General features: G+C 30.6%; 136 protein-coding genes, 1 tRNA gene and 1 pseudogene (2 of these 138 running past the window's edge). 69 read left to right on the forward strand and 69 right to left on the reverse strand.

From position 1 onward, the window contains the following. On the reverse strand, window positions 1-585 hold the 5' portion of the coding sequence (locus tag HA140_RS05270; protein WP_209040083.1) for an NAD(P)-binding protein. Its footprint begins 582 nt before the window's first position; the window shows 585 of its 1,167 coding nt (coding positions 1-585); it begins with the start codon at window positions 583-585; its stop codon lies off the left edge, out of view. 19 nt (window positions 586-604) lie between these two features. Next, window positions 605-1,408, reverse strand: coding sequence for a hypothetical protein (locus HA140_RS05275; RefSeq protein ID WP_209040084.1), 804 nt, complete (start codon window positions 1,406-1,408; stop codon window positions 605-607). A 432-nt stretch (window positions 1,409-1,840) separates the two neighbouring features. On the opposite strand from HA140_RS05275, the gene HA140_RS05280 reads away from it, so the two are divergent. Further along, entirely contained in the window at window positions 1,841-2,245 is a 405-nt protein-coding gene (locus HA140_RS05280; RefSeq protein ID WP_209040085.1) for a hypothetical protein, read from the forward strand. A gap of 21 nt (window positions 2,246-2,266) precedes the next feature. On the opposite strand, the gene HA140_RS05285 is transcribed toward HA140_RS05280, so the two are convergent. Continuing rightward, window positions 2,267-2,947, reverse strand: a complete 681-nt coding sequence (locus HA140_RS05285; RefSeq protein ID WP_209040086.1) for a peptidase E — start codon at window positions 2,945-2,947, stop codon at window positions 2,267-2,269. 20 nt (window positions 2,948-2,967) lie between these two features. Here HA140_RS05285 and HA140_RS05290 point away from each other — a divergent pair, with 20 nt between their 5' ends. Together HA140_RS05290 and HA140_RS05295 are read left to right on the forward strand one after the other, a co-directional pair. Then, the gene (locus HA140_RS05290) at window positions 2,968-3,447 is read left to right on the forward strand and encodes a GNAT family N-acetyltransferase (protein ID WP_209040087.1); all 480 of its coding nucleotides are present in this window, start codon (window positions 2,968-2,970) and stop codon (window positions 3,445-3,447) included. A gap of 678 nt (window positions 3,448-4,125) precedes the next feature. After that, entirely contained in the window at window positions 4,126-4,443 is a 318-nt protein-coding gene (locus tag HA140_RS05295) for a DUF3303 domain-containing protein (protein WP_209040244.1), read from the forward strand. Between the two features lie 428 nt (window positions 4,444-4,871). On the opposite strand, the gene HA140_RS05300 is transcribed toward HA140_RS05295, so the two are convergent. Together HA140_RS05300 and HA140_RS05305 are read right to left on the reverse strand one after the other, a co-directional pair. After that, the gene (locus HA140_RS05300) at window positions 4,872-5,138 is read right to left on the reverse strand and encodes a hypothetical protein (protein ID WP_209040088.1); all 267 of its coding nucleotides are present in this window, start codon (window positions 5,136-5,138) and stop codon (window positions 4,872-4,874) included. Window positions 5,139-5,248: 110 nt separating this feature from the next. Then, window positions 5,249-5,386 carry a hypothetical protein gene (locus HA140_RS05305; protein WP_002806597.1) on the reverse strand — a complete coding sequence of 46 codons (138 nt, stop codon included), beginning with the start codon at window positions 5,384-5,386 and terminating at the stop codon, window positions 5,249-5,251. A gap of 199 nt (window positions 5,387-5,585) precedes the next feature. Between HA140_RS05305 and HA140_RS05310 the strand changes: the two genes are divergently transcribed. From HA140_RS05310 to HA140_RS05340, 7 genes are all read left to right on the forward strand, one after another. Beyond that, window positions 5,586-5,966, forward strand: coding sequence for a DCC1-like thiol-disulfide oxidoreductase family protein (locus HA140_RS05310; RefSeq protein WP_209040090.1), 381 nt, complete (start codon window positions 5,586-5,588; stop codon window positions 5,964-5,966). A gap of 107 nt (window positions 5,967-6,073) precedes the next feature. Further along, window positions 6,074-6,259, forward strand: coding sequence for a hypothetical protein (locus HA140_RS05315; protein WP_011818521.1), 186 nt, complete (start codon window positions 6,074-6,076; stop codon window positions 6,257-6,259). 45 nt (window positions 6,260-6,304) lie between these two features. Continuing rightward, complete coding sequence (locus HA140_RS05320) at window positions 6,305-6,607, forward strand: hypothetical protein (protein ID WP_025931974.1); 303 nt, start codon at window positions 6,305-6,307, stop codon at window positions 6,605-6,607. Between the two features lie 66 nt (window positions 6,608-6,673). Next, on the forward strand, window positions 6,674-7,390 hold the full coding sequence (locus HA140_RS05325; RefSeq protein ID WP_209040091.1) for an MBL fold metallo-hydrolase: 717 nt from the start codon (window positions 6,674-6,676) through the stop codon (window positions 7,388-7,390). A 155-nt stretch (window positions 7,391-7,545) separates the two neighbouring features. After that, window positions 7,546-7,827 (forward strand): hypothetical protein, encoded by a 282-nt coding sequence (locus HA140_RS05330; protein ID WP_245156202.1) that lies wholly within the window; start codon window positions 7,546-7,548, stop codon window positions 7,825-7,827. Between the two features lie 50 nt (window positions 7,828-7,877). Continuing rightward, entirely contained in the window at window positions 7,878-10,484 is a 2,607-nt protein-coding gene (pepN, locus tag HA140_RS05335; RefSeq protein WP_209040093.1) for an aminopeptidase N, read from the forward strand. A 393-nt stretch (window positions 10,485-10,877) separates the two neighbouring features. Then, window positions 10,878-11,039 carry a hypothetical protein gene (locus tag HA140_RS05340; protein ID WP_011863053.1) on the forward strand — a complete coding sequence of 54 codons (162 nt, stop codon included), beginning with the start codon at window positions 10,878-10,880 and terminating at the stop codon, window positions 11,037-11,039. 14 nt (window positions 11,040-11,053) lie between these two features. On the opposite strand, the gene HA140_RS05345 is transcribed toward HA140_RS05340, so the two are convergent. The 3 genes from HA140_RS05345 to HA140_RS05355 form a co-directional block, all read right to left on the reverse strand. Beyond that, window positions 11,054-11,254: a hypothetical protein gene (locus HA140_RS05345; protein ID WP_209040094.1), complete on the reverse strand. Its 201-nt coding sequence runs from the start codon at window positions 11,252-11,254 to the stop codon at window positions 11,054-11,056. 93 nt (window positions 11,255-11,347) lie between these two features. Further along, the gene (purT, locus tag HA140_RS05350; protein WP_209040095.1) at window positions 11,348-12,523 is read right to left on the reverse strand and encodes a formate-dependent phosphoribosylglycinamide formyltransferase; all 1,176 of its coding nucleotides are present in this window, start codon (window positions 12,521-12,523) and stop codon (window positions 11,348-11,350) included. Window positions 12,524-12,535: 12 nt separating this feature from the next. Next, a complete protein-coding gene (locus HA140_RS05355; RefSeq protein WP_209040096.1) occupies window positions 12,536-12,778 on the reverse strand; it encodes a lectin subunit alpha in 243 nt (80 codons plus the stop codon). Window positions 12,779-12,923: 145 nt separating this feature from the next. On the opposite strand from HA140_RS05355, the gene HA140_RS05360 reads away from it, so the two are divergent. Beyond that, window positions 12,924-13,403 carry a glutathione peroxidase gene (locus tag HA140_RS05360; protein ID WP_209040097.1) on the forward strand — a complete coding sequence of 160 codons (480 nt, stop codon included), beginning with the start codon at window positions 12,924-12,926 and terminating at the stop codon, window positions 13,401-13,403. A 125-nt stretch (window positions 13,404-13,528) separates the two neighbouring features. On the opposite strand, the gene HA140_RS05365 is transcribed toward HA140_RS05360, so the two are convergent. Then, on the reverse strand, window positions 13,529-13,993 hold the full coding sequence (locus HA140_RS05365; RefSeq protein ID WP_209040098.1) for a hypothetical protein: 465 nt from the start codon (window positions 13,991-13,993) through the stop codon (window positions 13,529-13,531). Between the two features lie 47 nt (window positions 13,994-14,040). After that, window positions 14,041-14,433, reverse strand: coding sequence for a hypothetical protein (locus HA140_RS05370; RefSeq protein WP_025931985.1), 393 nt, complete (start codon window positions 14,431-14,433; stop codon window positions 14,041-14,043). Window positions 14,434-14,605: 172 nt separating this feature from the next. Between HA140_RS05370 and dusB the strand changes: the two genes are divergently transcribed. Further along, window positions 14,606-15,613 carry a tRNA dihydrouridine synthase DusB gene (dusB, locus tag HA140_RS05375; RefSeq protein ID WP_209040099.1) on the forward strand — a complete coding sequence of 336 codons (1,008 nt, stop codon included), beginning with the start codon at window positions 14,606-14,608 and terminating at the stop codon, window positions 15,611-15,613. Window positions 15,614-15,630: 17 nt separating this feature from the next. Beyond that, window positions 15,631-15,888 (forward strand): DUF2470 domain-containing protein, encoded by a 258-nt coding sequence (locus HA140_RS05380; protein WP_209040100.1) that lies wholly within the window; start codon window positions 15,631-15,633, stop codon window positions 15,886-15,888. Window positions 15,889-15,907: 19 nt separating this feature from the next. On the opposite strand, the gene HA140_RS05385 is transcribed toward HA140_RS05380, so the two are convergent. Further along, complete coding sequence (locus tag HA140_RS05385; RefSeq protein ID WP_179850545.1) at window positions 15,908-16,072, reverse strand: translation initiation factor IF-2 N-terminal domain-containing protein; 165 nt, start codon at window positions 16,070-16,072, stop codon at window positions 15,908-15,910. A gap of 42 nt (window positions 16,073-16,114) precedes the next feature. Then, entirely contained in the window at window positions 16,115-16,351 is a 237-nt protein-coding gene (locus HA140_RS05390) for a hypothetical protein (RefSeq protein WP_209040101.1), read from the reverse strand. Window positions 16,352-16,792: 441 nt separating this feature from the next. On the opposite strand from HA140_RS05390, the gene HA140_RS05395 reads away from it, so the two are divergent. The 4 genes from HA140_RS05395 to HA140_RS05410 all read left to right on the forward strand — a co-directional run bounded on the left by HA140_RS05395 (window position 16,793) and on the right by HA140_RS05410 (window position 18,626). Then, entirely contained in the window at window positions 16,793-17,212 is a 420-nt protein-coding gene (locus tag HA140_RS05395) for an acyl-CoA thioesterase (protein ID WP_209040102.1), read from the forward strand. Window positions 17,213-17,246: 34 nt separating this feature from the next. Next, a complete protein-coding gene (locus HA140_RS05400; protein WP_011818539.1) occupies window positions 17,247-17,444 on the forward strand; it encodes a hypothetical protein in 198 nt (65 codons plus the stop codon). A gap of 40 nt (window positions 17,445-17,484) precedes the next feature. Further along, window positions 17,485-17,736 carry a hypothetical protein gene (locus HA140_RS05405; RefSeq protein WP_011818540.1) on the forward strand — a complete coding sequence of 84 codons (252 nt, stop codon included), beginning with the start codon at window positions 17,485-17,487 and terminating at the stop codon, window positions 17,734-17,736. Window positions 17,737-17,939: 203 nt separating this feature from the next. After that, the gene (locus HA140_RS05410; RefSeq protein ID WP_245156203.1) at window positions 17,940-18,626 is read left to right on the forward strand and encodes a restriction endonuclease; all 687 of its coding nucleotides are present in this window, start codon (window positions 17,940-17,942) and stop codon (window positions 18,624-18,626) included. A 4-nt stretch (window positions 18,627-18,630) separates the two neighbouring features. On the opposite strand, the gene HA140_RS05415 is transcribed toward HA140_RS05410, so the two are convergent. Then, window positions 18,631-19,035, reverse strand: a complete 405-nt coding sequence (locus tag HA140_RS05415) for an MAPEG family protein (RefSeq protein WP_011818542.1) — start codon at window positions 19,033-19,035, stop codon at window positions 18,631-18,633. A 374-nt stretch (window positions 19,036-19,409) separates the two neighbouring features. On the opposite strand from HA140_RS05415, the gene HA140_RS05420 reads away from it, so the two are divergent. Continuing rightward, on the forward strand, window positions 19,410-19,703 hold the full coding sequence (locus HA140_RS05420) for a virion host shutoff protein (RefSeq protein WP_209040104.1): 294 nt from the start codon (window positions 19,410-19,412) through the stop codon (window positions 19,701-19,703). Between the two features lie 9 nt (window positions 19,704-19,712). Here the strand turns inward: HA140_RS05420 and HA140_RS05425 are convergent, their stop codons facing one another. Then, a complete protein-coding gene (locus HA140_RS05425; protein ID WP_209040105.1) occupies window positions 19,713-20,255 on the reverse strand; it encodes a PAP/fibrillin family protein in 543 nt (180 codons plus the stop codon). A 79-nt stretch (window positions 20,256-20,334) separates the two neighbouring features. Between HA140_RS05425 and HA140_RS05430 the strand changes: the two genes are divergently transcribed. After that, window positions 20,335-20,619: a DUF1330 domain-containing protein gene (locus HA140_RS05430; protein ID WP_011376579.1), complete on the forward strand. Its 285-nt coding sequence runs from the start codon at window positions 20,335-20,337 to the stop codon at window positions 20,617-20,619. A 137-nt stretch (window positions 20,620-20,756) separates the two neighbouring features. Next, a complete protein-coding gene (locus HA140_RS05435; protein WP_011863071.1) occupies window positions 20,757-20,936 on the forward strand; it encodes a hypothetical protein in 180 nt (59 codons plus the stop codon). Between the two features lie 4 nt (window positions 20,937-20,940). On the opposite strand, the gene HA140_RS05440 is transcribed toward HA140_RS05435, so the two are convergent. From HA140_RS05440 to HA140_RS05455, 5 genes are all read right to left on the reverse strand, one after another. Then, window positions 20,941-21,120, reverse strand: coding sequence for a hypothetical protein (locus tag HA140_RS05440; RefSeq protein WP_011818547.1), 180 nt, complete (start codon window positions 21,118-21,120; stop codon window positions 20,941-20,943). 85 nt (window positions 21,121-21,205) lie between these two features. After that, the gene (locus tag HA140_RS09425; RefSeq protein ID WP_257469857.1) at window positions 21,206-21,340 is read right to left on the reverse strand and encodes a hypothetical protein; all 135 of its coding nucleotides are present in this window, start codon (window positions 21,338-21,340) and stop codon (window positions 21,206-21,208) included. An 86-nt stretch (window positions 21,341-21,426) separates the two neighbouring features. Next, window positions 21,427-21,729 (reverse strand): hypothetical protein, encoded by a 303-nt coding sequence (locus HA140_RS05445; RefSeq protein ID WP_209040106.1) that lies wholly within the window; start codon window positions 21,727-21,729, stop codon window positions 21,427-21,429. Then, entirely contained in the window at window positions 21,730-21,915 is a 186-nt protein-coding gene (locus tag HA140_RS05450; RefSeq protein WP_225866621.1) for a hypothetical protein, read from the reverse strand. It abuts the gene before it with no gap. Between the two features lie 85 nt (window positions 21,916-22,000). Then, a complete protein-coding gene (locus HA140_RS05455) occupies window positions 22,001-22,180 on the reverse strand; it encodes a hypothetical protein (protein WP_025888492.1) in 180 nt (59 codons plus the stop codon). Between the two features lie 236 nt (window positions 22,181-22,416). Between HA140_RS05455 and HA140_RS05460 the strand changes: the two genes are divergently transcribed. The 3 genes from HA140_RS05460 (at window position 22,417) to HA140_RS05470 (ending at window position 23,901) form a co-directional block, all read left to right on the forward strand. Continuing rightward, window positions 22,417-22,599, forward strand: a complete 183-nt coding sequence (locus HA140_RS05460) for a Nif11 family protein (protein WP_209040107.1) — start codon at window positions 22,417-22,419, stop codon at window positions 22,597-22,599. An 85-nt stretch (window positions 22,600-22,684) separates the two neighbouring features. Further along, entirely contained in the window at window positions 22,685-23,434 is a 750-nt protein-coding gene (locus HA140_RS05465; protein WP_209040108.1) for a PAP/fibrillin family protein, read from the forward strand. 152 nt (window positions 23,435-23,586) lie between these two features. After that, window positions 23,587-23,901, forward strand: a complete 315-nt coding sequence (locus HA140_RS05470; RefSeq protein WP_209040109.1) for a hypothetical protein — start codon at window positions 23,587-23,589, stop codon at window positions 23,899-23,901. Window positions 23,902-23,919: 18 nt separating this feature from the next. On the opposite strand, the gene HA140_RS05475 is transcribed toward HA140_RS05470, so the two are convergent. After that, window positions 23,920-24,081 (reverse strand): hypothetical protein, encoded by a 162-nt coding sequence (locus HA140_RS05475; protein WP_209040110.1) that lies wholly within the window; start codon window positions 24,079-24,081, stop codon window positions 23,920-23,922. A 96-nt stretch (window positions 24,082-24,177) separates the two neighbouring features. Then, on the reverse strand, window positions 24,178-24,552 hold the full coding sequence (locus HA140_RS05480) for a hypothetical protein (protein ID WP_025970259.1): 375 nt from the start codon (window positions 24,550-24,552) through the stop codon (window positions 24,178-24,180). A gap of 179 nt (window positions 24,553-24,731) precedes the next feature. Between HA140_RS05480 and HA140_RS05485 the strand changes: the two genes are divergently transcribed. The 3 genes from HA140_RS05485 to HA140_RS05495 all read left to right on the forward strand — a co-directional run bounded on the left by HA140_RS05485 (window position 24,732) and on the right by HA140_RS05495 (window position 26,001). Next, window positions 24,732-24,938 (forward strand): hypothetical protein, encoded by a 207-nt coding sequence (locus HA140_RS05485; protein ID WP_209040111.1) that lies wholly within the window; start codon window positions 24,732-24,734, stop codon window positions 24,936-24,938. A gap of 287 nt (window positions 24,939-25,225) precedes the next feature. After that, window positions 25,226-25,468, forward strand: coding sequence for a hypothetical protein (locus HA140_RS05490; protein WP_209040112.1), 243 nt, complete (start codon window positions 25,226-25,228; stop codon window positions 25,466-25,468). Window positions 25,469-25,593: 125 nt separating this feature from the next. After that, a complete protein-coding gene (locus tag HA140_RS05495; RefSeq protein ID WP_209040113.1) occupies window positions 25,594-26,001 on the forward strand; it encodes an OsmC family protein in 408 nt (135 codons plus the stop codon). Window positions 26,002-26,638: 637 nt separating this feature from the next. Here HA140_RS05495 and HA140_RS05500 read toward each other — a convergent pair. Further along, window positions 26,639-27,022: a DUF1499 domain-containing protein gene (locus HA140_RS05500; RefSeq protein ID WP_209040114.1), complete on the reverse strand. Its 384-nt coding sequence runs from the start codon at window positions 27,020-27,022 to the stop codon at window positions 26,639-26,641. A 486-nt stretch (window positions 27,023-27,508) separates the two neighbouring features. On the opposite strand from HA140_RS05500, the gene HA140_RS09430 reads away from it, so the two are divergent. From HA140_RS09430 to HA140_RS05515, 4 genes are all read left to right on the forward strand, one after another. Further along, window positions 27,509-27,643 carry a hypothetical protein gene (locus tag HA140_RS09430; RefSeq protein ID WP_257469858.1) on the forward strand — a complete coding sequence of 45 codons (135 nt, stop codon included), beginning with the start codon at window positions 27,509-27,511 and terminating at the stop codon, window positions 27,641-27,643. A 77-nt stretch (window positions 27,644-27,720) separates the two neighbouring features. Next, complete coding sequence (locus tag HA140_RS05505; protein WP_209040115.1) at window positions 27,721-27,864, forward strand: hypothetical protein; 144 nt, start codon at window positions 27,721-27,723, stop codon at window positions 27,862-27,864. 9 nt (window positions 27,865-27,873) lie between these two features. Further along, on the forward strand, window positions 27,874-28,122 hold the full coding sequence (locus tag HA140_RS05510; protein ID WP_209040116.1) for a hypothetical protein: 249 nt from the start codon (window positions 27,874-27,876) through the stop codon (window positions 28,120-28,122). An 82-nt stretch (window positions 28,123-28,204) separates the two neighbouring features. After that, window positions 28,205-28,351, forward strand: coding sequence for a hypothetical protein (locus HA140_RS05515; protein WP_209040117.1), 147 nt, complete (start codon window positions 28,205-28,207; stop codon window positions 28,349-28,351). Here HA140_RS05515 and HA140_RS05520 read toward each other — a convergent pair whose 3' ends face one another. Further along, window positions 28,352-29,137 carry a metal ABC transporter permease gene (locus HA140_RS05520; RefSeq protein WP_209040118.1) on the reverse strand — a complete coding sequence of 262 codons (786 nt, stop codon included), beginning with the start codon at window positions 29,135-29,137 and terminating at the stop codon, window positions 28,352-28,354. Window positions 29,138-29,154: 17 nt separating this feature from the next. Here HA140_RS05520 and HA140_RS05525 point away from each other — a divergent pair, with 17 nt between their 5' ends. Continuing rightward, window positions 29,155-29,589, forward strand: coding sequence for a Fur family transcriptional regulator (locus HA140_RS05525; RefSeq protein ID WP_209040119.1), 435 nt, complete (start codon window positions 29,155-29,157; stop codon window positions 29,587-29,589). 13 nt (window positions 29,590-29,602) lie between these two features. On the opposite strand, the gene HA140_RS05530 is transcribed toward HA140_RS05525, so the two are convergent. After that, complete coding sequence (locus HA140_RS05530) at window positions 29,603-30,373, reverse strand: ABC transporter ATP-binding protein (RefSeq protein ID WP_209040120.1); 771 nt, start codon at window positions 30,371-30,373, stop codon at window positions 29,603-29,605. Between the two features lie 136 nt (window positions 30,374-30,509). Here HA140_RS05530 and HA140_RS05535 point away from each other — a divergent pair, with 136 nt between their 5' ends. From HA140_RS05535 to HA140_RS05545, 3 genes are all read left to right on the forward strand, one after another. Next, window positions 30,510-31,997: a metal ABC transporter solute-binding protein, Zn/Mn family gene (locus tag HA140_RS05535; RefSeq protein WP_209040121.1), complete on the forward strand. Its 1,488-nt coding sequence runs from the start codon at window positions 30,510-30,512 to the stop codon at window positions 31,995-31,997. Between the two features lie 77 nt (window positions 31,998-32,074). After that, window positions 32,075-33,424 carry a CobW family GTP-binding protein gene (locus tag HA140_RS05540; protein WP_209040122.1) on the forward strand — a complete coding sequence of 450 codons (1,350 nt, stop codon included), beginning with the start codon at window positions 32,075-32,077 and terminating at the stop codon, window positions 33,422-33,424. Continuing rightward, on the forward strand, window positions 33,412-34,485 hold the full coding sequence (locus tag HA140_RS05545) for a WD40 repeat domain-containing protein (RefSeq protein WP_209040123.1): 1,074 nt from the start codon (window positions 33,412-33,414) through the stop codon (window positions 34,483-34,485). Before HA140_RS05540 ends, HA140_RS05545 begins: the two co-directional genes overlap by 13 nt. 17 nt (window positions 34,486-34,502) lie before the next feature. Here the strand turns inward: HA140_RS05545 and HA140_RS05550 are convergent, their stop codons facing one another. Beyond that, window positions 34,503-34,658 carry a hypothetical protein gene (locus HA140_RS05550; protein WP_167315825.1) on the reverse strand — a complete coding sequence of 52 codons (156 nt, stop codon included), beginning with the start codon at window positions 34,656-34,658 and terminating at the stop codon, window positions 34,503-34,505. Between the two features lie 561 nt (window positions 34,659-35,219). On the opposite strand from HA140_RS05550, the gene HA140_RS09375 reads away from it, so the two are divergent. From HA140_RS09375 to cynS, 5 genes are all read left to right on the forward strand, one after another. Further along, window positions 35,220-35,495 (forward strand): DNA gyrase, encoded by a 276-nt coding sequence (locus tag HA140_RS09375; RefSeq protein WP_245156204.1) that lies wholly within the window; start codon window positions 35,220-35,222, stop codon window positions 35,493-35,495. 131 nt (window positions 35,496-35,626) lie between these two features. Beyond that, entirely contained in the window at window positions 35,627-37,312 is a 1,686-nt protein-coding gene (locus HA140_RS05555; RefSeq protein WP_209040124.1) for an ABC transporter substrate-binding protein, read from the forward strand. A 26-nt stretch (window positions 37,313-37,338) separates the two neighbouring features. After that, window positions 37,339-38,121: a nitrate ABC transporter permease gene (gene ntrB, locus HA140_RS05560; protein ID WP_209040125.1), complete on the forward strand. Its 783-nt coding sequence runs from the start codon at window positions 37,339-37,341 to the stop codon at window positions 38,119-38,121. A 25-nt stretch (window positions 38,122-38,146) separates the two neighbouring features. Then, window positions 38,147-39,001: an ABC transporter ATP-binding protein gene (locus tag HA140_RS05565; protein ID WP_209040126.1), complete on the forward strand. Its 855-nt coding sequence runs from the start codon at window positions 38,147-38,149 to the stop codon at window positions 38,999-39,001. A gap of 34 nt (window positions 39,002-39,035) precedes the next feature. Continuing rightward, on the forward strand, window positions 39,036-39,479 hold the full coding sequence (gene cynS / locus HA140_RS05570; protein ID WP_209040127.1) for a cyanase: 444 nt from the start codon (window positions 39,036-39,038) through the stop codon (window positions 39,477-39,479). A 44-nt stretch (window positions 39,480-39,523) separates the two neighbouring features. Here cynS and HA140_RS05575 read toward each other — a convergent pair whose 3' ends face one another. Continuing rightward, entirely contained in the window at window positions 39,524-39,715 is a 192-nt protein-coding gene (locus tag HA140_RS05575) for a TatA/E family twin arginine-targeting protein translocase (RefSeq protein WP_209040128.1), read from the reverse strand. A gap of 84 nt (window positions 39,716-39,799) precedes the next feature. On the opposite strand from HA140_RS05575, the gene HA140_RS05580 reads away from it, so the two are divergent. Both HA140_RS05580 and HA140_RS05585 read left to right on the forward strand, forming a co-directional pair. Further along, window positions 39,800-40,123 carry a hypothetical protein gene (locus tag HA140_RS05580; protein WP_209040129.1) on the forward strand — a complete coding sequence of 108 codons (324 nt, stop codon included), beginning with the start codon at window positions 39,800-39,802 and terminating at the stop codon, window positions 40,121-40,123. Window positions 40,124-40,327: 204 nt separating this feature from the next. Continuing rightward, window positions 40,328-40,465, forward strand: coding sequence for a hypothetical protein (locus tag HA140_RS05585; protein WP_209040130.1), 138 nt, complete (start codon window positions 40,328-40,330; stop codon window positions 40,463-40,465). A gap of 107 nt (window positions 40,466-40,572) precedes the next feature. Here HA140_RS05585 and HA140_RS05590 read toward each other — a convergent pair. From HA140_RS05590 to HA140_RS05600, 3 genes and pseudogenes are all read right to left on the reverse strand, one after another. Further along, window positions 40,573-41,038, reverse strand: a pseudogene (locus HA140_RS05590) (DUF1348 family protein). Window positions 41,039-41,139: 101 nt separating this feature from the next. Beyond that, window positions 41,140-41,361, reverse strand: a complete 222-nt coding sequence (locus HA140_RS05595) for a hypothetical protein (protein WP_245156205.1) — start codon at window positions 41,359-41,361, stop codon at window positions 41,140-41,142. 43 nt (window positions 41,362-41,404) lie between these two features. Further along, window positions 41,405-41,641 (reverse strand): hypothetical protein, encoded by a 237-nt coding sequence (locus tag HA140_RS05600; protein WP_209040131.1) that lies wholly within the window; start codon window positions 41,639-41,641, stop codon window positions 41,405-41,407. A gap of 137 nt (window positions 41,642-41,778) precedes the next feature. On the opposite strand from HA140_RS05600, the gene HA140_RS05605 reads away from it, so the two are divergent. The 5 genes from HA140_RS05605 to HA140_RS05625 all read left to right on the forward strand — a co-directional run bounded on the left by HA140_RS05605 (window position 41,779) and on the right by HA140_RS05625 (window position 46,271). Beyond that, window positions 41,779-43,212 (forward strand): circularly permuted type 2 ATP-grasp protein, encoded by a 1,434-nt coding sequence (locus HA140_RS05605; RefSeq protein WP_209040132.1) that lies wholly within the window; start codon window positions 41,779-41,781, stop codon window positions 43,210-43,212. Window position 43,213: 1 nt separating this feature from the next. After that, window positions 43,214-44,155 (forward strand): alpha-E domain-containing protein, encoded by a 942-nt coding sequence (locus HA140_RS05610; RefSeq protein ID WP_209040133.1) that lies wholly within the window; start codon window positions 43,214-43,216, stop codon window positions 44,153-44,155. An 11-nt stretch (window positions 44,156-44,166) separates the two neighbouring features. Further along, complete coding sequence (locus HA140_RS05615) at window positions 44,167-45,024, forward strand: transglutaminase family protein (protein WP_209040134.1); 858 nt, start codon at window positions 44,167-44,169, stop codon at window positions 45,022-45,024. A 171-nt stretch (window positions 45,025-45,195) separates the two neighbouring features. Further along, complete coding sequence (locus HA140_RS05620) at window positions 45,196-45,669, forward strand: HNH endonuclease (RefSeq protein WP_209040246.1); 474 nt, start codon at window positions 45,196-45,198, stop codon at window positions 45,667-45,669. Between the two features lie 83 nt (window positions 45,670-45,752). Continuing rightward, on the forward strand, window positions 45,753-46,271 hold the full coding sequence (locus tag HA140_RS05625; protein WP_209040135.1) for a pentapeptide repeat-containing protein: 519 nt from the start codon (window positions 45,753-45,755) through the stop codon (window positions 46,269-46,271). A 23-nt stretch (window positions 46,272-46,294) separates the two neighbouring features. Here the strand turns inward: HA140_RS05625 and HA140_RS05630 are convergent, their stop codons facing one another. The 3 genes from HA140_RS05630 to HA140_RS05640 are packed head-to-tail and all read right to left on the reverse strand — an operon-like array spanning window position 46,295 to window position 47,729. Further along, window positions 46,295-46,648 carry a hypothetical protein gene (locus HA140_RS05630; RefSeq protein ID WP_209040136.1) on the reverse strand — a complete coding sequence of 118 codons (354 nt, stop codon included), beginning with the start codon at window positions 46,646-46,648 and terminating at the stop codon, window positions 46,295-46,297. Between the two features lie 3 nt (window positions 46,649-46,651). Beyond that, window positions 46,652-46,843, reverse strand: a complete 192-nt coding sequence (locus HA140_RS05635; RefSeq protein WP_025946086.1) for a hypothetical protein — start codon at window positions 46,841-46,843, stop codon at window positions 46,652-46,654. Between the two features lie 16 nt (window positions 46,844-46,859). Beyond that, window positions 46,860-47,729 (reverse strand): carbohydrate kinase family protein, encoded by an 870-nt coding sequence (locus HA140_RS05640; protein WP_209040247.1) that lies wholly within the window; start codon window positions 47,727-47,729, stop codon window positions 46,860-46,862. 41 nt (window positions 47,730-47,770) lie between these two features. On the opposite strand from HA140_RS05640, the gene HA140_RS05645 reads away from it, so the two are divergent. Continuing rightward, entirely contained in the window at window positions 47,771-48,142 is a 372-nt protein-coding gene (locus HA140_RS05645) for a DUF2834 domain-containing protein (RefSeq protein ID WP_025888552.1), read from the forward strand. Here the strand turns inward: HA140_RS05645 and HA140_RS05650 are convergent. Further along, window positions 48,139-49,368 (reverse strand): MFS transporter, encoded by a 1,230-nt coding sequence (locus HA140_RS05650; protein WP_209040137.1) that lies wholly within the window; start codon window positions 49,366-49,368, stop codon window positions 48,139-48,141. The genes HA140_RS05645 and HA140_RS05650 overlap by 4 nt on opposite strands. Window positions 49,369-49,370: 2 nt before the next feature. Between HA140_RS05650 and HA140_RS05655 the strand changes: the two genes are divergently transcribed. After that, window positions 49,371-50,921 carry an alpha/beta hydrolase gene (locus HA140_RS05655; protein ID WP_209040138.1) on the forward strand — a complete coding sequence of 517 codons (1,551 nt, stop codon included), beginning with the start codon at window positions 49,371-49,373 and terminating at the stop codon, window positions 50,919-50,921. Here HA140_RS05655 and HA140_RS05660 read toward each other — a convergent pair. The 10 genes from HA140_RS05660 to HA140_RS05705 all read right to left on the reverse strand — a co-directional run bounded on the left by HA140_RS05660 (window position 50,918) and on the right by HA140_RS05705 (window position 59,033). Continuing rightward, complete coding sequence (locus tag HA140_RS05660) at window positions 50,918-51,940, reverse strand: ABC transporter permease (RefSeq protein WP_209040139.1); 1,023 nt, start codon at window positions 51,938-51,940, stop codon at window positions 50,918-50,920. The genes HA140_RS05655 and HA140_RS05660 overlap by 4 nt on opposite strands. After that, window positions 51,933-53,504, reverse strand: a complete 1,572-nt coding sequence (locus tag HA140_RS05665) for an ABC transporter substrate-binding protein (protein ID WP_209040140.1) — start codon at window positions 53,502-53,504, stop codon at window positions 51,933-51,935. The genes HA140_RS05660 and HA140_RS05665 overlap by 8 nt, the downstream gene beginning before the upstream one ends. 17 nt (window positions 53,505-53,521) lie before the next feature. Beyond that, window positions 53,522-53,773 carry a hypothetical protein gene (locus HA140_RS05670; RefSeq protein ID WP_209040141.1) on the reverse strand — a complete coding sequence of 84 codons (252 nt, stop codon included), beginning with the start codon at window positions 53,771-53,773 and terminating at the stop codon, window positions 53,522-53,524. A gap of 70 nt (window positions 53,774-53,843) precedes the next feature. After that, window positions 53,844-55,145 carry a homoserine dehydrogenase gene (locus HA140_RS05675; protein WP_209040142.1) on the reverse strand — a complete coding sequence of 434 codons (1,302 nt, stop codon included), beginning with the start codon at window positions 55,143-55,145 and terminating at the stop codon, window positions 53,844-53,846. 44 nt (window positions 55,146-55,189) lie between these two features. Continuing rightward, window positions 55,190-55,609 carry a SufE family protein gene (locus tag HA140_RS05680; RefSeq protein ID WP_209040143.1) on the reverse strand — a complete coding sequence of 140 codons (420 nt, stop codon included), beginning with the start codon at window positions 55,607-55,609 and terminating at the stop codon, window positions 55,190-55,192. A 40-nt stretch (window positions 55,610-55,649) separates the two neighbouring features. Next, entirely contained in the window at window positions 55,650-56,207 is a 558-nt protein-coding gene (locus tag HA140_RS05685) for a 5-formyltetrahydrofolate cyclo-ligase (RefSeq protein WP_209040144.1), read from the reverse strand. A gap of 9 nt (window positions 56,208-56,216) precedes the next feature. After that, a complete protein-coding gene (gene ruvC, locus HA140_RS05690; protein WP_209040145.1) occupies window positions 56,217-56,690 on the reverse strand; it encodes a crossover junction endodeoxyribonuclease RuvC in 474 nt (157 codons plus the stop codon). Window positions 56,691-56,695: 5 nt separating this feature from the next. After that, entirely contained in the window at window positions 56,696-57,784 is a 1,089-nt protein-coding gene (gene bchI / locus HA140_RS05695) for a magnesium chelatase ATPase subunit I (RefSeq protein ID WP_209040146.1), read from the reverse strand. A 113-nt stretch (window positions 57,785-57,897) separates the two neighbouring features. After that, complete coding sequence (locus tag HA140_RS05700; RefSeq protein ID WP_209040147.1) at window positions 57,898-58,650, reverse strand: RNA methyltransferase; 753 nt, start codon at window positions 58,648-58,650, stop codon at window positions 57,898-57,900. Then, on the reverse strand, window positions 58,647-59,033 hold the full coding sequence (locus tag HA140_RS05705; RefSeq protein ID WP_308788994.1) for a cytochrome c: 387 nt from the start codon (window positions 59,031-59,033) through the stop codon (window positions 58,647-58,649). The genes HA140_RS05700 and HA140_RS05705 overlap by 4 nt, the downstream gene beginning before the upstream one ends. A gap of 55 nt (window positions 59,034-59,088) precedes the next feature. Between HA140_RS05705 and petG the strand changes: the two genes are divergently transcribed. Next, entirely contained in the window at window positions 59,089-59,208 is a 120-nt protein-coding gene (gene petG / locus HA140_RS05710; protein ID WP_011376619.1) for a cytochrome b6-f complex subunit V, read from the forward strand. Here the strand turns inward: petG and rsmD are convergent. The 4 genes from rsmD to HA140_RS05730 all read right to left on the reverse strand — a co-directional run bounded on the left by rsmD (window position 59,185) and on the right by HA140_RS05730 (window position 62,144). Beyond that, complete coding sequence (rsmD, locus tag HA140_RS05715; protein WP_209040148.1) at window positions 59,185-59,784, reverse strand: 16S rRNA (guanine(966)-N(2))-methyltransferase RsmD; 600 nt, start codon at window positions 59,782-59,784, stop codon at window positions 59,185-59,187. The two genes, petG and rsmD, sit on opposite strands and share 24 nt — an antisense overlap. Before the next feature lie 13 nt (window positions 59,785-59,797). Continuing rightward, window positions 59,798-60,415 carry an imidazole glycerol phosphate synthase subunit HisH gene (gene hisH / locus HA140_RS05720; RefSeq protein WP_209040149.1) on the reverse strand — a complete coding sequence of 206 codons (618 nt, stop codon included), beginning with the start codon at window positions 60,413-60,415 and terminating at the stop codon, window positions 59,798-59,800. A gap of 11 nt (window positions 60,416-60,426) precedes the next feature. Further along, window positions 60,427-60,750 carry a thioredoxin gene (gene trxA, locus HA140_RS05725; protein ID WP_011376622.1) on the reverse strand — a complete coding sequence of 108 codons (324 nt, stop codon included), beginning with the start codon at window positions 60,748-60,750 and terminating at the stop codon, window positions 60,427-60,429. Between the two features lie 230 nt (window positions 60,751-60,980). After that, window positions 60,981-62,144 carry a GuaB3 family IMP dehydrogenase-related protein gene (locus HA140_RS05730; protein WP_209040150.1) on the reverse strand — a complete coding sequence of 388 codons (1,164 nt, stop codon included), beginning with the start codon at window positions 62,142-62,144 and terminating at the stop codon, window positions 60,981-60,983. 179 nt (window positions 62,145-62,323) lie between these two features. Between HA140_RS05730 and gyrA the strand changes: the two genes are divergently transcribed. After that, window positions 62,324-64,921, forward strand: coding sequence for a DNA gyrase subunit A (gyrA, locus tag HA140_RS05735; RefSeq protein WP_209040151.1), 2,598 nt, complete (start codon window positions 62,324-62,326; stop codon window positions 64,919-64,921). Window positions 64,922-64,943: 22 nt separating this feature from the next. After that, window positions 64,944-66,155: a lycopene beta cyclase gene (crtL, locus tag HA140_RS05740; protein ID WP_209040152.1), complete on the forward strand. Its 1,212-nt coding sequence runs from the start codon at window positions 64,944-64,946 to the stop codon at window positions 66,153-66,155. Between the two features lie 5 nt (window positions 66,156-66,160). On the opposite strand, the gene HA140_RS05745 is transcribed toward crtL, so the two are convergent. Beyond that, complete coding sequence (locus HA140_RS05745; protein ID WP_209040153.1) at window positions 66,161-67,744, reverse strand: glycoside hydrolase family 57 protein; 1,584 nt, start codon at window positions 67,742-67,744, stop codon at window positions 66,161-66,163. Between the two features lie 224 nt (window positions 67,745-67,968). Here HA140_RS05745 and HA140_RS05750 point away from each other — a divergent pair, with 224 nt between their 5' ends. Together HA140_RS05750 and HA140_RS05755 are read left to right on the forward strand one after the other, a co-directional pair. Continuing rightward, the gene (locus HA140_RS05750; RefSeq protein WP_209040154.1) at window positions 67,969-69,609 is read left to right on the forward strand and encodes a 2-isopropylmalate synthase; all 1,641 of its coding nucleotides are present in this window, start codon (window positions 67,969-67,971) and stop codon (window positions 69,607-69,609) included. 81 nt (window positions 69,610-69,690) lie between these two features. Then, entirely contained in the window at window positions 69,691-70,083 is a 393-nt protein-coding gene (locus tag HA140_RS05755) for a hypothetical protein (protein ID WP_209040155.1), read from the forward strand. An 8-nt stretch (window positions 70,084-70,091) separates the two neighbouring features. Here the strand turns inward: HA140_RS05755 and HA140_RS05760 are convergent, their stop codons facing one another. After that, complete coding sequence (locus HA140_RS05760) at window positions 70,092-71,564, reverse strand: HDIG domain-containing metalloprotein (protein ID WP_209040156.1); 1,473 nt, start codon at window positions 71,562-71,564, stop codon at window positions 70,092-70,094. 74 nt (window positions 71,565-71,638) lie between these two features. Here HA140_RS05760 and folD point away from each other — a divergent pair, with 74 nt between their 5' ends. The 3 genes from folD to HA140_RS05775 are packed head-to-tail and all read left to right on the forward strand — an operon-like array spanning window position 71,639 to window position 73,962. Next, the gene (folD, locus tag HA140_RS05765) at window positions 71,639-72,535 is read left to right on the forward strand and encodes a bifunctional methylenetetrahydrofolate dehydrogenase/methenyltetrahydrofolate cyclohydrolase FolD (protein ID WP_209040157.1); all 897 of its coding nucleotides are present in this window, start codon (window positions 71,639-71,641) and stop codon (window positions 72,533-72,535) included. Window positions 72,536-72,569: 34 nt separating this feature from the next. After that, window positions 72,570-73,472 (forward strand): polyprenyl synthetase family protein, encoded by a 903-nt coding sequence (locus HA140_RS05770; protein ID WP_209040158.1) that lies wholly within the window; start codon window positions 72,570-72,572, stop codon window positions 73,470-73,472. A gap of 10 nt (window positions 73,473-73,482) precedes the next feature. Continuing rightward, window positions 73,483-73,962 carry a divergent PAP2 family protein gene (locus HA140_RS05775; protein WP_209040159.1) on the forward strand — a complete coding sequence of 160 codons (480 nt, stop codon included), beginning with the start codon at window positions 73,483-73,485 and terminating at the stop codon, window positions 73,960-73,962. Here HA140_RS05775 and HA140_RS05780 read toward each other — a convergent pair. The 4 genes from HA140_RS05780 to HA140_RS05795 form a co-directional block, all read right to left on the reverse strand. Next, a complete protein-coding gene (locus tag HA140_RS05780; RefSeq protein ID WP_209040160.1) occupies window positions 73,959-75,350 on the reverse strand; it encodes a cobyrinate a,c-diamide synthase in 1,392 nt (463 codons plus the stop codon). The two genes, HA140_RS05775 and HA140_RS05780, sit on opposite strands and share 4 nt — an antisense overlap. Beyond that, entirely contained in the window at window positions 75,351-76,655 is a 1,305-nt protein-coding gene (locus tag HA140_RS05785) for a glucose-6-phosphate dehydrogenase assembly protein OpcA (RefSeq protein ID WP_209040161.1), read from the reverse strand. A 2-nt stretch (window positions 76,656-76,657) separates the two neighbouring features. After that, entirely contained in the window at window positions 76,658-78,181 is a 1,524-nt protein-coding gene (gene zwf, locus HA140_RS05790) for a glucose-6-phosphate dehydrogenase (protein ID WP_209040162.1), read from the reverse strand. A 110-nt stretch (window positions 78,182-78,291) separates the two neighbouring features. Next, window positions 78,292-79,419 (reverse strand): FAD-binding oxidoreductase, encoded by a 1,128-nt coding sequence (locus tag HA140_RS05795; protein ID WP_209040163.1) that lies wholly within the window; start codon window positions 79,417-79,419, stop codon window positions 78,292-78,294. 180 nt (window positions 79,420-79,599) lie between these two features. Here HA140_RS05795 and HA140_RS05800 point away from each other — a divergent pair, with 180 nt between their 5' ends. Further along, window positions 79,600-80,142, forward strand: a complete 543-nt coding sequence (locus HA140_RS05800; RefSeq protein ID WP_209040164.1) for an SRPBCC family protein — start codon at window positions 79,600-79,602, stop codon at window positions 80,140-80,142. Window positions 80,143-80,153: 11 nt separating this feature from the next. On the opposite strand, the gene HA140_RS05805 is transcribed toward HA140_RS05800, so the two are convergent. Together HA140_RS05805 and HA140_RS05810 are read right to left on the reverse strand one after the other, a co-directional pair. Further along, a tRNA-Glu gene (locus HA140_RS05805) sits at window positions 80,154-80,226 on the reverse strand. 41 nt (window positions 80,227-80,267) lie between these two features. After that, window positions 80,268-81,386: a histidine kinase gene (locus tag HA140_RS05810; protein WP_209040165.1), complete on the reverse strand. Its 1,119-nt coding sequence runs from the start codon at window positions 81,384-81,386 to the stop codon at window positions 80,268-80,270. Window positions 81,387-81,495: 109 nt separating this feature from the next. On the opposite strand from HA140_RS05810, the gene HA140_RS05815 reads away from it, so the two are divergent. Beyond that, on the forward strand, window positions 81,496-82,038 hold the full coding sequence (locus HA140_RS05815) for a hypothetical protein (RefSeq protein WP_209040166.1): 543 nt from the start codon (window positions 81,496-81,498) through the stop codon (window positions 82,036-82,038). A gap of 62 nt (window positions 82,039-82,100) precedes the next feature. Continuing rightward, window positions 82,101-82,538, forward strand: a complete 438-nt coding sequence (locus HA140_RS05820) for a Villin headpiece domain-containing protein (RefSeq protein ID WP_209040167.1) — start codon at window positions 82,101-82,103, stop codon at window positions 82,536-82,538. A 9-nt stretch (window positions 82,539-82,547) separates the two neighbouring features. Here HA140_RS05820 and HA140_RS05825 read toward each other — a convergent pair whose 3' ends face one another. Next, the gene (locus tag HA140_RS05825) at window positions 82,548-83,543 is read right to left on the reverse strand and encodes a ribose-phosphate pyrophosphokinase (RefSeq protein WP_209040168.1); all 996 of its coding nucleotides are present in this window, start codon (window positions 83,541-83,543) and stop codon (window positions 82,548-82,550) included. Window positions 83,544-83,801: 258 nt separating this feature from the next. Between HA140_RS05825 and malQ the strand changes: the two genes are divergently transcribed. Continuing rightward, window positions 83,802-85,322, forward strand: coding sequence for a 4-alpha-glucanotransferase (gene malQ, locus HA140_RS05830; RefSeq protein ID WP_209040169.1), 1,521 nt, complete (start codon window positions 83,802-83,804; stop codon window positions 85,320-85,322). Between the two features lie 14 nt (window positions 85,323-85,336). Here malQ and HA140_RS05835 read toward each other — a convergent pair whose 3' ends face one another. Both HA140_RS05835 and HA140_RS05840 read right to left on the reverse strand, forming a co-directional pair. Further along, window positions 85,337-85,831, reverse strand: coding sequence for a helix-turn-helix domain-containing protein (locus tag HA140_RS05835; RefSeq protein ID WP_209040170.1), 495 nt, complete (start codon window positions 85,829-85,831; stop codon window positions 85,337-85,339). Window positions 85,832-85,945: 114 nt separating this feature from the next. Then, entirely contained in the window at window positions 85,946-87,604 is a 1,659-nt protein-coding gene (locus HA140_RS05840) for an ABC1 kinase family protein (protein ID WP_209040171.1), read from the reverse strand. A gap of 64 nt (window positions 87,605-87,668) precedes the next feature. On the opposite strand from HA140_RS05840, the gene HA140_RS05845 reads away from it, so the two are divergent. Continuing rightward, entirely contained in the window at window positions 87,669-89,066 is a 1,398-nt protein-coding gene (locus HA140_RS05845; RefSeq protein ID WP_209040172.1) for an aminotransferase class I/II-fold pyridoxal phosphate-dependent enzyme, read from the forward strand. 9 nt (window positions 89,067-89,075) lie between these two features. After that, complete coding sequence (locus tag HA140_RS05850) at window positions 89,076-89,933, forward strand: phosphatidate cytidylyltransferase (RefSeq protein WP_209040173.1); 858 nt, start codon at window positions 89,076-89,078, stop codon at window positions 89,931-89,933. Between the two features lie 12 nt (window positions 89,934-89,945). On the opposite strand, the gene HA140_RS05855 is transcribed toward HA140_RS05850, so the two are convergent. The 4 genes from HA140_RS05855 to rimI all read right to left on the reverse strand — a co-directional run bounded on the left by HA140_RS05855 (window position 89,946) and on the right by rimI (window position 95,106). After that, on the reverse strand, window positions 89,946-90,845 hold the full coding sequence (locus HA140_RS05855; protein WP_209040174.1) for an alpha/beta fold hydrolase: 900 nt from the start codon (window positions 90,843-90,845) through the stop codon (window positions 89,946-89,948). Window positions 90,846-90,852: 7 nt separating this feature from the next. Further along, a complete protein-coding gene (locus HA140_RS05860; protein WP_209040175.1) occupies window positions 90,853-91,944 on the reverse strand; it encodes an iron-containing alcohol dehydrogenase in 1,092 nt (363 codons plus the stop codon). A gap of 14 nt (window positions 91,945-91,958) precedes the next feature. After that, on the reverse strand, window positions 91,959-94,487 hold the full coding sequence (locus tag HA140_RS05865) for an ATP-dependent Clp protease ATP-binding subunit (protein WP_209040176.1): 2,529 nt from the start codon (window positions 94,485-94,487) through the stop codon (window positions 91,959-91,961). Between the two features lie 178 nt (window positions 94,488-94,665). Beyond that, the gene (rimI, locus tag HA140_RS05870; RefSeq protein ID WP_209040177.1) at window positions 94,666-95,106 is read right to left on the reverse strand and encodes a ribosomal protein S18-alanine N-acetyltransferase; all 441 of its coding nucleotides are present in this window, start codon (window positions 95,104-95,106) and stop codon (window positions 94,666-94,668) included. 89 nt (window positions 95,107-95,195) lie between these two features. Between rimI and lysA the strand changes: the two genes are divergently transcribed. Genes lysA through HA140_RS05900 form a run of 6 tightly spaced genes read left to right on the forward strand, consistent with a single transcriptional unit; the run spans window position 95,196 to window position 100,767 of the window. Continuing rightward, window positions 95,196-96,569, forward strand: a complete 1,374-nt coding sequence (gene lysA, locus HA140_RS05875; RefSeq protein ID WP_209040178.1) for a diaminopimelate decarboxylase — start codon at window positions 95,196-95,198, stop codon at window positions 96,567-96,569. A 28-nt stretch (window positions 96,570-96,597) separates the two neighbouring features. After that, complete coding sequence (cdaA, locus tag HA140_RS05880) at window positions 96,598-97,506, forward strand: diadenylate cyclase CdaA (protein ID WP_209040179.1); 909 nt, start codon at window positions 96,598-96,600, stop codon at window positions 97,504-97,506. Between the two features lie 3 nt (window positions 97,507-97,509). Beyond that, window positions 97,510-98,313: an isoprenyl transferase gene (locus HA140_RS05885; protein WP_209040180.1), complete on the forward strand. Its 804-nt coding sequence runs from the start codon at window positions 97,510-97,512 to the stop codon at window positions 98,311-98,313. A gap of 5 nt (window positions 98,314-98,318) precedes the next feature. Then, complete coding sequence (bioB, locus tag HA140_RS05890) at window positions 98,319-99,326, forward strand: biotin synthase BioB (RefSeq protein WP_209040181.1); 1,008 nt, start codon at window positions 98,319-98,321, stop codon at window positions 99,324-99,326. Then, window positions 99,323-100,255, forward strand: a complete 933-nt coding sequence (locus tag HA140_RS05895) for a rhodanese-related sulfurtransferase (RefSeq protein ID WP_209040182.1) — start codon at window positions 99,323-99,325, stop codon at window positions 100,253-100,255. Before bioB ends, HA140_RS05895 begins: the two co-directional genes overlap by 4 nt. Before the next feature lie 11 nt (window positions 100,256-100,266). Then, window positions 100,267-100,767 (forward strand): hypothetical protein, encoded by a 501-nt coding sequence (locus HA140_RS05900; RefSeq protein ID WP_209040183.1) that lies wholly within the window; start codon window positions 100,267-100,269, stop codon window positions 100,765-100,767. Here HA140_RS05900 and lipA read toward each other — a convergent pair. Then, window positions 100,764-101,663 (reverse strand): lipoyl synthase, encoded by a 900-nt coding sequence (lipA, locus tag HA140_RS05905; protein ID WP_209040184.1) that lies wholly within the window; start codon window positions 101,661-101,663, stop codon window positions 100,764-100,766. The genes HA140_RS05900 and lipA overlap by 4 nt on opposite strands. 2 nt (window positions 101,664-101,665) lie before the next feature. Further along, window positions 101,666-102,265 carry a recombination mediator RecR gene (recR, locus tag HA140_RS05910; RefSeq protein WP_209040185.1) on the reverse strand — a complete coding sequence of 200 codons (600 nt, stop codon included), beginning with the start codon at window positions 102,263-102,265 and terminating at the stop codon, window positions 101,666-101,668. A 103-nt stretch (window positions 102,266-102,368) separates the two neighbouring features. Here recR and psbP point away from each other — a divergent pair, with 103 nt between their 5' ends. Then, window positions 102,369-102,926 carry a photosystem II reaction center PsbP gene (gene psbP, locus HA140_RS05915; protein ID WP_209040186.1) on the forward strand — a complete coding sequence of 186 codons (558 nt, stop codon included), beginning with the start codon at window positions 102,369-102,371 and terminating at the stop codon, window positions 102,924-102,926. A 16-nt stretch (window positions 102,927-102,942) separates the two neighbouring features. Here the strand turns inward: psbP and HA140_RS05920 are convergent, their stop codons facing one another. The 5 genes from HA140_RS05920 to HA140_RS05940 all read right to left on the reverse strand — a co-directional run. Continuing rightward, complete coding sequence (locus HA140_RS05920) at window positions 102,943-104,715, reverse strand: ABC transporter ATP-binding protein (RefSeq protein ID WP_209040187.1); 1,773 nt, start codon at window positions 104,713-104,715, stop codon at window positions 102,943-102,945. Between the two features lie 24 nt (window positions 104,716-104,739). Further along, window positions 104,740-104,979, reverse strand: coding sequence for a hypothetical protein (locus HA140_RS05925; RefSeq protein ID WP_245156206.1), 240 nt, complete (start codon window positions 104,977-104,979; stop codon window positions 104,740-104,742). Between the two features lie 51 nt (window positions 104,980-105,030). Further along, window positions 105,031-106,818, reverse strand: coding sequence for a DEAD/DEAH box helicase (locus tag HA140_RS05930; RefSeq protein ID WP_209040189.1), 1,788 nt, complete (start codon window positions 106,816-106,818; stop codon window positions 105,031-105,033). A gap of 138 nt (window positions 106,819-106,956) precedes the next feature. Continuing rightward, on the reverse strand, window positions 106,957-108,660 hold the full coding sequence (locus HA140_RS05935) for an ATP-dependent DNA helicase (RefSeq protein WP_209040190.1): 1,704 nt from the start codon (window positions 108,658-108,660) through the stop codon (window positions 106,957-106,959). 1 nt (window position 108,661) lies between these two features. Then, on the reverse strand, window positions 108,662-111,626 hold the 3' portion of the coding sequence (locus HA140_RS05940) for a UvrD-helicase domain-containing protein (RefSeq protein WP_209040191.1). It continues 662 nt past the right edge of the window; only the last 2,965 of its 3,627 coding nucleotides appear in the window; its start codon lies off the right edge, out of view; its stop codon occupies window positions 108,662-108,664.

Raw genomic sequence — 111,626 nt, forward strand, 5'->3', positions numbered from 1 at the left:
TATGTTTAATATTTTCAATGACCTTTTATGTAATAACAAATTAGTTGAACAAATAAGATATTTAGATTTAAATTTATCTCCATTTTTTGATGTAAGTACCCATTCATTATGATTAAACTTCAAATCAACTATTAAAGTTTCAAAGTAAAAATCAATTTTGTCCTTTAAATCATTAGATTCAATTATATTTTGCGATAATTGACTCATAGAACCCAATGATAGATAATTAACACCGCAAGAAAATTCTGACTTTTTTTTTCTTTCTAAAATAGAATCTTCATTTAAAAAAAATGTATCAGAGTCGTCAATTTTAATAAATTTATTTTCCAATAATTCATCAATATAACTTTTTAATAGAAGATTATTTTTACTGTTAGATATATTAAAATTTGGAGCCCCATGGTTTAGTTTCCATCCTTTAAATCTTTTGCTTATTCTTGTACTTGATCTCCCTCCAAGTCCGCGACCAATTTCAACTAATGCAATTTTTTTTTTACTATTATTTTTCAGATACTTCGAAGCAAAGACACACGCAGATATTCCTCCACCTATTATTACTAAGTCATATTTTAAATCAATTTGCATAATTAACTATTCACAGAAATTATCCTTCATTTTCTAAAAATCTATAAACAGAATCAAGTTTCTCTGATGATGAAAAATCAGATTCAATTACAGGTGTAATATTATTTTTCTTATAAAAACTAACTAAATCGTTTGTGAAATCAAAAAAATTATCCAAGGCATATAAATACTTTTCAGATATATATACCTCTTTCCAAGGACGAAATTTAAACCGTGCTATAAATTGTTTAGAAGGAATAAATAAACTTCCAAATAAATTTATTTTTTCTTCTTTTGCTACTTTTTTAAGATAAGTCACCTCATTCTGAAGAACTTTAATATCTGTACCATATTGAAACCAAATTGAATTTATTAATCCAGTCGAAATTTTCCTTTCCAACCTTTCTCTTTCTGAAGAAATATTATAATATTTTTGCAAATATGGATTGTAAGCTATACCTAATTTAACTTTTAAATTTTTTTCTTTTTTTAAATAAGCTAATACATCAACTGAGTTAAAATTTTTTTTCTTATTTGATCCCGACACAAGAAGAATTTCATGCTTTTTATTAGTCTTAGAACTTTTAACAAAATCTAAAAAATCCTGATACGATTTTTCTTTATTTTTTGAATATTGATGATAAAGACTATAGTGATAAGTAACATTAAATTCATTATAATTTTTAGATATATATTTAATAGTTGAATTAAATAAATCCTTCTTTATAAGTCCTTTACATGGAATATTGATATTTTTTATATTATTTAATTTGCAGAAATTAAGTTTATTGTCTAACTGAGAAATATTTTTAAATGACAATTCAAATCTTATATTACTATTCATTATTTAGTAGTCATATTTAATCAATCAATATATTAACGAAAACACGCATCTGCTACGATTCTTATTTTAGAAGTTGTCTTTTTTTTCTTTCCCTTTAGCAAATAACTGGGGGAAATCTCTAATGCAGCTTTTAAAGAAATTTTATCTTCTGCTGATTTTACAATAATTCGATTAAAACATTTCCAATTTTTTGGTATTACTAAACCAGGCCATGATAAATAAAGACCTAAAAAAATCCCGAAAAATAAAAATAAAAAAAATCTCATAACAAATAATATTTTTAATTTTACTAATTAAAATAAAAAAAATAGCAAAAATGTATTGGAAAATAATTTATAAATTATTTCCTTTCTTCTTATCGCAGATATTTAATCCATGTAAGATTTTCATGAACACGAGAGGTTAGAATAAAAAAAAGTATTATTTTAGAATATGGCTAGCCAAGATTATCTAATTGCAATAGCTTTAATAGAGCAAAACCTAGTAAGAGCAATGCCTCTTGGAGGTAAAGAAATTAAAGATAATTTAGATGAATCAGAAAATTTCAAGAAACTTGGAGAAGAGGTAATTTTAAATCTCTTAATGAGAGTGTTTCAAAGAAGTGATGAAGGTTCTTTAAAAAGGGCTTCTGAAGAAAAAGGTTTGCTCCTTGTTCATATGCATCCTAAAAGAATGCAGAAAGAGCTTCCATTCATTAAATCTGAATGGATAAGAGATGGAGATACACAACAGTTTCTTAAATACCTTGGTAATCTCTCAAAAGAGGTATGGACTGCATCTTTCGTAAAATACAAAGGGATTGAATTTACTTCTATTTCGAAGAATGATGAGATCTAAAATAAATTAAAAATATTTTTTTCAAAGAATTTCTTTCTTTATAATATTATTTTCCCTTGTAACTCTAAAGCAGTTTCTACCATTACCAAAATCTACTGAAGAATATTCACTATTATTTTTGATGTGCAAGGCACAATTGCCCTCAATACATATACAAGATTCAATAATTTCTCTCTGAATAAGATCATTTACGTATGGTTCCCTTTCTTTTTCTTCATCGAAATGCGGACAAGCAATGCCTTTAACTATTCCTAAACAATCAATTATGGCTAATTCTTCGGCATAAGAATCGGTTATACCTTTATCAAACCAACAAATAGCCCCAGCACTTACACCACTCATCACAATTCCTTTTTCATAAGCATTTCGCAAAATTTCATGCAAATTCCATTCTTTCCAGACAGCTAACATACTTTTTGTATTTCCTCCGCCAACATAAATGATGTCTTGCGTTAAAACTTTATCTTCTAAGTTTTCTGTTCTAGAGAAGAAATCAATATGGCTTGTTATACAATCAAGTTTAGAAAATGCTCTATAAAAATTTAGTTTGTACAAACTACTATCCCCAGATGCTGTTGGAATAAAGCAAATTTTAGGTCTTTTTTTATTACTTAAAGAAACTAAATATTTTTCAATTTCAAGAGAGCCTAATGAACGTCCAAACCCTCCTCCCCCAATTGCGACTATATTTTTACTAAGCATATTAAATAATAAATTTGTATATGAATTTAAGACAAATTACCATTAAAGATCAACTTGAATTAAAGAAAGTCTATTTTGATTCAATTCAATCCTTAGATGAAAAAATTTATTGTCAAGAAAAAAAAAGAGCCTGGTCAAGCCAAGCTTGGAATAACCCAAATTTTGATAAGTCAATAATTAAAGGAAAAGGATGGCTTATAAGTAAAAAAGGAATTGTTATTGCTTTTGCCACAAGATATCCCACAGATAAAATTGCGCTATTTTACTGTAAAGGTAAATTTCAGAGAAAAGGCTACGGCTCAAAGTTACTTCATAAATTAGAAGATGAAGCAAAGAAAGAAGGTTTAGACTCTATTTATACTGAAGCAAGCTTAATAAGTTATAAATTATTTCTTAAAAATGAATGGGAAATTATACGTAAAGAAAAAGTTATTATAAATAACATTTTTTTTGAAAGATATAAAATGACTAAAACTATAAAATCAATTAATAATGTCTAGCAAAAAAAAGAGCTTAATCTTAATTCAAAGAGTTGTAATTTGGACGTTGTACTTTTTTTCAGGATTTATACTTTATTCAAAAAATGGTATTCTGCCCTCTTTTTTAATTACTTTTTCAAGAATTATTTACCCATTATCTGTTTTCTGGCTGCAAATAAGAATAAAAAAAAGAACCAATTTTTTGCCTATTAATTCAAACATGACAACTTCGCAGCTATGGTTCAATTTATTACCCGTAATTGCATCTCTGTTAACCGTAATTTTTTCTTTAACTAATTCTTTTTTCTACATTCTAGGAAAATTAATTAATTCTTAAATTAAATAAACTATATATCTCTTTTTTGCATAATAAATTTCTCTCATAAAAAACATAATGTAAAGAAATTTGCCTTTTAAATATATTTGTTTAAATTTTAAATAGTGATCAATACATTCATGAAAAATATTTCATTAAAGGGAAATATTAATTTTGACAAAAAGAAAGACATAAATGATTATGAATTATTCTCCTTAAAAATCACAGATAGTTTATATAAAAAAGATATTGGAAAATTTCTTGAGACCCTTTCCTCTCACTTTATTTAGAAAAATATTTTTTTTCTAATCTTCAAATTCAAACAGTACTATATAATAAATAAAATTTTGAGCGATAATAAGTTAAATCCTAAGAATACTCCAATGCAATTATTTCTTGCTGACTGCCAATTTCCAGATATTGAAAATCAAGTAAAAGCTTATCAATTATTTGTGGAGGCATGGGAAAACGGTGAAATCGCTAAATCAGATAAAACAGACAAATTTGAGATGTTATTTAGAGTGCATGCCCCAGGGGAAGGTAGGGTGGTTTGTTTATGTAAGGCACATAGTGATAAAGAAATTTTTGCGCATTTTGCACCATGGAGAGCTAAATTTGGCATCCATATGGAATTTACACCTGTAATAAGTTGTCAAAATATTGTTGATTACCATAAAGATTTATTTAAAACTTTAATGTAATTACCTTAGATCTCAAATTTATCGTGAATAAACTTTTTCCCAATCTTCTTTCTAAAAGAAATAGCAATTTAGTATCTTCTAAAAAAAGCCCCAAAGAAGAAGAAAATGTTAAATCTAAACCATTAATAATATTTGGTTTTGTCCTTTCATTAACATCGATATTTTTACTTTTATTCACCATTAATAATAAATTTGGATGATATTTGAGTAATTAGAACTATTACATGGGAACATATTTGTTCTATTATTAATTTAATTAATTTAAAAATAACTAACTATATGGCATTTAATGAAGGGGGAATGGCATCAGGCCTTCTTATCATTGCAGTATCAATAGTTTTTGCTGCAGGTTTTGGATTTATAGTCTTGCATTTTGTCCCTGGAACTCCATTTTAGGTTATCCAACTTAATTAAATTTACAAAACATCTTAAACATCAACAGTTTCTAAATCCTGCATTTTATTATCATCAATATTAGATTTCTTTAATCTATATGCATAAATTAAAGATCCTAGAGCTATGGTACTAGATGCAAAAATTCCTGATATGAGTATCAAAGCGAAAAGACCCCCTATTAGTCCCCCTTTTAATCTAAGCAAATTTGATTTAATTAAAAGTATTAATAAAAAAACGATAGTGCCTTTTAGAGAAGTAATCTTCAAAAAAGTAAATGGATAAAAAGGATTCAACAACATTTCTTGTCAGAATATAAATTAATCAGATTCTAAAAATAAATATTGAAAACCGCATAAAAAAAGACTCAAATGAGTCTTTTAAAAATCCATATTAAATTAAATTTAATAAATTAAGCATCGGGGTCAAAATTCTTTAGGTTTGGACCAGCAACAAGACCAACAAGACCAAAAAGGACTAAAGAACCAATTCCAAAGCCTGCTGCCCAAGGATTGAAACCACCTAAGGCAAAGGAAGCTAATAAATTCATGATTGTAAAACATAATATCTCCGAGTAAGCATACAGATTTTTATGAAAAATATACCTATATTGAGACATTTCTTTGTAATTATGAGAATCTTTTTGCTATCCCTTTAATAAAAATCCCCAAAAATTTTTATTTTTTGTTTTATTATCAAAGCAACACTACTTTGTTGGCGTACTTTAAGACAATTAAAACTTTTTTGTAATGACTTCCAACTATACATTTATTTTTGATGGAGAATGCCCATTCTGCAACCATTTTGCTGAGCTCCTAGAAATCAAAAGCAAGATAACTAATATTAAAATTCTCGATGGCCGCAAAAATTTAACTTTAATTAAATCCCTCTTAGATAAAGGTTATGACCTAGATAAAGGAGCTATTCTTTTAAAAGATGAAGATATCTTTCATGGAGCAGATGCAATAAATACTATTTGCAAACAGATAAATAATCCTTCGAGTAGTTTACTTTTGTTACTTTCTAGAGTCTTCAAATCATCTAAACGAACAAACCTGATTTTTCCTTTACTAGTGAGAGCTAGAAGATTTGCATTGATATCAAAAGGTATATCAATATCTCTAGTGTAAAAATAAAAACTTTCTAAATATTAAATAACATATTTATAAGCTTCTGTATCAATAAATGATAATTGATTATTTCTTAGCTAGAACTAAGGTATAACAACAAGTATTAAATGATAGAAAACTTCAATCCATTTATTTCATTGGGCGGCGATAACCAAAAAGTTAATCATATGGCTGAAGCGGCACTTGAAATGAATTTAACTTGCAATGACTTAAAGAAAGATTTAAATTTAACTGATGGTGATGTAGTGGATATGTTGCAACTAGTCATGGATAGGTTTAAAAATAGTAATTAAGTAAATATCGTAATTAGTTAATCACTATATATCTATTATTTTTTAATGAAAACAGTACAAATTGAGTTTTCAAAATATGAATTAGTTAACTTTTTATGGCCTGAATTAATAGAAGACTACGGATTTGATAAAGCAAGAAAAATAGTTTCTCAAGCTATTGACTTACAAAAAATGAATGGGACTAAAAATAGCACCATGCCAATCATATTTTCAGGAACAGGAGGATTAGCTCTGATACCAATACAAATGCTTGAAAAAGAAAACTTTGAGATTAGTTATAAAGATAATCAAGTTTTAATATTTAATCTAAAAAGAAAGTCATTTCAAATCTTAAATGAAGCAAACTAATCTAAATTAGTAATTTCTCGATAAAGCCAAAATTACCCTATAGTCTAATAAAACAATTAATTAATAATGACTTTTGAAGCTACCTACCTCGGTTCAAATGGTTGGCTTATAAAATTTAAAAAAACCAATTTAATTATTGATCCTTGGCTCAAAGGAGATTTAATATTTCCTCCAGGTGAGTGGTTTTTTAAAGGATCATTAGCAGAAGAAATTTCAATAGATAAAAAAATAGATATTATTTTGTTAACCCAAGGATTACCTGACCACTGTCATGTTCCAACATTAGAAATGTTCAGAAAGGATATTCCTATAATTTGCCCTAAAAGTGCTGTTGAAACATTAAAAAAAGTTGGTTTTAATTCAATTAAAGTGCTTAAGCCAGCTGAAAAGACAAATCATTTTAATTTAAGTTTTGAAGCCACTGCAGGGGCTCCAGTACCACAAATAGAAAACGGATATATTGTTAAAGATGATCAAGATAATGGGTTTTATATTGAACCACATGGATATCTTGATGAAAATTTAAACAAGCAAAATCTTGATGCAGTCATTACTCCTACAAAAAATTTAGAATTACCCCTAGTAGGTTCTTTTGTAAAAGGTGCTGATGTAATCCCTAAATTGATTAACAAATTTAATCCAAAATATATACTTTCAAGCACGATAGGCGGAGATGCAAAATATTCAGGTTTCTTAAATAATTTTATTTCGGTTCAGGATTATGAAGAGGAATTAAATTGTAATCTTGTAGATCTTAAGAGTATGCAATCTATTATGATTTAAATCGATCGAAAAAGATCTTTAATTAAATTATTTATGATGAAAGTAAATTTACTTTAAAAGGAGCTCAAAAAATTCATTCATTTTTTATTACCTCAATACTATTATTAGCTTTAAATAGTAACTATGTATGTGAAAATTCAAAGCTTAATATTGTGATGAGAAATAATATTAATGGTGACTTTTCCATAGTAGAAAAAATATCTGAGTTAAAGCCAGGAGCAATTATAAATATTAATTGGAATAAAAAAAAGCTTATGCTTCCATATTCTCTAAAAAAAGATTATATTTCCTTTACAGATAAAAAATGGGACTGGAGGTACCAATTTAATAAGGACGGATCACCTGATATTAATAATCCTTCTTTATATGAATTACTTCCCTCAGGAAAAGTTAAAGCACATTTCTGTCAATCAGAAGATAAAAGTTCTAACTTATAATTGCAAAATAAATATTCTAAATTTTTTAACATCTGAATTTCTTTGTAAAGATGAACAATCTAATAAATCAAAAAAGTATTTCAAGAAATGTAAAACTTAAAGATTACAAAGTTTTTGATTATGAAATTCCAGAAATCTTTTTGGACTTCGTTATTAAGAAAAATGCTGTAAATGTTACGACCAAAATAAAATTGGTAAAAAAGAATAAGAATTCAAGAAATCTAATTCTTGATGGTACTGATATATTAATAAAGAAAATATTTATAGATGACTCATTACTAGAAGATAAATACTACAAACAGCAAGAGAATAATTTAAAAATTAAAAATATCAATAAAGATAATTTTTTATTAAAAATAGAAGGAATTATTAAACCAAAGAAAAATACATCCCTTTTAGGAATGTATGAGAGTAATGGAATTATAACTACGCAATGTGAGGCAGAGGGATTCAGAAGAATAAGTTTTCACTCTGACAGGCCTGATATTCTAAGCAAATACACTGTGAGAATTGAGGCCGACAAGAATGATTATCCCGTTTTACTTTCAAATGGCAACATCGTAAAAGAAAATGATCTTACAAATAATCGACATGAAATAATTTGGGAAGACCCATATCCAAAACCCTCATATCTATTTGCATTGGTAGCGGGTAAGCTTAATTGTGTAAAAGATAATTTCATAACAAAATCGAATAAAAAAGTAAAACTAAATATTTATGTTGAGTATGGTGATGAAAAATATGTGCAACATGCAATAAGTTCCTTACAGAAATCCATGAGATGGGACGAAGATAAATATAACCTTGAATACGATTTGTCATTGTTCAATATAGTTGCAATCAGGCACTTTAATATGGGAGCAATGGAAAATAAAAGTCTCAATATTTTCAACTCAAAACTAATACTCGCTAATTCTGAAACATCAACTGATGAGGAATTAGAGAGAATAGAGGGTGTAATCGCCCATGAATACTTCCATAATTGGACAGGTAACAGAGTAACTTGCAGGGATTGGTTTCAATTATCTCTTAAAGAGGGTTTAACAGTATTCAGAGATCAACAGTTCACAGCAGACCTTCATAATCACGAAATCAAGAGACTTGAGGATGCAAAATTTCTTAGAAGAAATCAATTTAGAGAGGATTCTGGTCCAACATCGCATCCTGTAATGCCAGAAAGATACCAAGAAATAGACAATTTCTACACGACCACGATATACGAAAAAGGATCAGAAATAATTAGAATGCTTAATAAGCTTGTAAAAGATGAAAATTTCTATAAAGGATTTAGTAATTACATCTCAACATATGATGGGAAGGCAGCAACAATAGACCAATTTGTCGAAAAAATTCTTGAGCATAATAAGGAAATTGATCCTGAAGAATTTAAAGTCTGGTACAAGCAAAATGGCACACCGAAAGTTAAATTAAAGAGAATCTGGGATCAAACATCTGAAAAACTAACAATTCAAGCCTCTCAAAGTAATCCAATAAAGAAAAACCCATATAATAATTTACCTCTAATAATTCCCATAAATCTGGCTATATTTTTCGGAGACCATAAAACAATAGAAAAAACAGTAGTTTTAAAAACAAAAAAACAAGAATTTATTTTTAGGAATGTTAGATCACACCTCCAAATCCCTCTTGTAACTTATTTTCGCGAATTCTCATCACCAGTTGATTGGGAATCTGACACTACCTTGGATGAAAAATTTTTAATCTTAAAATATGAGAAAGATTTTTTTACATTATCTAATACTGTAAGAGAATTATTTAATAAGATCATTTTATGCAGATTAGATGAAAAGCCAGATCACAAAGTTGAAAATAAATTAATAACCACTTTAATATCATTTATAAGAAATAAAGATATAAATTTGTCTCTTTTATCAGAATTACTAAGTATTCCGACATTTGCTGAAATTGAATCAGAGATAGAAAATATAGACCCTTTAAAGATATATAAAACTATTGACGAATTAAATCATTTATTCGGTACCAAATTAAAAGAAGAATTATATTTTAAGCTCCAAGAAATAGAGGAAAATCTAGATAAAGTTTGGCCAGAAGGTAAAAATGAAAGAAAACTAATCGAAACCATTTGGAAACTACTCTTGCATAGTAATGATGAGGAAATCAAAGGCAAAATAATTAATTATGTCGATAGTAATTCGATGACGCTAGCAAAAGCTGCATTGAATTCTTTCAGTAGGATTAATTGTCCTGAAAGAAAAATTATTTCAAATATATTCTTCAATAAATGGAAAAATAATAGTGTCGTTTTGGATAGTTGGTTCTCATTCAATGCATCTATAGAAATTGATGAAAAAACAAACAGCCTTGAAAAATTATTTGAAAATAAGTTTTTTGATTCAAAATCACCAAACACTTTAAGAGCTATATTAAATACTTTCGTAACAAAAAATAGTACTTTTCATGCAATGGATGGTTCTGGTTATAAATATATTGCAAAAAAGATAATTGACTTTGATAGTTTAAATCCAATCGTAATTTCCCGTTTTGTGAAAGTATTTAGTAGATACAATTATTATTCAGACCCTTATAAAAGTAATATGGTTGAGACAATCAAGCAGATTAAAAAAAATAAACTATCAACAAATACTAAAGAGGTTTTAGATGCAATAATAGAGTGATTAATTGATAATATTTAACTAAATATAATAACAACAATTGTAAATATTAAAAACAAAATAAATACAAAATACTTATTAATAAAAATATAATCAAATACATTTTGATTATTATCTTTATTCCACTTTTTATTTACGTATTCCTTAGTTATAAATTTATTAGGTCTACCACAATATAAACATGTTGGGGAGGTTTTTAAAATTAAATTTTTACATTGGGGGCATTTTTTTTTATCCATAATTTAATATTACTGAATAAAATTGAAATCAGAAGAAATAAAATTAGTAATTTAAATTTTATTATATTTAAAATAATTAAATATCATTGCAAAAAAAAATTTGATTCTAACTATTTAAAAAAATTCAATATAATGAAAAATTAGTTTTTGGTTTGAAATGTTTGCTATTGCACTTGGAATGTCCCCTATCGAAAAAATCACTGTTGCAATATCTGCTTCAATTTTTATAATCGCCTTTACATGGGTTTCGATTAAGGGTGATTTAAGAAAACTTGCTAATGAACTTATTGAAGATAATGAAAATAATCAAGATAATTAAAAAAATCTTTTAACCTACTTTGCATGCAAAGTAGGATAATCAATAATATGCCTAATTTCTTTTAGAGAAGAACCATAAATTTTTTCACCATTTAGGTGAACACCAATCCATTTTTCCTTTTGATTGAAAAAATTACTTTTAGTAGTATCCCTCCCGAGATAATCATTATTATCCCAATTTAAAGTTATATTCCACCCTTTATAATTTTCTATCATTATGAAATAAAGAACATACTCAAATAATACCCAGAGAGACATAAAACAAAAACAAAGGAAATAAGTATTTTTTTCGTTATTTTTATTTAATAATTATGTAGTACTGACTTTTATTTTACGAGCAGCTTCATCTGCATTTTTTCGAGCCAAATCAATGTCTGAATTTGATGAGAGAACAACACCCATTCTTCTGCCTTTTCTGGAAACAGGTTTGCCAAATATGAGAACTTTTGTCTTTTCAAATGCTAATGCTTCATTAAGACCCTCATAAATAGGGTTTAAACTCTCTTGGTTAGAAAGTATAACTCTGGTGGCAGAGGGTTCTATTAGATCTATATGCGGTATTGGTAAATTTAAAAAAGCCCTTAAATGCAATTCAAATTCATTAATATTTTGACTAACTAATGTAACCATACCGGTATCGTGAGGTCTTGGAGATAATTCTGAAAATATAACCTCACTTCCTTTTATAAAAAACTCTACTCCGTATAATCCAGCTCCATTAAGGTTATTTAATATTTTACTTGTCATTTTCTTGGCTTCAATAATTAAAGACTCCTTAATATCTAAAGGTTGCCAACTACATTGATAGTCTCCATTAGATTGAAGATGTCCAATTGGTGAACAAAAAATATTTTCACCATTTTCTTTTCTTACAGTTAAAAGAGTAAACTCAAAATCAAAATTAATAAATTCTTCAATAATTACACCTTTAACCTTTCCTCTTGAATTTGCTTGTGCCTGTTTCCAAGCATTTTGTAGATCATTTTTTGTTTCAACCAAACTCTGCCCTTTTCCTGAAGAGCTCATTAAAGGCTTAAGTAAAAGTGGGAATCCAATTTCAACTGCTTTTTTTTCTAAATCATCAAATTCAAAAATATAATCAAACTTAGCAGTTTTAATCTTTAAATCTTTAGCAGCCAAGTCTCTAATTTTATCTCTATTCATTGTAATTTCTACAGTTCTGGCGTTGGGAACAATATTGAATCCTTCATCCTCGAGTTCTTTTAGAGCTTCAATTGAAAGTGACTCTATTTCTGGAACAACATAGTCAGGCTTAAATTCTTTTATAACATTTTTTAATATATTTTTATCTCCCATATCAATTACTCTTGAATAATCAGCAACTTGCATTGCAGGTGCTTTTGCATATCGATCAATTGCAATAACTTCTAATCCTAATCTTTTAGATTCTATTACTAATTCTTTTCCAAGCTCGCCACTACCAAGCAATAAAATTATCTTTTTAGAAAAAATCGACTCTTTCATATATATAAAAACTTATTCGTCATCACCAGAAGGTTGTGAAGAGGTATCATCTGTGATTTTTTTATCTTTAGAATAACTAAATAAAAAATTCCTACCAAACCAATTTTGACTTCGCATACTATTAGTTATTGATCTTGAAATTGCTCCTAAAAAAAAGATTCCAATCATTGCCCAAATAATTCTTTCTAAAGCAATTGCAGGTGAAAAACCTTGACCGGAATTAATAATTTCAGTAAGTGGGTCTAAAGGGTCCAATTTTAAACTGATTAATAATATTTATTATAAAGGGTTAAATAAATGAAAAATTAAAACTTATAAAAGAAATAACCATAACCACCAGATAAATTAAACACAATAAAGTCTATACAATGCTATCTTCAAAGGGTGATTTTTTTTAGACATGCAAGTTGACGTACAAAATACTACTGTTCTTTCCGCTGACGGATCATCCATAAAACTTGGCGAATATTCGGGAGAAGTAATTTTAGTTGTTAATGTAGCTAGTTATTGCGGAAATACTGCTCAGTATGAGGATCTTCAAAAGCTACATGATTTATATTCAAGCAAAGGCCTAAGAATACTTGCTTTCCCTTGTAATGATTTTGGAAAACAAGAACCCGACTCTCTTTCAGAAATAAAAGATTTTTGCACAACAAAATATGGAGTTAAGTTTGAAATCTATGAAAAAGTTCATGCCAAAGGCAACACCACAGAACCATACACTACCCTTAACAAAGTTGAACCCGAGGGAGATGTTGAATGGAATTTCGAGAAGTTTTTGATAGGGAAAGATAGTAAAGTAATTGCAAGATTCAAACCAGGCGTTAAACCGTTTGACGAAAACTTTATAGCAGCTATCGAAGTAGCTTTAGATTCATAACAACCTTCTCTTCTTATCATTAAAATATTAAAAAATAAAACTCCTTAAATAAAAAAAACAAATTATCCTTAAAATCCCCGGTTTTAGTATTCAAGCCTGTTTAGTAATATTTAATTTAAACCTTGTTAATTTTCAGAATCAACTTCTACGTCAATTATTTCATCGTTAACGGTTCTTTTTTTAGGTTTAATTGATTTCACCTCTGGCTCTATTGTTTCTGCTTTAACTTCATTTTCTTCTGCTTCCTCTGCCTTTACTTCTGGCTCTATTGTTTCTGCTTTAACTTCACTTTCTTCTGCTTCCTCTGCCTTTACTTCTGGCTCTATTGTTTCTGCTTTAACTTCATTTTCTTCTGCTTCCTCTGCCTTTACTTCTGACTCTACTTTTTCTTCTTTAACTTCACTTTCTTCTGCTTCCTCTGCTTTTACTTCTGAATTTGCTGAGCTTTTATCTTCATCTTTACTTAAGAGGAACTTTAATAGTTTTTTGAATAATAAGAAACCTTTTTCAACTCTTTTTGGACCTAAAATTAAAAGCAAAATTACTAATATTATGAATATTTCAGGTGAATTTAAACCTAATAGTTTCATAAAATTTCATATTCTATTTATATTTTAGTACATGCTAAAAATTTAATCTAATTATTCTCAAAAGTTGGCAAATAGAGTTCCCTATTTGATGCAATTAAACCTTCTTCTTTAAAAAAAATCTCTAGGTCTTTTAGATCATTTATATCTACAAATTCACCACAATTATCTAATATATTATTATGGGTGAAGTTCCATAAATCAGCCAAATATTCGTCATCATCTGGAAATGCTACAAATTTCAAATAAGTATTATTCAACGCATATTCACTAGCAAAATCAGAATCTAAACCTTCCCTCTTAGCATCACAAAAAACTTTAGCAAATCTTTTGCCTACAGAAGTTTGAGCACTTGATAAATCTAAATTACCTTGCATAGCATTTACATTTATTGGTGCAATAAAAATAATTATTGGAAGGAAAATAGATACTAATATAAACAAGAAAAATTTCCTTTTTAAATTTCAACTCAGCATAAACTAGCAAAAAAAGTAATCAATTAGGCCTATTTTAGTAAAAGCACTTATTATAAATTAAGAAATAAATAGAAAACATAAAATCAGCTCCATATCTAAATTTATAATAAAGAAAAAAATTAAATCAATTAAAAATTATATGTCTTCATATATAAGGCTAAAAGGAAGGGGAGTTAACAGGATAATTACGAGTAAGGTAATGCTATCGCCATTAGCAGGAGTTACGGATAATATTTTTAGACGACTCGTACGTAAATGGGCTCCAAACTCTTTACTTTTTACAGAAATGATAAATGCCACAAGTCTTAAAAAAGGATATGGCACACAAAAAATCAATCAAATAGATTTAGAAGAAGGTCCAATTGGAGTACAAATATTTGATAATAGGCCATATGCTGTTTCTGAAGCTGCGAAACAAGCTGAGGACTCTGGAGCTTTCTTAATCGATATAAATATGGGCTGTCCAGTAAAAAAAATCGCAAAGAAAGGTGGAGGCAGTGCCTTAATTAAAGACAGAAAACTTGCTATAGAATTAGTCAAAAATGTTGTAAAAGCTGTTAGTGTTCCAGTAACAGTAAAAACAAGACTCGGATGGGATAGTAAAGAAGAGAATATAGAGGATTTCTTATTTAAACTTCAAGATGCGGGAGCAACGATGATCACACTTCATGGAAGAACAAGAAAACAGGGGTTTTCAGGCAAGTCAGATTGGGAAATGATCGGGAGACTTAAAAAGTTGTTGGAAATTCCAGTAATTGCTAATGGAGATATCAAAAATCCAGATGACGCTCTTAATTGTTTAAAAAAAACAAATGCTGATGGTGTAATGATTGGACGAGGAATTTTAGGATCGCCATGGAAAATTGGAGAAATAGATTATGCTCTTAGAGAAAATAAAAATTTTAAAGAACCAAACACAGAAGAAAAACTATATTTAATTATTGAGCATCTTGATGAATTAATAAAAGAAAAAGGAGATCACGGATTGCTTATTGCAAGAAAACATATCTCATGGACATGCAAAGACTTTAAAGGAGCATCAAATTTGAGAAATAACTTGGTTAGAGCTGTTGACAAAAATGAAGTTAAAAATTTAATAATTAAAATGATTAAAACTTTGAATAATGAAAAAAATAGATTAGCTTAAAAAAAAATATTCTTTAAATGAAAATTATTAGTAAAGAAACAAGTAAAAGAGTTTGTAATCACATGAACAATGATCACATTGATTCAGTGCACAAATATCTTACCCATTATGCAAAGATATCAACATTTGAGAATGCCTTTATGGAAGAAATTAATAACAGTTATATAAAAATCAATTACGATGGCCAATCAGCAATTATCAATTTTAAAAATGAAATATCTGAAGAAGAAATTCATTCAACTTTAGTATCAATGATTAAAGACATTAAAGAATAAAATAATTTATAAAAAAATTCTAATTTTTATTTTCATAGTAATCAGTTATCTTTTTACATTCTTCAAATGAAAGCATACTTAATCTAGATGTGGCTTTTATTTTTAAAATTGCACAAACAGCTAATAAATCAGCGCTATCAACAGTAAGTGCTTCAGAAAGTTCTAGGACCCTAAGACCTTTCATTAGTATTAAAAAATCTTTTCTACATTATCAATAACCTTAAAATCAATGGGCTGCATTTTTCCCTAAACCTGCAACGAATGGAAAAGTTTGTTCATCACCAAATATATCTTCTACCGAAGAATTAGAAATATTAGTTTTTTTATTATCAGGCTTAACTTCTTCAATTTCATTAGAAATATTATCTTTAATGTTATTTTCAATTTCTTTTGCTAATAAATTATTCGTATTAGAAAATATTGAAAAAACTAATACACATAAAAATAAAACAATTTTTTTCATAAAAAAAATTTATCTAATACTATTTTTATATGCCAATAGTGTTATTTAGAAAAACTAGATAATTTTAAAACAAATCTATATAAATCAAAATCAAAAAATATTCATCTTCCCAACTTATTTCTATTTTTAAATCTAATTAAAAAATAAAGACCTAGTAACAAAAGAATTGCCAAGGAGTACTGATTAAGAAAAACATAAACCATATAGACGAGAAAGGGGAATAAGCACGCCCTCTTGAAATTTAACTTCTGTTCCTTTGACATATTTTTCCAATTTAAATATTCTTCCCATTGAAAAATCTTCTTCATTTTTCTACTTTTATTTTTACGATTAAACATAACTTTATAAATATAGTTTTGGTGATTCTTATGTTAATAAATAAAATTAATCTACAATATCAAAATATGTTTTTTTATTGAATTAAAATTTTCTAAATAAAAGATGAACTCAAAACCAGTTTGGAAAATAGAAAAAATTGTTTTACCTCAACATGCAGATCATGCAGGGGTAATGTGGCACGGTAAATATTTTAATTGGCTTGAAGAAAGCAGAATAAATGCACTTTCAGAAGTAGGTATAAGTTATTTCGAACTAACTAAAAATGGCTTAGATTTACCTTTAATCAATACTTCTATAAAATATAAATCTCCTTTATTTCTTGGTGAAAAAATAACAATCGAAAGCGAATTCAATATTGATAAAAGTCCTAGGGTTAATGTAATTTCAAAATTTCATAACAAGAAAAATGAAATCTTAACGATTGCTGAAGTCAATTTAGTCTTAATAAATAAACTGAATTTTTCTATAATAAGAAAAAGACCAGATTTCCTATCGGAAGCCTTTAGTAAATTAAATGGTTGAAATTATTATCCGCCAATTCAACGATTTATAAATTATGAATATATTTCAAGTTATTGATTCTTATCAATATGAAATGGAATCAAGATATCAAGAAAAATCAATGCTCACTAATCTTTTTACAGAGCACAAATTTATAGGATGGTTAGGGTTGTTTATAGTATTTTTCTCTATCTTTGCAATTTTTGTTTTTCAATTTCTTGAGTGGGAAAGTAATGACAATAATAAAAGTTAAGAAGATTTAATGCTTATAATTCAACTGAATGACTTAAAAAATGGCTATCTACTTAAAAATAACTAACCCTACAGAGGTTGTAAAAAAAAAGACTTCAAAATGGCTTACAGATATTACACCTGAAAGAATTGATAGAAAATTGGTCGAGGATGAAGTAATAAAAGGCATTATCGAGCAATTAACATTAGAAGGCATAAAAGGAGAAATATCAGCAATTAATGGGTTTGAAGTAAATGAATCTTCAGTAATAACAAAAAATAATTTTGTTATTAGAAAAACAAAAACTTTTTAGATAGAAAATAAAAATCTTTAATGAAAAATTTTTTTATCTTAATTATTTTTATCATTTTTTTAATTTTTATAATTGTAAGAGATTATCAAATTAAGAAGAAAAAGTTAAAATTAAACAATTCCTTAAATTCCAATTTCTTTATTCAATCAATTAATAAATTAATTGACGAGAACAAATACAATTTGTTAGAGGAGAGAATCAGATTGAGGGAGATAGATGCTTACGGTAATGAGGATTATAAAAAATGGATTGGCAATCCACCTCTTGATGAAAAAGCCATTGAAAAAAATATATTTAATGGATCTAAGCGATTTAAAGAGGGTATACCATACTTCTTTGAAAAAGTAATTTTAAAAGAATTTGGAAGTACGGAATTATTTTTCGAAAAGTGGAGATCCTATTGTAATGAAAATCCTACTATTGATGATGAAATAATTGGATCTATTAGAAAGCTCGAGACTGAAGATTGGTTTGTTTTCATAGCAAGTCAAATTGAGAAATCATGCTTAAACCTAATAGAAAAAAACTACTCAAGTAAAAAAAAGGGAAACTACAAAAAAGGTATTAGATTTGAAAATCATTGTATGGAAATTCTCAAACAAAATGGCTGGGAAGTAAAAGAAACCCCTATTACAGGAGATCAAGGGGTTGACTTAATTGCCTCAATAAATGATTTGAGAATATGTATACAATGCAAAGATCATGAAAAAGCCATTGGAAATAAAGCAGTTCAGGAAATTTCAGCTGGTAAATTATTTTGGAAAGGTACTCATGCGATAATAGTCTCAAAATCTGGCTTTACAAAGTCTGCTCATCAACTAGCAAAATCAAATAAAGTGGAACTAATCAATGAATATCAATTAAAGGATTTGGAAAAGTTTATTTTTTAAACGTTTATATCAATTGAGTTAAGCCCTCTTTGTAAAGCAAAAGTGTTGTAAAAATTCCTGAAGCCCACATTAAACCTCTAGCTGTGGGGATATTAAATATATATGCACCAATATATAAAAAACGAAAAATAGGATGAATCAATGCTGCAATTATTGCAATATTAGAGTCAGTTAAACTAATCAAACAAAGAAGACATGCGGGTGCATGTAGGGAAATACTTTCCCAACAATTTTGATGACACCAAACTGCTCTTTTTCCAAAAGAAGGTAATTCATCGAATAAAGCCCTTGGAGCAGACATATTTTCAACAGAATATCCCGCTTTAACTCTACCTATAGTTAATGGAATAATTGATAATAAAACAACACCAACTGATAGACAAAGGCTCCAGGCAAAAGCTACTTGCATATGATTTAAATAATATTATTAGCTTAATAATTGAAGCTCGTTATCGTGATAAGTGAAAAATCATTACCATAGATAAAACTTTGCAAAAAATGCTGTAATTTATAAAAAAAATCATTTATGGATATTTCAAAGATAATTTTAATTTTTGGCATAAGTTTACTAATATATTCTGCTTTTCTGTTTTTAGGATTTTTTCTTAAGAATAAAAATCTAAAGGCACAGAATCTAAAAAAAGAAGAATAGATTATTAATGCCACGAAAAATTACTATTTTCTCAATATTTTTATATTTTTTTGAATATATTTAATGGAAATAAATTTTGATCCAAATAATAATAAGGGATATTTGAAATTAAATAAGACAGTTGCTGGTATATGAAAAAATTTTATAAATTTCTTAAAAGTTTTCTATTTATATCACTATGGCTTATTTTATCCTCATTTTTAACCCAATATTGGAATACCTTTCATTGGGAACATATTTACTTAAACTTCAGAATTATATTTGATAAAGAATTTTGGTTTGTTGTAGAAAAAATTCTTTTAGGATTTGATATTGGTTACTGGTTAGAAGAAGCACTAAAATTCTTAAGTTATGAAATACCTAAAGAATCATTTAAATATTTACCAATTTATTTCGTATTAAAGTCTATTTGGATAAAGAATTAATTTCTATTTTTAATAGATTTTAATAAATTCCTTGAAATTCTTGAATAAAGTCGGTGAATTTATTTTTCTTAAAACGAACAAAGTTCCTTTATCACCCCTACAGATTCTAAGCTTATTGCTTAAATAAGTTATCTCTAACCACCCTAATTGTTCATTATTTATTTCTTTCATAGCCTTAATATTTTTTTTTCCAAATTTAGGACCAATAACACCAGCATGTGTAAATTTGACCCCAATTTTTTTTTCATTAATGTAATTAAGTCTTATTAAAATACCAGTACCAATAATTGATTTTATTCCTCTAGGTTTAAGTAGATTAAGACCATTTAAATTTAAGGGATCAAGAATTTGAAGATTATCAATAAGAGGAGAATATTTTAAAAAAGGACTATTAGAACTACTCCACCTAAGCTCCCAAACACCCTGCAAATCATTTCTATCTTTGCTAAAGGAAAAATTATGATCAATTTCAAGTTGTTCGGCAATATTACGTATACCCTCTGAATTTGGAGATTTAAGAAGTAAATTTAATAAATCATTTTCGGTTTCCATTTAATAAACACTGGGGTATATGGCTAAGGATAAATACTTACCTCCATGTGCTATATTCTACCCAGAATATGTTGATTTGATGACAAAGAGCTATTGGCTTAAGAAAATTTCAATTCCAAATGCTGATTTATTTCTGGAATATATAAGGACAGTATTGCCTTGGATTAAATCTGTGGGAGGAGTAATAGTAAAAAGAGATTTAATACAAGAATCAACCTCAAATGAATGGGATGGAGGGCAGCTTGGATTAGTAATTGAATTCGAATCAAAATTTGCTGCTAAAAAAGCATTTTATTCTGAAGTATTTCAAAAATATCTGCAGTCTAGAGATTTAATGGAACTAGTTACTATAAGTACTCTTTAAAAAAATCAACCAATATCAACCTCACACAAACAACTTATAAGTATTTATTACTATTAAATTATTTATGTAATATTTATAACTTCACCAGCAATAGCATATTTTGCAAAATTTAATTGTAAAAGTAATTCGTTAATCAAATGAACTATTCAACAGAAAAAGATGATTATTTGATGACAACTCCATATACAAAGAAAATTCAGCAAAAATTTGAAAAGGTTAAATCATTTTTAGAGCAAAATGGATTTAATCCTTCATCAGAGAGCTTAATGCAAGATATAGTTAGCTCAGAAGAATATATTGCTAAAAATGGCTTATAAAATATCAGAATATATTCAGAGTCCTTAAATAATAAAAACCGCCTATTAGAAAAGGTAATAATATTCCAATAAATAAAAATATGGATTTCTTTGATTCGCCTTCTGATATGGGGTTAATTTCTGGTTCAATTGCAAAACCATTTTGTCTACCACCACTTTCGGTTGTATAACCTTTTTTATTCATAAGAAAAATAATCTATGCAGATTATCTCATGTAAAAACTTATTTAAAAAAATTTTTTACATTTAGAATTAAACTAATTTTAAAATCTAATAATTAATTTCAATCTGAGATTTCAATTTGGCAGCTTTTTTTAAGAGACCTACAACTTCCTTACGGCCAGTAGCAAACTCAGCCTTGTTAAGTAATTCGCTATATTTTTTTGTGATTTCTCTATGGTTCATTTTGGTTATTATCTTCCATAAATTATAAAGTTACTAAAAAAAGTTTTTGTATAAAAGATATCAAAAAAGAGTATAAGTACCTTTACCTATTTAAACCAACCTTTTTTCTTTGGTTTAATCTCTTCTTTAATAACTTCTTTTTTTCTCCCAAATAATCCCTTTTTTTGGACTTTTAAATTCTCTTCAACAGGTTTAGATTTTCTGTTAAATAAGCCTTTTTTAGTTTCTTTTTTAATTGATTCTTTTTTGTCGGAAATCTTTGTTTTTTTAGGATTTGATTTTGAATTTTTGGGTTTGCTATCTGCAAATAAAGTTTGATATACAAAAAAACCAAAAACAGCAAAGAAGCCTAATGCCTGTACTAGAGCAGTTCCAAGATTATCAAACATTTAGGCCTCAACTTTGTATAGTGATTCTTTTTCTTTCGCTTCTATACATTTTTTATCATCAGACAAGCATTCAATTTCTGCCTTCTTCTCAGTATGAGAACTGCAGCCACCTGCATTAGCATTAGATGTTGAAAACAAAGTTAGTACCCCTAAAATTAAGGCGCATGAGGTGTTAATCGGTTTCATGAGTTTTATTTTTATTATGGAAAAATAATTTCGCAATTGCGAAGATAATCTTCTCTTCTGCTAAAAGTATCCCCTTTTTATATATCTATTTGTAGTAATTAACTAAATCGATAATTAATATTGCTAGTAATGAAAAACCTAAAATGAAAGGTAAATAAGGATATTTATTTAAAATTTTGTTTAGTTGATTTTTCGATGTTTGTTTTTCCTTTTTCTTTTCTCTAGGTGGTAAGCCTAACTCTTCCCTTCTCTTAGCTTCTCCCATAATTTTTAAACTATTTAAGACTATTTTATACACTTAGAAAAAGTAGTGAATTGTTCTTGATTAAAATTATTAACTGTTAATTTAATTTAAATTTTGGATATATTAAAAATATATAAAAAATTACATGATAGAAGTAGTTTGGTCAGTAAATATAATGATTGCAATTCTTATTATTGGTGTTGCCTGGGTTCTTTATTACATATTTACTTATGATCAAAAATTTACTTCCTAGATAAATGTCAGATAAAGATCTAAGTAATTTTCTAAAAAAAATAGAGCAACTTAATCAAATTGCTGAGCTAATAAAAAATAATCCTAGTAAAAAGTTATCCCTTGCAAAATGCAAGAATCATGATGAAGTAATTAGATTAACCACTGAATGGGGTTTTGATATTGGTAGAAGGTGGGGAGAATATTAATTGATTTTATTACCAGCATTATTAAAATTGCCATCAACTTCAAATTAAATTCCTAAGATTAATTAGTATTTCTTGTATTGGAGTTATGAAAGAAATTGGAGAGATAAAGTCAAATATATATAAAATAGCTGCTGTTACAGATAGAGGCCAAAGATTAAATAAATTAATTTCTCCTATGTATGAGGAAAAAGCTAATGAAATGGATAAATTGATTGATGCTCTTAAGGACTTTAGTTTTGAAATGTCAGAAGAATTATTGTCTGGAGAGTGGGAATTGATTTTTTCTAATGTTGAATTATTTCGAAGTTCTCCTTTCTTCCTTGCTATTGAAAAGGCATTAAATGATGAATTTAAAAGTAATCTTTTTTTTAAATTACATCAATTGCAAGTGGGATCCTTTGGCATATCAACTATTGGGAGAATTGCTCAAAAGATTGATTTTGAAAAAAAAGAATTTATATCTACTTTTGACACTACAATATTTGGGCTCACAACATTTCCTATCTTGGGTTGGTTCAAACTATTGCCTACTTTTGGTGGAAGAGTAATAACCGTAGCAAGTGATTTAGTTTTAAGAAATAACTTACTTGATATGAACTTACAAAAGACAAAAGTTTCCAAAGTTGATGGACTTAATAAGATTCCATTATTTAGTGAATTACTTATGGATAGATGGTATCCAGTTAAAGAGGTATGGAATAAGTTACCTTGGAATAAAGAATCGCCAAATTGCCAGGTTACAATTGTATATTTAGACGATGAAATGAGAATTATGCAGGATATGTATGGGTCTATTTTTATTTATATAAGGCCTTCAATTTCCTTGTTGAATTGAAATAAAATCTCTAATAATTAATTAAAACACCGAATAATAATTTTATAATTTATAGAAAAAACCATTAAAAATTTATTTTAAAGATTAATTAATAAAAACATCTCACATCTTAAATACAAATAGGTTATGTTCATAATGAACATTTTTTTATTATGCTTAGAAATCAAGAAAAAAATTCAGTTGTTAGAGGAATATTCCTAATAGTAGGGTGGGGCTTAGGTCTAGACAGATTCTACGAAGGAGATAAAAAAGGTGGCTTTTTATCAATCATTGGTTGGAGTATCACATTTTTTAGCTTTATATTTCTTAAATGTTCAGGTTATGAATATGTTGAGGGTGTGAAAAATTATTCAGATTATTCCCCTAACCCTTTAATAGTATTACCTTTACTGGCAGGAGCATATGGTGGCTTTCTAATAATTAAGAAGGCATTTAGATTAGCAAAACAATTTGAGAATGCTGAATAATACCACCAGTAGTTAAATTCAAGATAATAATCCTGATCCTTTCAAATAAAATTTAAATAAAAGAATCACTAAAAGGTTTACTATTGCTAAGGCTACTAAACCATTCCTGTTTTTTACATCTAATTTTTTGACTAAATTAGAAAGATAAACTACTGGATTTTCTGGCTCTTTATTATTCAAATTTTTTTTAAATATTAATTTGACAAGAAAATATCACAGTTTCATTTGAAGAATCAAAATTGTAAAGATGAATATCCAAAAAGAAATAAATAAGTTTTAACCCATAATTCCTGCATTTCTTAAAAACGCTTTACCCATATTGCCAATTACAAAAAATAGAGACAGATTAATTAAAAGGACTATTAATAATGCCAACATTTTATAGTTTGGATTAGTTGAAATGCCATCAAATCCATTATTAAGAAATCTTTTAAAAAGTGATTTGTCAATTTTTAGTTTTTGTTGCTCAGAATCAAGTTTTACTTTTTCTTCTGAAGAATCTTGATTACTTGCTTTCTCTAGAAATTCTGTAAATGCCTTAACATTTTCTTCTTTTTTATTCCCCTCATTAAGATCTTTATTGTCTTCATTCAAATTGGGGGACGATTCGATTGAATTATTTTCCTCAGGATTAAGTTTTGAATCTTCCAAATTAACAGTAAATGCTAGAAGTATATTACACCATAAAAAAAACCCACTCGATCAATTGAAGAGAGGGTTAGCTAAGGTTAAAGTTCTTAACTTGATAATAATTTATTTTAATTAAATTTGCGGTTGTAGCATAATGAAGTTTTAAATTAGATTATATTCAAGGTGATATTTTCGTACATATGTTAGACGCAAATACTAAAAAAGCATGTAAAGATGATCCCTCAATAAGAGACATTAAAATTAGAAATATAGAACATGCTATTGAACAAGCAGAATTTATGATAAAAGAATCAAAAATGAGCCAAGAAGAATTAATCTTTTTAAAAAGAAAAATATCGGACTCAAGACAAGATTTAGAAATACTTTATTTAATGAAAATTCAATGAATATAAATTTGTTAATCTTTAAAAGGATTGAATTTATACAAAGAAAATTAATTTGTATATTTGAAGACTTATAAAGTCTAAAGGGAATGTAATTATTTGTATAAAGGTTCTAGTTATGTCTAAAAATAATCTATATATACCTTTAAAGGTTGTTCCCTACATCTTTATTTCAATTACTGCTATTGCAATAACAGCAGCTACATATGTAATTACATAGCTTTGTATGCTTGAAATTATTTAAAATTTTAGATATTAAATAAATTAAAATATTTTTCATAGTTAATTATATGAATAAAGTCAAAATAGCAATTTTTACAATATCAATAATCATATTATCCATTATTGGGATTAAAAAATTAATTTATATAAATCAAGTTAAAGATTTAAAAGATAAGGAAGAATCAATCCTAAATGAATCTATACGTGTTTTAAATGAATGCTTCGATCTAGAAAATAAAAATAAAAGAACTCTTAATAAATCAATTGAATTAATTGAGTTTTGTTTAGAGGAATATGGATATAAAAACTGATTTCAAAACTTGAATGATGAATTTCCTAATACTCCACTAATATGCAAATTAAAATTTTTTATCAATAATCTTCTTATGTTCCATAATTTTTTATTAATAATATTTTCCTTATTTGATCTTTTAAAATGACTAAAATTAGATGTTCTTATCTAGGAAATTTTAACTGTGAGGCTATTCATCTACAATCTGGAAGTCTTATTAGAACTGATGCACCTTTAGATCACTGCGGTAAAGGTGAAAGTTTTTCCCCGACCGATTTATTAGCAACATCTCTAGGTACTTGCCTGCTAACCATTATGGCAATCAAAGCTAAATCGAAAGGATTTGATTTGGAAGGTATATATTTAAATATTGAAAAAGTAATGACTCAAAATAGCGAGAGGAAGATAAGAGAACTAATAATAGATATTTTTATACCAGAAAGCACTTCTAATGAAACTATTGATTTTTTGAAAAAAGCATCCAAAGAATGTCCCGTTACAAGAAATTTATCTCGAGAAATAGATATTAAAATTAGTTGGCGTAATGAATAAATCTCAAAATAGTAATTAAATAAAAAATAATGAAATACTTCATTGGAATAGTCATTCTTTTTTTTGGTATATATATAATGACAGACTTAGGAATAAAGACTAGGTATACAAGAAAAAGACTTTCAAGAGGGAAAAATAAATCTTATAAATTTTAATATTGGAAATTAAGGCAATAAATTAATTTTTGTACTGACAATTAAGGCATATTTTAGTTTTATTTTTTCAATATTTTTTGGTCAATCAAACTAATCAACGGGATCATGAGATTTACATTTATTCCAACAGTGCACCATGTATAAATAATAAGAAAAAATATTTTTATAAATGAATTAGGGGGTAATGTGAAAAATATTTTGAAAAAACCTCCAATGAATAGTACCAATATTCCAATTTGAAAAAGACCTTTGATTATCCATTTAAGTCCATTTTTTTTAATGTTTATATAAAACCAGAAAAAAACAAAACTGGATGACAAAAAATATATAAAATTTATGATCATCTTTTTAAAGAAAATCTAATAAATTTGCCATTATCAAGGCATCATGATAATTATCACTTTTATATCTGCTAATTTTTTTTTAAATTAGAAAAGTTATACAAAAAACAATAAAAACAATTTATTTTTTACTTTTTTATCTTAAAACATTTTCGATTTTAGTAAATCAACTCTTTTTTGATTCACTCCCAAATCACTTTCTCCAACTCTTGATTCTGACCTTATTGATAAGATGCTTGATTCTGGTAGAAAGGATACTTCTAAATCGTCAACATACTTCATCCATTTGCTGGTTGCCTCAGCATGAAGATAATCACCATCAATTTCTACAATCTCAGTTCTTGGTGTGTTTTCGATATATGTTTTAATCTTTTCAAAAGGATTCTCAATATTGTTTACCTCCCATTCTTCTCGTACACAATGAGCAACCTCTACACAAGGTTTTAATTCTATATGTGAGGCAAATATTGAAGAAGGGAATAAAAAGCTTGAACAAATCAAAATTGCTAAAAAAAGTATTTGCATTAACAGAAGAATTTAATGACTAATAATCTAACGAATCAAATTACTAATTTGTAATGACGACTTAATTATTTTGGAAGAAAGCATATATGATTTTTATATTCAGAATTTAATATGTATTTCTAATGATCCAAAAAAAAAGATCCCTCAGAGAGAGATCTTTTAAAATTGATTTAAATCAAGTGTTTCCTAGTTTCCACTTAATAAATCAATCCTCCTACACACAAAACTAATATCACATTTAAATCAAAAATATGTAATACCTATTAGACCTCTATCTTAACTGTCACATCGCTAAAAATACAAAAAATACTAAACATTGCTGTCTAGTACTTTTAGATTTATCAGAAAAAAGTGTGTGAGGAGTTTCTGATATATTAAATCTACTACGTCGGTAATTAAAAAGGGTACAGTATAAATTACTAAATTTTTCAATCCTTCAAAAAAAATTGCCCTTGATGAAAAAATAATCAAAAAGATAAAAAATTCATGAAAAGCATTTACAAAAAAATCATTTTTTTTATTTCAGCAATTGCTCTTTTTTCAGTAATAGCAGGTGTTGTCAAATATTCACTTACTTATATTGAAAATAATCCCGAAAAATACATACCTACACAAAAGTAAGGCAAAAAATAAGTATAAATTCACTTCAAAAAATCTATAAAGTGTCTTAAATATGTTCTAAATAGACAGCTTGAGTCATGAAAACCAAAAATACTTCAGTTCTTAATCAGAATAATATTCATTTAGGTCAATTCAAAAATAAGCATAAATATCAAATACTTGAGAATTACTGGAAGAGAAGAAAGAAAGAATGTGAAAAAAATCTTTCAAAATTTTGCTAACGGATAATTATGAATTTTATTTTTTCTTTTTTTTTAGCATCTGTGATGTGGGTACAGGTTCCACAATGGGAAACTGACTGGTCAAAATGTGCTGTAGATGTTCCCGATTCATCATGTCACTGGTACGTAGCTGCTCCCGATAATACGTTTGGGGAAGGATTTAGTTGGGAAAACGCTCCTTGGTTTGATGCTAATGGATTACAGGATGTCGCTAAAATTGAGAAAGAATCTGTAGTAGAAAAACTTCAAAATAACTAAAGTTTCCATTTCATCAATTAACTTTTAAAAGTATTTAAATCTTGTTAAATAGTGGTTAACTTTTTATTGATTAAAAATTTTTATGCGTTTCAAAGTAAGTCTCAAAAAAAATGGAAAAGAATTTGATGAAGTAGTTATAGCTAATAATAAAAAAGAGGCTATCAAAGTAGCTTTAAAAAACAATCCAGAAGCTCAAGCATTAAACTCTGATTGGACATTTAAGATTTAATTATTTGCGAAGCCTAGGAATCAAAAGAGATGCGACACAAATAACACTAATTGCAGGTCCAGGCGAAAGATTAAAGACTATAGAGAGAATAAATCCCAGAAGTGAGATGCATAATCCAAAAAATGAAGACCTCATCATTGCAATTCTTAAACTATGAGCCTTATTTAGCCCTAACAAAGTTGGCGTAGAAAGAAGAGCAATTACAAGAATTACTCCCACTGCTGACATTGAACTAACAATTACTAATGCCGTCGTAAAACTCAAAGCAAGATTTAATAAAGAAACGTTTATACCACTTGCGGATGCACCTTCTGGATCTAATCCAACATAAACTACCTTTTCATATCCAAAAGTCATTAAAAGTATAAATACTAAAAAAGCAATTATTGTTCTAAGTAAATCCCCAAAATTTGCTGTCAATAAATCGCCAAATAATACTGCCTCCAAATCAATCCTTATTCCGAGTAGAGGGATTATAAGGACTCCAAACCCAAGCATTCCAGCGAGAATAGTATTCATAACTGCTTCATAATTTTCACTTTTTCTATTAGTTAAACTTTCCGCAATTACTGAACCCATAAGACCACTGATAACACCACCAATTGAGGGGTGAATTCCCAGAGCTAATGCGAGAGCAAGTCCAGGCAACACACAATGAGAGATTAAATTAACTTGTAATAATCTCTTATGAGTGATTAATACAGTTCCCATAGCTGGGCATAAAATCCCGGAGAATATAGTAATTATTAATGGAACCAGCCACCAGTTGTTATTAATAAAAGACATTATTCGAATGATTCGGTATGATCAAAAATACGGGACAAAAAAAGATTTCGGAAACAATGGTAACTAAATCTGACATTACCAAAAGACAAGAACAACTTCTTGAAGAACTTAATAAATGCGAGGATGAATTGACTGGTCAAGAGTTGCATAGACAATTGATAGAAAGAGGAAAGGCTATGGGACTGACGACTGTTTACAGGAATCTTCAAGTTTTGATAAAGCATGGCTTAATACGTTCTAGACATCTCCCAACTGGAGAGGTTCTGTACACTCCCGTAGATAGAGATATTCATCATTTGACCTGTGTTCAATGTGGTGAGACATCAAAAATGGAAGGATGCCCGGTAAAAGATATTCATACACCCAAAACAAATCCAAAGGAATTCCAATTGTTGTTTCATACTCTCGAGTATTTCGGGCTTTGCCAAAACTGTTATCAGGCTCAGAATTAAAAAGGAACATTCTCTAATCACAGAAATTATTTACGTTTATAGAGCTTATATTTATTGCCTCTAATTTATCTTTTATTTGATCAGGACTACCAACTGCCAAAACACTTTTATCAAGAACGATTACTTGATCATAATTATTTAAAGAATCGCCCCAATCATGGCTACTTACGAGCAAAGAAAGTCCCGCATCTGCGAGTTGACGAACAATTTTCAGAAAATCCTCCTTTGCAGGTGGGTCCAAAGCTGCACAAGGTTCATCTAAAAGAAATATTTTTGCCGGGGACATAAGAGTTTTTGCTAACAGAGCTCTTTGCTGCTGTCCTCCTGAAAGAGAATCGAGTCTTCTATTAGCCAAACTTGCAATGCCTACTCTCTGCATTGTCGCCTCTAATTCACAACATTTATTAATCCAAGAATTAGGATATGCTAGAAGAGTCTTAATTTGAAATGGGTTATTACTTCTTGATTTTGAATACTTTATTTGACCAAGAGATACCAATTTTTCAACTGTAATGGGGAACTTCCAATTCATAGAACTCCTTTGAGGCATAAGTGCCACAAGAGCTCTAGATCTATATAAATTTTCACCGTCAATTTTTATTTCGCCTTTATCTGGATTATTTTGTCCTTGCAAAATTCTCAAAAGAGTTGATTTGCCTGCGCCATTTGGGCCAACTAACGCTGTTAGAGTTCCAGGTTTAATCTCAAACGATACCTTATTCAAAACTGGCTTACTTTTTTTTGCGTATGCAAAGGTTAAATTTTCAGCAACTAAAGTAGCCATTAATTAATCTTTCAAAAAAGTCACTTTACAAGCTTACCAATAATACAAGTTGCGTATTATTTTCATAACATTTGATAGCTTTACTTGTCAGACGGAATGAAAATGATTATCATTTTTAAGTATTTAATTATTTTTCATGTCAATTTTTAAAAGACTTTTAACAAATAAAAAAGGTTCGAGTAAGTCAATTATAAAAAATTCCGTAGTAGCTGGAACGATTATATTTTCAGGTTTTGGGCAGGATGTTATGGCTAAAGGAAAGTCATATGTAGCAGTAGAACCACTAGTTTGCGATTTAGTTAAATCAATTGCATTACCATCTGACGAAGTCAAATGCTTAGTAGATAGAAAACAAGATGTTCATGACTTAAAGATCAATCCAAGGCAAGCTCAATTACTAAATAGCGCAGATAAAGTATTTACTCTTGGTAAAGAAATGACTCCAAGCATGAGAAATTGGGAAAATAAAAAAAATACTGTTGTTGTAGGTGTTAGTGCAATAGACGTAGATGATCATTCTGATCATGGAGGTCATGACGATCATTCTGAACATTCAGCTAAAGTAGATGATCATTCAGACCATGGAGGACATGATGATCATGCTAAAGGTGCTTTCGAATGGGCAGGAAAATTTCAACTTTCTAAGGGTTCTTACAAATGGTCATTTGAAAAAGTCGATGGCGAATATGCAGATCCTGCAATGAAGATGGTAATTCTCAAATCTAATGACATAGAAGGATCTGAAGATTTAGCCAAAGAATTATTAGAATCTAAAGACTCAATAAGCAGAAAAAATGAAGGTACTTTGATAGCAAGTAATAAAGCTTTTGTTCTTAACTTTGATCAAAGAAAAGAAAGTACTGTTTTTAACGTAGATATCAAAGAAGATGGTCAATATATATTTTTTACTGAACACATGCCTTTTGAGTTTGAAGCAACTCAACACTTTTTTAAAGACGTTTCAAATAGTGATGTAGAACCAATAGCACAAGTTCCAGACGAAGGAGAGGGGCATCATCATCATGACCATGGAGGTCTAGATCCACATGTATGGCATGATCCGCATAACATCATAAAAATGGGAGATCTTATAAGCAAAAGTTTAAAGAAAGATATTTCAGTTTTTAATAGAGGTGACAGAAAACTAATTAATGAAAGATTAGAAAAAGCTGATTCTCTCTTAGAAGGCTTAGATAGTTGGATCATCGAACAAGTAAGCTCTATTCCTGAGGAAAACAGAGTAATTGTCTCTAAACATAAAGCATTGGGATACTACGGGGATGCATTTGGTTTTGAAACCATTAGTTTACTTGACTTTCTTGGAGACTCCTCAAGCTTAAGGCCAGACAACATAAGTTCTACTTTAAAAATGTTAGATGAAGAGAAAGTTCAGGCAATATTTCCTGAACAAATTCCAGCATCTAAGTTATTAAGGAACTTAAGTAGACAAAGTTCCGTTCCTTTAGCTTCAAATCAAATATTCGTTGATGGATTGATGATGGATGGCAATACGGTTTCAGTTGCTGTTCACAATACTTGTACAATTGTTAACTCATTGGGTGGAAGCTGTGATAAAGAATCTGGCTCCAATCTTGAGTCTGAATGGTACAAACTTTCAGATTAAATTTTTCTAATAAAAACGGTTTTCATTTCTTATTATTACTATTATTAAACTATTGTTTATTTAGTAAAAATCAGTAAATGAGCATCAAAGATAAAATTCCCGTAACCATCCTCACTGGATTCTTAGGTTCAGGGAAGACTACTTTGCTTAATAGAATTTTAAGTGAAGAGCACGGAAAAAGAATAGCCGTAATTGAGAATGAATACGGTGAAGTAGGTATAGATCAAGGGCTTGTAATTAATGCCGATGAAGAAGTGTTTGAGATGTCAAACGGGTGTATTTGTTGTACTGTTCGCGGTGACTTAATAAGAGTCCTTGGCAACCTTATGAAAAGAAGAGATAAGTTTGACTATGTTTTAGTAGAAACGACAGGATTAGCAGATCCTGGACCAGTTGCTCAAACATTTTTCATGGATGAAGAGATAAGTTCTGAATTCACTCTCGATGGAATTGTAACTTTAGTTGACGCTGCACATATTGATCAGCAACTAGGAAGGAGTGATGAAAGTTCAGAACAAGTAGCATTTGCAGATGTTCTTGTCCTTAATAAAACTGATTTAGTCTCTGATGATGCACTAGATACTCTTGAATCGAGATTGAGAGATATGAATCGAATGACTCGAATTATTCGAGCCGAAAATGCCAAAGTACCAATTGAAACAGTCTTAAATCTAAGTGCATTTGATCTTGATCAGATCCTTAAACGCAGGCCAACATTCCTTGAACCAGAATATCCTTTTGAATGGACAGGTGTTTATGATCTTGATGCAGGTAAATATGAATTAATACTAGAAGAAGGACCAGATCCAGAAATGTCCCTAGTAGCTCTCGTTAACCAAGGTGATAGTGAGGAGGAACTAAAAGACGGTGCTGAATCCTCCGTGAGACTTTATGCAGAAAAAGCTAATAATTTTGAACCTGGGAATACCATCCCATATGGAGAACATATAAATCTCAAATTGGAGGATAAAGGAAATAAATCTTTCATCTTGAACATAGAAAAACCAACAAAAATAGGTTTGTTTACACAGCACACCGCTGAAGAATTCAATATGAAAATCATTAAAAGTGAGGAAAATAAAGAGATTCCCTTTAATACTGAAAGATTCTGGCAAGCAGAGCATGAACATGATGATGAAGTTAGCTCAATTGCTATAGAGCGTTTTGGAGATGTTGACCCAGAAAAACTAAATACCTGGATGGGAAGGCTTCTCTCAGAAAAAGGGGTGGATATATTCAGAACTAAAGGTTTCATAAGTTACTCTGGTAACCCAAGGCGAATAGTTTTCCAAGGAGTACATATGTTATTTACTGCACAACCTGATAAAGAATGGGGTAATGAACCTCGTAGAAATCAACTTGTTTTTATCGGTAGAAATCTAAATGAAAAAGAGATGCAAGAAGGCTTTGATAAATGCCTGATATAGAAGCATTTAGCCCAAGAGGCATGTTCCACGAAGGATGGACAGCCGAAGTTAGCGATTATGCTATAGCATGTGGCTGGGCTCTTAAAGGGAAACAATTTATTGTTGGCGATGTAGCAGGTGGTATTTTTGCATTCGAAGGAGATACTGGAAAAATTATTTGGAAAAAAGAAAATACTCACTCTGGTGGTCTACTAGCAATGGCAATTCATCCAGAGGGTGATATTTTTGCATCATCAGGTCAGGATGGAATAGTTCAAATTTGTAATTGCCATGAAGGTAAAGTTATTAAAACACTTGATCTTGGCAAAGGTTGGGTAGAACACCTCAAGTGGTCGAATGACGGTTTATTTCTTGCGATAGCTTCCTCAAAAAAAGTATATGTTTTTAATGAAATTGGTGAAGAGAAATGGATCTCAGAAGACCATCCAAGCACAGTAAGTGCAATAACGTGGTCAAATAAAAATGAGCTAGCAACTGCTTGCTATGGAAGAGTGACATTCTTTGACATAGTTAATAATAAAACGAATCAAAAACTCGAATGGCAAGGATCATTGGTATCTATGGAATTAAGCCCTGATGGAGATATAGTTGCCTGTGGGAGTCAAGACAATTCAGTTCATTTTTGGAGAAGATCAACAGGAATGGATGCTGAAATGACTGGATACCCTGGCAAACCAAGTCATCTTTCTTTTGATGACAGCGGAAAATTATTAGCAACTAGTGGTAGTGAAAGAATTACAGTTTGGAGCTTTATGGGAAATGGACCAGAGGGGACTATGCCAGGAGAACTATGTCACCATACAGAACCCATTTCGAGCCTAGCCTTTTCAAATAAAGGTATGCTAGTAGCCTCAGGATCTAGGGATGGTTCTGTTGTGGCAAGTTTCCTAAAAAATGACGGCAATGGAGACCCAGTTGGAGCTGCATATGCTGGAGATTTAGTAGGGGCAATATCATGGCGACCTGATGATTGTGCACTTGCAGCAGTTAATGCAAAAGGTGTTGTAAATGTATGGAAATTTAAAGTTCGTACTAACCTTTTTTCAAAAGGATTTAAGTAAAAAGTAGAAATTTATAATTACCAATAGTTAGCTTTTAAATGTCTTTCCATACAAATGACCTCACAGTCATTATCTATTCCTTTTGGGTGAATATCGCAATATGAGAGACATTGAAAATATTCGTCTATAGGATTAGATTTATCAGTTTTACTAACTTCTTTCGACTGCTTCATAAAAGAATTCCTCAATTATTTAAAATTAAGATAGTCGAATTAAATATCAAAAGAAATAAGCAAAACTTACTAAAAATATCTCAAAAAAAATTAGCGCAATTGATTACTACTCTCGGACATTTTTAATTAAAAAGCAATGCGTATAAAAACGGATTGTCTTTAGAGTGATATTTTCCTAATTTTATATTGTTGAGTTCTAGGAGGTCTTTCAAAATGATCGATAGCCTGCCTGAAATTTCGTAATAAAACTAACTAATTTAATTAACTGCTCCAATTATTTTTTATAAATGTCTAAGCTTCCTTCTTCTGCATCGTTTAGGTGCCCTTTAAGAAACAAGCTTAATTCTAGAGTTTTTGCCCCAGTTAAAGACAATTAGTTAATTTTGGTGAGCATTAGCTTAATAGAAGTTAGCAACAAGGATCCAAGATTTAGGTGCGTTATTAACTTCAGTAAAAAAATATAAGTAAGAGATAAAAGAGGGCTTAAATTAGCCCTCTTTTTTTAATAAGATGACTTTCTTCTGGTTTTACGGATAATGATTAAAACAATAAAATTTTAAAATGGTTCAATATTATTGTCCATATTGCAATCCTAAATATCAATTTCAGAAAAAATCCTCAAAAGGTACTCTGATTTGTGACTTGTGCGGGGAGGATCTGGTAAAAAAACCACTTATTAGGTTGAACCAGATAATTGCTTTAGTTGCTGTTTCGTCTTTACTTATACCGTTAATATATACTTTTATTTTTTTAATTAAAAATCAAATCAATCCTTCTCAAAAAAATTATCAAGCAAAAAGTTATTTGATGATATTTATTAAAGATCAGATTTCATAAAACAAATTGGAAATTTCACGGGGAAATTTTTATTTCCAAATTTTTTACATATTTATTTTAAAAAGTAATTGTTTATACATCTCAAAAATAACTCTGGATAAATAATCTAAATATTGATTAAAAATAACTAAATGGTCATCTCATCCAATAGTTTTACTCAAAAATATAATTTTGAATGTAAAACCTCAGATCAGAATCAAGAAAATAACCTATCAAGTAATAAAACATTTTTAAAAAATAACTTTTTAAACCCTTCTAATGATCATGGTTATTTTTGTGCATGCATAGAATGTCGACCAATCGGGAATGATCATGAAAATTTTATGGCAGATATGCCTGATGATCCTGCTGAAATAATTTCAGATTTTTCTAGGATGGGTCTTATCAAAAATGAAGCATATGAAATTGCTGATGCTATTTCAACTGCAGAAATGAGAGATCTATTGTTTTACAAAAACGCTTCAAATGGTGATCCATATAAAGAACAACTTCTTAGAGAATTAGCTAAGGAAGCTGGTGGATTAGACCAAGCTTTTCAAGCAGCATTTGGACCTCAAGCAGGTAGCTTCTTTGCTAAAACTAAAGCTTCTTCACCAATGGGAAGAAGACAATTTTTATCTAGCCTAGCGGCAGGTGCAGCACTAATTACAGTTGCTTGCTCTAATCAAAACAAGCCTTCCAAACAACCAATTGATGACACGCCTATAAATGTCAATAATTTAGAGAAGCAAACTTTAAGAGTTGGTTTCATACCAATAACATGCGCCTCTCCAATAATCATGGCGGAACCGATGGGTTTCTACAGCAAGTTTGGAATGGATGTAAAAGTTGTCAAAATGCCAAGTTGGGGGGCAGTTAGAGATTCAGCAATTGCTGGTGAATTAGATGCTTACCATATGCTTGCTCCAATGCCAATATCCATGACTCTTGGATTAGGGACTGCACCATTTAGTGTGAAACTGGCAAGCATTGAAAATATAAATGGTCAAGCTATTACTGTTGCCAAACGTCATAAAGGGAAAGTAAATGGTCCTGCTGATATGAAGGGATTTGTATTTGGAGTTCCATTCCCATACTCAATGCATAATCTTTTATTAAGATATTATCTTGCCAAAGGTGGGGTTGATCCAGATAAAGATGTTCAGATTCGTCCTGTTCCACCACCAGATAGTATCGCACAATTAGTTGCCGGTGATATCGACGCATATTTAATGCCTGATCCGTTTAATCAAAGGGCAGTTTACGAAGATGCAGGTTTTATACATCTACTCACTAAAGAATTATGGCCAGGGCATCCATGTTGTGCATTTGCAGCTGGTGAACCATGGATTAAAGAACATCCTGAAACTTTCAGAGCTCTTAATAAATCTATTATTGATGCTGCTGCTTATGTCTCAACTCCTTCTAACAGAAAAGAAGTAGCTAAAGCTATTTCTGGAAGGGGATTTTTAAATCAACCCACAGAAGTTGTTGAAGCTGTACTTACAGGCAAATTTGAAGATGGACTTGGTAAATCTCAAAATGTACCTGATAGAATTGATTTCAAACCTTATCCATGGCAAAGCTTCTCTCACTGGATACAGTCTCAATTAATTCGTTGGGATTTAGGTGGAGCTGTAGCAGCTATTCAAGCTGGCGATTTCAACCCTAATAGCGCTTCAATATTTTTAACAGATGAAGCTCAAGCTTTAGAAAGAGAAATGGGGGGTAATCCACCAACTGCAAGATTTAGAAAAGAGATACTTGCTTACGACGAGTTTGATCCAAGTAAACCAATGAAATACATAAAAGACCAAATAAAAAGAGATGGTTTTTAGATAAATAACCATTAAATCTTTTATAAATGAATAAAGTAATTTCAACTAGGCTTAAGCTTTTTGTTACCATTTCTAGTCTCTTAATTTTTATAATCTTGTGGCAAATAGTTGCTCAGCAAGGCTTATTAGTTAAAAATTTCCCAGGATCGTTTAAAACCATAAGCTCCCTTATTTGGTGGGTATCTGATCCCTTTTTTGATAATGGTCCAAATGACTTAGGAATTGGAACTAATTTACTTATAAGCCTTAGGAGAGTATTAATTGGATACAGCTTAGCTGTTTTAGTAGCTGTTCCCCTTGGAGTATTTATGGGAATGTCTAAATTAGCTCAGTCTTCTTTAAACCCATACGTGCAACTTCTAAAGCCTGTTTCTCCATTAGCTTGGCTTCCTGTAGGCCTTTTTGTTTTTAGAAATTCTGAGATTACTGGCATTTTTGTAATTTTTATTACTAGTATTTGGCCTACGTTAATTAATACTGCTTTTGGAGTAGCAAGTATTAATCCTGATTATTTAAAGGTATCGAAATCTCTCGGGGCTAGTAAATCAACAACTATTAGAAGAGTTATTTTGCCAGCAATCATGCCAAACATTCTTGCTGGAATGAGAATATCAATGGGTACAGCTTGGCTCGTTATTGTTGCTGCAGAAATGTTGTTGGGTACAGGTATTGGTTATTTTATATGGAATGAATGGAACAATTTATCTCTTGAGAATATCTTTGTCGCAATCATAATAATTGGTTTTACGGGATTTATTTTGGATCAACTTTTTGGCTATCTTCAAGAGAAATTTGACTATAGTGTCTAACCTTAATTCTTTAAATCTTTAAAAAATGTCAAAAAATCTAAATTCAAAAAAAACTAATAGCCACCTTAAATTAAATAATCTAGGAAAAACTTTCTACAAAGAAAAAAAATTTTTTGATTTTTATTCAAAAGGAAATAGAAGTGGGTTCGAGGCTATCAAAGATATTAATCTAGAGATAGAAAAGAACACCTTCGTATCTATAATAGGTCCTTCAGGTTGTGGCAAATCAACATTACTAAATTTAATAGCAGGCTTACAAACTCCAACAACTGGGAATATCATTATTGACGGACAAGCTATAAAAGGTCCAGGTCCCGATAGAGGTGTTATTTTTCAAAATTACGCTTTAATGCCATGGCTTACAACAATTGAGAACATTCAGTTTGCCTTAAATACTGTTTTCCCAGCAAAAACAAACGCTGATATTAAAGAAAGAGCGAGAAAATATTTAAGAATGGTTGGTTTAGAAAAAGCTTCAAACAAATTCCCAAAAGAATTATCTGGAGGAATGAAGCAAAGAGTTGCAATAGCTAGAGCCTTATCTATAAATCCAAATATGTTGTTGATGGACGAACCTTTCGGGGCTCTTGATGCATTAACCAGATCCTATTTACAAGATGAACTATTATCAATTTGGAGAAAAAATAAAGTAACCGTTGTTTTAATTACTCATAGTATTGAAGAAGCATTGCTTTTGTCTGACAAGATTGTTTTGATGTCAAGCGGTCCCTCCGCCATAATTTCTGAGGAAATTTCAGTTGATTTAGAAAGGCCAAGAGATAGAGAAAAAATAGAACAAGATCCTACATATTTAAAAATAAAAATGCGTTTGGAAAAGCATCTATTAAGAGAAACAAGAGCTGTAGAAGAGGTTACTTAGACTTCTTCTGCAATAAAAAAAACAACAATTAATTATGACTTTACCCACATTTACACAATTACTATTAAAAGCAAAAAAAGAAAAAAATTTATCCTTTGAAGATTTAGGTAAATTAATTAATAGAGATGAAGTATGGGTTGCAAGCTTATTTTATGGGCAAGCTACAGCTTCTGAAGGAGAAGCTAATATTTTAATTAATGCTCTAGATTTACAATCAGAACTAGAAGATCAATTGACAACACCGCCAGTGAAAGGCTGCCTAGATCCTGTTATTCCTACAGATCCTCTTATTTATAGATTCTATGAAATAATGCAAGTGTATGGACTACCAATGAAGGATGTAATACAAGAAAAATTTGGCGATGGAATTATGAGTGCAATTGACTTTTCCATTGAAGTTGATAAGGTAAATGACCCAAAAGGCGATAGGGTATTAGTAAAAATGTGTGGTAAATTCTTGCCCTATAAAAAGTGGTAAATATTTATTTTCGTCTTTAGGAATATAAAACCATAATTAATTATTCATTCATCATTTTCATTAAGTTTAAGAGTCTTATTAACTTCACTCTCGAATTCTTTAGATGCAGATTGTAAACCCTTTATGGTTTTGCCAATAGTTTTCCCAAGTTGAGGCAAACGTTTTGGCCCAAAAATTAGCAATGCAAGTACAACAATTACAGCGATTTCTGGTATACCAATTCCGAAAATGTTCATTAAAAATTCAATAATAATTAATTATAAAAAATTTTTCTTCTGCTAAAAGTAACTAAAATCACACATTTTTTTAATCTATTAACAATGGAAAGAAGTTGGGATCCATATTATAAATATTTCAAAGAATTTGAATTTAATCTCTTTGAAATTTTTATATTTTTAGAATTTCAAAAAGAAATTATTGATTTGGGATATATCGGACAAAGTCAAATCAACCAAAATGTTCTAAATCCAGGCCAGTTTTGTGTTGTCGATGGATTAATAAAGATAGTTCATGATTTGCCAAAATTCCTACATGATGAAAAATTTAAAAATAATTTAGATATAGAAAAATGGAAAATAGATTCCTATAATTTACTTTCTTTAGATATAAAGTGGGTAAAAAAATCATCAATAATAATAATTTAATTTTTAAGGAATATTTATTATAAATTTAACTATTATCTTATAATATAAATTTTCTAAATATTATTTAAGAACCAATATTTATCAGTGGATAATGATAACCATTTTCAAAATATAGAAATTAATTTTTTTTAAAAAGTGTAACTAAGCCTGCTACAATTAATTTTTTAGGCTATATTGTTAATAATTAATTTAAAATTTACTATTATGATTACTACAAATCCAAAAATATTATTTACAGTTAAATCTACTTCAAATGAAGAAGAAGTATGCCCCGGTTGCGGTTGCGTTTGTCCTTGTGAATGTTCAGATTGTAAAGAATGTTCACCTTGTAAAGATCATTAAATCCCCTAAATCAAATAAAAAATATTTTTTTTGGTAAATTTCCAGAAATTAGTTCCACTTACTGATATTAAAGAATTTTGAAAATTACTATTTGATATTTATAAATTTCAAAGACCTAGTTCTGTAAGGCTGGGGAAATCTTCTGATCGTGCACCTTCTTCCCATGTAAAAAGACAATCTTTTTATTTATAGAAATATCGTTTATACTTGCTTCTCTTCTACGCATTAAACCAGTTTCAGAAAATTCCCAATTTTCATTCCCATATGCACGAAAATAATTATATTCCTTGTCATGCCATTCATATTGGAATCGAACAGAAATTCGATTTGAATCATATGCCCACAATTCTTTAATAAATTTATAACCAATTTCTTTTGTCCATTTTCGATTCAAAAATTCTACAATTTTTTCTCTACCTCTTATAAATTCATTTCTATTTCTCCAAAAACTATCTTCTGTATAAGCAAGCGATACAGTAAATGGATCTTACGTATTCCAAGCATTTTCGGCAATCTCACTTTTTTTATTGCTGTTTCTGCGTCAAAAGGAGGTAAAGGAGGTTTTATCGACATATGCTATTTAATGAATTGGGTTATCTAAATAATAAAAAAAACACTTATTTAATGATGATAATCAAAGGGGCAATTTCAAAAAAGTTAAAATTTTTAGGCAATTATCCTCTGCAAAGAGATTTACTTAAACATGAATTTTTACTCTCTTTATAAATTTGATCATTAACATTTTCTAATTTAATCTCATTATTAATTACTTGAATCTTTTTCCCACAATGTTCCTTGCAACCTCCATTCAATATATTATGTGCAAATAAATTAGAAATATTTGTTAGAAGTAAAAGAAAAATTATTTTATATATTTGATAAAAATAAGACTTCATTTTTAATATTATTTCCCCAGAATTATTAAATTAATAATACCAATTAGTTCCAAGGAGTGTTTATAAGTCCCCAGATATCAAAGAAGAAAAATAAAACTGCAATAGTAACAAGATCCCATGCTCTTTCCCTAAAAGCCCAAGGCGCTATAAAAACTTCTCCAAGTCCGTGAAGAGCAGCACCTATTGGTAGATGATCAAGAACCAGCAAACTGTGTGAGAGGATAAAAAGAAAGCTTGCGAAATATCTAAAAAAAACAAATTGCCAATTACTAGAACTCATACCTTTTAGATTTTTAAGAAATATACTTCAATGATCAAAATAATGAAATAGATAGAGTAAAGAGATATTATTTTTGGTAGTCATAAATACGAATAAAGATTTGAAGCTCAAGTAAAAATTACTAAACGAAGAAATAGATGTTTTCAGATTATCGTCCTAAAAATAGTTTTGATGAATACTTTAAGGATAATGTGAACTCTGCTAGAGAAATATTAATCCCTCTTTTGTCCTCTTTAGACAATATGGGAATTGAAGAATTAAATAGGAATCATTCTGCAGCAAAAAAATTATTACTAAGACATGGTGCTACCTTTAGATTAAATGATACGGGTTTAAAAGGGACGGAGAGAATATTACCTTTTGATCCTTTGCCAAGAATAATAAGTAAAGATGATTGGATAACATTAGAAAAAGGTCTTAAACAAAGGCTTGAGGCAATTGATTTATTTCTCAATGATATTTATAATTCTCAAAATATAATTAATGATGGGATAATTCCAAGAGAATTAATAGAGAGTTCAGAAGGTTGGAGACCTCAAATGATAGGTTTCAAACCTCCATTAAATAAATGGTGCCAAATTTCAGGACTTGATTTGATAAGGGACAGGAAGGGTGATTGGCATGTTTTAGAAGATAATTTAAGATGCCCTTCTGGGGTTGCTTATTTTTTAGAAAATAGATTAGTTATGAAAAATATTTTTCCTAATCTTTTCTCTGGCAGAATAGTAAAACCAATTGATGAATATCCATCATATCTTTTAAAAACGCTTCAAGAACTTGCAGTTTGGACAGATACTCCCAAGATAGTTCTACTAACTCCAGGAATTTTTAATAGTGCTTATTTTGAGCATAGTTATTTGGCTCAAGAAATGGGCATCCAACTAGTTCAGGGTCATGACTTAGTTTGCAATGATGATTATGTATATTTGAAAACCACCTCTGGATTAAAAAGAGTAGATGTCATTTACAGACGAATTGATGATGATTTCTTAGATCCGCTAAATTTCAGAAAAGATTCCTGCCTCGGTGTTACTGGATTACTTGATGTTTTCAAGGCAGGTCATGTTGCTTTAGCAAATGCTCCTGGGACTGGAATAGCAGATGACAAAATGATTTATTCTTTTGTCCCAAAAATGATTAAATATTATCTTGATGAAGAAATTATTATTAAAAATGTAGAAACTTATATTTGTCATTACCAAAAGGATCGAGAGTATGTTCTAGAAAACTTATCAAAACTTGTTGTTAAGTCTGTCGCAGAAGCTGGGGGTTATGGAATGTTAATTGGGCCTCACTCAACAACCAATGAAATAGAAGAATTCGCTAATAAAATTAAACAAAATCCTCGAAATTTCATAGCTCAACCTACATTAGAATTATCTACTGTGCCATCGTTGTGCAATGGAGAACTATATCCATGTCATGTTGATTTAAGACCTTACATCTTGAGAGGAAAAGATTCATGGGTTAGCCCAGGTGGTCTTACGAGGGTAGCCTTAAAGAAGGGATCATTAGTCGTCAATTCTTCTCAAGGTGGAGGATGCAAAGATACATGGGTTGTAGGTAAATAATATGCTTTTAAGTCGTGTGGCAGAATCTCTTTATTGGATAAATCGTTATTTAGAACGCGCGGAAAACATATCTCGTTTCGTGGAAGTAAGTGAAGCGATGTCATTAGATTGTCCACCAGGAAGTGCAGAACCTTGGCTCCCGTTAATAGATGCTTCGAGTGACAGAGAATCTTTTGATAAAAGATTTCCAGAGAAAAAACCAGATGACGTTATTAATTTTTTAATAAGAGATCGTTTAAACCCAAATAGTATAATCTCTTGCATTCAAATGGCAAGAGAAAATGCAAGACAAATCAGAGATGTGATGACCACAGAAATGTGGGAGCAAATTAATATTTTATATTGGAATATGCAAGAAGGAGAGGCAATATGGAATAAACCAAGACAAGAACAACTAAGTGAAATAAGGAGGGAATGCCAGCTTTTTTATGGAATTACAGATGCTACTCTCAGCAAAGATCTTGCTTGGAGATTTAGCATTCTTGGAAGATTAATCGAAAGGGCTGACAAAACATCAAGAATTTTAGATGTTAAATATTATTTACTCCTTCCCAGCTTAGATGAACTTGGAGGAGTACTTGATGAGCTGCAATGGATTGCACTTTTACGTTCAGCTGGAGCTTATCAAATGTTTAGGAAAGCAGTGCAAAATTCAATAAAGCCTAATTCAGTTGCGAGATTTCTTTTACTGGATCCAATTTTCCCTAGATCAGTAAGATACTGTCTTGATGGGATAAGCAATACTCTTAAAACAATAGATGTCTCTCCATCTACTGAAAATCCCTCAGAATTAGAATGCATGAGAGGTTTGCTAAAAGCAAAGTGGAGTTATATCAGAATTGAAGATATAATTAATGCTGGTTTACATGAAGCAATCGATTCATTGCAAATGGATTTAAATAAATTAAATGATCTCATTCAAGAGAAATACTTTATTAATTAAAAAGCTTTTTAATGAGAATTAAATACATTCACAAACTTGAATATAAATACGAAGACCCTGTTCAATTAGGCGAGCATAGATTATGTATAAAGCCAAGGTCAAATGGATTCCAAAAGCTAAAGAATTTTGAATTAAAAATAACCCCAGAACCAGAAATTATTTATCCATTACTTGCTGCCAGCGGAGAAGAGATTAATAGAATCAGATTCAATGGATTAACAGATAATTTAATTATTGAATCAATCAGTGAAGTTGAAACTGTTAAACATCCAAACATTATTGATGGAGTTAAAAATAGAGATTTAACATTACCTTTTTGTAGAAGTATTATTAACAGAGATTTGCAGGGAGCATTAGAGGGATGGATGCCTAATGGACAACACGACCCCTCTGCTGTAGAACTTGCCCAGGAAGCTTTAGCAGGAAGCATTAATAACGCATTATCATTTACCTACCAGTTAATAGAGATAATTCAAGATCGGGTTAAATATACCAAAAGACATACAGGTCCAGCATGGCCGGCTAGCAGAACACTTAGAGAACGTATAGGTTCATGCAGAGATTTAGCAATGCTGATGGTTGAAGCTTGCAGGTCTATAGGTATCCCAAGTAGGTTTGTAAGTGGTTATCATTTTGAAGATCCGTTACCCTCTGAGTTGGATTTACACGCTTGGGCCGAATTATATATTCCAGGTGCTGGTTGGAGAGGTTTTGATCCAAGCGGGAAAGGATTAATAGATGATAGATATTTAACATTGGTATCATCTTCAAAATCTAATTTAACCTCTGTAATCACAGGAAACTTCATAGGAAAAAATAATCTAGAAAATACTTTATCCTGGGAAATCAAACCTCTTGAGATTAAATAAAGACTAAATTTTAATCTTTTAAATGACGAAAAATATAAATAATAATATGTTTCTTTTTTAGTGTTAGTTGATACGTTCTTAGATGAATATATCTGTTTTCATTTGTTTAATCTTTAAAGAAAATTGAACTCAAGTTTAGAAATTCCAGTTATCAAATCAAATAAATCAAAAATGTTTGAATTGATAAGTTATGAAAAATTTCGCGATACAAAAGACGTAAGATTTTTTGATATTAGTGTTAATGATTCAAATTATAGAGATCTAGTTATTCACAGTGGTCCTGCAGTTAGTCCTCCAAATGATGAAGATTTTAATAATTGGCAATTTTACATACATCACAATCAAGAAGATAATCTATTAGCTATCTCTGGGGGTAGAACATTTTTTCTTGTAAATTTTGGTTGGGATTATCCTTTTTATAAAGTTAGATTAGAATCTTGCGGATATATTTTAAGGATACCTAGAGGAACTTTTCATAGATCGGTATCTGACGAAAACGGTTCCATAGTTTTAAATCAAGCCATTAGAGATAAAGGAGGTTCAGTTGAATCTGAATTCAAAGTTACCAATAGCAAAGATAATAAAAAACTTCTAGATTGTATAACTAATTTAGAGCCTAGATTTAAAATTTATAGTGTTAAATAATCTTAAAAAGGGATTCTAAATTTATTCATCGATTTAAAAAATTATCTAATTGTTATAAAATAATAATATTCGAATTCTCTAGTATGAAATTTTTCAGATTTATAAAATATCTTTTATGCATAACTTTTTCTTTCTTAGTTTTATCCTCTCCAGTTTTTGCTGGGGCAAATGTAGCTGTTAAGGGCGAGGGAGATGAAGTTCCAAGTTATGTAAGATCTAATATTACAGGATTTGATTTCCATGGAGAGGATCTTCATTTGTCATCTATAGCTGGAGCAGTGGCAAGAGATGCAGATTTTAGTGACGTTGATTTACATGGGACAACCTTAACCCTATCTGATTTAAAAGGTTCTAATTTAAATGGAATCGACCTGACCGATACTCTTTCTGATCGAGTTAATTTCCAAAAAACAGATCTTAGAAATGCTGTTTTAATAAATATGATCGCATCAGGTAGCAGTTTTGCAGGAGCTCAAATAGAAGGAGCGGATTTTTCTTACGCTATTCTTGACAGCGAAGATCAAAGAAATCTTTGTGAAATTGCTGATGGTATCAATCCAACAACAGGCGTTTCAACTAGAGAAAGTCTTGAGTGTAGCTAGTACAAAAACTATAAGTAAACTTCTTATAAATAAACTTTCTTACCATTATTAAATTTATAAATCCTTTGTTCATCATCTTGAAATATCATTTCACCATTTAATTTGGATTTCTTAAATTTTGAAAGCCTTGCTCTGTGAATATTAGATTTTCTATTAATATTTTCTTCGTTGTCATAACTCCCAATATAGATATTTATATTAGGGTTTGAAAAGGTTTTTTCTTCCTCTCTTAAAAAAATTCTTTCAATATTTGTTTGCGTGCTTTGAAGTTTATTTTTAAATTTTTTTAATTTTAAGTTCTTTGATTTTTTAGATTTAATTTTTTTGTAGACAAAAAAAATAAGTCCTAAAATTAGAAAAAATAAAAATATATTCATTAACTATTTAATTTTTATTTTAATATCTACGCCTAAGTTACTTTTAGTAGTTAATATTTCTTTTCTTAAAATTCCATAAGTAAAAATTCTAGATAAAGTTTTCAAAGATTTAAAAACCAAAAAAACAGTAAATAAAAAGAAAACAATAATATTTTCTACAAGAATATTTTTATTTTTATTATCTAGATTGCTCATGTAATTGTTAATTCAATTATTTTTCATCATTATTTGCATATGGTCCGAAAAATTCACTAGCGTCTCTTCCCATTACTTTAGCAAGATTTAAACTTTTATCTATATCCCATTTAGATGCCATTCCATAAAGAATACCTGCAGCAAAAGAATCACCACATCCATAAGAATCAACCTTTAATTTTTTGTTTTTAAGAGCCTTATATCTTCCTCCTGGGAATATTATGCCTCCCTTCTCTCCCTCGGTTTTAATAGTATATTTGGGTTTTAACAATAATTCAGAAAAAGAAAAAACTTCTCCTGGATCAAGATTACTGCCTATTAATCCATCTAAAAGAACATTTGAATTATTAATTGTATTTAATCCTACCCTTGGTGTTGTACACAGTATTGGAGCTGATCTAGCCATTTTAAAAATCTCTGAATCAGATGCAGTAATAAAAATTCCGTCCATTTTTTTTAAAATGTTCCATTCTAAATTGTCTTTATGAGTTGGAGCTAACCTTTCTCCAATAACTGTTATTGCTCTTTCACCTTGAGAGTCAATTAAACTAAATCCTCTTCTAGTTGGTTTATCACGCCAAGCTACATGCAACTTGATTCCCATATTTGAGAGAATCTTGAAACACTTATCTCCATAATCATCATTACCTAATGACGTAAAGAAATGAATTTGGTTTAAAGTTAAATCAGAAAGTATTTTCGCGATAATAGATCCACCACCAGCTGGATACTCAAGGGACTTTTCAGAATGAGAAATAACTCCGGATTTTGGTAATTGATCAACTTTTAAAAAATTTATCCATTCAACATGACCAATAACTGCAAAATTTAAATTTCCTTTTTTAAATTTATAGTCTTCAACTTTATTATTCTTGTCAACAGCCATAAGCTTTAAAATACTATTATTAAAAGAAATATTTTTAACAAGTGAATTCATTTAACATTTTAAAAGATAATAAACAGATACTATCTTTTCTTTACCTTTTTCTATCAATTTTGGGAGCTGTTCTGCCAATGTTGGCAAATTTCGAATTTGCTAGGGAATATGGAAACAGCTTTGATATAAATAACTTCATTTCTTTAGCGAACGCAAACCCTGCAGCTCAGTCAATTTCTAGAGACTTATTAGTAGGTGCAAGTGCTATTTTTATATGGATAGTAAATGAATCAAAAAAACTAAATATGAAGAATATGTGGGTTGTATACATTGGCACTTTTCTTATAGCCTTCGCATTCTCTGCACCTTTTTTCTTATTTCTAAGAGAGAGAAGAATTATTGAATTAGAAAAGATTAATTAAAATAATCTCTTAAAAAGAATTGTAAAGGCAATAAAGCAACAAGAAGAAATTGAAAGCCAGATTATTGAAGCATAACCAAATAGATCTAATATGCGCCCTGAAATAAATGGTCCAAAAAAATAACCCATAGCGAAACATTGTGATAAAAGAGCAAGTGCAAAACCTTTTTTATTTGAAGGAGCTATTCTGAAAACGACATCTGTTGATGTTGGAAGAAATGAAGCAGTCCCTAAACTTACTAAAATTAATGCCAAAGAAATTAAATAAAACGCTGGGATATTTAGATAACTAGAAATAAATAATAAAAATGAAGCGAAAGAGAAATTTATTAAACTAAATTTCAAGCCAAATAATCTTTCTTTCTTAGATATCCAAGAACCGACAGGCCATTGTAAAAACAACAATAAAATTAACTGAATAGAAATTATAAGACTAATAATTTCTTTGCTTAATGCATCACGATATATTCCACCTTTAACAAGATCCAGAGGCAAAGTTACTTGTATCAAGGCTAAAGAGGTAGTTATCAATAAAATAGATAAAATTATTATTGTTGAATTTTTATTCCATTTCAATTGTCCCTGATTAATTGGATCTACTAATTTTTTTTGAAAATTTTCTAAGTTTCTTTTAATAGAAGAACTATTTCTAGATATTAAATACGTGATAACTAACATACAAAATATATCATTTATAAATATTGATTTAGAATACAAAAAATTCGTCATATACCCCCCTAAGAATACCCCTAGAAATATTCCTAAAGCTTCCGAACTTCTAACAAGGGCATAAGCTTTACGTGTTTCGATAGGATGACAAAAATAGGGCACCCCAAACTCGGCAGCAGGCCAATATATTCCTGCAGCAGCCCCAACAAGTGATTGTCCAATTATGTACAAAAAAGTATCTCTTGAAAAAATGAGGCATAAGCTAGCGGCAATACTTAGTATTGAAGAAGTAATTATCGGAAATTGTATTTTTCCCGTTTTATTAAGATAATTACCTGTAAAGAGTCTTGTTATGGTTCCAATTATTGCTGAGATGGTAAATCCCAGGCCAATATCTGTCGCCGATAATCCTAGGTTATTAAAAATAAGTGATGTTAAATAAATAACACCTCCTGCTCCAAATGCAGCAAAAAATCTTATCTTGGTTATTAACCTCAAATGATAAGGAAATTGAATCCACCAATTTTTGCTAATTTGTAAACTATTTGGACTAATCACTAGTGAAATACATTTTTATAATTTTTTTTAGTTTTTGTTGTTTATTTTTTAATAATGGTTTAAAGGCTGCTGAAAAGATAAATATTAAGTTTGAAGAGATGGAAATCCCTCTTACTATAGAACAATTATCAAAATTAGAAAAATACAAAGATAATTCAACAGAATTAATAGATTGGTTAAAAAAAAATGGATTCATAAGAGTTTTTGAATTATCAAAATTTTTAGAATTTCCAGTTTTCAAAGAAGAGGGATTAAATAGAGAAATATTAAGAAGTTGGACAGGGCGTAAAATTATTACAGAACTGAGCAAAAGCATAAAAGTTCCAAATGACAATAATGGAACAGAAATATATAACACTATAGAAAATTTATTAGATCAAAAAAAAGAAGTTTCAACTTTAGACATCATAAAGGCATTACCATCAGAAGAAATTTCACTAGATATTGACAATCTAATTTTAATAATTTCATCTTGGAAAAATGAATTATCAATGCAACAAGAACTATTATCCAAATTAAATAAACTTGAAAGAACTAAACAAAATGCCTTTAAAAATACTGAAAAAAAATCAACTAAAGATCTAATAAAAATTGAAAAAAAAATTTATGCTCCTCACCGAGTGAAACCTTTTGAAATTGAAATATGGAAAAGCAATAAAATAAATTTCGATAAAGAATTGATAATATTTATGCCAGGACTTGGAGGCGAAATTAATAATTTCAAATGGATAGGTAACGAATTGGCCAGAAGAGGTTGGCCAATATTATTCATAGATCATAGAGGTAGTAATCTAGAATCATTCATAGACGTGCTCGATGGTAGGGAGACAATACCAGGAAGTGCAGACTTTTTCTTATATAGAATTAAAGATTTAGATGCTGTATTGAAAGCTCATGAAAATGGAGAATTTGGTTTCCCTAATAATTCTTATATTTTAATGGGGCATTCACTTGGTGCTTTAATAGCACTTTTATATGAAGGCAAGAAACCTACAGATCAACTAGAGGAAAAATGTGATTCAGCATTAAAAGACTTTGCGGTAACAAATTTATCAAAATTACTTCAATGTCAGTTGAGTGAAATACCATTCCCTAAGAAAAATAATTTTAATAAGGCCAGTGCCATAGTAGGTTTTAATTCATTTGGAAGTCTAGTATGGCCAAAAGAAAATAGTACAGGTATTAAAGCACCAACTCTTCTAATAGGTGGTACTTATGACCTTATTACACCTTTAATGAATGAACAATTTAGAGTGTTTTATGCTTTAGATAATCCATCAAATAGATTTCTAATTATTGAAGGAGCAAGTCATTTCTCTCCAATAAGAATTAATAAAAGCTATGAAGAAAATAATGACCTCTTCAAAATAAGTGAATCTTTTATTGGTTCAGAGCCAATATTAGTACAAGATTTATCTACTAAATTTATAGTTGAATTTTTAAAAAATATTAAAGACCAAAAGATCCCTAATGTAATTAAAAACCAAAGAGATTTAGGCCTTGACTTCCATCTTTTAGATCTTGAAACGATAAAAGAAATTTCCGAAAATTAGTACTCTATTCGTGGATCTAAATATGCGATTAAAATATCCACGAAGAGATTTAGAGAGACTATAAGCATAGAGGTAAAAATTACAATTCCTTGAACCAAGGTATAGTCTCTTTGAGAAATAGCTTCATGTAATCTTAAAGCTATACCTGGCCATGAGAAAGTCACCTCGAACAACAGAGCGCCTCCTGCTAAAGAGGCCATAGTCAAGCCAGAAATAGTGACAATTGGCAATAGAGCATTAGGCAATGCATGGTTTAAAAATATTTTTTTCCTCGATATTCCTCTACATATAGCAGCATTTACATAATCACTTTTAAATGTCTTATCCAAATTTACTCTTAATGAGCGGCTGAATATACCACTTAATAAAAAGCCAAGGGTAATCGAAGGAAGTGCGAGATGATAAAGACTATCTTTCAAGGCAATAATATTATTTGAAAGAATACTATCTAAAACTAGAAAACCTGTAATTTGTGGTTGTTGCTGAAATATAGGAAATCTTCCTCCAATTGGGGAAATATTAAAAAATACAGAAAATAATAATTGAGCTAACATTGCGCCCCAAAAAGGAGGGATCGCATATGTAGCAATTCCTAATATTCTCGAAATATAATCTGTCTTTTTCCCTTTATTTCTTAAACCAATTAATCCTAATGGAAATCCTATTAGTATGGCACTTGATATTGAAAAGAATCCAAGCTCAAGACTTGCAGGCAATGACTTTATAATAATATTAAGGACTGGCTCTTGGGTACTAAGAGATTGGCCCAAATCTAAGTGCAATATATTTTTAATATATAAAAAATATTGATTTATTAAAGGTTCATTTAGCCCTAATTTATTTCTTAGAAATTCTCTTGAAACCTCATCAGCACCAGATCCAAGTATGGCATCGACAGGATCGCCGGGAGCAACTCTCAACAAAATAAATACTAATGAAGAAATTATCCATAACATTATTGGTATAAGTGAAATTTTTAACAAGGAATAATTTAGTAGTTTGTTTAAATTTCTACTCATCAATAAGCTTAAGATCACTCAACGAAATAATTCCTGCACCATTAAATATAGGTTTTGATATTTTATTTTGAGACCATGCTTTTTGAGAGGATATCCAAATAGGAATATAAGGGATTGAATTTGATGCTATTTTTTCAATTTCAAGAAGTTTTTCTAATCTTTTTATTCCTGTTGTTTTTTCACTTTCAAGAAATAACCTTTCCACTTTATTAGATCCCCAAAAGCTACCGCTGTAAACTGATTCTCCTTTTTTACATATGCCATCAACTATTTCATTACAACTTAAAAGAGGGGTGAGATATGCTTCTGGATCTGAATAAGCTCCAGTCCAATCGAGAATAACTGCTGTATAAATTCCTAAACTTAAATTTTTATAAACTGTTGTAGATTCAACCCCATTGAGTTCAATATTAATACAATCATTCAAAGAATTTTTAATTTCTTCCTGCCATGTCAGGGCAATAAGCTTGTCAGCCGGTACATTCGATCTATAAGTAAGAGGTATTTTCAGAATATTTCCATTACAAAAATTTTCTTTTTGCAATAACCTTCTCACTTCTAAATAATCATATTTAGGCCACAGTTCTTGATTATCTTTTTTTAATATTGGAGGGATAATTGATCTAGATGGTTTCCTTAATCCATAACTCACTTTCTCACTAATTAATTTTCTATTAAGACTTTTTGCCAAAGCTAATCTCAAATTAAGGTTACTTAAGGGATAAGAACTAGTCTTAAGGCTTATAAAACTTAATTCAGTAAAAGGGCTATTACCTTCTTTAAACTGTTTATTTTTGCTTAAATTATTAAGACTTTTTCTCTGACTATCATCAATTGAATTTGATAAAAGCACGTCAATTTGTTTACTTTTTAAAGCCCCAAAAAGAGAAGATGAATTTGAATATCCCACAAAATTAATTCCTTTATTTAAGGGTTTTTCACCCCAATAATTCAAATTTGGATCAATTGATTGAACTTCATTAGAAAAACTTTTTAGCACATACTTGCCAGTACCAACGAATTTTTCATTTAGAAACTTATCAGAATATTCTTTGTAAAAGGTAGGAGATATTGGAGTTAAATTTACTGATGTAAGTAAACCATTTAAAGAACTTGATGGTTTATTTAAATTTATTATGACTGAATATTCACTTGGTGTTTCTATTGATTTAATCTTATTTCCTAAAATATAATTCATAGTTCCAATTCTTTTGAATCTATCAAAAGTAAACTTTATAGCATTTGAGTTAAATGAAGTTCCATCGTGAAAAAAAACATTTTTTCTCAAATTGATAATTATTTGAAGTCCATCCTTTGAAATAATTGGCATCCCAGAGGCCAATTCAGGTATTAATTCTCCTTCAGAATTTAATTCATATAATGTGTCTCCAAGTGAACTGATTAATTGAATTGATTTAAGAGTATTGGCTCGAGCTGGATCTAAAGATTCAATCTTTCCAGAACTTGCTACTATGATTTTTTTTGATATTCTTTTTGAACCACAAGAACTCTGTAAAAAAGAAATTAATATAATAAAAATTGATAAAAGAACTTTTTTTTTCATATTTTTTAAATAATAAATTATTCTGAGTATTGTTTTGAACAAAAAATTTGCAAGGTTATTTGACTTATTTCTAAAGCAAATGTTTTTTTAGAATCACAAGCAAAAGGCCACTCTCTCACCCAACAAATTTTTTTACCTATATTTAAACCAATTATTTGAAAAGTCTTATTGCTATTTTTAATTCTTACACAAGCACCTTTGTAAAGGTTTTCAGAAGAAATTATATTATTTTTTTGATTTTTATTACCTAATAGTTTTGAATGAATCATTAAGGTTTTAAAAGCAAACACTTACTTTCTTCGGTTTAACAAGCTATGAAGAAATTTGCAAACTATTATTTTAAATACAACTTAATTGACTTGCGATATTTTTAACTTCAGAAAGCGAATTTATTTGATCTTTCGATTTCTCAAAACTTCCATTATTCACCTCATGAGTTATAACAACAATTTCGGCTTTATCCTCAGTTGCATCTAGTTGCACAATTGATTCGATTGATACATTATTATTACCAAAAATATCTCCAATCTTTCCTATTACGCCAGGACTATCAAGACAGATAATTCTAAGGTAATTTTTTTTATTTATTAAAGAAGATTCTATGATATGACATTTTCTCCAGAAATCAAAAGATAGTAATGGATCAACTGAATTATTATTTTTTTCTGACACGGCATGCAGATTTAATATATCTGATACTACTGATGCAGAAGTTGGACCTCTGCCTGCACCTGGACCATACAACATTATTTCTCCAAGAGGATCAGCCTCTATCAATAATGCATTATTAACTCCCATAACTGTTGCCAATGGATGAGATTTTGGAATCAATGAAGGGCCTACCCAAATATTCAAAGCAAGTGAATCATTACTATTAATTTGTTGCCTTTCGGAAAGTGCCAAAAGTTTTATTTCAAATCCTAATTTATTCGCATATTCGATATCCTTTAAATTAATGCTACTAATGCCCTCTGAATGTATTTCGTCTCTTTTAATTTTCCCCCCAAATGCGAGTTCACTAAGAATAGAAATCTTATCAGCAGCGTCATGTCCCTCAACATCTGCAGTTGGATCAAATTCTGCATAACCAAGACTTTGCGCCAATTTTAACGTTTCCTTATAATCAGCTTTTTCATTTGCCATCTTTGAAAGAATAAAATTTGTTGTGCCATTTATTATCCCAACCATTTTTTTTATGCAGTTACTCTTTAATGATCTTTTTAATGGTTCAATTATTGGAATCCCTCCGCAGACTGCTGCCTCTGACAGTATATAAACTCCTTCCTTAGCAGCAGTTTTGTATATTTCTTCTCCATATCTTGCAATGACTGCTTTATTTGCTGTGACAACAGATTTGCCTGATTTTAATGATCGTAGAATAATATCTTTCGCTAAATCAACCCCTCCCATTACTTCAACAATTACATCTATGGAGGGGTCATTAATTAATTCAAATGGATCATCCGTTAGTAAATTATTATCTAGCTCAACATCCCTTTTTTTACTGAGATCTTTAACTGCTATTTTTACAATTTCTATTTCTTCTAGAATTGGATGTGAATCAATTTCAGAACTTAATATTTTATAAATTCCTGAACCTACAGTTCCAAAACCTACTATGCCAATTTTGCATTTTCTCATTTTTTATTTCTTATTACTTTGAGTTTAATTTTATATTATTAGACCTACAAAAATTCATGTGCTTGAGACTGCATTTTCAATAAAATGTTTAAAAAACCATTTGATCGAGAAGGAGTTAAGCTTTTTTTCAAACCAGTATCTTCTATAAATTTCTTATCTATTTCAACAACTTCATTTGGTGTTAACTCATTTAATCCACTAATTAGAAATGCCAACAAACCCTTTGTTATTAGAGCATCAGAATATCCTTCCCAAAATAATTTACCGGCTTTGATAGTTGCCTTAACAAAAACTTCTGAAACGCACCCCTTAACCTTATTTTCTTCAACTAAGATCTTACTATCTGGTTCATTCAATTTTTTGCCTAACCACAAAATGTATTCATATTTTCTTTTTGGATCTTCCGATTTCTTCAACTTTTCAACTAATTTTGATAAGTTATTGTATTTTTCTTGGTTTTCCATTTTTTTAAAAACTATTAATAGACCGCCCGTTGATCTCTTATTATACAAGTATTTCTTTTTCTGTGATAAAGCCTGATAAAGGGATATCCCACTCAGCTCTGGTTAATGGAATCGTACTGACACAATTGGAAGTTAAGACTCCTATGCATGGAACATTTCTCCAATTTTTATCTTTTCTTAATTTATCAAAATAACCTCCTCCATAACCTAATCTTATTAAATTTTTATCCACAGAAAGACATGGAACAAGAATCATACTTATTTGATTATGACTTAATGCAAAAGAGTCATTTGGACTTAGTATCCCTTCAGAGTCTTTCGTAAGAAGTCTTCCATCCCATGGATAAAATAACAACTCTTTTTTATCTTTACATCTGGGCAAAGCTAAAGAAAATTTTTCCTTAAGACTTCTAATATCTACTTCATTTTTTAGAGGCCAATATATAGCTATATAACCAATTTTTTTATATTCCTTAAGAAATGAATCAACATATAATTTTACATTTTTTTCTACATTTTCTTTTTGATTAAGGGAAATCTCATTTCTAAGTTTTCTAAAGGTATCCCTCTCCAATTTCTTTCTTTCAAAGATAGTCATATTTAATCTTCAGTTGAAGCCTTCTTCATTAAGTTTTGTGAGTGCTATAGCCAGTGCATCTGCCGAATCGTCAGGTTTTGGAGGTTTTTTAAGTTTTAGGTCATACATAACCGCATCAAGAACTTCTTTCTTAGAGGCCTTTCCAGACCCAGCAATAGTTAACTTTATCTGAGCGGGGGAATATTCACTAACATGAATTTTTTTAGAGGCCAGTACCATCATAATTACTCCTCTAGCCTGCACAACACTTATAGTAGTGCTTGATCTATAAAAGAAAAACTTTTCTACTGCTGCTATATTTGGATTCCAATAATTTATTAATTCACTAAGATCTTTGAATATCTCATAAAGTCTATCTTCTTCTTTTTTATTTTTTCCCGTCTCAATAACTCCACAATCTAATAAAATCTTTTTTTCATTTTTTACTTCAATAATTCCATACCCAACTCTCGCCAATCCAGGGTCAATCCCAATAATTCTCACTATAATTAAGCTTCTGCAGTTAATTGGAATTTTGAAAGATTTTCTTTTTCATCTAAGTCAAATACTTTACAAAAAGCTTGAATAACTCTTTCCCCTGAATCAACTTGTTCTAATGGATCTTTTCTAAGGCGATGTCTTAACGAACAAGAAATAACCCTTGCTATATCATCTTCTTGCACTTCGGTTCTTCCCTCAAAGGCTGCGATCGCCCTAGCGGAACGATTTGTTACTATATCTCCACGTAACCCATCAACATCCAGTTCTCCGCAAATTGCAGAAATATTTAATCTAAGATCATCATCCATTTGAACAGAACTCAAAATTTCTTGAGCTTTAACAACCTTTAATTGTAGTTCATCTTGTTGTTTCTCCACACTCAATGAAAACTCATCAGGATTATCGTCAAAGGATGTCCTTTGATCTACTACTTGAACTCTTAATTCAGCGTCTCTAACGGTCTTAACCTCAACGCTCATTCCGAACCTGTCTAATAACTGAGGCCTTAATTCCCCTTCTTCTGGATTTCCTGAGCCAATAAGAACAAACCTAGCAGGATGGCGAACTGAAACCCCCTCTCTCTCAACTGTATTCCACCCAGAAGCAGCAGAATCTAAAAGTACATCCACCAAATGATCATCAAGCAAATTAACTTCATCAACATACAGTAATCCCCTATTAGCCTTTGCTAATAACCCTGGTTCAAATGCCTTAACACCTTCACTCAAAGCCTTCTCTATATCTATAGTTCCACAAAGTCTGTCTTCAGTAGCCCCTAAAGGCAAATCAACCATAGGCACTTGTTTTTTAATGCTCTCTAGATTCTCTCCTTGAACAATTTTTTCTAAAACTTCTTTGCTCTGTAAATCAGGATCACTTAAGGAACTATTATATGGGTCATCTTTAACAACATCTATTGCAGGCAATAAATCAGCTAAGGCTCTGATGGTAGTAGACTTTCCAGTACCTCTGTCACCCATTATCATCACTCCTCCTATTCTTGGATCAATAACATTTAACAAAAGAGCTAATTTCATTTCTTCTTGGCCAATTACAGCTGTAAAAGGAAAAACTCTTCTTTTCTTTGTTGTAGTCACAGTGCTAGTTTTCTTAAATATTCAAATAATCAATAGATGTTACTTCAGAAAATGTTTTTAGTAAATATCCTCATTAAATTTAAACTACAGAAAAAGAAAATTTAATTTAAAAGTTACTGATTTTTTTTTGAATTATTCAAAAACCATTTTATTTGATGGACAATTCCTCTTAAAACATTTATTTCGTGCGTTGATGTATTTGCCCTTAAAATAAAATTTTTAAATTTATTTATTTTTGCCCTTGAGGTATGTTCTAAGAGATATCCAACTCTTAAAAGCATTTCCTCTATCTCCAAGAATGAATCATGAATTTGTTTTGATGATGCAAGATTAAAAACTTCTAATTCCTTCTTAAACTTTTTTTTAGAAGACTTATTTAATTCATACAAAACTATTGAAACTGCATGAGAAAGATTTAAAGAAGGATTATTTAGAGAAGTTGGGATATTAAAAGTCTTATTTGCCAGAAGTAATTCGTTATTAGTTAAACCTCTATCTTCTCTACCAAATATAATTGCTAAATTATTTATTTTTTTAAAAGATATAGTCCAATTAAATATATCTTCAGAAGATTCAAAAAATGAATCTTTGCTCATATCAATCCTTCCATTAGAAGCGAGAACTAAATCACAATCAAAAATTGCTTTTTCAAGATTATCAAAAATCTTACAATGATTAAGAAATTTTTGACCTTTAAGAGCCATTTTTTTTGCTTCTAAAGAAAATATATCGCATTTTGGAGAAACAATTCTTAATTCATCAACTTCAAAGTTGGAGCATAATCTGGCAATGCTCCCTACATTTAAAGGGCCATTTGGTTCAACTAATATTACCTTTAAATTTGAAAAATTCTTCTCCAAAATCATTCAAGGCTATGAAGATACTTTAATAAATTGGACATATTTAGTGGATCAATTTCAAAACTTGGCATGGGAGGAGTAAGGCCACCCGTAACTTGTTTAATTATCTGTTCATCGCTCATACGTTGAGTTATTGAATGTAAGTCAGGACCCACTAATCCTCTTGCTGATATCCCATGGCATCCAACACAATTTATCTTAAAAATAGAATCGCCTACCTTAGCAGATCCATTAAGCTCAAGAGTTTTAATAATATATTTGTTTTTTTCACGATGATTCACGAAAAATATTGAAAAAAATATCAATAAAAACGTTAAAACAATAAAAAAATTTTTCAATAAGTCTCTTTTAAAGTCTTTTTCTGCTGCAGATGATGAAGAAGTTGACACAAAAAATATTCTCTATGTAACAATTGTGAATAAGAAATTAAAAAAAGGCAAAAAAATGATCGAGCCTCTTCTTTGTGGAATTGTTTTAGGGTTAGTACCAATAACTCTTCTTGGTTTATTCGTTAGTGCATGGAATCAATACAGAAGAGGTTCAGGAATGTTGGACATTGATTAAGAATGTTAATCTTGACTGTCCATAATCTCTAACATCTATAGTTTCCCACAAAGTACTTTTTTTAATAAATAGATTTGGAGAATGTTCACAAATAACTATCGAATCTTTTTTTAAAATATTGCAATTAAATAATTGATTTAAAACTAATTCATGGAAATCCACATTGTAAGGAGGATCTAAATAAACAAAATCAAATTTTAAATTGTTTAAATCAATATATCTTGATGATAAGTTTCTCTCATAGTTGGGTTTTGTCCATTTCAAAACGTCTTTACAAATCACTTCGATATCATTAATCCTATTCTCGGTATTCTCCAACGAGAGTAAATTTTCTAAGCAAATTTTTGAGTTGATTTTGTTTTTCTCAATTGCAATTATTTTGCTTGCCCCGTGGTTATAAGCTTCACAAGATACGACTCCTGTTCCACTAAATAAATCTAACCAGTTACTATCTTCAACTCTATTTTTCAATATATTAAATATGGCCTCTCTCACTTTCAAAGTTGTAGGTCTTGTAAAACTATTATTTGGACTTTGGAGTTTTTTACCACCTATTAATCTTAAGTTAGTCTTCATCCCTAAGCAGCTGTTATTGAATATTACTCAGCCATCTTCTCAAAAGTTTTTCACCGGTTTTGCCAGATTTTTCCGGATGAAATTGACAGGCCAATAAATTATCATTCTCAATCATTGCAGTTAATTTTTCAGAGCCATAATCAACCTGAGCTGCAATAATATTTAAGTCATCTGGGATTGCATGATAGGAATGTACAAAATAGACCCAATTATTAAATTCTTCAATCCCAAGTAAGGTATTTTCCTTTGTAGGTAAAAGTTGGCACCAACCCATGTGTGGGATTCTTTGGTTAACAATATTAGGTATTTTTTGTATTTTTCCTTTTAAAATTCCCAGTCCTTGAACTTTTCCTTCATCACTAGATTCAAAAAGGAGTTGGAGACCTAAACATATCCCAAAAAAGGATTTTCCACTTTTAATCCAATTTTTCAAATCAGTTATCAAATCAGTACTTATGAGATTATTCATTGCTGGATCAAATGCTCCAACCCCGGGAAGTATTATCGCCTTACAAAGCTTGGAATCATTAAAGTTTTTAATTAATATAATTTCTTCTCCAAGACTTTCTAGAGATTTTGTTACAGAATGAATGTTACCCATTCCATAGTCTATTAGCCCAATTTTATGCAAAGCTTTTAAATTTATAAATGCTTAGTTAAAGTGCTCGAAAGAGTTGCTTTTGGAACAGCGCCAACAACGGTATCAACCTTTTGACCTCCTTTAAAGATCATTAATGTAGGAATACTTCTAATTCCGTATTGACTAGCTACATTTGGATTCTCATCGGTATTTAATTTAAAAACTTTAATTTTCCCTTCAAAGTCTTTTGAGATTTCTTCTACAACTGGAGCGACCATTCTACATGGACCGCACCATGGTGCCCAAAAATCAACCAATACTGGCAGATCACTTTGCAATACATCCTTGTCAAATGAAGAATCAGTTACGGCTGGAGCTGATGACATAATTTAAGTATTCCTTTTTGAAAATTTAGCAGGCAATTCTTTTAAGTGATGATTTCATTACAGATTAAATAATATAAGTAACAAAATATCTAAAAAAGCCCGATTAATCGGGCGATTTAGTGTGTGAGGAGTATGGGGTTTCCCCCATTATTTAATAATAACTCCTAATTAGAAAAATTTTCAAATTTAATACTTAATTCACTAAGGATTTATAATTTGCTCTAAGTAAACTACTTACCCATCCCAAGCTGCTGAGCTTTTTGATAAACCTTACCTTCTGTAAGAAGCGATGGTGCGATAACTATTTCAACTTCTTGCATTTCTTTAATATTTTTTGCCCCAAGAGTACTCATTGAAGTTCTGATAGCCCCTAATAAATTATGTGTCCCATCATCAAGCAAGGCAGGGCCTTTAATTATTCTTTCTAAGGATCCTGTAGAACCAACTTCGATTCTTGTGCCCCTTGGCAAAACTGGACTTGGAGTGGCCATACCCCAGTGAAAGCCTTTGCCTGGAGCGTTTGAGGATTTAGCTATTGGGGATCCAATCATTACAGCATCTGCTCCACATGCTAAACATTTACAGATATCTCCGCCAGTAACAATTCCTCCATCACCAATGATAGGAATATAACGACCACTTTCTTTAAAGTAATCATTTCTTGCCGCACTACAATCAGCAATTGCAGTCGCTTGAGGGATTCCAATCCCCAATACTCCTCTTGATGTACAAGCCGCTCCAGGTCCTATCCCAACCATCAATCCTGCGACTCCAGCATCCATAAGAAGTTTTGCAACTTCGTAAGTAACACAATTACCCGCTACGACTGGGACATTCATAGATTGACAGAGATCTTTAATATTTAAGGTTTCCTTACCTTCCATACCAAGATGTTCAGTGGAAACAACTGTTCCTTGAAGAAAAAATAAATCTATTTTGGAATGATTAAGTGTTTCTTTAAACTTAATGGCGGCTTGAGGAGTCCCACTAAAAGCTGCTATACCTCCTCTTTCTTTCACCTCATTTATTCTTTGTACAATCAATCCCTCCTTGACCGGTTCACTGTATATTTTCTGCATTAATGGTACAAAATCATTCTTCCCGACTGATGCTATTTGGTTCAATATTTCATCAGGATTTTCATATCGTGTTTGTATGCCCTCCATATTAATAACCCCTAGGGACCCTAATTTTGTGAGCTCTACAGCCGTATTGACATCGACAACACTATCCATCGCACTAGCGACTATCGGAACTTCTCTTTTGAAATCACCTATTGACCAGGAAGGATCAGTCAAATCGTAATCGAGTGTTCTATTACCAGGGACTAAAGCTATTTCATCGATGCCAAAAGCCCGTCTGACTTTTTTATTTAAACCAAGTTCAATATTCACGATAGTTTTCTTTTATTCTGATTAAATTAACAACTAAAGGGGTAATAAGCCAAGGTTTATTCAAAAACAACAGGTTTTATTTTGATTTGTGTGTAAATGTGAGTATTTGGGAATTAAATAAATCTTTTTTTTTATTCATTATGACAATCAGCCATTATTATTAAAGAAAGGATTTTTGTATGTCTGATATTTTAGATTCCGATAACTCAGGATTAAGCGAAGATAACGATCGAATTATTCAGACTGACCTAAGAAATGAAATGTCTCGTTCATACCTTGAGTATGCAATGAGCGTTATAGTTGGTCGTGCTCTTCCAGATGCAAGAGATGGATTAAAACCTGTCCACAGAAGAATTCTTTATGCAATGTATGAACTTGGTTTAACTAGCGGTAGACCATACAGAAAATGTGCAAGAGTTGTAGGAGAAGTACTTGGTAAATACCACCCTCATGGCGATACTGCTGTTTATGATGCTTTAGTTAGGATGGCCCAGGATTTCTCTATGAGGATGCCACTCATAGATGGCCATGGAAACTTTGGTTCTGTTGATAACGACCCTCCAGCAGCAATGAGATATACAGAATCTCGTTTACAGTCTCTTACGGACGAAAGTTTATTAGAGGATATTGAATCTGAAACAGTAGATTTTTCTGATAATTTTGACGGTTCACAACAAGAACCAACGGTTTTGCCGGCTAGGATACCTCAATTACTTTTAAATGGTTCATCTGGAATAGCAGTTGGAATGGCAACTAATATTCCACCACATAATTTGGGAGAATTAATTAATGGTCTCAAAGCAATAATCAAAAACCCTTCGATTGAAAGTAAGGAACTTTTTGAAATAATCAAAGGTCCTGATTTTCCCACTGGAGGACAAATTTTAGGAAGAGATGGGATTAGAGAAACTTTCAAAACTGGAAGAGGTTCAATAACAATGAGAGGTGTTGCAAATATTGAACAAATCAAAGCTGCTGGTAGGGCAGAGAAAGATGCAGTAATAATTACGGAACTACCTTTTCAAACTAATAAAGCAGCTTTGATAGAGAGAATTGCTGACTTGGTCAATGATAAAAAATTAGAAGGAATTTCTGATATTAGAGATGAAAGTGATCGAGATGGAATGAGAATTGTTATCGAACTAAAGAGAGATGCCTATCCACAAGTAGTTTTAAATAATTTATTTAAGTTAACTCCCCTACAAAATAACTTTAGTGCGAATATTCTAGCTTTGGTAAAAGGAGAACCCACAACTCTTTCACTTCGAAAAATGTTAGATGTATTTCTAGATTTTAGGGTTGAGACAATAAGACGAAGAACAGGATTCTTATTAAGAAAGGCAGAAGAAAGGGATCACATTGTAAAGGGACTTCTATTAGCCTTAGCTGCTATGGATCAAATTATCAATTTAATAAGATCAGCCAAAGATGTAATTACAGCTCGCGAAAAATTACAAACTGATCATGAGTTATCTTCCACGCAGGCAGAGGCAATTTTACAAATGCAGTTAAGAAGATTAACAGCCCTTGAGGCAGATAAAATTAAGGCTGAACATGATGATTTAACTCAAAAAATAAACCAATATGAGCAAATATTGAATAGTAAAGAAAGAATTTATGAAATTATTCTTGAAGAACTTAATAAAATAGATGAAAAATTTTCTTCTCCAAGAAAAACAGAAATACTAGATTTAGGTGGTGGTCTAGATGATATTGATCTTATAGCAAATGATAGGTCAGTAGTTTTATTAACTGAAGCTGGTTATTTAAAAAGGATGCCCGTCAACGAATTTGAATCTACCAGTCGTGGGTCAAGGGGTAAAGCTGGCACAAAGACCCATGGAGATGATGAGGTCAAATTATTCATAAGCTGTAACGATCATGATACTCTTTTACTTTTCAGTGATAGAGGGGTAGCTTATGCTCTCCCAGCATATAGAGTTCCTATGGGCAGTAGAACAGCAAAGGGTACTCCATCAGTTCAACTTCTCCCGATACCACGAGAAGAAAAAATAACTTCATTAGTTGCAGTAGATTCTTTTGATAACGATTTTTATTTATTAATGCTTACTAGGGCTGGATTTATAAAAAGAACTTCACTTTCTGCTTTCTCAAAAATTCGCTCAAATGGTTTAATAGCAATTAATCTTGAGGATGGAGACGCCTTAACTTGGGTCAGATTATCAAAAGAAGGTGATAGTGTTTTAATTGGATCAAGAACAGGAATGGCTATTCATTTCAGATTGGATTTTAATGAATTAAGGCCACTTGGCAGGACAGCTAGGGGCGTTAAATCCATGAACCTTAGAAAAGGAGACAATCTTGTATCTATGGATGTTTTGACATCTGATTTGGTTGATCAATTAGCAAAAAGTGGGGATCTTACAAAAGAAAATGATGAAAGTCTTTTAGTTAACTCTTCAGAAGGACCTTGGGTATTAATAGCTAGTGCATTTGGACTAGGAAAGAGAGTTCCAGTAACTCAATTTAGATTACAAAAAAGAGCAGGGATGGGTTTAAGAGCGATAAAGTTCAGAATTGAAGATGATGTATTAGTTTGTTTGAAAGTCCTTGGAGAAGGAGAAGAGTTACTTTTTGTTACCGAAAAAGGTGTAATAGTTAGAACAAACGCTGATAAAATTTCACAGCAATCTAGGGCAGCTACTGGAGTAAAATTACAAAAACTGGACGAGGGAGATCATTTATCAGAAGTAGTATTAGTCCCTCATGAACAAATAAACGAAATAGACAAAATAAGCTCTGAGAGAGAAAAGTAAGAACAATTATCAAATGTATAATATGGAAATACTTGATATTTTAATTTTAGGTTCCGGTCCTGCAGCATTATGTTTAGCTTCAGAATTGGCCAAGCAAAATCTAAAAATTAAGGGAATATCCACTAAATCTCCAACTGAAAAATGGGAGAATACTTATGGTATATGGGCATCAGAGCTAGAGGAATTAGGATTAGAGTCCTTGTTATCTCACAGATGGAGTAAAACTGTTAGTTTCTTTGGAAACGGGGAAAATAAAAAGGGGGATACTCCCACAAAACATAACTATGATTATGGTTTAATAAATCAAGAAGCTTTTCAAAATGAACTTTTAAAAAAATGCAGAGGAATTGAATGGTTGAATGAAACTGCAGAAAATATTGTCGAGAAAAACAAACTATCTGAGGTAATTTGTCTTTCAGGTCTAAGAATTACGGCTAGGTTAGTGATTGACGCAAGTGGTCATAAAAGTAATTTTGTAAAAAGACCAGTTCAGGATGAAATTGCTCAACAAGCTGCTTATGGAATTGTCGGTAAATTTTCATCGCCACCTGTTAATAAAGAACAGTTTGTTCTAATGGATTTTCGTCCAAATCATCTGAACAAAGAAGAAAAGTTATCCTCCCCTTCCTTTCTTTATGCAATGGATCTGGGAAATGAAACTTTTTTTGTCGAAGAAACATCCTTAGCTAGTTATCCTGCATTATCTCAAGAAAATCTTAAAAAAAGACTTGTTAAAAGACTAAATAGTAAAGGCATCGAGGTATGTGAAATTTTTCATGAAGAGAATTGCCTTTTCCCAATGAATTTACCCCTCCCATTTAAAAAACAATTTGTACTTGGTTTCGGAGGGTCTGCAAGCATGGTGCATCCGGCCTCAGGATATATGATCGGCTCTTTATTAAGAAGAGCTCCCCTCCTTGCAGAAAAATTAGCAATCTTTTTAAAAGAACCTCATCTAAGTTCTTTTGAACTAGCAACAAAAGGTTGGGAAATCCTATGGCCTTACGAGTTAACACAAAGGCACAAACTTTACCAATACGGTCTAAGAAGATTGATGAGTTTTGACGAAAGTAGATTAAGAAGCTTTTTCACGAATTTCTTTAAATTAGCAACCAATGAATGGGTAGGTTTTCTTACTAATACACTTCCACTTCCAAAACTAATTTACGTGATGAGTAAGATGTTTATAAATTCACCTCTAAAAGTGAAACTAGGAATGCTCAAGTTAAATTAGTATTTTTATTTTCGCCAATCATCAATATTAATATTTGGGAAGACTTTATCCTCTTCTTCAATATCTTCAAGAAATTTTAAATTAATATTAGATTGATTTTTGATCATTTCAATCAATTTCCAGAACCTGAATAAGTGTCTTTCTATTCTCTCTTTTGCGAGCTCAGTTGTGGTTCCAGCTCTTAGAATAAAACTCCAATCAGAAGACTCAGAGAGAAGTAATTCTCTTGCGGCTTGTTTAAAAAGTCTTGGAGATAAGTCATTATTAAAATTTTTTAAGCACAAATTAACAAAGGTTGAGCCTGCCTTTGTGATTTCTGGAACGATCCATGCATTTGCATCATTAATCCAGTAATTATGGTAACCACCTTGCCCCCAGCTTGATGGCGATGGGTCACAAATCTGAAGATTTGGTTTTTGCATTAAGAATTCTTTTAAATTTGTAAGCTTAATTGAATATTTTCTAGAGTTCTTTAATATATTTTCAATAAAAAAAGGTCCTTCATACCACCAATGACCAAATAACTCTGCATCAAATGGAGCTACCAATAAAGGGTTAAAGGAAGAGGATAAAGTCAATTTTTCTAGTTGTTTGGATCTCGCCAGAAGATAGGCATCAGCATGTTCTGACGCCTTATTTTTGGCTTCATTTTCAAGGTAAAACTCTTTTTTCCCTAAAGAAATATTTTCATCTGTAATCTTATGAAACTTTAAACCCAAAGGTCTTTTTGTTGAAATACCTTTCTTTTGGAGACTTGAGAGAGGCAATTCCCACCCCAAATCTTTATGATATTCCCTGTAGACTTTATTGCCCGGAAATCCATCCTTAGCAGACCAAACGGGCAGGGTTGACTCACTGTCTCTCCCGAAAAAAGCCACTCCTTTTTTAGAGCATATTGGAGCATATACACCATATCTAGGCCTTGGCGTGGAATTTAGAATACCGTGCCCGTCTAAGATTGTATATCTAATTCCAGAATTAAATAATATTTCATCTAAGCCCTCATAATATGCGCATTCAGGTAACCAAATACCTAAAGGCTTTGTTTCAAAAATATTTTCATGGCTCCTAATGGCTGTATTTATTTGTCCTTTAATAGTTTCAGGGTTCTCCCTTAGAATTGGTAAATATCCATGAGTAGCAGCACAAGTGAGAATATCCAAATTTCCAGAGTTATTTAATAACCTAAACTTCTCAATTAAATTTCCAGAACAATTTTGCCAATATAGATACTTATCATTAAGATTATTCATTAAAAATGCAGAGGCATTTTTTTCTTCTATTGGCAGTTCGTTTAGGAAATCATTCCTTGTTTTAATCCAGCTTGGAAAAGTTTCTTGAATTTGCTTGTTATTTAGAAGTGATAATAATGTTGGAGACAAACTAATAGTAAGTTTTGTATTTTCAGGATTTTCATTTTTGGAAGATTCTATTGATTGAAGTAGTGGTATATAACATTCTAGAATCGCCTGAAATAACCAATCCTCTTCTAAGGAGTTTTTTTCATTTTTTCTGACATAAGGTAGATGAGCATGTAAAACTATCGCCAACTGACCTAAAACATTTCCTTGGGGGTATCGCCCATTCATACTCTTATAATTTATGCCTAAAATTCTATAAAAAATCAAAACCAACCTTTTATAAAAGGAAGCTTTGATCCTAAAAGAATACTTTAATAATTTAAATATTTCATTTTTTTCTTCAGAATTTTAACCAATATTGTTTAAGTTATAAATTTGCATAAAATTTTTTTGAACTAAATCTAGTCAATTTTTTTTAATTAGCTTAATATAAGTCTAGATTACTCCATCTCATGTCAAAAGATCCTGGAAGAATTTTGATATTTGATACAACTCTTCGTGATGGAGAGCAGTCTCCTGGTGCTAGCTTAAATCTTGAAGAAAAACTTGCTATCGCTCATCAATTAGCAAGACTAGGAGTGGATGTTATTGAGGCTGGATTCCCTTTCGCAAGTCCAGGAGATTTTAAAGCTGTTAATAAAATTGCCAATGCTGTAGGGAAAGAAAATGGTCCAATAATATGTGGTTTAGCTAGAGCGTCACAAGGAGATATAAAAGCATGTTATGAAGCAGTAAGTCCAGCTCCTAGGAAAAGAATACATACTTTTATTGCCACAAGTGATATTCATCTTAAACATAAACTTAAAAAATCCAGAAAAGATGTTCTTCAAATAGTTCCAGAGATGGTTAATTATGCAAAATCGTTGGTAGATGATATTGAATTTTCTTGTGAAGATGCCTCAAGGAGTGATCCTGATTTTTTATACGAAGTGATTCAACTAGCAATTTCTGCAGGAGCGACAACAATAAATATCCCTGATACTGTTGGATTTACTACTCCTAGTGAATTTGGCAAACTAATTGCCGATATAAATATGAATGTTCCAAATATTGACGAGGCGGTAATCTCGGTTCACGGCCATAACGATTTAGGTTTAGCAGTAGCCAATTTTCTAGAAGCAGTAAAAAATGGAGCGAGACAACTAGAATGTACTATTAATGGAATTGGAGAAAGAGCCGGTAATGCCTCTCTGGAGGAATTAGTAATGGCGCTGCACGTTAGGAAAAGTTTTTTTAATAGTTTTTTCAAAAGAAATCCAGATTCACCAACTCCTCTTACGGCTATAAGAACAGAAGAAATAACGAAAACCTCTAGACTCGTTTCCAACCTAACTGGGATGACTGTACAACCTAATAAAGCAATTGTGGGAGCCAACGCTTTTGCACATGAGTCAGGCATTCATCAGGATGGGGTTTTAAAAAATAGACTAACTTATGAAATTATCGATGCAAAAACTGTTGGGTTGAGTGATAACAAAATATCTTTGGGGAAACTTAGTGGAAGAAGTGCAGTAAGAGCAAGATTAGAAGAGATGGGATATGACCTGAGTCGAGAAGATTTAAATGATGCTTTTGCTCGTTTCAAAGATTTAGCTGACAGGAAAAGAGAGATTACTGATCGAGATTTAGAAGCAATCGTTAGTGAACAAGTGCAGCTCCCAGAAGCTAAATTTCAATTAAGTCTTGTACAAGTAAGTTGCGGTAACGCATCTAAACCTACTGCCACCATTTCGCTTCTAAACACGGAAGATAATACTGAGGATACTGCTGTATCAATAGGGACTGGACCCGTTGATGCTGTATGCGAGGCTTTAAATAAATTAGCTAAAGTTCCTAATGAATTAATTGAATTTTCTGTCAAGTCGGTAACAGAAGGAATTGACGCTTTGGGCGAAGTAACAATAAGAATAAGAAGGGGAAATAAGATATATTCCGGTCATTCTGCGGACACCGATGTAGTAGTTGCTGCTGCCAATGCTTATGTTAATGCCTTAAATAGACTTTTATTTTCCGAGAAAAAAAATTCAATTCATCCACAATTTGATAATTTAGAAAATCCTGAGAAAACATTTCTATCTAATCCTGCAAATTAAATTATTTCTCAGGATTATTAAGTAGTTATAAAAACTGTATCTTAATGGGTTAGATTAATTTAATAGTCTAAGCAGTAAATAATGAGAGAAAGGTTATTAGGATACTGGGTACTTTCATGGGTTGGATTAGTTAGCAATATAATTGCGCTTCCAATAATCGCATTAATAATAAGTTTTGGGCCTCCACTAAAAGTTGCCAACATAACTCTTGCAATTAGCCTTGGATGGCCTGCTGCGATAGTAGGAATTGTTTCTTCAGCAGCCCTTTTAGCAGAAAGAAAATGGGGCGTAACTTTAACTATAGTGTCTCTTTCAATGGTAATTTCTGGGATGGGTCCGTATTCAGTGGTAAGACTCGTAACACTTCAGGACATTTTTGGAATTGGAGGGTTTACTCTAATAACAACAATCCTAAGTACACTAGCTCTTCTATATTGGTGTAATCCAAAGCACCGAAGAAGTATAAGACTATAAATTGAAAATCAAGAAAATGTATTATTCTTGATAGTTGGATACTGAATTCTTCTATGTCTAATTCTTTTCCAAACATTCAAGAATGCTCTTTTAATTAAGAAAATTTCCCCCTTTGTTAACTCACTTTCATTTAATTGACCATCTTTCTGACGTGAATAGATAATCTTAGATATGGTTACCAAAGCTTCATTGTCAGAAGCATTAATATTCATAGCTCTTAGTGCTGCTTCACATCCGTCAGCGAGCATCAATATAGCCGTCTCCTTTGATTGCGGAATTGGGCCCTTATATCTAAAATCATTTTCAGCAATATTGATATTTTTCTCTTTGGCTTTGTGAAAAAAATATCCCATCTTAAGAGTGCCTTGATGTTCTGGGATGAAGTTAGCTATTGGTTTAGGTAGCCTATGTTTTCTTGCATACTTTAATCCTTCATCAACATGAGCCTGCAAAACATCAGCACTTTTAAATGGATCATCTATTTCATCATGAGGATTCTTTGAACCATCCTGATTCTCAATAAACCAATTTGGTGCATGTAATTTGCCTACATCATGGTATAGCGCTCCCGTTTTAATTAAATCAATATCACCTCCAATCATTCGTGTAGCTTCCTCTGCTAAACCACATATCAATAATGTATGTTCAAAAGTTCCAGGAGCCTCCAGCGACAATCTTCTTATGAGGGGTTTCTCTTTATCCGCTAATTCTAATAATCTTGCTTTAGTTAATAGTCCAAATATGGATTCAAAAATAGGGATAAATAAAATTGTAAAAAGCATTACTATTGCTAATAATAAAGAATCGGAAAAAATTTTGCCATTAGCAAAAACTAATTCTTGCTTATCAACAAGAGATATTTCATCTTTACCTATCAATATCCATTGACTTAAAAAAGATCCAGCGGGAACAAAAATTGATAATTGTAGTAGCTGCGCTCTACTTCTTATTCTTCCACCAAGTAGAGATACTACCGAAGCGCCAACTAATGAGATAAAAAATAAATTGTTATTAATAACAATCGCTGGGTCGGGCCAACTAAGGCTGGCTATTGATACCCAAGCCAAAGCAGTTATGCTGCCCATGGCTTGAGATATTATCAACGCGGGTGGAATAATAATCGATAATGGACTTATGGTCGAAGCAAAGACTAATTTCGTTGCCTGTACTGCTAAAAGAAGAGTAACGATCAAAATTATTTGTCTTGAATTAATTGTGGGATTCTCTTTTTTAGAAACCAATATCAAAATCCCAGTGCTAATTAAGACTTCGGTAAATGTCAAAAGCCAAGAAAAAATATCTGAAAGCTTTAAGGAGGAAATTAAAAGTAATTTGTAAGAAGAAACGATTGAAATTAAAATACAAATTAAAAAAATTATAAGGTTATCAATTTTTGAAATTTTATTTGGTTGTTTTATCGGAACTTGACTTCTACACCATAGATAAAACAATTTTTTTAAGTAAGTTGTAATGTTTTGCACAGAATATTAGTTAATCTATTTGAATAATTTAAAATTATAGGCATGCTAGGTGAAAAAAGGAGTTGTTTTTCTAAATGTCAATAAAATTAGACGGTAAAAAATTATCTCTTGAAATTGAGCAAAAATTAAACAACTTTATTTCTAGTAATGAAAGAATTGCTAAAAGAGCACCTGGTTTGGCTGTAATAAGAATAGGTGAAGACCCTGCAAGCGGCGTTTATGTTAATAACAAAGAAAAAGCATGTGCAAGGGTTGGAATAAAGAGTTTTATCTTTCATCTGCAAGATAATGTAGAACAAAAAGAAGTTGAACAATTAATTAACAAACTAAACTTAGACAAGGATATTGATGGAATGTTGCTACAACTCCCCATCCCAAAGAAGTTTGATGAGCAAAGATTAATAAGTTTTATAAATCCATATAAAGATGTAGATGGATTAAATGAAAAAAACATGGGCAAATTAGTTAAAAATGAACCAGCGATGAGATCTTGTACCCCAGCCGGAATTATTAATTTATTAAGGTCCCAAAATATTGCAATTGAAGGTAAGAAAATTGTTGTTATTGGACGAAGTTTACTAGTTGGCAAACCCCTATCTCTGATGTTGTTAAATCTAAATGGGACAGTAACAATAACTCATTCAAAAACATTAAATTTAAATAAAATCTGCAAGGAGGCTGACATACTAATTGCTGCTGCAGGAATACCGAATCTTGTAGATTCAAGTTTTGTGAAAGATGGAGCAGTGATTATCGATGTTGGAATACATAGATTAAAAAGTTCTGATAAAGATAAAACCAGATTATGTGGGGATGTATTATTAGAGGACGTCATACCTAAAGTTTTTGCTTATACTCCCGTTCCAGGAGGTGTTGGACCAATGACGGTAACAATGTTACTTGTAAATACTATTTTTAGCTGGCAAAAACAATTTGGGCTATCATCAACAATTAATGACCTTCTGCCATAAACTTTGAGATGAAAAAATTTATTAAAGGAATAAAATGACTGAAGTTCTCGAAAATATTTCTGATTTTGAAAAATATCTTACAAGTACAAAAAAGATAGTAGAAGAAGCTCTTGATTTTTCTCTAGGTCCGGAAAAACCAGAAATACTTAGGGAATCAATGAGATATTCTCTTTTGGCTGGAGGAAAAAGAATACGTCCAATTTTATGTTTAGCATCTTGTTCGCTAGCTGGAGGAAAACCTTCACTTGCTGTACCTACTGCTGTAGCAATAGAAATGATTCATACAATGTCCTTAATTCATGATGATTTGCCCGCTATGGACAATGATGACTTACGACGAGGTAGGCCAACGAATCATAAAGTATATGGAGATGCAATAGCTATTCTTGCTGGCGATGCATTATTAACTAGAGCCTTTGAGATGGTCTCTTTAAGAAGTCCTGGAGTTGAACCAACTAGATTATTAAATGTAATTGGAGAACTTTCCTTAGTTGCTGGCGCTCCTGGGCTGGTAGGTGGGCAAGTTGTTGATTTAGAATGTGAAGGTAAAGAAGTTGACCTTGAAACACTCGAGTATATACATCTTCATAAGACTGGGGCTTTATTGAAAGCTTGCGTAAGAACAGGAGCTATGATAGCTGGAGCTAATGAAAAACTATTGAGAGCTCTTACAACATATGCCGAGGGTATTGGATTAGCCTTTCAAATTATTGATGATATCCTTGATTTAACATCGAGTAGTGAAAAACTTGGTAAAACTGCCGGCAAAGATCTTTTGGCTGACAAAACCACTTACCCTAAATTACTTGGAATGGAGAATTCAAAGAAAAAAGCATTTGATTTGGTGGAAAAAGCAAAAAAAGCAATCGAACCATGGGGATCAGATGCAAACTATTTAATATCCTTAGCTGACTTTATTACAAATAGAGACCGATAAATATTAGTTTATGTATGAGTTTTTTGCCTTCTTAAATAATGAAGTACTTTTCTGGAGCTTATTTTCCTGTTTACTAGCACAATTTTTTAAAATCATATTTAATTTCTTTTCGACTGGAGAAATAAGATTTGGAATTATGTTCGAGACAGGCGGCATGCCTTCAAGTCATTCCGCCTTAATAACAGGTGCTACGTCTGGTATAGGTTATGAATTAGGATTTGATAGCTCAATATTCGCCTTAGCAGTTGCTGTAGCACTTATAGTCATGTATGACGCTAGTGGTGTTAGAAAATCAGCAGGAATTCAAGCAGCCGAAATCAATAAACTATCAAAAAAACTAGACCCTCAATCTGAATTGCTTTTAAAGGAAACCCTTGGCCATACAAAAATCGAGGTCATGGTGGGGAGTTTTTTAGGACCATTAATCACTTTGCCTGGCATTTTTTTTCTAGGTTCTCCTCAAAAAATATTTGATTTGATAATAAATTAAGAATCCTTTGAAAAACTAATTTGTGTAGCATTGATAAAGTTTTTTGCGACTTCTGGAGAACTTGGCATATGTAAGTGAATCCAGCTTGCATGTAATTTCTTATCAAAAAAGCCTTCATTTTTGTATTCAGTTTTCCAAGATTTAATTTTCCATGGGGAAGAAAGTTTCTTTTTATGCTCAGCTTTTCTTAAATCAAGTTCAGATAAATTATTTTCAATTTCCCAATAATGAAATTCATGTCCTCTAATTAATTGATTTTGTTTAATGATCGGAGTATCTTTTAAACCCTCAATGTATCTATAACCTACTGAAAGTTTACTTTTTTTTGATCTAAAAGGAAGGATGCCACTCATTTTATGATTTTTACCATTTTCATCTTTTATAAAGTCTCCTAAAATCATCATCCCTCCGCACTCTGCATATATAAATCCATTTTTGCGGAATTTCCTTAACGAATTTAAGCTTTTTATAGAGTTACTTATATGATCAGCATATTTTTCAGGGAATCCCCCGGGAATAATTAAAGAAGAAGCCTCATTAGGTATTTCTTCATCATCATAAATACTCCATGAAATCAATGGAATTCCTATTTCACTCAAAAACTCTTTAGTTTCAGGGTATTGAAAATGAAAGATTTTATCTTCTGCAATTGCGATAGGTTTACTCTTATCTATTTTAAAATCTTCAAAGCTGACAGAATTAAATTTTTTCTTTCGAGGGGATTTCAGGAATTTAAAAAGAGAAAATATATCAAGATTTCTTTCGGCAAAATTTGCAAAATATTCAACATCAATTTCTTTACCATTATCCAATGGAGGTATTAAACCTAAATTAGCTTTGTTTAAAGTTATTTTTGAATCAGATGGTAAAAAACCAAGAATTTCGATGTCTTCATTTTTAAACACTTCTTTGATTAATTTTTTATGTCTATCTGAATTAACGTTATTAAATATAATTCCTACTATTGACAACTCACTATCGAAATCTCTAAAACCTCTAACACTAGCCAAAAGAGATGCTACTTGACCTCTAGCATTAACAATAAAAATTACTGGGGCATTGAGAAGTTTAGAGATATTTGCTGTACTGGAATAGGTTGTTGACCCTAATCCATCGAATAGACCCATTGCCCCTTCAATCAATGAGAATTCATATTTCAAAGAATGTTTGAAAAAACTTTCTTGAACCCATTCCTCACCACTTAAAAAAATATCTAAATTCCTACAAGTAGGTTGGCCAATTGAACTAAGTTGTTGTTGATCAAGATAATCTGGGCCAACCTTGAAAGTTTGTATCTTTATACCTTTTGAGAACGCCCAACAAGATATCAAAAGAGATAAAGTAGTTTTCCCACTATCAGTTGAAGGAGAAGATATTACACAAGGCATTTATAAGTTTTTAAAACCATTAAATATTTGAAGGGCTATTTTAATAGAATTTTCAAAAAGAGGACTTGTATTACCTCTACTACTTGCCAATAATTTACTTACATCATACTCCGATGTGGAAAAAGAATTTGGAACCACTTGTTCTATTAATTCCATATTAGCCATTCCCCCTGCTTCAAGTCTCATACACTCCACCGATTCACATCCAAGTATTACACAAGTGTTATTTTTTTGAACCTCACTAATTTTTGAAATCAACCTCAATCCAATAACTTGTCCTAAATGAATACTTGGATTTCCCAAAGATAAGGGATTAATTGAAGTAGAAATTATTTCGCCATTAATTCTTTCAAACTCTATTTTTGTTAGTTCTGTATCCCTTTCAACTCTTAAAAAAGACCAACCAAGTTTATCGCTAATCCATGAAATTAGAAACAAAGCTTGAATAATATGATCCCCCGCTATATCAATATCAATATCAGTAATATGATCTAAAATTGGTCTCCTCGTAGGAGGATCAAAAATCATTGCCAACGATTCCCTCCAATTTTTCAACCTAACCCAATTCAAATCATTAATAGCTTTATTTGAATTATTTAATTGATCTAAAACTTTTAAACATCTATTAGGAGATCCAAGAGCAGTATCAATTATTAACCTCAGACCATAATTAGTAAAATATTCGAAGATTTCAGGCGATTCATCTAGGCTTCCATTCCACCATAACCATAAAGGTAATTCATCAATAGATAATTCATCAATTATTTTTAATCCTTTATTAGATATTGAGGCTGAGTCCCCCCTAATAACGACTAAATCCCCGCATATAGGTTGTATAGCAGTAGTATCACTTAATGGACAGTAAGCGGATACAAAAGTTTTGATATCTGAATTTTTATTTAAAGTTGGTGCTAGGGTTATTAATCTTCTCGGATTCAATGTACTTATTGATGATTCAAAAAATTGTCCTCTAAAATCTTCAAAGTCCTTATTAGATGAATTTTCCTTCAACAAATTCAATAATTCTTTACTGTTGAGGGAAGTAGTAATAGGAAGACCTTGATCTAATATAAATTTTTTAGTAACTTCAATTATTTCTGTATTTAAATTTCCAGTAATTGGTCCACTTACCAATCCTTTTTGAACCAAACATTGTTCTAGCCAAGCAGGCTGCCAGACCATTAATGTAAAAGTATTAGCTCCAGTATTATCTTTATCTTCTGAAATCCATAATTGTTTAAGGTAATTAGAAATTTCCTGATAAGGAAGCTCTAATGGAGTTTGGAGTGTTAGTTGAGGTTTCATTTTTACGGTCTACGCCAGAAAATATTATCTTTTGAAAGTAATTGATCAGACTCAGGAGGTCCCCACGTCATAGATTCATAATTATAAATAGGTAACTTCCAAGGAGAATTATCCATCAATTCTATTAATGGCGTATATAGTTTCCAAGCTGCCTCTACTTCATCGCTTCGAGTAAATAAGGTTGGGTCAGAAAGCATTGCATCAGCTAATAATCTTACATAGCCTTCATCTGAGGGTTCTCCAAATGATTCATCATAAGAAAATTCCATCTCAACAGGTCTTGATTTCATTCCAGAACCAGGCGATTTTACCTCAAATTTGAAAGTAGCACCTTCATTTGGCTGAATTCTTAGGATAAGTTGATTTGGGGATGGATTTATTATTGTTGATTCAAATAAATGAACTGGAACGTCTTTAAAAGTCAAGACTATTTCTCCAAGTCTTTTAGGTAGTCTTTTCCCTGTTCTCAAATAAAAAGGAACACCTTGCCAACGCCAATTATCAACAAAAACTTTTGTCGCTATATAAGTTTCTGTTGTGCTATTACAATTAACACCATCTTCCTGCCTATATCCTTTGAGTCGATTTGAAATATTTCCTCCCTCTCCATATTGACCTCTTATGCAACAATTCCACGGTTCATTTTCGTCAGCAAGTTTTGAAGCTTGAAGAACCTTAGCTTTTTCATTTCTTATTGCTTCAGGTTCAAACTTTCCAGGAGGTTCCATCGCAGTAACAGCAAGCATTTGAGTCATATGATTTTGAAGCATATCCCTTAAAGCACCAGAGCTTTCATAATAACCTGCTCTATCTTCAACACCCACTGTTTCAGATGAGGTGATTTGAACACTTGATATATAATTTCTATTCCAGATTGGTTCAAAAATAGTGTTAGCAAACCTCAAAACGAGAATATTTTGAACTGTCTCTTTACCTAAATAATGATCAATCCTATAAATCTGACTTTCTTCAGCACAACTTTGAACGATCTTATTCAATTTTTTTGCACTTGAATAATCTCTTCCAAAAGGTTTTTCAATCACTAAACGACTTTTCTTAGGATCATCTAAAAGGCCAGCTGCTTTAAGAGCTTTGCATCCACTTGCATAGAAATTCGGAGATACTGATAAATAAAATGTTCTATTCCCATGAGTAGCTTGTGTTTTATCAATTTCATTTAATCTTTTAGAAAGCCTTACGACATGATCACTTTGTTGTAAGTCAACTGGTTCATAGAAAAGATAATTAGAAAATTGTTCCCATTCCCTTTCTTTGCCAGATATTTGATTTGATAACTTTACTTTCATCTTTTCTCTAAACTCATTATCAGTCCAAGGTCTTCTCGCACAACCAACTATTCCAAATTCACTAGGAATTCTCCTTTGCAAATAGAGTTCAAATAAGGCCGGTATTAATTTTCTATGAGTAAGATCTCCACTAGCACCAAATATTACTAAGCATTGTGGAGATATGACTCTTTCCTGCCGTAAACCTAATCTTAAAGGATTACTTAAAGTTGAAGGCATATTCTTAGTATTCTTTTTTTAAAATCCTCTTTTTTTCTAAAATTAGCTACTTATTGTGTCTAAACCAAAAAGTATTTAGTAGGTATAACTTAAATCTAAAAATCAAAGTTTTAGTAGGTTTCTACGTGCCATCTTCCTGCTTTTTTTAGTTGGGGTCTTAATTCTGACCAGTTCAAGCCTTTTTCTTGTGCTGCCTTAGTCATGGCTTCATCTATTCCAGGTTCCATACCCTTTAAACCACAAAGATATATATGTGTCTTTTCATCTTCAATCATATTGAAAAGTTCATTGGCTGATTCTAAAACTCTGTCTTGTATGTACATCCTTCCACCTTTTGTATTTTGCTGTTCACGACTAATAGCTTTTGTATATTTAAAATTATCTGGATTATCAGTAAGGTATCTTTGAAGATCTTCTTCATATAACAAATTAGCTGATTTTGGAGCACCCATAAATAACCAAGCTTTACCCTTGAAATTCCATTTATTTTTTTCTTTTTCAGTTGGTTCGAACATTCTTCTTAAATAAGCCCTCATTGGTGCTATTCCAGTTCCAGTAGCCAACATGACAATGTTTGCGTCCTCTTCGTCAGGGAGAAGCATTTCTTTACCTACAGGACCTGTTATTTTAACTTTATCTCCTGGCTTAATGTCGCATAAGTAAGTGGAGCAGACGCCATTAATGGTTTCACCATCTTTTTCATACTGAAGCTGTCTTACACAAAGAGAAACTGTATTTCCATTAAAGTCATCTCCATGTCTAGTGCTAGCTATTGAGTAAAGTCTTAATTTATGAGGTTTTCCATTAGCATCTTCACCCGCAGGCATAATACCAATACTTTGACCTTCTACATAATTTAAAAATGGATCACTATCTTTAAGGTCGAAAGTTATATGATTAACTCTACCAATTGCTCCATCTTTGAGAAGGCTGTAGTTTTCAATTACCGTTCCTTCGAATGGTGTCTTAGGGCGATAAATATTGACTGGAACATCTGCATGTTTTTTCTTTACCACAGCAGGAGAGTCTGTTTTCGGAGCTTCTATTTTTGAATTTTCTGCTTTCGAGACAACTGGTTTTTTTGGTTCCACAGCTTTTGGCTCAGGTTTTTTTGTTTTTGCTTGTTCAACAAATTTTAAAGCTCTTTTATTAAAAGTTGTGAGTATAAAATAAAAAACAGCTATTACTACTGGTATATGAGCTAATCCGCCTGCGATTACTTTTGCTTGTGAGTACATTTTTTAGATTTCTTTTATAAAAGATTATCAATTTGTAGTTTAATTTGTAGTGATTTCACAAAAATGGTTACGTTTTGAGATCGGAATAAATAGATGAATTTATTTTTATTTTTCAGTATTTGTTGTTTTTATCAGTATAGTTACACAGAAATAATTTTTATCTAATTAAAAATTCATTGTATGAACAATACTCAAGAATCAATGAATCATAATAAAGACGATGATTTCAGGACAATTGAGCAGACGATGGAAAAGCTTTCAGGAGGAACAAGACGACTGGCAGCTCAACTTACCACTTCTGCAAGTTTCGATTCTTTGTGGAGTGTTTTAACAGATTATGATCGTCTAAATCTTTATATACCAAATCTTTTATCGAGCAAAAAAATATTTCAGAAGGAAAATAATGTCCACCTTAAACAAGTTGGAGCTCAAGATTTCCTTGGCATGAAATTTTCAGCTGAAGTAACTATCGACTTATTTGAAAATAAAGAGCTTGGCCTCTTAAAATTTAATTTAATAAAAGGAGACTTCAGGAAATTTGAAGGTAGTTGGAAAATACAAAAAATCAAGAATACCTCAAAAAATTCATTAATTTATGATCTTACTGTGCAAGGTTGTCAGTGGATGCCAATAGGTATGATAGAGAAAAGACTGAAAAAAGATCTTTCAGAAAATTTAATTGCCGTGGATAGGCAAGCAAAATCATCAAAAAGATCGTTATGAATTTAAATTAATAGCCCCAAGGGGATTCGAACCCCTGTCGCCTCCGTGAAAGGGAGGTGTCCTAGGCCTCTAGACGATGGGGCCAGGAAATTAGCATAACAGCTTATTAAAAATTAAGAGTAAGGCTATCCTTTCGTCAAGTATTGTTGCTCTTTGTTTTGTCCTTGCCACACAGGAACTGTAAAATGGAAGCAAGAACCATCACCAATTTCAGATACCACCCATATTCTTCCACCATGGACTTGAACTATTCTCCTACATACTGATAAACCTATTCCAAAGCCTGAAGTTCCTTCAGATGTTTGTGGTAACCTTACCCTATCAAGAAAAATTCTTTTTTGTTCACTCAAAGGAATACCAGCACCTTTGTCACAAATTGTTATCTCTACCCATTGATTTGTCTTGTGGATCATTGTAATTTTTATAGAACCAGAATCTTTAGAAAATTTAATTGCATTTTCAATTAAATTTAAAAATACTTGCCTCATCCTTCTCTGATCTGCGAATACACTTGGAAGATCGGATGGAATATCAGTATCAATTTGAATATTCCTCAATCTCCAGAATTTTTCTAATTCAAGTATTACTTCAGCACTAATATTACCTAAATCAATTTTCTGAGGATTAAATAAGGCTTCCCATTTGGTTGTTCCGACCTCTAGGAGATCTTGAGATAAGAGTTCAATCTCTTCAAGTCGTCTTTTGATAACCTCTTGCAATTTTGAAATATCTATTTGTCCAAGTTTTTGACTTTGAACAGCCAAAGTGGCTGCAGTTAAGGGAGTTCTTAATTCATGCGCGACCATCCTTAATAATCTTTCTTGAGATTCTATCCTTTTTGTTAATGTCTCATTTTCTTGTCTTAGGACAAGAAGTTCGTCTTCTAAAAGAAATTCTTTTTGAGTTCTTATTGAATCAATTTTGGATGGTTGCAAATTAACCCCAAGATTTGTTGTTAATCCTTCCTGTTTCCACCTTGGCAACCATCTCTGCAACTGAGAGAAAATATTGCTCCCAGCAAATATTTGCTTTGGAGCTGGGGAGATTTTTATGAGCGCAGGGATAGCTACTAATCTATGTAACTCTAGTAATTCGGGCTGTTCTGTGGTCTCAGAAATCTGAAGAGATATTTCGAATTCACAATCATCTGATTCTAAATAAGCTATTAGGGATTTTATATCACTACTAGAAAGTTGGTTTCTAGCTGCTATAAGTATTAATTTTAGCTCTTTTTTATCATTCATCAAATGATCATTCCTGAAGTGTTGAAAAGCTGTTAATCCTTATAAACACATTAAGATATTTATTTTTATTTTACAGATAAGCTATGAAATAAATAGGACTTATTTATAAATGGTTGTTATTAATCAAAAGAAAAATTTAAATTTTGGGGAAAATAATCCTCCAGAAATTAACTTAAATAGTAATTTAAAGAGATGGTTTTCTAGAAATATTGGATTGTGGCAATCTAACAGATCATATTTTTTTGATGAAGCACAAAAAACTTATAATTTATGCATGAATATAAATATTGAAGCTCTTGAGAATAAATCTCAATGGGAGTCGCACTACAAATTCACGTGGTATCCTGAAAAAAAATATAATTTCTTCGAAGAAAATCCCCAATATAAAGAACGAGGAGAGATGATTGCATTCTTAAAGGGACACCAACTTATGAGGGGGAATTTCTATCTAAGTGATGATGAAGGAATTTCAAATATTAAGCAAGTTGATGAACACGAAATGATCTTTGAATCTTCTTATAAAGATTGGTATATTCTTGAACATACTAGACTAGTAGATTCGGATAATTATAGATTTAGAGTTATATATTCATGGAACAAAAATAAGCTGAAAATTGTTGAGAATCATCACGAAATAAAAATTATTAAGTAAGTTCTTTTTATGAATTAATGTTCAAAGTAAAAATGTTATCTTGTAGAAAATGTTATTAGTTAATGGGTATTAATTTTTATTCACAAAAAATTCTGAGTTTTATAGGTATTACTTTAATTATACCCTTTACGATTTTTGAGATTAATACAATAAATAAACAAATTAAGGCCGAAAAAAAATTGATTGCTGCTACGGAAAAGGATCTTTTCCTATATCGCCAAATGGGGGCGTCTTATCTTTGTATAGCTTCAAAAGCTGAAGTAGATTTTAACAAAGGGCTTGGCATTGCCAGTGCTACTTTCGCAAATGTAATAACTGGAAAGCATGGCGGTGTTATTGAAGGGCTAGGGGATGAAAAACTTGAAGAACAAAGATTATATAATGCAGGCACATTTCAGATTGTTGGAAGTGCCCTTGATATTTGTCCTGAAAGCGTTCCTAAAAATATAAAAAATGACTATGAAAAAAGGCTTAAGGAATTTATGAAGAAAAACAAATAATAAATTTTTTTATCTAAACATTGAGCTCACTGAACTTTCTTCATGAATTCTCCAAATAGCTTCACCTAGCATATTTGCTACAGAAAGTACTTTTAATTGGGGGAAATTATCTTTAATAATAACTGGAATGCTGTTGGTTACAATGACTTGCTCGAATAAATCTATAGCACTTAGTCTTTCATAAGAAGGTGGAGAAAATACCGCATGTGAGGCACAAGCAAATATTCTATTGGCACCTTCTTTTTTTAATAAATTAGCTCCGGAACAAATTGTTCCACCCGTATCGATCATATCGTCTATCAGAATAGCAGTTTTACCTTTAACTTCTCCAATAACTGTTAAGCTTTCAGCGGTATTATGAGCTGATCTTCTTTTATCAATTATAGCTAAGGGAGCATCTTTCATTAATTTTGCAAAAGCTCTTGCTCTTGCCACTCCGCCTACATCAGGAGAGACAACTACAACTTCCTCTAAATTTAAAGTTTCTAGATAATCAATTAATACAGGTGAACCGTAAATATGGTCGCATGGTATATCAAAATAACCTTGTATTTGAGCAGAATGTAAATCCATCGCAAGAACTCTATCAACTCCTGATTTCTCTAGTAAATTAGCAGTAAGTTTTGCTGTTATAGACTCTCTACCAGAAGTCTTTCTATCTGCCCTTGCATATCCAAAATAAGGGATTACTGCGGTTATTTGCCTTGCAGAAGCCCTCTTGCAAGCATCAACCATAATCATAAGTTCCATTAAACTATCGTTTACAGGCGCACAGGTAGGTTGTATTAGGAATACATCACAACCTCTAATAGATTGCTGAATCTGAACATAAATTTCTCCGTCAGCAAATCTTTTAGATATTAATGGTACATTTTCAATTCCTAAGTATGATGCAATTTCTTCGGCTAGTTTAGGATTTGTTGTTCCACTTACTAACCTTAATCTACTTTTATTTAGATTAAAATTTGATTCTTTATTCTGCACTGCCGTGATAAAACTTGTCACGAAATTAGTACTATAAAACTATATACTTATCGTAGTCGTTTATGTGAATTTAGCAAAAGATAATGACTAGATCTTTTCAAAAGTTATATCTATTGGGTCAAATTTATAAATAAAGTAAATTAATGATCGGAAATTATATTTTGTTCAGCCAAAAATTACTAGGAATATTATTTGTCAATTAAAAAAAATTTGTATATCGTTGAATTTATAGAACGAATAAAAATTTAATTGTAAAGAGTAAAAAAATAATAAAAAAACATGCCTATGCAAAAAGCTCTTACAAAAAAATCACTAGGTGTACTTATGCATCCTTCATGTATTCCTGGAGGAAGAGTATGTGGCACTTTTGGAAAAGGGGCTAAAGAATGGATAAAAATGCTCCAAAGGCATAAAATTGAATTCTGGCAATTTTTACCTCTTAATCCTACTGATTCTTCAGGCTCTCCATATAGTTCACCATCTAGTTTTGCACTGAACCCATGGTTTCTTGATATAGATGATTTAATCGATAAAGGTTTTATTTTCATTTCTAATAAAGAAGAATTGGGCCCCACAAATCATTATAAGAATTATTTTAATTTTGATATTGCAGATGATTTAACAAAAAGATTAGGTATTCTCCTTATGCAAGGATGGGGTTCCCAATCTGAAGCAAGAAAGAATGATTTTCACAAATGGTTAAGTAAGAATTCCTGGGTTGAAGATTATGCAACATTTATTGTTATCAAAGAGGAATTTAATATGTTGCCTTGGTGGGAATGGCCCAAAGAATTTAAAATTAAAAACAACAACTTTTTAAAATCATGGATTAAGGAAAAAAGTTCGGAGATACTTTCAAAAAAGTTAATACAGTGGCATTTGGATGAGCAATGGAGCGCGATTAAAAACTTTGCAAAAACTTGTAATGTGAAGCTAATTGGAGATTTGCCCTTTTATGTTTCTAGAGATAGTGCTGAAGTGTGGAGTAATAAATCACTATTTTCAATTTTTAAAAATGGAGATTTAATCTTTCAAAGTGGTGTCCCACCTGATTATTTTTCCTCAACAGGACAACTATGGGGGACTCCAACTTACTTTTGGTCAAAACATAAAAGAACTAATTTCGATTGGTGGAGAAAAAGATTTAAAAGGCAATTTAAACTTGTGGACTTGTTGAGATTTGATCACTTTAGGGGGTTGGCAGGTTATTGGAGAGTTAATGGCAATTCTAAAACAGCAATTTCTGGTAGATGGATAAATTCTCCAGGAAGAACACTATTAAATAAATTAAAAATTGATTTAGGGACTGAATTCCTACCAATAATCGCGGAGGATCTTGGGGTAATAACACCTGATGTAGAAAAATTAAGGAAAAATTTTGACCTTCCAGGAATGAAAATATTACAGTTCGCTTTTGATGGAAATGAAGACAACCCATATTTACCCAAGAATATTGAAGGAGAAAATTGGGTGGTTTACACAGGTACCCATGATAATTCCACCTCCATTTCATGGTGGGGATGTTTAGAAAATAACGCCAAAAAAAGAATAAAAGATGAATATAAATTCTCTGAAAATCCTTCATGGAGTTTAATAAAAATAGGAATGGAAACAAATGCCAATCTATTTATTGCTCCAATCCAAGATATTTTATCTCTAGATGACTCAAGCAGATTAAACATCCCAGGTACGACAAAAAACAATTGGAAATGGAAGTTAAATCTACCTTTAGGAGAAGTAGAAGAAAATGTCAGGAGATTTAGTGAGCTAGGAAATAATTTCGGGAGAACCAGACAATAAAGACTTATAAAAGTTTATTTATCAATGATTTTGTTTTCAATATTTTGAATCTCAATAACATTCACATTTAGAATAAAATATCTCTTTAAAATAAACACAGTTAAAATTAATATAAAAAAATATAAAAGGCTTCCTTGCCAAGTATTTATAAGATCAAATTTGTTGACGATAAAATCATTTTTTTCTTTCTTAGAAGTTTCTCCTTCTCTAGTCACTAATAGTTCTAATGTATTTTTTTTTAATCCTAGACATTCCTCTAATTTGATTAATATTGATCTTATAAATGGATACTTTGGTCTAATATTTTTGTTATTGTTTTCAATAGAAATTATTGTTTTTTCAGGAATTTTTGAAATATGAGATAATTCTTTAATTGTTATATTTTTTTGGATTCTCGCTTCTTTTACCAATTTTGCGATTTCTTCATACTGATCAATTAATCTATGATTTATTAATTCATTATCAATCACAGATTTTTTTAATGAAAAAAGATTTTTAAAAATATTCATTCCATATTTCCAATTTCATTAATTATTTGACTACTCAATTTTAAAATTTAGTATTCTATCTAATTTTAATCATTTAAAAATCATAAGTAAATTTAATAGAAGTAAATATAAACACTAAGTTAGAGAAATAATATTTTGAACTGCACTTTTTGCAATATTCAAAGGGCTAAATGTATCTCTAACTAAACTTAAAAGTTTTTTTGCATCAGTTAATTCAATTTTGTCATCTTTAATAAGGCTCAAAAGAAGATTCTTCCGAACTTCGGATCCTTTTTTACTAACAAATAATTTCAATCCTGCATTGGCAACTGGTATTAGATCTGAATTAATGTTTTCAGAATCTTTAAATAAAATATTTAGTAAACTTTCAACTTTTTCAATTTGAATCCTACCTTTATTATCAAAAACAACTTCTAAAAGAATTTCTAAAATCTCATCAGAATTATCAGTAAGTAGTTTCCTAGCTATATATGGATATGCAATTTTTAAAATTTTAAATTCAGGATCAAGTCTTAGCGCCAAACCTTCTTGACTTACAACGGCTCTTATTATCAAAGCAAACCTACTAGGTACTCTAAATGGATAAGAGTACATTAGTTTTGAGAATTTATCAGTTACATTTTTAAGATTAAAATTACCTACCTCAGCACTTAGAGATCCTCCTAAAACTTCTCTTAATGGTTCAACAAGTTTCTGAAGATCTTGTTCTTTGGTTAAAAAACCTAATTTCTGAAAATCTTTTGCGAGAAGATAATATTCGTCATTTATTATGTGAACAATGGCCTTTATGAGTGTAAGTCTATCTGAATTTGTAATTGTATCCATCATACCGAAATCTACATAAGCTAAATTTCCATAACCTGCATTTCCTCCTTTAAGAGCAAACATGTTTCCAGGGTGTGGGTCAGCATGAAAATATCCATATTCAAATAATTGTTGAAGACCGCTGATTACACATGTTTTTATAAAAGATGAAGGTACCAAGTTATTTTCCTCCAATAAAGCCCTATCTCTTAATTTGACTCCATCAATCCAAGAGGTTGTAATAATTCTCTTTGATGAAAACTGTTTTTCCAATTTAGGGATAAAAACGTTAGGGTTATTTTTGAATAAATTTGCAAACTTTAAAGCATTTTCACCTTCTTTTTCGTAGTCAATTTCATCAAAAAGTGCCTTACCGAACTCATCTATTATTTCTCCAATTCCAACACCAATATTTAATGGTAGAAATGGAGACAAAAAAGTTGCAAGAAACCTTAATATCACAATATCTCTTCTTATAAGAAAGTATAAATTTGGCCTTTGAACTTTTACAGCTACATAAGAATTATTTTTCATTTTTGCTTTATAGACTTGTCCTAAGCTTGCTGAGGCAATAGGACTCTCAGGGAACTCATCAAATAATTCATCAGGTGGCGTACCAAGTTCCTCTTCAATTATTTTTAAAGCAATTTTGTTATCAAATGCTGGGAGATTATCCTGTAAGTTGGTAAGTTCTGTCAGCCAATCTTGTCTAACAAGATCTGGTCTAGTTGAAAGTGCCTGTCCTAATTTTATAAAACAAGGTCCTAAATCTGTTATTACATCAAAAAGGTATTTCGAGAGATTTTTTTGTACATTTTTATTTTTACTGTTACCTTGAAAAAGTATTCTTATAAAAAGAAAAATAAAAGTTAAAAGGATATATAAAACTCTCGGGATGAAAATCCATGGTCTCAAAATCAACCAAATCAAGTCACCTTTTGCTGAGTATTGCGAATAAGACCTTGTCATTAAAGTTAAAAAATATCAAAGAAGGATTCTCATTAAACCATTCTATATGTGTCAATAATACTTTATGAGCATTTCATCTTTTCTAACTAAAAAGTTTTTAAAGTCACTTTTCTTCCCTGCTCATAACAGAGGGGCAGCTTTACCCAAGAAATTAGTAGAATTATTAAAAAAACAACCTGGCTACTGGGACTTACCGGAACTACCAGAGATAGGCTCACCTTTATCCCAAAGCGGAGTAATTGCTAAAACCCAAAAAGAATTCTCTAAGAAATTTGGGGCGAAAGGATGCTTTTTTGGAGTTAATGGAGCCTCTGGATTAATACAATCGGCAGTAATTGCAATGGCAAAACCTGGCGAAGCTATACTGATGCCACGAAATGTTCATATAAGTGTTATCAAAATTTGTGCGATGCTGAATATACATCCAATATTTTTTAATCTAGATTGTTCCTCAGAAACTGGTCATTACAAACCAATAACAAAAGTATGGTTAGAAAATGTATTTAAAAAAATAAATTTTAACGAAAAAAAAATTGCGGGGGTAATTCTTATAAATCCCTCTTATCAAGGTTATTCAGGAGATTTAAAGCCTTTAATAGATCTTTGTCATCAAAAAAATTTACCTGTTTTAGTTGATGAAGCTCATGGTTCTTATTTCCTTTTTTGTGAAAACCTTAACCTACCAAAATCAGCCTTAGTATCAAACGCTGACTTAGTCGTTCACTCATTACATAAGTCGCTTAATGGTTTGACTCAAACGGCTGCACTTTGGTACAAAGGGAATCTAGTAAATGAGAATAATTTAATCAATAGTATTAACTTATTGCAAACTACTAGTCCAAGTTCCCTTTTACTTTCTTCGTGTGAAGAGTCTATTAAAGACTGGCTAAATAAAAAAAGTTTATCAAAATATCAAAAAAGAATTTTAGAGGCAAAAAGTATCTACAAAAAATTAATCCAGAAGAATATACCTCTCATAGAGACCCAAGACCCCTTAAAAATAATATTAAACACCTCTAAGGTTGGAATTGATGGTTTTACCGCTGATAAATTTTTTTATAAAAATGGCCTTATTGCTGAATTACCAGAAATGATGACTCTAACTTTTTGCTTAGGATTATCGAACCAGAAAGATTTTCCTAATTTATTAGAAAAGTTATGGAATAAATTACTATTAAATTCTAAAAAATTAAAAAATTTAGAAGTACTCCAATCACCTTTTAAACTAGTTGAAACACCCGAAATTGAAATTGGAATTGCTTGGAGAAGTGAGACTCAGAGTATCCCTTTCTCTCAATCTTTAAATAAAATCTCAGGAGATATTATTTGCCCTTATCCTCCTGGAATACCTTTACTAGTTCCCGGAGAAAAAATTGACATAGATAGGTTTAAATGGATAAATTATCAGAGTTTGTGCAACAAAGATCTGATAAATTTTAATATAAGAGTCATGCAACCATAAAAATTCGATATGAGAGTTATAAGCGGATTACTTATAGGCATATTTGGTTTAATTGTTGTTTTGTTGGGTGGATGGTTTTTTACATTTGCCACAGCGCTGCTTACTTATTTAGCGTTATTGGAATTTTTTAGAATGGCAGAATCTAAAGGAATAAAGCCAGCTACAAAAACCACATTATTTTCATCTTTCGTTATCATAATTTCTACTTATCTTGAGACTATAGGTTTAATGGAAGGAGAAATATCAAATTCAATTTTGCCAATCTGTTCAGTTGGAATATGCACCTGGTTATTATTACAACCAAAACCTGGAACAATTTCAGATATTGCAGCTTCTATTTTTGGATTATTCTATTTGGGTTTTTTACCTAGTTACTGGATTAAGTTAAGGGGATTAGAGTCAGTAATAATAAGTTCCAATCAAGGTTTGATTTCGTTTGAAAACTTATCAAATACTGAAGGTCTTCATTTAACTTTAACTTCTTGTTTTTTAATTGTTGCTAGTGATATTGGTTCTTATTTTATTGGAAAGTCATTTGGTAAGAAATCTCTTTCTCCAATATCTCCTAGCAAAACTATAGAAGGGTTAATTGGAGGAATATCATGTTCAATTTTATTAGCAATATTTTTTGCATTTTCACTGAATTGGGAAAATCCGTTATTTGTTGGAATTTTATATGGAATTTTGATCTCTCTCATGGCATTAGTTGGAGATTTAATTGAATCAATGATGAAGAGAGATGCAAAAATAAAAGATTCTGGAACTTTTTTACCTGGACATGGTGGAATTCTTGACAGAATTGACAGCTACATTTTCACTCCATCTGTTTTGTATTACATTTTTATAATTCTCAAGTATCTAAATTAAATATGAAATTTTTTACTCCAAAAAAAAATCTTCGATAATTTTACTAGATAATGATGGTAAATCTATATGGGGAAGATGACCACAATTTCGCAAGCCTACAAAATTTAATTTATCAATTTTTCTTATATTTTTAATCTCTTTTTTTCCTAAAATACGATCATTTTCTCCACATACTACTTTAATTGGGATATTTTGAATATATTTATGTGTCCCAGCAAACCCTCCACTTTTTGCAAATGACGCAAGTGAATTCCTCCATCCTTGGCAACCTAAATGAATTGAAGCAATTTGCTCTTCCATTTCACCAACACATTCATCTGGAAAAGCAAATGCTTGCCTGCAAAGACTTTTTCTAACTTGCGGCAATCCAAGAAATGAGGCTCCTATTTGGTTAAGAGGAAAAGGGATGCTCTTAGGTTCGCCGAACAATCCGGCGGGAGATAAAAGAATAATTTTATCAATAGAATCAGAGATTTTAAAAGCAAGTTCTAAAGCTGCCGAACCTCCCATAGAGGCACCAATAATTTTAAGATTCTTTGTTATTTGCAAGGTTTTAAGGAGATCAATTAAATATGAAATTATTTTCGAGGGATTGTATTCATTTGTCACGCATCTAGGACTAAATCCAAACCCTAACAAATCAGGAGCTATAACTAGGAAATTTTTTTTTAATGATTGATATATTCTTCTGAACTCTAAAAAACTACTGTCAAAGCCATGTAGAAGAAGTACAGGTTGACCTTTTCCTCCCATAACTACAGGGAATTTCAAGGAGTTCCAGTTCTCATTGAGTTTGATCCATTTAACATCATTTGCCAAATAAAGACCCAGTGGATCTAGTAGAGATGATCTGGAGCTCTCAAAAAATTCAATATTTAAATCACTAAATTGTTCGAAATGGGATTTAGTCAAAAAACAATCATATTTTAATTTTTTGTTGTTCAAAATTTGAAATAACTTCAATTATATCTCGTTTACTAATTTCAAATGGCAAAAAGTGAATTTCAGATTTATCTCTACAAGTAAAATCAGCAATTTTTTCTAAATTTTGATTATCAAAAACATTAATTCCTAATTCTGAAATGGTAGTTGGCAAATTTAATTGTTTCATAAGTACTAATAATTGTTTAATAGATTGATCAGCCAATTTATTATTATTTTTCATTTCTTCAAGTCTTAATTGCAATAGCAATCCAACTCCAACAATCTCACCATGCAAAAATTTATTTGGGGTAATTATCTGAGTAATTGCATTATGAATAGCATGCGCTGCAGCTGTCCTACACTTTTCTCCACCGATTCCTCCTACTAATCCTGCTGTAAGTCCACATGCTTCTATAGTATTTCGCCATGAAGAATTATTTTTAACTTTATCCTTAAAAGCTTTTCCTCCATCAATTAGTAATTGATCTCTTAAAACTCTTGATATCTGAATAGCTTGTTGAACAAGACCATCATCTACAGTTGAACTTGTTAATGAGGATTCATACCATTTCGCCAAAGCATCCGCTATTCCACTTGCAAGTGTTCTTGATGGAGCTGTTTGAATAAATTGATGATCAAATACTAGGACTTTTGGACAAGCTCTTAATGCAACATCCTTTATGAATTGACCTTTTTTTGTATAAATATTTGACAAAGCAGTCCAACCCGCGCATGTAGACGCACTGAGGGGTACTGTAATACATGGGATATTAAGGATTTCTGCTATATATTTACCTGAATCGAGAACTTTACCTCCTCCTGCTGCAATAACAGCATCATTATTATTATTTAAGATGATGTTTTTAACTCTTAAAATGTCTTCATAACAGCAATCAAATTGTAGATTAGCCGAATTTACATTAAGGTCTTGATTTTTTAAATCTCTAAAAATTTTATTTTTAATGTCATTCGTGGAAACGTTTCTACCTAAAATTAATGGACTTTTACTCAAATTAACAATTTGAGGTAAAGATTTTTCCCAGGCGTCATTTCCCCTAAATATAATTTCTGGAGAGATTGACTGCATTTAGAACTTAATTACTAGAAGTTAGCACCTGCTAACTCCTGTTGAGATTCTTCAGAAGTAATATTGATTGTTACTTTTTTGTTTTCATCTATATCAACTAGGGCCTTATCTCCATCTTTTATTCTTCCAGAGAGGACTTCTTCAGCCAGACTATCCTCCAATAAACGCATAACAGCTCTTCTTAATGGTCTAGCTCCATAAGAGGGATTATAACCTTCTTCAACTAGCCTTTCCTTGAAGGCTTCAGTTACGCTTAATTTAATGCCTTTGTCTTGCAATCTGGCAAAAACTTCTTGTAACATTATTTCAGCAATTTCTTTAACTTCATTTTTAGATAATTGTCTGAATACGATTATTTCATCAAGTCTATTTAGAAATTCAGGTCTGAAATATTGTTTGAGTTCTTCATTAACTAATGATTTAATCCTGTTGTATTGGCTATCTTCAACAGAATCGCCTGAAAACTCAAATCCCAATCCCCCTCCACCTTTCTCAATTACCTTTGATCCAATATTTGAAGTCATTATTAGCAAAGTATTTTTAAAGTCTACGGTTCTACCTTTGGAATCTGTTAATCTTCCGTCCTCAAGTAGTTGCAATAATAAATTAAAAACGTCTGGATGAGCTTTTTCTACTTCATCAAACAAAACAACAGTATAAGGTCTTCTTCTAACCGCTTCCGTCAGTTGCCCACCTTCATTAAATCCAACATACCCGGGAGGGGAACCTATAAGTTTACTAACCGTATGTCTTTCCATAAATTCTGACATATCTAATCTAATCATTGCTTCTTCACTACCAAAGAAATATGAAGCTAATGATTTAGTCAGTTCAGTTTTTCCTACACCAGTGGGACCTGAAAAGATAAAACTTGCTATGGGCCTATTAGGATTTTTCAAACCAACTCTTGCTCTTCTGATAGCTCTAGATACAGCTTTTACAGCTTCATCTTGTCCAATTAGCCTTTGATGAAGTGTTTCCTCCATATTGAGGAGCTTGACTGATTCGGTTTCGGTTAATTTTTGAACAGGTACACCAGTCCAAGATGCAACGATATGAGCTACGTCTTCCTCACTAACCATGGGGTTTGGTAAAAGTTTTGAATCATTTTTTTCTGAGTTTGTATCAATACTAGATTCATCTTCAGCTTTAGATTCTTTTTTATTTTCAAGTACCTCTTTAATTTTTGCAGACAATTCCATCTCCTTTTCTCTAAGTTGTCCAGCTTGATCAAAGTTTTGATCCCTTACAGATTCTTCTTTTTGTTTTTGAATTTGTCTTAGTTCTTTATCTATTTGTTTAGCTTCGGGAGGGAGCTTAGAGTTTAGTAAACGAACTCTACTTCCTGCCTCATCGATAAGGTCTATAGCCTTATCGGGCAAAAACCTATCAGATATATATCGATCACCCAAGTGAGCTGCTGCTTCTAAAGCATCATCAGTAATTTTGAGGCGATGATGTTGTTCGTAACGTTCTCGAAGACCTTTTAAGATTTCTATTGTATCTTCAATAGATGGTTCCCCAACCATTACAGGTTGGAATCTTCTCTCTAAAGCTGCATCTCTCTCAATATGTTTTCTATATTCATCAAGAGTTGTAGCTCCAATACATTGGAGTTCACCTCTAGCCAAAGCTGGCTTCAATATATTTGCTGCGTCTATAGCTCCTTCAGCAGCTCCAGCACCAATTAAAGTATGCACTTCATCTATGACCAAAATTACATTTCCTGCAGATTTTATTTCTTCCATTATCTTTTTCAATCTTTCTTCAAATTCTCCTCTATATTTTGTTCCAGCAACCAAAAGACCAATATCAAGAGTTAGAACTCTTTTATCTTCTAATATGTCAGGAATATCTCCAAGTTGAATTCTTTGAGCCAGACCCTCTGCAATAGCTGTTTTACCAACTCCGGGTTCTCCGATAAGCACAGGATTATTTTTTGTCCTCCTTCCTAATATTTGGACTACACGATCAATTTCTGAATAACGACCTACTACTGGATCTAGTTTTGATTCACTAGCTAGCTTTGTGAGATTTGTTCCAAATTCATCCAGAGTAGCAGTTTTTAAATTACTCTTATTCGAATTTGCCCCACTCCCGACTTCCGCTGTTTCGCCTAGCATCCTTATTACTTGAGTTCTTACTTTAGTAAGATCAACATTAAGATTCTCTAGAACCCTTGCTGCTACACCCTCACCTTCCCTAATTAAACCAAGTAAAAGATGTTCAGTCCCTATATAATTATGACCCAATTGACGAGCTTCTTCCAATGATAATTCTAAAACCCTTTTTGCTCTTGGGGTAAAAGGTATTTCAACAGCTACAAATCCTGAACCCCTACCAATTATCTTTTCTACTTCTATTCTAGAGTCTTTTAAATTAACTCCAAGTGATTTAAGCACTTTAGCTGCGACTCCAGTACCTTCTCCAATTAAACCTAATAAAATTTGCTCTGTTCCAACAAAATTATGACCAAGTCTTCTTGCTTCCTCTTGGGCAAGCATGATGACTTTTATAGCCTTTTCTGTAAATCTTTCAAACATTAGAAGATTAAACCCTATTAATAACCTACCAGTAATATGTCGTTTTTGTGTTCAGAATGAGCTTTTATGAATACCTAAAAGTATATTTTATTTTATTAAATTTAACTTTTTTAGTGATATAGCAATAAATTATAGTGATTTCAATGATTCTGGTTATCCGAACAATTAATTTTTTTAATTATTTAGTTGTTAATTTTTTTTCTTTTATGAGCGCATCTGAACCATCCATATAATAGTTTCTCCTTATTCCCACAGTAGAAAAATCAAACCGACTATAAAATTTCTCAGCTATGGCATTAGTCTGGGAGACTTCTAAAAATAATTTATTTATATTTGAATCTTCACATTGTTTTATCAAATATCTCATAAGGTGGGATCCATAACCTTTTTTCCTGTATTTCTGATTTACGGCAAAAAAATTTATTTGCGCTTCATCAAGAACCACATGAAAAACGCATATTCCTACTAATGTTTTCAAAAAAAATACCCCAAAGACTCTAATGCCTTCTTTCTTAAATTCTTGGGCCCATTGCTTTTTGCTCCACAAAGAAATCGTATTTGAATCTAATTCATAACATAAATCAATATCTTTCTCATTAATCTTTTTAATCGATATCATTTAAGAATAAATAAACACTCTAAAAATACAAAATTATAGTCATTATAGAATTAAGACAATTTTAGAATAACTCTATTTGAAATTCTCCCATGCAAGAAAAAAAATCATTTTTAAAACAGAAGATTGACCTCAAAAGTCCGAATAAAAATATCGTACCCATTACAACATCCGTTGGAAGTGATGGAAAGTTATCAGTTGGGGGGTGTTCAATTGAAGAATTAGTAAAAAAATATGATTCTCCTCTTTATATTTTGGATGAAATAACTTTAAGAAACTCTTGCAGAGCGTACAAAAAAGCATTAGAAAAATATTACCCTGGGAAATCTCTTCCGATATATGCTTCCAAGGCGAATAGTTCTATTTTCATGAGTAACCTCGTTTCCTCAGAGGGTTTAGGACTTGACGCAGTTTCAGAAGGAGAACTATTAACTGCCCTTAAAGGTGGTGTCCCTAATGAAAAAATTGTTTTTCATGGTAACAATAAATCAGATAAAGAAATAGAGTTTGCAGTTAAAAATAACATTAAAGTAATTGTAGATAATGACTATGACTTAGAAAGATTAGAGGAAATCTCAAATTCATTTAATCTTGATTTAGAAATAATGATTCGCTTTACTCCTGGTATAGAATGCCATACACATGAATATATAAGAACGGGATCATTCGACAGCAAATTTGGTTTCGGAATTGAATATTTAAATGTCTTATTTGAAAGAATCAGCAATACAAAACATCTAAAATTAAAAGGATTACATGCTCATATTGGTTCCCAGATTTTTGAACTAGAGCCACATAAGGATCTTGGAGAAATAATGGTCAATGTTATTTTAGAAGCTAAAAAATTTGGCCATGATATTCAAAAATTAAATGTAGGTGGAGGTTTAGGAATTAAATATACAGAAAATGATGATCCTCCTTCGATTGATGAATGGGTAAAAACAATTTCCACATCTGTTGTTAAAGCTTGTAAGAAAAATAATTTAGATTTACCTACACTGATGTGTGAGCCTGGAAGATCTATCGTTTCTACGGCAGGAATAACAATTTACAAAATTGGGGCGTTTAAAGAAATTCCAGGGATCAGAACATATTTGTCTGTTGATGGTGGGATGAGTGATAATCCAAGACCAATAACATATCAATCAAATTATTCTGCATGCTTGGTTAGTAACCCCTTTAATATTAATTCGAAAAACAAATATACTATCGCTGGCAAGCACTGCGAATCAGGAGATGTATTGTTTAAGGAGATAGAACTAGCAAATTGCAAAACAGGAGATCTTATATGTGTTTTTGGTACTGGTGCATATAATAATTCAATGAGTTCTAACTACAACAGAATCCCAAGACCAGCAGCTCTTTTAGTTTGTGATGGAGAGGCAGAGATTATTCAAAAAAGAGAAAGTCCATTTGATCTTTTAAAATATGATGTTTTACCTGATCGCTTTATCAAACAAAATTAGGTACATTTAAATTAATTTTGTTTTTAGTGTGAATTTCTGGGGGATTATAAATTTAAAACTTCTATTAGATGTCTTATTTGCTGTTGGTTTCGGACTTTTATTATTTTCAAGAGTAAAAGAACAACGTACATTATGGCTCCTAAGAGGATATTTGTTTTTAGTCTCATCCGCATGGTTTATTCAAAGATTTGCATACCTTCCTCTAACATCAAAATTAATTGATGCCGTAGTCCTCGCTTGCTCTCTCTCATTAGCAATTCTTTGGCAAGGAGAGTTAAGAAGATTAATGGAATTATTAGGTACTGGGAGACTTGCTGTATTACTAGGAAATCCACCGAAGGAGTTTAGAGCAACATCAACTACTATTACTCAGTTAGTTGATACCGCAGGTAAACTCTCTCAGAATAGAAGAGGCGCTTTAATCGTTGTAGATTTGGGGAGTGATTTAAGGCCTGAAGATTTTTTATATTCAGGTACTAACATTGAGGCACAATTATCAACTGACCTTTTAATAAATCTGTTTGCAACAGATACCCCTTTGCATGATGGGGCAGTACTTGTTAAAGGGAACAAAATAATATCTGCTGGGGTAATACTTCCTTTGTCAAGGCAAGGAATTAGTAGATACGGCACAAGACATTTAGCTGCACTAGGGATTACAGAAAGATTTGACAGGTGTATTTGCATTGTTGTTTCTGAAGAAACAGGTACGTTATCATTAGCAAACCAAGGTAAACTTGAAAGACCTATCACTAGTAGTAGGTTACAAGAACTTCTTGTAAATTTAATTGGAAATCAAAACTCAATGGTGACAAGTAAACCATCTATAGGTAAAAATGCCTTATCCAAAAAGACAACCCAAAATGATAATATTATCAGTGATATTAATGGGAAAGAGACTGAAAAATCAGAAATCTTCATTAACAAAAAGGACTAACTAATGAGTTTAGGAAAAATAATCGATACAAAAAATAATGATTTATTCAAAAGAATAGATAAGCAGAAAGTTCCAGAACATGTTGCAATAATTATGGATGGGAATGGGAGATGGGCTACAAAAAAAGGTTTGCCTCGTACATATGGGCATAAGAGAGGAGTGGATGTTTTGAAAAAAATTCTCAAAGCATCAAAAAAATTAGGTTGCAAAGTACTTACTGTTTATGCTTTTTCAACGGAGAATTGGACAAGACCAACAAAAGAAGTTGACTTCCTTATAAATCTCTTTAACGAAGTTTTGAAAAACGAAATTAAAGAGATACATGAAGAATCAACAAAAATTAAATTCATTGGGGATTTAACTCCTTTCCCAGAAACTTTAAAAAAAATAATCTCTAGTTCAGAATCTCTAACTAAAGATAACAATGCATTTTTATTAAATGTTTGCGTCAATTACGGAGGCAGGCAAGAAATAGTGAAAGTTGCAAAAGAACTAGCATTAAAATGTTCTTCTGGTGAAATAAAACTTAGTGAAGTTAATGAAGAATTATTTAATTCAGAGCTATTAACTCGAGGCATTAAAGATCCAGAATTACTAATAAGAACTAGTGGAGAAAAAAGGATCAGTAATTTTCTTTTATGGCAATTAGCTTATTCAGAAATTTACATCTCCGAGGTACTTTGGCCAGACTTCAATGAGTTTGAATTTTTAAAAGCAATAATTGATTACCAATCAAGGGATCGACGTTTCGGCGGTATAAAATCATTACCAAATGAATCTTTTGAAGATTCTCAATATTCTTCTTAACAAAAATGTCTAATTTTAATAATCAGTTATTAAGAGAAATTAGGTTCGATTGGAATAAAGAGGAGATATCGAAAATACTTAATATGCCTCTAATTGATTTAATGTGGGAATCACAAATCGTACACAGGAAATTCAACAAATACAACATTCAATTAGCATCATTGTTCAGCGTCAAAACTGGTGGATGTGAGGAAAATTGCTCGTATTGTAGCCAATCTATTTATAGTGCTAGCGATATAAAAAGTCATCCACAATTTCAAGTTGAAGAGGTTTTAGCAAGAGCTCAAATAGCAAAAAATGAAGGAGCAGATAGGTTTTGTATGGGTTGGGCATGGAGAGAAATTAGAGACGGTAAATCATTTGATGCAATGTTACAGATGGTCAGCGGTGTAAGAGATTTAGGAATGGAAGCATGCGTTACTGCTGGGATGCTTACAGAAGATCAAGCTTCCAGACTCGCTGATGCTGGTTTGACCGCTTATAACCACAATCTTGATACTAGTCCTGAGCATTATAAAAACATTATTACGACTAGAACTTATCAAGACAGACTGGATACTATTAAAAGAGTAAGAAATGCAGGAATAAATGTTTGTTGTGGAGGAATAATAGGTTTGGGTGAAACTAATGGAGATAGAGCATCTCTTTTAGAAGTGCTGTCAAATATGAATCCGCACCCTGAGAGTGTTCCTATAAATTCATTAGTAGCTATTGAGGGTACTGGTTTAGAAAATAATAAAGAAATTGATTCTGTTGAGATGATAAGAATGATAGCTACAGCCAGAATTCTTATGCCAAAAAGTAAAATAAGATTAAGTGCAGGACGAGAAAAGCTCTCAAAAGAAGCTCAAATTTTATGTTTTCAATGTGGTGCAAATTCAATTTTTTACGGAGATGAGTTACTTACAACTTCAAATCCATCTTTTCAATCAGACAGAAAACTTCTTAAAGAAGTTGGAGTAACATTTAATAAAAATTTTGAAACTTGTGAAAAAACATTATCCTCTTTATGAAAGGAAAAAATTATAAAATAGTTTCTCTTTATTCTTTCTTCCCATTTCAAGAAAACTTAATTTTTGATCTCAAAAATAAATTATTAGAAATCGGAAATGAAAACGATCTTTCAGGTTTATTAATTTTTGCAAGTGAGGGTATTAATGGAACTATTTGTGCTGAGAAAGATCTAATTGATAATGTTATCAACTTACTTTACAAATATACAGAAAATAAAAATTTAAATATAAAAGTAAACTTTTCAAAAAAGAAAGTCTTCAAAAAATTAAAAATTAAAATCAAGAAAGAAATAGTTACAATGGGTATTAATGGAATAAACCCTTCACAAGATAATGGGACTTATGTTGACTCAGCTAATTGGAATAAGTTAATAAAAAATCAAAATACAATAGTCATTGATACTAGAAATCATTATGAGGTTTCCATAGGAACATTTCAGAATTCCATAAATCCAAATACGAGAAACTTTAGCGAATTCCCCAAGTGGGTAGATGATCATTTAGAAAGTCATTTAGAAAATAAAGAATCTTCAAATATAGCAATGTTTTGTACAGGAGGTATCAGATGTGAAAAAGCTACAAGTTTGCTGAAAAAGAAAGGTTATAAAAATATTTATCATCTACAAGGTGGAATCCTTCAATACCTTGATGATATACCAGAAGAAGAAAACTTATTTGAGGGTGAATGTTATGTTTTTGATAAAAGAGTTGCTTTAGATCAAGAATTAGAAAAAGGCTCCTACTCGATTTGTCATGCATGTGGAATGCCAGTTTCAATTCAAGATCAAAAAAGAAAAGAATATAGAAAGGGTATTCAATGTCATTTCTGCATAGATCAATTCAGTGATGATGATAGGAAAAGGTTTGAAGAAAGACAAAAACAGATCGATAGATTAAAAGTGGAAAATCATAAAATCTGTAAAGATTAATTTTCAGAATCATGAAAGTTGAAGAATTAGAAAAATTAGCAAGCACTATTGGATTAGTAATTAAAATTCAAGTAAGAGAAACTCTTGGTTTATGCTTTTTTAGAATCGTTATAGCGGAACAGAAAGATAACATTATTAAGATTTGGGCCGAAATGAAAGGTTGGACTTATTTAAATAACCAAGGTATTCAGCTTGATACATTAAGAATCCTTAGTAAGGCACCCGCTTTTGTTTCGGAATTAATATGGGCAACAACTATGTCTTGGGCAATTGAAAAAAAATCAAGCAAAAAAGCAAGACTTTTAGCTATTTTTGATAGTGAAGGATATAGTAAAAAACTTGTAAGATATTTCAAGTTAATAGGCTTCAAAATTGTGAAAGAAGTTGGTTCTAGCCCGGCAGATCTTTTACTAAGATTGATCTGGGGAGGTGCGGGAACACTTATGAACGGGGAATGTATTTCCATATTGAAAAAACTTGAAAAGAAACTATCTTTAATTAAAGAAAGTTAACCCGCATGATAACTACTTCTAACTAAGGGGCCAGAAGATACTTTCTTGAATCCTAATTCCTTAGAGAAGCGATCTAAATATTCAAACTCTGATGGATCCCAATATTTCTTAACTGCCAAATGATTGAATGAGGGCCTTAAATATTGGCCAATTGTGATTTGATCACAATCTATTTTTTTAAGATCATAAATTGTCATTTTTATTTCATCCAATGTTTCCCCAAGACCTAACATAATTCCTGATTTAGTTTGAATATGAGGAGCAATATCTTTTGACTTTTTTAGTAAACTAAGCGATTTTTTGTAATTTGCACCTCTCCTAACTTCTTTTTGCAGTCTTTCAACAGTTTCTAGATTGTGATTAAAACATATTGGTTCTTTTTCTAAAATCATCTTCAATCTCTCTGTCTGAAGGTTATTAGTTTCAACAAAATTTTTGCCCCCACCCCATAAATCAGGAGTTAAAACCTCTATTTTAATTTTTGAATCAATTTTTCTAATCTCATCAATTGTAGATATAAATAAATTTGCACCATGATCAGGGAGATCATCTCTAGCTACAGATGTCAAAACAACATATTTCAAATTTAATACTTTTACTGCCTCAGCGACTTGAATACATTCATCCTTATTTATTGAACTAGGCCTTCCTTTGTTTACCTGACAGAAAGCACAAGAACGTGAACATATCGATCCACCCAGTAAGAAAGTGGCTGTTCCTGAGGCATAACATTCTGCTCTATTTGGACATCTTGCTTCTTCACAAATGGTATGAATATTTGATTTTTTGATAAGTGTTTGTATTTTTTCAAACTCTGAAGCTTTACTAATAGGAAATTTTATCCAAGAAGGGAGTCTTAAAAATTTTTCTTTCTTAGTTAGATTATTCTGTCCCATTTCTAATTTAGTTTTGTTCTCCCTTCTAAGGCCCTAGCAAGTGTAACTTCATCCACATATTCAAGTTCACTGCCCATTGGCAGACCGTAAGCAATCCTCGTAACTTTAGTAAAAGGGGCCAGCAATTTTCCAATGTAAAGACTTGTTGTGTCTCCTTCAACACTTGGAGTTAATGCCAATATGATTTCATCTATTTCAGACTTACTAACTCGTTCTACTAAACTCCTAATTTCCAAGAGTTCAGGACCAACAGAATCCATTGGAGATATTAAACCACCAATAACGTGGTAGACACCTTTAAATTCCCTAGCACGTTCTAAAGCAAGTAGATCTTTAGCTTCTGCTACTACACAGATTAGTTTTTGGTTTCTTTCAGTATTTCGACAAATTTCACATTCATCTTCCGAAGTCAAATTAAAGCATTTTTTACAACGACCAACATTACTACGAGCTTCTAACAAGGCATTTGAGAAGTCTCTTATTGTACTTTCAGGTTGTTTTAAAATAAACAAGGCTAATCTTTGAGCTGTTCTTGGACCAATCCCTGGAAATTTCTCAAAATGACCAATTAATTTTGAAAGTGGTTTGGTATAAGTAATCAAAATCAAACTATTTCTAGAAATAATTTAGACGCAAAATTCTGAATTGCCATAATTGTTTGCTTTTAATGTCTTATTATGTTTTTAGTTAGTAATTTCAAACAAAATGAAAAATATAAAATTTAACCCTTTCAAATATTTATTTTTGATTTTTTTATGTTTTACACTTAGCGCTTGTAGTGGAGGTCTCAATGCAGGATTAGAAGCTTATCAAAGCCCCGATGGAAGATATGCCTTTTTGTATCCAACAGGATGGACTCGAGTAAAAGTCGATGGAGGACCTGAAATTATTTATCATGATTTAATCAATAGTAATGAGACATTAAGTTTAGTAATTTCTGATGTTAATAAAGAAGTTCAATTAGAGCAATTGGGAAGCCCAAGTGAAGTTGGTCAAACATTAATTGATAAAGTCATTGCTCCCGAAGGTTCAGGGAGAGAGGTTGAACTTATTAATACTAATAAGAGAGAGAAATCCAATCATATATTCTATGACTTAGAGTATGTACTCAATTTAAATGAACAGACCAGACACGAACTAGCTACTGTCGTAATTGATAGAGGAACACTTTATACTTTTGCTGTAGGAACAAATGAAGAGAGATGGAATAAAGTTAATGGAATATTTAGTAATGTAATTGAATCATTTAACTTTCTAATATAGTTTTAGAAATTTCATACTAAATGCCTACTTGAACATTCCACAAATCTGCATATATCTTGTTCTGATCTAGTAAACTTTCATGTTTTCCACTTTCTACTATTTTACCTTTATCAATAACAATAATATTGTCCGCATTTTTTATTGTGCTTAACCTATGAGCTATTACTATTGTGGTTCTTTCTTTTGTTATTTTAGATAATGATTTCTGAATCAAAGCCTCTGTTTCATTATCTACTGATGCTGTAGCCTCATCTAATATTAATATCGGAGCATCCTTTAAAACAGCTCTCGCCAAAGCAATTCTTTGACGTTGTCCGCCTGAGAGCCTTTGGCCCCTTTCTCCCACTATAGTTTTATAACCATCTGGTAATTGTTCAATAAATTCATGAGCTTCCGCAATCTTTGAAGCTTGAATGATGTCTCTTAAACTAGGGTTGATAGAGCCGTAAGCAATATTTTCTTGTACACTTCCATGAAATAAATAAGTTTCTTGACCTACTAAAGATATACACTTTCTTAAATCCCTCAAGTTTATTTCTTTAATTGAAATCCCATCCAAGGTTATTGATCCGTTATTACTATCATAAATCCTAAGCAGTAGTTTTATTATTGTACTTTTCCCAGAACCTGTTAAACCAACAATTCCTAATGTTGAGTTATTTTTAATTTCGAAATTTATATTTTTTAAAGTTAAATTTCTTCCAGGATAATTAAAATTTACATTATTAAAAATTATTTCTCCTCTGATATCTTTAGCTTGAATTTTTATTTTTCCATCTTTTATTTTTATAGGGGTATCTATAAGATCAATTACTCTATCTATTGATGCCATAGATCTCTGAAAATCATCTAAAACATGCCCCAATGTAGTCAAAGGCCACAATAGTCTTTGTGTGATAAATACTAAAAAACTATAGGTACCTACATTAAGTGTCTTATTCCAAGTTTGAAAACCTCCAATTAATAGAATTGCTATAAAAGCAAATAATATTGCGAATCTAATAAGAGGAATAAATGCTGAAGATAATTTTATTGCAGCCTTATTACTGCTTTGATAATCGAGACTTTCTTTATTTAATCTATTTAGTTCCCATTTTTCCTTAGTAAAACTTTTTATAGTCAGAATTCCACTTAAATTATTATTAAGTCTTGATGCCAATAGTCCAGCTTTATTTCTAACATCTCTATATTTTGGTGCTAGCTTCCTTTGGAATTTAATTGATCCTAAAAATATAATTGGAATAGGAAAAAAAGCAAATAAAGCAATTTTTGGAGCAACAAAAATCATTGTTCCCCCAATTATTAAGACAGTTATAAATAACTGAATAATCTGATTAGCCCCTTGGTCTAGAAATCTCTCGAGTTGATTTATATCATCATTCAAAATAGATAATAGTCTTCCAGTATTATCATTTTCAAAAAAATCCATATCTAATTCCTGGATATGTGCATAAGCTTTTATTCTTAATTTATGCTGAGATAGCTGAGCCAAATTTCTCCATAAAATCGAATATAAATATTCAAAGGAGGATTCACCAGACCAAACTATTCCTGAAGCAAATGCAAGAAAAATCAATTGCGCCGGTACTTCTTTTATCCCAAAACCAGCAATCCATGAATTCTGTTCCTTCACAACGATATCAACAGCAAGACCAATTATTACTGGTGGAGCTAAATCTAATATTTTATTAATTATGGAACTTAAAAAAGCAAAAAATAGTAACCTTCTTTCTTCAATCAGATTCAAATAAAGTTTAATTATTGGATTTTGCTTGTTCCTAGGTCTCATAAAATAACGATTAAATTTTTTCTATTATGGTTTAAATTTATTTTTAGTTTCTAATTTACATTTTGTTTTTGCATCTTGATGACTAGCAGTTTGCGTAAATTCTTCGTAGTAACATTCACACGTTTCATTAGCAATTTCTTCACTATATAGCATTTCTGCTCGCAACATTTCCTCTTTGACACTCTGAAGACAAAATAATTTTATAATTGAATTTTTTTTTATTTGAGCTAAATAATAACTATTAAAAGAGTTGAATAGGATCATCAGATTCACAAAAATAAAGAATTTACATTTGCTAGCTTTCATTCTCTATGCTTAGTTTCTGACTTTAATTTTTTTTAATTTATTTTTAGTTTCTCTATGGAGATCTCTGGGTAAATCGACCAAACTATAATCATTAAAAATCTGTATCTTACCTATGGATCTACCATTTATATTAGTTGAATTACAGATTGAGGATATAATATTTGCAACTCTAATCCCATCAAATTTTCCAAAGTTAAATTTGTAGGTTTCAAAGGAATCATTTTGATAATTATTTCTTCTATTTGAATTTCTTATCCGATTATTACCATTTCTATTTGATCTATTTCGATCAGTATTATTTTGTTTATGAATCCAAGAATCATCTTCATTAACAAAAAATGCTTTATTACCTATTACTAAGTTAATCGCAGCCATTGCAATATTTGAGTCATCCATAGAATGTTTTTCTTTTAAATTATCTAGTAAATCGATAATCAATGCTTTATTTTCTTCATTTTCTTCTTTAGCTAAAGAACTCTTATTAACGTTCTCTATAAGTTTCTCCATTCTTTTTTCATTTATTATTTTATTACTTGGTATATTAATTTCTTCAATCTTAGTTCTCGTTGAGTTTTCTAAGTTTCTAAGAAAATGTTTTTCTCTTTGATTAACAAATAAAATTGCCTCTCCTGATCTACCTGCCCTACCAGTTCTTCCAATTCTATGAGTATATGTTTCCTTATCAAAAGGAAAATCATAATTAACAACAAGTTTTATCCTCTCAACATCTAATCCTCTAGCTGCTACATCAGTTGCAACAAGGATATCAATAAATCCTTTTTTTAATCTATCTACAGTATTTTCTCTTTGATTTTGAGGTATATCTCCATTGAGTACTGCTACAGTATGACCTGAATTTTCTAAAGCTTCAGCTATTGAAGTAGTAAGTAGTTTTGTCCTCACAAAAATTATTACTCCTTCATTATTAAGTTCCAATATTCTTTTTAAAGCATCTAACTTATGATGCCTTTGTACATATAGAAATTTCTGAGAAATTAATTGAGTTTCTTTTTTGACACTTTTGATCAATATTTCGGCAGGATCATTTAGATATTTTTTTGCTATATTTCTAATCTCAGTAGGCATTGTTGCTGAAAATAATACCATCTGCTTATTTTCCGGAAGTTGATCTATTATCCATTCAATATCTTCAAGAAAACCCATATTTAACATTTCATCTGCCTCATCTAAAACAAGACAATTTATATCTTTGATTTTAAAAGTTCCCTGCCTTATATGATCCATTATTCGGCCAGGGGTTCCAACTACTACATCAACTTTTCTTTTCAATGCGGAAATTTGGTTTCGATAGTCGGTACCTCCATATATTGCAACCGTCTTGAAATTACTAGATTCAGAACTATAACTTTTAAAAGATTCTGCGACTTGAGTTGCCAATTCTCTAGTTGGAGTCATAACTAAAACCTTTGCATTTAATTCTTTGTTATCTGCAAGTTTTTCTATTAATGGTAATGCGAAAGCTGCGGTCTTTCCTGTTCCAGTTTGTGCTTGGCCTAGTAAATCTCTGCCTAACATTAATTCAGGAATTGCAGCTTTTTGTATGGGAGTTGGATTTTTGTATCCTTTATTTCTTAACGAATTTAAGATCGATTGATTAAATCCAAAATCTAGAAATCCATTCTCAATATCATTATCGTTACCTTTCGATAGTTCCAATTGTTGAGAATCAATTTCTTTTTTGTTTTCTAAGTTCTTTAACTCAAGAAGGGGGTTATCTTCATTCTGAAACTTATCCTGCTCGCTACCAAGAGAGCTATTATCTTTTTTTAAAGCCATTTTAAATGCCCAATAATCTTCTGATTAGGCATTCAACAAATATCTAAATTTACTTAAATTGTTGACTAGCCTTGCAGAGTCGAATTATTAATCTAACATCTTGAGGTTAAAATACTACCAATTGCCCAAAAATAAAATTTAATCTAAATAATATATATTTAAAAATTTTTTTGCTCTTGTAACAGCAGTATAAAATAATCTTCTTTCAAAATTATCTCTACAAAAGATATTCTTAATATCTTTTTGTTCTTTTTCAGCATATTGCTTTCTTCTATATTTTTGGGACCACAAAATGCTTACTTTTTCAGCTTCACTTCCTTGAGATTTATGAATAGTAATGGCTATTGCTGGCACAACGTTTTCTAAATTAGATGGATCAATTAAGGAGACAATTTCTTCGTTATTATCATTAAATTTTCTAAAAAGATATTTTCTCTCATTTTTTAAACCTATAAGTACACCTATATCGCCATTTGACAATCCAAGTTCATTATTATTTTTTGTACACATGATCGGAACACCCTCGTTAAGAGTTCTAAGGTCATAAGGTTTTCTTTGACCCAAAACAATTTCATTTAAATATTCAACACTCCAAATTCCTGAATTTTTTTCACATAAAATCATATGACTTTGTAAATCCAGAAATATTTTATCTACTAAATCTTTTTCATTAAGCAATAAATTATCAATACCCTCATCAAATATATATTTTTTTTTACTTAAATTTGAAGTTGAAAGATTTAAATTATCTAGATAACTTGTAATCGAAAATAATAGATTTTTTGGAATATCTTTTTCTTTACTTTTTGAAATAGCAACTTCCCTAGATTTGTTATCTTTTTCTAATTCATTTATCTTTTGATTAATTAAAGAATAATCATTATTAAATATTAAACTACTAATTAATGCTATATCTCCAATATTTCTATAAGTTTTTTCTAAATTTACTACACAAGATTTAAGTAAACTAATTTCACAATATTCAAACAAGTAATTCCAGATAGAACAGTTATTTACTGGGGATAATTGATTTTTATCTCCAACTAAAATAATTTTACAGTCCTTTGCTAGTAAATTAAAAACTGATTCAATCAAATCGATATTAACCATTGACATTTCATCAATTATGAAAATATCAAGTTCCTTTACTTTAAATTTCAACTTAAGAGATTTATTTTGAGAATTTAAAATCCATCTATGTAAAGTTTGAAATTCAATTTGGTCTAGGTATTTGGCAAAGGAAATATTTTTTTTATCATTAAGCGCCTCTTTTAGACGAGCTGTGGCTTTACCCGTTGGAGCAGACAAGCCAATATTTAAGAAGTTATCAATTCGAAGGAGTTCAAGTATTAAGTTTATAATTAAGGTTGTTTTACCGGTACCTGGTCCTCCTTGCAGAAAAATTAAGTTTGAGTATTTAAATATATTTTTAATTTGATCAATTTTATTATCATCTTCATAAAATATCGCTTTTATTAAATTATTAGAATCTATTTTTTTTAAAAATGAATTAATAACTCTTTCTATCTTTGTTGACCATTTTGCAAGGGATAATTTTCTATCTACTAATAGGAATGGAGAATTTAGGGAACCTATCAAGCCTATATTTTTTAAAATATCTAGATGTTTGTTGGGCCAGCCATCTTCTAATAATTCAAAGATTATTAAACTATTATCTACATCAATAATAGTTTCACCGTTTTTTTCAAACTCTAATAAAATCTTTATTGTATCTTTTACAAAATTACCATACTTTTTTTCATTGAATTTAAATATCCCCAAGATTAAATCAAATATATGATCGAATTGGAACTTTTCAATATCCATAGTTGTTTTAGTCATTCTAAAAAAGTTTATCCAAATAATTAATTCTCTTTAAAGGCGCATTACTAATAAAAATACCTGGAGATATATCATTTGAATTAGAATTTTTAAATAATTCAAGATCTGGTAATCCCTTTAAAAACAAATAAATATATCCTCCTAGATTTTTACTTGGTTGATAATTTTTAAGTCGCCACTTTAATAATCTATGCAATGCTAATAAATAAAGATGAGATTGTAAGGGATAATGATGTTTAATCATTTCATCTCTCATTTTTTCATGGGTATAATTTCTTGGTAAACATTGACTATTATCACTTCCAGAAATCAAATTACTTTTCCAATCAATTAACCACCATTTACTATCTTCTAGGGTAGGACCTACGGGGAAAATACAATCTATACATCCTGAATGAAAGCCTTTATTCATAATTTGAAGATCATTTATTTTATCTGCATATTCTTTACCAAATTCATATTCCTGATCTAGAAGAAAGCATTTTGATATGTCGAGAGAATTTATATTTCTACCTTCATAAGATAGTGTTAAATCATATTTAACTTCCTTAAGTAAATATTCATTGGGAATATCAACTAGTTTCTTGTTTTGTAATTCACTCCCTAAAGGTATATTTATAACTCTTAAAATTGCATCTTTCACTTTCAAAGCCAAAGAAGTATCTATTTGATGAAAGTTCAATTCCTCAATAATTAAATTGATTAATTCTTGATTATTATCATTTCTAAATGCAAATCTTTCTATTATTTTGTGCAAGCAAGTCCCTGCGATATTACCTATAGGAAATTCACTTAATGGATTTGGATAAGAAAAATAATTGGGATAATTATTTGATTGCTTAAAATTAGACTTTTTGATAATTGAGATATTATCTTCATAATCCTTAAATTGATTAATGTCTGCATCAATATTTTTATCTTTAAGCATCCAAGAAGAATAACTTGAATAAGAAAAGAATTGATCAGAATTAAATTTTTTAGATATTTTTTTATTAAAATTATTGATTTTCCAAAGATTATTATTAAATCGATTAATTTGGAACTTTTCGAAAATTTCTTTAATTTTCTCTTTCTCTATACTATCTTCAAAATTAGACTTATAAATATTAATATTTTCGAAATTATTAAATAAATCATTATTTAATATATTATTTGTATCTTCTAGATCATTAAAAACTATAAGTTTATATTTAGCTCTTGTAAGTGCTACATAAATTAACCTCTCACTTTCCTTAAATAAATCTTCTTCTTCTATTAATTTAAATTTTTCAACCTTCGTATAATTATTAGAAATATTAATATATATGTTTCTATCAATATTTGACTTCCAAATAGGACCTTTAATTTTATTTGACTTATTAGAAATAATTGAGAGATATGGACATATGACAATATCAAATTCGAGGCCCTTACTACTATGAATGGTAGAAAGATTTATTCCATTTTGAAGATTATTATCTTTCGTCAAAAAATCTTCTCCAATACAAATTCTTGATGAATGATCTAACTGATTTTTATACCAATTAGAAACTTTATTAAGATTAAAATCATTATTCATTAATTCTATTTCAAGAATTTCTGAAAGCTGAAATAAATTTGAATTTAAATCTGAATCTTGAATAATTGAGGATGACTTATAATTTATAAGAAGTTCATTAACAATATTTAAAACCCCTTTTTCTCTAAGTTCTAGGGACCAAGTAATGCATTTATTAATCAAAATTTCTAAATCATTACTAATTCCATTATCAAGTAATTCTTCTAATTCAAGTTCTATAAACTTTGAAGCAGCTAGCAAATTTATATTTTTAATAACCCTCGGATTTAATAAACAGTCAATGAATAAAAGTAATAGGGAACTTGCTTCAGTATCAAAAATATTTTGTTTATTTTGAATTTTGCATGGTAAGTTAAACTGATTTAATTTGTTTTTCAAATCTAAGCATTGGAAATTATTTAATGTAAGAATCGCAATTTTATTAATATCAATTATTTTATTATTAAAAATAAAGTTAACTATGTAATTAGTTACAAGATCCTCTATATCAGTCTCTTTATTTGAATATTCTACAATTTCAAATACATTATTAAATTTAAATACAGAATTAATATTTTCATTAATTCTAGAGGTTAATTTCTTATAATTTAGTTCTGATTTTTTTAGTCCATTCTTATAAAGTTTATTAATAACTTCTAATAAAGTTTTTGAGGATCTATAGTTATCTGTAAGACTAAAAACTTCGATTGCATCCGATCTTGCATCTAAATAAGTTTTAATATCTCCACCTCTGAATTTGTAAATCGCTTGTTTAGGATCACCTACACAAAGTAAAAAATGATTCTTTGTATAAAAGAACTTTTTTATTAGATTCCATTGAGAATTATCTGTATCTTGAAACTCATCTACAAAAACACATTTAAATCTTTTTTGAATTTTAGATAGAGTAATACTATTGCTACTTTCTGAATTTAGAAATGTATTTTCTACTGTTTTTATAAGATCATTGAAGTTAAAAATAGAAAAACTTTTCTTTAATTCAATTAATTTTATATAAGCTAATTGGGTAAATATTCTTACAAATTCGGTATAGAATCCTTCTTTTATTTTATAAATTTTATCTTGTAATAAATTAAATTTGTTAAAATCTAATTTAAGATTATGTTTTTTAATTTCTTTAGAAATATTTTCTTTATAAAAATATTTTAATAAAAGATCGTCTTTAGAAATTTCATATAGAAAATCAATCACATTTTTTGAATCAATTTTTTTATTAATCTCTTCAATCCAATAATTTATTTGAGTAAACTTATCATTTCTCGGTTTTGCAGCATATATTTGACTTTTACCACCACTCTCCTTAATTAATTTTCCCAACTCTATAAGTTGTAAAAATAATTCCTTACCTTTAATATTCCATTCAACACAAAACTCATTCCAATTTAAATAAAAAAATTCATTAAAATAA

Origin of the sequence: Prochlorococcus marinus CUG1417 (assembly GCF_017695975.1) — a bacterium.
Classification (GTDB): Bacteria; Cyanobacteriota; Cyanobacteriia; order PCC-6307; family Cyanobiaceae; genus Prochlorococcus_A; species Prochlorococcus_A marinus_AG.

What these genes read in the sequence shown, in the direction of transcription:
- HA140_RS05495 (WP_209040113.1), top strand. Translation starts at nt 25,594, where the DNA reads ATGACTAAAATTAGATGTTCTTATCTAGGAAATTTTAACTGTGAGGCT.
- HA140_RS05535 (WP_209040121.1), top strand. Translation starts at nt 30,510, where the DNA reads ATGTCAATTTTTAAAAGACTTTTAACAAATAAAAAAGGTTCGAGTAAG.
- HA140_RS05935 (WP_209040190.1), bottom strand. Translation starts at nt 108,660, where the DNA reads ATGACTAAAACAACTATGGATATTGAAAAGTTCCAATTCGATCATATA.
- HA140_RS05340 (WP_011863053.1), top strand. Translation starts at nt 10,878, where the DNA reads ATGTTTGCTATTGCACTTGGAATGTCCCCTATCGAAAAAATCACTGTT.
- HA140_RS05785 (WP_209040161.1), bottom strand. Translation starts at nt 76,655, where the DNA reads ATGAAACCTCAACTAACACTCCAAACTCCATTAGAGCTTCCTTATCAG.
- HA140_RS05405 (WP_011818540.1), top strand. Translation starts at nt 17,485, where the DNA reads ATGGCTATCTACTTAAAAATAACTAACCCTACAGAGGTTGTAAAAAAA.
- purT (WP_209040095.1), bottom strand. Translation starts at nt 12,523, where the DNA reads ATGAAAGAGTCGATTTTTTCTAAAAAGATAATTTTATTGCTTGGTAGT.
- HA140_RS05620 (WP_209040246.1), top strand. Translation starts at nt 45,196, where the DNA reads ATGTTTGAATTGATAAGTTATGAAAAATTTCGCGATACAAAAGACGTA.
- HA140_RS05360 (WP_209040097.1), top strand. Translation starts at nt 12,924, where the DNA reads ATGCAAGTTGACGTACAAAATACTACTGTTCTTTCCGCTGACGGATCA.
- HA140_RS05775 (WP_209040159.1), top strand. Translation starts at nt 73,483, where the DNA reads ATGTATGAGTTTTTTGCCTTCTTAAATAATGAAGTACTTTTCTGGAGC.
- HA140_RS05295 (WP_209040244.1), top strand. Translation starts at nt 4,126, where the DNA reads ATGCAATTATTTCTTGCTGACTGCCAATTTCCAGATATTGAAAATCAA.
- HA140_RS05490 (WP_209040112.1), top strand. Translation starts at nt 25,226, where the DNA reads ATGAATAAAGTCAAAATAGCAATTTTTACAATATCAATAATCATATTA.
- lysA (WP_209040178.1), top strand. Translation starts at nt 95,196, where the DNA reads ATGCAAGAAAAAAAATCATTTTTAAAACAGAAGATTGACCTCAAAAGT.
- HA140_RS05810 (WP_209040165.1), bottom strand. Translation starts at nt 81,386, where the DNA reads ATGAATGATAAAAAAGAGCTAAAATTAATACTTATAGCAGCTAGAAAC.
- HA140_RS05860 (WP_209040175.1), bottom strand. Translation starts at nt 91,944, where the DNA reads ATGCAGTCAATCTCTCCAGAAATTATATTTAGGGGAAATGACGCCTGG.
- malQ (WP_209040169.1), top strand. Translation starts at nt 83,802, where the DNA reads ATGCCTATGCAAAAAGCTCTTACAAAAAAATCACTAGGTGTACTTATG.
- HA140_RS05755 (WP_209040155.1), top strand. Translation starts at nt 69,691, where the DNA reads ATGAGAGAAAGGTTATTAGGATACTGGGTACTTTCATGGGTTGGATTA.
- HA140_RS05660 (WP_209040139.1), bottom strand. Translation starts at nt 51,940, where the DNA reads ATGAGTAGAAATTTAAACAAACTACTAAATTATTCCTTGTTAAAAATT.
- HA140_RS05625 (WP_209040135.1), top strand. Translation starts at nt 45,753, where the DNA reads ATGAAATTTTTCAGATTTATAAAATATCTTTTATGCATAACTTTTTCT.
- HA140_RS05365 (WP_209040098.1), bottom strand. Translation starts at nt 13,993, where the DNA reads ATGAAACTATTAGGTTTAAATTCACCTGAAATATTCATAATATTAGTA.
- HA140_RS05930 (WP_209040189.1), bottom strand. Translation starts at nt 106,818, where the DNA reads ATGGCTTTAAAAAAAGATAATAGCTCTCTTGGTAGCGAGCAGGATAAG.
- HA140_RS05600 (WP_209040131.1), bottom strand. Translation starts at nt 41,641, where the DNA reads ATGAGTTCTAGTAATTGGCAATTTGTTTTTTTTAGATATTTCGCAAGC.
- HA140_RS05670 (WP_209040141.1), bottom strand. Translation starts at nt 53,773, where the DNA reads ATGATTCATTCAAAACTATTAGGTAATAAAAATCAAAAAAATAATATA.
- HA140_RS05780 (WP_209040160.1), bottom strand. Translation starts at nt 75,350, where the DNA reads ATGCCTTGTGTAATATCTTCTCCTTCAACTGATAGTGGGAAAACTACT.
- HA140_RS05430 (WP_011376579.1), top strand. Translation starts at nt 20,335, where the DNA reads ATGACAAAGAGCTATTGGCTTAAGAAAATTTCAATTCCAAATGCTGAT.
- HA140_RS05525 (WP_209040119.1), top strand. Translation starts at nt 29,155, where the DNA reads ATGATCAAAAATACGGGACAAAAAAAGATTTCGGAAACAATGGTAACT.
- HA140_RS05845 (WP_209040172.1), top strand. Translation starts at nt 87,669, where the DNA reads ATGAGCATTTCATCTTTTCTAACTAAAAAGTTTTTAAAGTCACTTTTC.
- HA140_RS05610 (WP_209040133.1), top strand. Translation starts at nt 43,214, where the DNA reads ATGCTTTTAAGTCGTGTGGCAGAATCTCTTTATTGGATAAATCGTTAT.
- HA140_RS05680 (WP_209040143.1), bottom strand. Translation starts at nt 55,609, where the DNA reads ATGGAAAACCAAGAAAAATACAATAACTTATCAAAATTAGTTGAAAAG.
- HA140_RS05400 (WP_011818539.1), top strand. Translation starts at nt 17,247, where the DNA reads ATGAATATATTTCAAGTTATTGATTCTTATCAATATGAAATGGAATCA.
- HA140_RS05885 (WP_209040180.1), top strand. Translation starts at nt 97,510, where the DNA reads ATGAGTTTAGGAAAAATAATCGATACAAAAAATAATGATTTATTCAAA.
- zwf (WP_209040162.1), bottom strand. Translation starts at nt 78,181, where the DNA reads ATGCCTTCAACTTTAAGTAATCCTTTAAGATTAGGTTTACGGCAGGAA.
- folD (WP_209040157.1), top strand. Translation starts at nt 71,639, where the DNA reads ATGTCAATAAAATTAGACGGTAAAAAATTATCTCTTGAAATTGAGCAA.
- HA140_RS05640 (WP_209040247.1), bottom strand. Translation starts at nt 47,729, where the DNA reads ATGGCTGTTGACAAGAATAATAAAGTTGAAGACTATAAATTTAAAAAA.
- lipA (WP_209040184.1), bottom strand. Translation starts at nt 101,663, where the DNA reads ATGGGACAGAATAATCTAACTAAGAAAGAAAAATTTTTAAGACTCCCT.
- HA140_RS05850 (WP_209040173.1), top strand. Translation starts at nt 89,076, where the DNA reads ATGAGAGTTATAAGCGGATTACTTATAGGCATATTTGGTTTAATTGTT.
- crtL (WP_209040152.1), top strand. Translation starts at nt 64,944, where the DNA reads ATGGAAATACTTGATATTTTAATTTTAGGTTCCGGTCCTGCAGCATTA.
- rsmD (WP_209040148.1), bottom strand. Translation starts at nt 59,784, where the DNA reads ATGAAGACTAACTTAAGATTAATAGGTGGTAAAAAACTCCAAAGTCCA.
- HA140_RS05750 (WP_209040154.1), top strand. Translation starts at nt 67,969, where the DNA reads ATGTCAAAAGATCCTGGAAGAATTTTGATATTTGATACAACTCTTCGT.
- HA140_RS05515 (WP_209040117.1), top strand. Translation starts at nt 28,205, where the DNA reads ATGCGTTTCAAAGTAAGTCTCAAAAAAAATGGAAAAGAATTTGATGAA.
- rimI (WP_209040177.1), bottom strand. Translation starts at nt 95,106, where the DNA reads ATGATATCGATTAAAAAGATTAATGAGAAAGATATTGATTTATGTTAT.
- HA140_RS05385 (WP_179850545.1), bottom strand. Translation starts at nt 16,072, where the DNA reads ATGAAAGGTCTTAGGGTCCTAGAACTTTCTGAAGCACTTACTGTTGAT.
- HA140_RS05675 (WP_209040142.1), bottom strand. Translation starts at nt 55,145, where the DNA reads ATGAGAAAATGCAAAATTGGCATAGTAGGTTTTGGAACTGTAGGTTCA.
- HA140_RS05665 (WP_209040140.1), bottom strand. Translation starts at nt 53,504, where the DNA reads ATGAAAAAAAAAGTTCTTTTATCAATTTTTATTATATTAATTTCTTTT.
- HA140_RS05380 (WP_209040100.1), top strand. Translation starts at nt 15,631, where the DNA reads ATGAAAATTATTAGTAAAGAAACAAGTAAAAGAGTTTGTAATCACATG.
- HA140_RS05460 (WP_209040107.1), top strand. Translation starts at nt 22,417, where the DNA reads ATGTCAGATAAAGATCTAAGTAATTTTCTAAAAAAAATAGAGCAACTT.
- HA140_RS05435 (WP_011863071.1), top strand. Translation starts at nt 20,757, where the DNA reads ATGAACTATTCAACAGAAAAAGATGATTATTTGATGACAACTCCATAT.
- HA140_RS05455 (WP_025888492.1), bottom strand. Translation starts at nt 22,180, where the DNA reads ATGGGAGAAGCTAAGAGAAGGGAAGAGTTAGGCTTACCACCTAGAGAA.
- HA140_RS05580 (WP_209040129.1), top strand. Translation starts at nt 39,800, where the DNA reads ATGGAAAGAAGTTGGGATCCATATTATAAATATTTCAAAGAATTTGAA.
- HA140_RS05510 (WP_209040116.1), top strand. Translation starts at nt 27,874, where the DNA reads ATGAATTTTATTTTTTCTTTTTTTTTAGCATCTGTGATGTGGGTACAG.
- HA140_RS05345 (WP_209040094.1), bottom strand. Translation starts at nt 11,254, where the DNA reads ATGATAGAAAATTATAAAGGGTGGAATATAACTTTAAATTGGGATAAT.
- HA140_RS05485 (WP_209040111.1), top strand. Translation starts at nt 24,732, where the DNA reads ATGTTAGACGCAAATACTAAAAAAGCATGTAAAGATGATCCCTCAATA.
- HA140_RS05305 (WP_002806597.1), bottom strand. Translation starts at nt 5,386, where the DNA reads ATGAATTTATTAGCTTCCTTTGCCTTAGGTGGTTTCAATCCTTGGGCA.
- HA140_RS05685 (WP_209040144.1), bottom strand. Translation starts at nt 56,207, where the DNA reads ATGACTATCTTTGAAAGAAAGAAATTGGAGAGGGATACCTTTAGAAAA.
- HA140_RS05500 (WP_209040114.1), bottom strand. Translation starts at nt 27,022, where the DNA reads ATGCAAATACTTTTTTTAGCAATTTTGATTTGTTCAAGCTTTTTATTC.
- HA140_RS05465 (WP_209040108.1), top strand. Translation starts at nt 22,685, where the DNA reads ATGAAAGAAATTGGAGAGATAAAGTCAAATATATATAAAATAGCTGCT.
- HA140_RS05800 (WP_209040164.1), top strand. Translation starts at nt 79,600, where the DNA reads ATGAACAATACTCAAGAATCAATGAATCATAATAAAGACGATGATTTC.
- HA140_RS05815 (WP_209040166.1), top strand. Translation starts at nt 81,496, where the DNA reads ATGGTTGTTATTAATCAAAAGAAAAATTTAAATTTTGGGGAAAATAAT.
- HA140_RS05770 (WP_209040158.1), top strand. Translation starts at nt 72,570, where the DNA reads ATGACTGAAGTTCTCGAAAATATTTCTGATTTTGAAAAATATCTTACA.
- HA140_RS05530 (WP_209040120.1), bottom strand. Translation starts at nt 30,373, where the DNA reads ATGGCTACTTTAGTTGCTGAAAATTTAACCTTTGCATACGCAAAAAAA.
- HA140_RS05520 (WP_209040118.1), bottom strand. Translation starts at nt 29,137, where the DNA reads ATGTCTTTTATTAATAACAACTGGTGGCTGGTTCCATTAATAATTACT.
- HA140_RS05595 (WP_245156205.1), bottom strand. Translation starts at nt 41,361, where the DNA reads ATGAAGTCTTATTTTTATCAAATATATAAAATAATTTTTCTTTTACTT.
- HA140_RS05285 (WP_209040086.1), bottom strand. Translation starts at nt 2,947, where the DNA reads ATGCTTAGTAAAAATATAGTCGCAATTGGGGGAGGAGGGTTTGGACGT.
- trxA (WP_011376622.1), bottom strand. Translation starts at nt 60,750, where the DNA reads ATGTCATCAGCTCCAGCCGTAACTGATTCTTCATTTGACAAGGATGTA.
- HA140_RS05635 (WP_025946086.1), bottom strand. Translation starts at nt 46,843, where the DNA reads ATGAGCAATCTAGATAATAAAAATAAAAATATTCTTGTAGAAAATATT.
- HA140_RS05795 (WP_209040163.1), bottom strand. Translation starts at nt 79,419, where the DNA reads ATGTACTCACAAGCAAAAGTAATCGCAGGCGGATTAGCTCATATACCA.
- pepN (WP_209040093.1), top strand. Translation starts at nt 7,878, where the DNA reads ATGAACAATCTAATAAATCAAAAAAGTATTTCAAGAAATGTAAAACTT.
- HA140_RS05605 (WP_209040132.1), top strand. Translation starts at nt 41,779, where the DNA reads ATGTTTTCAGATTATCGTCCTAAAAATAGTTTTGATGAATACTTTAAG.
- HA140_RS09430 (WP_257469858.1), top strand. Translation starts at nt 27,509, where the DNA reads ATGAAAAGCATTTACAAAAAAATCATTTTTTTTATTTCAGCAATTGCT.
- HA140_RS05920 (WP_209040187.1), bottom strand. Translation starts at nt 104,715, where the DNA reads ATGAGACCTAGGAACAAGCAAAATCCAATAATTAAACTTTATTTGAAT.
- HA140_RS05630 (WP_209040136.1), bottom strand. Translation starts at nt 46,648, where the DNA reads ATGAATATATTTTTATTTTTTCTAATTTTAGGACTTATTTTTTTTGTC.
- HA140_RS05835 (WP_209040170.1), bottom strand. Translation starts at nt 85,831, where the DNA reads ATGAATATTTTTAAAAATCTTTTTTCATTAAAAAAATCTGTGATTGAT.
- HA140_RS05540 (WP_209040122.1), top strand. Translation starts at nt 32,075, where the DNA reads ATGAGCATCAAAGATAAAATTCCCGTAACCATCCTCACTGGATTCTTA.
- HA140_RS05555 (WP_209040124.1), top strand. Translation starts at nt 35,627, where the DNA reads ATGGTCATCTCATCCAATAGTTTTACTCAAAAATATAATTTTGAATGT.
- HA140_RS05565 (WP_209040126.1), top strand. Translation starts at nt 38,147, where the DNA reads ATGTCAAAAAATCTAAATTCAAAAAAAACTAATAGCCACCTTAAATTA.
- HA140_RS05320 (WP_025931974.1), top strand. Translation starts at nt 6,305, where the DNA reads ATGAAAACAGTACAAATTGAGTTTTCAAAATATGAATTAGTTAACTTT.
- HA140_RS05395 (WP_209040102.1), top strand. Translation starts at nt 16,793, where the DNA reads ATGAACTCAAAACCAGTTTGGAAAATAGAAAAAATTGTTTTACCTCAA.
- psbP (WP_209040186.1), top strand. Translation starts at nt 102,369, where the DNA reads ATGAAAAATATAAAATTTAACCCTTTCAAATATTTATTTTTGATTTTT.
- HA140_RS05445 (WP_209040106.1), bottom strand. Translation starts at nt 21,729, where the DNA reads ATGTTTGATAATCTTGGAACTGCTCTAGTACAGGCATTAGGCTTCTTT.
- HA140_RS05415 (WP_011818542.1), bottom strand. Translation starts at nt 19,035, where the DNA reads ATGCAAGTAGCTTTTGCCTGGAGCCTTTGTCTATCAGTTGGTGTTGTT.
- gyrA (WP_209040151.1), top strand. Translation starts at nt 62,324, where the DNA reads ATGTCTGATATTTTAGATTCCGATAACTCAGGATTAAGCGAAGATAAC.
- HA140_RS05820 (WP_209040167.1), top strand. Translation starts at nt 82,101, where the DNA reads ATGGGTATTAATTTTTATTCACAAAAAATTCTGAGTTTTATAGGTATT.
- cynS (WP_209040127.1), top strand. Translation starts at nt 39,036, where the DNA reads ATGACTTTACCCACATTTACACAATTACTATTAAAAGCAAAAAAAGAA.
- HA140_RS05615 (WP_209040134.1), top strand. Translation starts at nt 44,167, where the DNA reads ATGAGAATTAAATACATTCACAAACTTGAATATAAATACGAAGACCCT.
- HA140_RS05585 (WP_209040130.1), top strand. Translation starts at nt 40,328, where the DNA reads ATGATTACTACAAATCCAAAAATATTATTTACAGTTAAATCTACTTCA.
- HA140_RS05575 (WP_209040128.1), bottom strand. Translation starts at nt 39,715, where the DNA reads ATGAACATTTTCGGAATTGGTATACCAGAAATCGCTGTAATTGTTGTA.
- HA140_RS05300 (WP_209040088.1), bottom strand. Translation starts at nt 5,138, where the DNA reads ATGTTGTTGAATCCTTTTTATCCATTTACTTTTTTGAAGATTACTTCT.
- HA140_RS05545 (WP_209040123.1), top strand. Translation starts at nt 33,412, where the DNA reads ATGCCTGATATAGAAGCATTTAGCCCAAGAGGCATGTTCCACGAAGGA.
- HA140_RS05865 (WP_209040176.1), bottom strand. Translation starts at nt 94,487, where the DNA reads ATGTTTGAAAGATTTACAGAAAAGGCTATAAAAGTCATCATGCTTGCC.
- HA140_RS09425 (WP_257469857.1), bottom strand. Translation starts at nt 21,340, where the DNA reads ATGAACCATAGAGAAATCACAAAAAAATATAGCGAATTACTTAACAAG.
- HA140_RS05505 (WP_209040115.1), top strand. Translation starts at nt 27,721, where the DNA reads ATGAAAACCAAAAATACTTCAGTTCTTAATCAGAATAATATTCATTTA.
- HA140_RS05390 (WP_209040101.1), bottom strand. Translation starts at nt 16,351, where the DNA reads ATGAAAAAAATTGTTTTATTTTTATGTGTATTAGTTTTTTCAATATTT.
- HA140_RS05280 (WP_209040085.1), top strand. Translation starts at nt 1,841, where the DNA reads ATGGCTAGCCAAGATTATCTAATTGCAATAGCTTTAATAGAGCAAAAC.
- HA140_RS09375 (WP_245156204.1), top strand. Translation starts at nt 35,220, where the DNA reads ATGGTTCAATATTATTGTCCATATTGCAATCCTAAATATCAATTTCAG.
- HA140_RS05420 (WP_209040104.1), top strand. Translation starts at nt 19,410, where the DNA reads ATGAAAAAATTTTATAAATTTCTTAAAAGTTTTCTATTTATATCACTA.
- HA140_RS05275 (WP_209040084.1), bottom strand. Translation starts at nt 1,408, where the DNA reads ATGAATAGTAATATAAGATTTGAATTGTCATTTAAAAATATTTCTCAG.
- HA140_RS05895 (WP_209040182.1), top strand. Translation starts at nt 99,323, where the DNA reads ATGAAAGGAAAAAATTATAAAATAGTTTCTCTTTATTCTTTCTTCCCA.
- HA140_RS05550 (WP_167315825.1), bottom strand. Translation starts at nt 34,658, where the DNA reads ATGAAGCAGTCGAAAGAAGTTAGTAAAACTGATAAATCTAATCCTATA.
- HA140_RS05900 (WP_209040183.1), top strand. Translation starts at nt 100,267, where the DNA reads ATGAAAGTTGAAGAATTAGAAAAATTAGCAAGCACTATTGGATTAGTA.
- HA140_RS05330 (WP_245156202.1), top strand. Translation starts at nt 7,546, where the DNA reads ATGAGAAATAATATTAATGGTGACTTTTCCATAGTAGAAAAAATATCT.
- HA140_RS05450 (WP_225866621.1), bottom strand. Translation starts at nt 21,915, where the DNA reads ATGAAACCGATTAACACCTCATGCGCCTTAATTTTAGGGGTACTAACT.
- HA140_RS05840 (WP_209040171.1), bottom strand. Translation starts at nt 87,604, where the DNA reads ATGACAAGGTCTTATTCGCAATACTCAGCAAAAGGTGACTTGATTTGG.
- HA140_RS05925 (WP_245156206.1), bottom strand. Translation starts at nt 104,979, where the DNA reads ATGATCCTATTCAACTCTTTTAATAGTTATTATTTAGCTCAAATAAAA.
- HA140_RS05470 (WP_209040109.1), top strand. Translation starts at nt 23,587, where the DNA reads ATGCTTAGAAATCAAGAAAAAAATTCAGTTGTTAGAGGAATATTCCTA.
- dusB (WP_209040099.1), top strand. Translation starts at nt 14,606, where the DNA reads ATGTCTTCATATATAAGGCTAAAAGGAAGGGGAGTTAACAGGATAATT.
- HA140_RS05290 (WP_209040087.1), top strand. Translation starts at nt 2,968, where the DNA reads ATGAATTTAAGACAAATTACCATTAAAGATCAACTTGAATTAAAGAAA.
- ntrB (WP_209040125.1), top strand. Translation starts at nt 37,339, where the DNA reads ATGAATAAAGTAATTTCAACTAGGCTTAAGCTTTTTGTTACCATTTCT.
- bioB (WP_209040181.1), top strand. Translation starts at nt 98,319, where the DNA reads ATGTCTAATTTTAATAATCAGTTATTAAGAGAAATTAGGTTCGATTGG.
- HA140_RS05310 (WP_209040090.1), top strand. Translation starts at nt 5,586, where the DNA reads ATGACTTCCAACTATACATTTATTTTTGATGGAGAATGCCCATTCTGC.
- HA140_RS05325 (WP_209040091.1), top strand. Translation starts at nt 6,674, where the DNA reads ATGACTTTTGAAGCTACCTACCTCGGTTCAAATGGTTGGCTTATAAAA.
- HA140_RS05745 (WP_209040153.1), bottom strand. Translation starts at nt 67,744, where the DNA reads ATGAATGGGCGATACCCCCAAGGAAATGTTTTAGGTCAGTTGGCGATA.
- HA140_RS05425 (WP_209040105.1), bottom strand. Translation starts at nt 20,255, where the DNA reads ATGGAAACCGAAAATGATTTATTAAATTTACTTCTTAAATCTCCAAAT.
- petG (WP_011376619.1), top strand. Translation starts at nt 59,089, where the DNA reads ATGATCGAGCCTCTTCTTTGTGGAATTGTTTTAGGGTTAGTACCAATA.
- HA140_RS05315 (WP_011818521.1), top strand. Translation starts at nt 6,074, where the DNA reads ATGATAGAAAACTTCAATCCATTTATTTCATTGGGCGGCGATAACCAA.
- HA140_RS05440 (WP_011818547.1), bottom strand. Translation starts at nt 21,120, where the DNA reads ATGAATAAAAAAGGTTATACAACCGAAAGTGGTGGTAGACAAAATGGT.
- HA140_RS05700 (WP_209040147.1), bottom strand. Translation starts at nt 58,650, where the DNA reads ATGATTTTGGAGAAGAATTTTTCAAATTTAAAGGTAATATTAGTTGAA.